The organism is Streptomyces sp. NPDC021356, assembly GCF_040641015.1.
Taxonomy (GTDB): Bacteria; Actinomycetota; Actinomycetes; order Streptomycetales; family Streptomycetaceae; genus Streptomyces.
Genome location: NZ_JBFACU010000001.1, coordinates 320,018 through 431,553 on the forward strand (window position 1 = coordinate 320,018; position 111,536 = coordinate 431,553).

Here is a 111,536-nt window from a genome sequence, read left to right on the forward strand (position 1 = left end):
TGGTCGCCGGCGGTCTGTTCACCCTGGTCTACGGTTTCTCCAACGCCGAGACGCACCACTGGGGCTCGCCCCTGACCTGGGGCTTCCTCCTCGCGGGCGGCCTGCTGCTGACGGCCTTCGCCTGGTGGCAGACCAGGGCCGCGCACCCGCTGATGCCGCTGCGCATCCTGCTCGACCGCGACCGCGGGGCCTCGTTCCTCACCGTGCTGATCACCGGCGCCGGCATGTTCGGCGTGTTCCTCTTCCTCACCTACTACCTCCAGCTGAACCTCGGTTTCAGCCCCACCAAGACCGGTGTGGCGTTCCTCCCGATGGTCGGCGCCCTCATGGTGACCGCGCAGCTCGGCACCACCGTCCTGGTGCCCCGGCTCGGCCCGAAGGCCGTGCTGCCGCTGGGCTTCGCCGTCGCCACCGTCGGTATGGCCTGGCTGACCGGCATAGGCACCGGCTCGCACTACGTGAGCGCGGTGCTGCCGCAGCTCGTGGTGACCGGCATCGGCCTCGGTCTGGTCATGCCGCCCGCCATGCAGCTCGCCACCGGCGGAGTGGCCGCCGAGGACGCGGGCGTCGCCTCGGCGACGGTCAACGCCATGCAGCAGGTGGGCGGTTCGATCGGCACGGCACTGCTGAACACGCTGGCCGCGAGCGCCGCCACGGACTACCTGTCCGGCCGCGACGCGTCCAGCAAGCTGGTCCGGGCCCAGGCGACGATCGAGAGCTACACCACCGCCTTCTGGTGGTCGGCCGGCTTCTTCGCCGCCGGCGCGGTCATCGCCTTCCTGCTCTTCCGCCCGGGCGTGCCGCGGGCCGACGCGGACGCGGGTCCGGTCGTCCACATGTGACCGGTCGTCCACATGTGACCGGCGCACGGGGCTGTCGACGGACCGGCGCACGCGGTCGTCGACCGAGTTGCTCACCCGGCCGCCGACGGTCGGCCGAGCGGCGGGGGCCGTCGTCCGTGAGGACGGCGGCCCCCGCTCGTCACAGGACGGCGGCCCTTGCGCTCCACCGGGCCGCGAACCGGGCGAAACCGGCCGTTCCCCCGGTGTTCATCCGCCGCTGGCACCGCGCTCAGGCGTAGGAGATCACCTGGTTGGGTACCCACCGGCCCATGCGAATCAGCGTGATGGACGTGGGGTCGAAGACGGTCCGGCTGGTGGTGGCCGACGCGGTGGGCGGGGCGCCGCTGCCGGTGCACACCGCCAAGTGGCGGCTGCGGCTCTCGGAGCAGGTCACGCCCGGGAAGGACATCCCCGAGGAGGCCGTGGAGCAGCTCGTCGAGGCGGTCTCGGAGGCCGGCCGGACGGCTGCCCGGTGGGGTGCGCCGGGCCCGCCCGCCTTCGCGACCGCCGTGGTGCGCGGGGCCCCGAACCGGCTCCACGTGCTGCGCGCCGTCCGCGCCCGCACCGGCGTCGCGCTGTGCACGCTGCCCGGCGAGGTCGAGGCCGAGCTGACCTTCCTGGGCGCCCGGCGCTGGATGGGCTGGCGGTCGGGGCCGCTGGCCCTGCTCGACATCGGCGGCGGCTCCTTCGAAGTGGCCTTCGGCCGCGGCCGGCTCCCCGACTTCGCGGCGTCGCTGCCGCTCGGCGCGGGCCGGCTGACCCACGAGTTCCTCGCGCAGGAGGACCCGCCGTCCCCGGAGCGGCTCAAGGCGCTGCGGCGCCACGTCCGGCACCAGTTGCGGGACGTGGCCGCCCGGGTCCGCTGGGAGGGCCCGCGCACCGCCGTGGCCACTTCGCGCACCTTCCAGCAACTGGCCCGGTTGTGCGGGGCCGCGCCCGGCCGGCACGGCCCGTTCGTGGAACGCGAGCTGCAGCGGGCGGCACTGCGCCGTGCGGTCGGCGAACTGGCCGCCCTGCCCGCCGCCGAGCGCGCCGCCCTGCCCGGCATCTCCGCACCGCGCGCCGCGCAGAGCCTGGCCGGCGCGCTGGTCGGGCACACGGCGATGAAGCTGATGGGCCTGAAGGCGGTCACCGTCTGCCCGTGGGCCATCCGCGAGGGCGTGCTGCTCCGGCAGATCGAGGAGGGGGAAGCGGGAGCCTCCTGGTGGGAGCGGGTCTCCCGGCTCGGCGAGGACCCCGCGCCCCCGGAGCCCGTACCGCTGCGCCTCGCGGCGGCGACGGCGAGAGGCTGAGACGTCAGAAAGCGGGGAAGCCGGGACGGAAAGCGGGGAACACGCACCACGCGAGAACCACCCGGCGCAGCAGCACGAGAAGCACGAGAAGAGGCGGAAGACGAAGTGAAGGAGGAACCGGCCATGCCGGACAAGAACGGGAAGCGGCCGCAGGAGAAGCCGGACACCGCGCTCGGCGAGGTCCTGCGCGAGTTCGAGAACGCCGAGACGGACGTCGACGGCAGCCGCGAGCGCCGGCACCGGGGCGAGGCCGGGGAGGCGATCACCCCGAACACCCGGGCCCAGGAGGAGGCCGAACGGGAGGCCGGGGAGGACACTGCGGGAGGGGCCGGGCCGGACCGGGGATGACCGGGGGCCCGCCGGGTACCCGCCGCCCATGGACCACCTTCGCCGAGGACCCGAGATGCCCTGCGCCCGCGGCCCGCTCAGCGCGGCCGTCCTCGCCTACCTGCGCGGCACCGGCCCGCTCCCCGGGCCCGAGGAGGCGGACGGCGCGGCGCCCTACGGCGACGACCTCCAGCTCGCGCTGTACCTCTGCTACGAGTTGCACTACCGCGGCTTCGCGGGCGTCGCCGCCGAGCGCGAGTGGGACCCCCCTCTCCTCGGCGTCCGGGCCGCGCTGGAGCACCGCTTCCTGACCGCGCTGCGCGCCGACGCCACGGTCCACGGCAGCCTGGACGACGCGCTCGGCGACCTGCTGGTCGAGCCGGTGGACGGCACCGGGGTCTCCCACCACCTGCGGGACGAGGGCGAGTTGTGGCAGGTGCGCGAGTACGCCGCTCAGCGCTCCCTCTACCACCTCAAGGAAGCGGACCCGCACGCCTGGGTGCTGCCGCGCCTGTGGGGCCGGGCCAAGGCGGCGATGGCGGCGGTGGAGTTCGACGAGTTCGGCGGCGGGCGCACCGAGCGCGTGCACGCCCGGCTGTTCGCGGACCTGATGAGGGACCTGGGGCTGGACACGACGTACGGCCGCTACCTGGACGCGGCCACCGCCGAGGCGCTGGCCACCGTGAACCTGATGTCCCTGCTCGGGCTCCACCGCGAACTGCGCGGCGCGCTGGTGGGCCACTTCGCCGCCGTGGAGATCACCTCCTCGCCCGGCTCGCGGCGGCTGGCCGAGGCGATGCGCCGCACCGGCGCCGGGCCCGCCGCCGAGTTCTTCTACGACGAGCACGTCGAGGCGGACGCGGTGCACGAGCAGGTCGTACGCCACGAGGTCATCGCCGGGCTGCTGGAGGAGGAGCCGCAGCTGGCGGCCGACGTCGCCTTCGGCATCGACGCCACCGGCCACCTGGAGGACCGGCTCGGTGAGCGGCTGCTCACCGACTGGCGCGCGGGCCGCTCCTCGCTGCGGGTCCCGCTCGACGCGGAGACGGGCCGCCTCGTCGGCCAACAGCACTGATCACCGGTCGAACCGCAGTGAACACCGCGGGCCGGGGTACTCGCGTGACGTGAGTCGACTAGTGCTTCCGGGCGTCTACGCCCCTCAGGAGGACACCGCGCTGCTCGCCGAGGCCCTGGCGGGCGAGGCGCTGCGCCCGGGCGCCCCGGTCCTGGACGTGGGCACCGGCAGCGGGGCCCTGGCGCTGGCGGCGGCCCGGCGCGGAGCGCGGGTGACCGCGGTGGACGTGTCCCGGCGGGCGGTGTGGACCACGCGCCTGAACGCCCGGCTGAACCGGCTGCCGGTCCGTGCCCTGCGCGGGAACCTGTTCGCTCCGGTGCGCGGCCGGACCTTCGACCTCGTCCTCGCCAACCCGCCCTACGTACCGGCGCCGCACGCCGGGCGCGTGCCGCGGGGCAGGTCGCGGGCCTGGGACGCCGGACGCGACGGCCGTCTCGTACTGGACCGGCTCTGCCGGGAGGCGCCCGCACTGCTGCGGCCCGGTGGCGTGCTGCTCGTGGTCCACTCCGCGCTCAGCGATCCCGGCCGCACCCTGGACCTGCTGCGCACGGCCGGCCTCAAGGCGGCCGTGGTGCGCCGCCGCTGGATCGGCTTCGGGCCCGTCCTGCGCAGGCGGCGGGACTGGCTGCGCGCGCACGGGCTGCTGGGCCCGGCCGACGAGAGGGAAGAGCTGGTGGTCATCCGTGCCGAACGACCCGTCTGACGACTCCCCGGGCGGCGCCCGGCGGACCGCGGCGCCCCGCCGGGTGACGATGCAGCGGCAGGGTCCGATCCTCGTGGACGGGCCGGTCGAGGTGGAGCTGGAGGACGGCACCACGGTCGTGTCCGACCGGTTCCGGGTGGCCTTGTGCACCTGCCGCCGCAGCCGCCGCTACCCGTGGTGCGACACCAGCCACCGCAAGCGGGCTCCGGACCCGTCCGGCGGTGCGGCCGGAGGCCGTGGCCGCGCCGCGCCGGACGGGCCCGGATGACCCACCGCGATACCGGGGGCCGGCGGGAGGCCCCACTCCGCCCGCCGGCCCTCGGGGCGGGATCGCCGCGGTCCCCGCGCCGGGCCCGCACTCCCCAGTCACGGGGCCCAGGTGCTGCGCGGGGGCCGCGCGATCCCGGTCTCAGAAGGAGAAGACGACGCTCGCGAGGGAAGCGTCCTTCTCGCACTCGTTGGCGAAGGTGTGCCGCAAGGTGACGCGCCTGCCCTGCCAGACGCCGTCGGCGGTGACCACGACGGGGTGGTACTCCCGGGTGCACAGCACGTCGCCGCCCGCCGTGAGGGCCTCGAAGTCGCCGTCCGCCTCGCGCAGGGCGGCGCACGCCTCGGCCGCGGCCGGGTGGGTGCCGGAGGCCGTCGGGGCGCAGCTGAGCGTGACGGCGCGCTCCGGCGTGGTGGTGGCGGCGCTGTCTCCGTGGCCCACGGTCAGCACCAGGGCCGAAGGGGCGTACAGGGAGGCGGGAGCGCTGGACGGGGTGGCGAGCGCGGCCCCGCTGAGGGGTCCGCAGACGGCGGTGGCCGTCAGGCCGAGGGTGGCTGCCCAGCGCGCGGTGTTCCGCATTGTGTGCTTCCTTCCGCAGGATTCGGACGGGTGATGCCGGCTGCGACGCGGTCGGTGCCGGGCCGGCGAGCGGGAGTCTGCCGAGTCCGCCGCCGAAACTCACATCGGACCCACCGGTTTCGGTAACCTTGCGTATTGAATCAGTGGCGCGAAGTCACGGAATCCGAACAGGTGGACCCCCCGATCCATGGGGCCGGCGATCACGGGACCGGGCCGGATGGCCTGATCTCCCCCGCTCCGCAATCGTCCTGAAACACTCCGGCCGACCGCGCCCGCGACGACGTCCGTTCACCCTCCGCTCACCCCTGGGCCGGTTGCCGTACCCGCCCGCCCGGCGCCGGAGGCCACGGCTCATCTCTCGGCGGTGGGGGCACACGGCCCGGCGCGGGGCACGTCCGCACGGTCGACCCGTCCCTTACTCGCCAGTATGGTCGGCGGGTGCGACGCGGCGCGGGGCCGGTGGGGAGAGGCGGGAGGTACGGATGGCGAAGCACTGGGCGGATTTCCAGTACGAGATCTGTCTGGACGCCATGACGGGCGCGGTGCCCCGACCGCCCACCGACCTGGGCCGGCTGGAGGAGCTGACCGAGCGGCGGCTCGGGCCGGGCCCGGTGGGCAGCAGCGTCGGCCCGGCCGACCTGGTGACGGACGCCCGGTGAACGCACGGCACGGCGAGCCGTGCGTCCGGTGAGCCCTGTGTCCGGGGGGCCCGACGGCGCGGTGGGCCATCGGCGCTGCCGCGGTCAGATCTCCCAGGAGCGCAGCCGGTCGGCCGCGCCGTAGACGTCGGTCTTGCCGGACATCAGGTCGCGGGCGAGGTCGACGAGGGCGCCGTAGGGCGGGTCGATGCCGACGCCGCTGACGTACATGTAGGCCACGGCGGTCGCGCAGGCGAACCGGGCGTTGGCCGACGGCAGCGGTTTGAGCACGGCGAGGGTGTGCAGCAGTGCGGCGGCCCGCCAGGCCGGATCGGAGTCGACACCGAGGCGGGGCGGATCCACGCGGTGCCGGGCGACGGCCGCCACGAGGGCGGAGAAGTCGTTGACGGTGGGCTGGTCCGGCAGCACTTCCTCGTGGCGCTGGAGCAGCCAGGGCACGTCGATGTGGAGGACGGGGGTCATCGCTCAGGCGGCCCGTCCCGCGCCCCTGCTGGGCTGCTCGTCCTCGGGGAACGCGGCGGCGAACTCGTCGGCGTGGGCCGAGAAGAAGCGGCGGAACGCCTCGGCGCCCTCTTGGAGGGCCCGGTGCCGGGCTATGTCGGCCGCGGCGGCCTCGCGCACGAGCGCCTTCATCGACGTACCGCGTTCCTTGGCGATCTGCCGCAGGTCCTCTAGCTCGCGGTCGCTGAACTCCACATTGAGCGCTGGCATGGGCCATACGGTACCGCTCGGGGTACTGGCGCGTAAATAGCCGCAGGTCACAGCGGTTTCGGGCGGTACCGCCGCCGGGAGCGCGCGCCCGCCCGGCCGGGTCGCGCCCGGCCGGGCGAGGAGGAGGGAGAAGAGCACTGAGAGGAGGACCGGTCAGGCGCCGCGCCGCCGCCGGAACCGCTTGGCCGGCCGCAGCCGGGACGGCATCAGACCCCGCTCGGCCTCCACGGCGATCACGCTGTTGCCGCCCGCCGCGAGGAAGGCGATGCCGTTCCACAGGAAGGGGGTGCTGCCGCGGCCCCCGTGGCCGAGGTCCCGCTGCCACAGCCGCCTCCCGGTGGCCAGGTCCACCGCGCAGAGGTACCGCCGGTTCTGCCCGGCGGCCAGCCAGCCCCTCGAGCCGCTGATCGCGAGGGCCGAGCCGCCGTCCGCGTCCGCGAGTTGCCAGCGCTCCTCGCCGTTCGCGGCGTCCAGTGCGTAGACGCCTTGGCGCTCGACGCTCACGTAGACCGAGTCGCCCCGCACGGCCACCGCCTCCACGACCCGGCCGCCCGTGCGGCACCCCCACAGCTGGCGGCCCTGCGTGTCGAACGCGTACACGCCGCCGCCGGAACTGGCGTACACCACGCCGTCCACGGCGCAGGGCGCGTTGGCGCTGCCGAAGTCCTGCTTGCCGCCGTCGGCGTCCCGCCACAGGAGCTTGCCCGACCGGGCGTCGTAGGCGCTGAGTTCGCCCTCACCGCCGTTGTGGAAGATCCGGCCGCCGGCCAGCGCGATCGTACGGTTCCCGTAGTCGTGCTTGGGGACGGACCACAGCACCTCACCGGTCGCGGCGTCCGACGCGGTCAGGACGCCCTTGCCGCGGATGAACTTGAACGGGTGGCCGGCGTCCGAGGTGTACACCACGCCCGCGTGGGCGAGCGCGTACATGGTGTGCTTGTAGCCCCGGTGGTGCCAGCGGACCTGCCCGCTCAGCGCGTCCAGCGCCCACAGGCCCTGCCGGAAGTCGGTCACGAAGGCCAGCCCGCCCATGACCGCGGGGGCGTGGCACATGCCCGACGGGGCGGTGAAGCGCCAACGGCACTCGCCCGTCAGGGCGTCCACGGCGAAACAGGCGCCCTGGAGGGCGCTGAAGTACACGATGCCGTCGCTGACCACGGGCGTGTCCTTGAGGAGCCCCCACCGGTCGCGGAACCGCCAGGGACGGAACCCGTCCGGGACCGTGCCCGCCGGGTACACCCCGGCCCGGCCGGTCCCGCCCAGTTCGTTCGCGACAGACGATGCCATGCCCCTGCCCCCCCGACAGCCGCCGAACAGCGGGACGCCGGTCGCCCCGCACGCGCGCGTGCCGATCCTAGATCCTTCCCGGGCCCCCGCCCCAGACCCTTCCCGGGTCCCCTGTCCCAGGCCCTCCCCGGGGGCGGCCGACCGCTCGGAGCCGGTACGCACTACGCTGGAACGGGAGTGACACACCTGATCACTGTGAGTGTGCGCGTTGGAGTGACGAGGATGAGCCCGGTCTATCCGTTCGACGAGGCCGCCACGGCGCGGGCCGTCGTCGACGAGCACGGCGTCCTCGTCGAATGGAACGAGGGCGCGCGCCGGCTGCTCGGCTGGGCGCCGGAGGAGGTGCTGGCCAGGCCTGCCGCGGACCTGCTCGCGGACGGCACGCCCCTCTCCCTGCCCGAGGGACACCGCTGGAACGGCACGCTCACCCTGCGTCACCGTGACGGCCACGCCGTCTCCGTCTGGGTGCTCGCACACCACCGGCACGCGCGGGACGGCGGGGACTGGCTGGTGGTCACCCCGCTGGAGGGCCGCGACCGCGACGCCCCGGACGACGACGTGCTGTCCCGGGCCGGACTCGTCCAGTCCCCCTGTGCCGTCGCGATCTACGACGACCGGCTGCGACTGCGGGCCGTCAACGACGCCATGGCCGAGGTGCTCGGCGTCTCCGGGAAGCGGCTGCGCGGCCTGCGCCTGCCCGAGATCGGCGGCGGGCCGCAGAGCGCGGACATCGAGCGGCACATGCTCCGCGTCCTCGACACCGGCCGGGGACACGACGTGCGGACGTACGTGCCGATCGGCGGCGACGGGCGGATGAACGCCTGGATGGCCCGGATGTCCCCGATCACCGACCCCACTGGCCGGGTGCGCGGGGTCTGTGTCGCCGCCCACGACTTCACCGAGCAGCACCGGGCGCGCGAGCGGCTGCAACTGGTGAACGAGGCCAGCGTGCGCATCGGCACCACCCTGGACGTCGGCCGGACCGCACAGGAACTCGCCGACGTCTGCGTCCCCGCCCTCGCCGACTTCGTCAGCGTCGACCTGGTGGATCCGCCCGCGCACGGCGGTGAACTGCCCATCGGACCGCTGAGCGTGCCGGCCGCGCTGCGGCGCGTCGCCCACCGCTCCGTCACCCCGGGAGATCCCGAGGCGGTGACCGCCGTCGGGCACAGCCAGGTCTACCCGGCGGTCTCGCCGCAGGGCGCCTCCCTGCTGTCGGGGCACGCGATCGTGGTGTCCGAGGGCTCGGGCGACCTGGAGAAGTGGCTTGCCTGGAACCCGGCGCGCAGCCGGCGCCTCGGCCCGCTCGGCGTCCACTCCACGATGTCGGTGCCGATCCGGGCCCGGGGCATGACGCTCGGCGTCGCCGTCTTCACGCGCTTCGCCCAGCCCGCCCGGTTCCTGCCCGACGACGTGCTGCTGGCCGAGGAGGTCACCGCCCGCGCCGCCGTCTGCATCGACAACGCCCGCCGCTACTCCCGCGAGCGCGAGACCGCCCTCGCCCTCCAGCGCAGCCTCCTGCCGCGCACCCTGGCACGCACGGCCGCCGTCGCGGCGGCCTCCCGCTACCTCCCGGCGGCACGGGCCGGGGTGGGCGGCGACTGGTTCGACGTGATCCCCCTGTCCGGGATGCGGGTCGCCCTGGTCGTCGGGGACGTCATCGGCCACGGGGTGGAGGCGTCGGCCACCATGGGCCGGCTGCGCACCGCCGTACGCACCCTCGCCGACATCGACCTCGCCCCCGACGAACTGCTCACCCACCTCGACGACGTGGTCGCCCGGATGTCCGCGGAGGCCGGCGACGAGGACGCGGGGCGCCCCGGCGAGGTCGGCGCGACCTGCCTGTACGCGGTGTACGACCCGGTCTCGCGGCGCTGCACGCTGGCCCGTGCGGGACACCCCGCCCCGGTCCTGGTCCCGCCCGGCGGGCCGCCCCACCGGGTCGAGCTGCCGCCCGGCCCTCCGCTGGGCCTGGGCGGGCTGCCGTTCGAGTCGGCCGAGCTGGATCTGGACGAGGGCAGCGTCCTCGCGTTCTACACCGACGGGCTGGTCGACAGCCGTGAGCGGGACGTCGAAGCCGCGCAGCGGCTGCTGCGCAAGACGCTCGCCGAGCCGGGCGACTGCCTGGAGGAGGCCTGCGACCGCGTGCTGAACGCGCTGCTGCCCGCGGGCAGCCCGGCCGACGACGTCGCCCTGCTGCTCGCCCGCACCCGGGGCCTGCCCCCGTCCCAGGTGGCCACCTGGGACGTCCCGGCCGACCCGTCGCTGGTGGCGCCGGTGCGCAAGCAGGTCCTCGACCAGTTGGAGACCTGGGGGCTGAGTCCGGTCTCGTTCACCGCGGAGCTGGTGGTGAGCGAGCTGGTCACCAACGCCATCCGGTACGGCACCCCGCCGATCAGGCTGCGCCTCATCCACGACGACACCCACCTGATCTGCGAGGTCTCCGACACCAGCAGCACCGCGCCGCACCTGCGCCGGGCCAAGACCTGGGACGAGGGCGGGCGCGGACTGCTGCTGGTCGCCCAGCTCACCCAGCGGTGGGGCAGCAGGCACACCACCGAGGGCAAGACCATCTGGGCGGAGCTGGGCCTGGCCGACGACGAGTGAACCGGAAGGGCCAAGCGCCGGACGAGCCCGGCGGCCGTCCGGTTCAGGCGCAGGACGCGTCCGGCCCAGGTGCGGGCGCGTCCGTCGGTTTCAGGTTCGGGGCGCGTCCGTCGGTTTCGGAATTCAGGACGCGTCCGTCAGCCAGGGCCTGACCTGGCGGCGCGCCGCGTGCAGCCGCGACTTCAGCGTGCCGAGCGGGATCCCGGCCCGCTCGGCGGCCTCGGCGTACTCCAGCCGGCAGATGTCCCGGTACACCAGGGGCGCCACCAGGTGCGGATGCTCGCGCTCCAGCCGCTCCAGCGCCTCCAGCAGATCCACACGGGAGCCCGCGATGACGCTGGTGGTGCGCGGGTCGACGTGCTGGGCCGGTTCGATGGCGGCGGGCTGCTCGGCGGCGCGGCGCTTGAGTTCGCGGTACTTCTGCCGACAGCAGTTGGCGACCACCGTGTAGAGCCACGTGCTGAACCGGCTGCGGCCCTCGAAGGTGGTGATCCGCCGGGCGAGCTGGAGCAGCACGTCCTGCGCGGCCTCCTCCGCGTCCTCGCGGCAGGGCAGGAACCGCCCGCAGCGCCGCACCACCTCGGGGCGGATCTCCCTCAGCAGCGCCTCCAGCGCGCCGCCGTCGCCGGCCGCGGCCCGCCGGGCCAGCTCTTCGGTCGGCTCCGCGTCGTCGGTCACGACGGGCCTCCTTGGAGTCGATCTCGGAGCAGGCATGATAGTGCCATGCACTCCGTCGGACGGATCGGCCGCTACCGGCTCGAACGGCGCCTGGGGACCGGCGCCTTCGGCACGGTGTGGCTGGCCCACGACGACGAACTGGACGCTCCGGTGGCCGTCAAGGTCCTCGCCGAGAACTGGTCGCACCGCCTGGACGTGCGGGAACGGTTCCTGTCCGAGGCGCGGCTGCTGCGCAAGGCCGCCTCGCCCCGCGTGGTGCAGGTCCACGACATCGGTGAACTGCCCGACGGCAGACCGTACTTCGTCATGGAGTACGCCGACGCCGGCACCCTGGCCGACCTGCTGGGCGACGGTCCGCTCCCGGTGGCCGAGGCGCTGCGGCTGACCGCGCTGGCCGCCCGGAGCGCGCAGGCGCTGCACGAGGCGGGCATCGTGCACCGGGACATCAAACCGAGCAACGTCCTGCTGCGCACCGCGCCGGACGGCACCCGGCGGGTGCTCCTGGCCGACCTGGGGCTCGCCAAGAGCCTGGCCGAGGCCTCGGGGCTGACCCTGGCCGCCGGGTCGGCCGGGTACCGGCCGCCCGAGCAGGCCGAGCCGGGCGCGGGCATCGACGCGCGGGCCGACGTCTACAGCCTGGGCGCGGTCGGCTACCAGCTGGCCACGGGCACGGTCCCGGGCGCGCCGGGCCGGATCGTGCCGCCGCGTCGGCTGCGTCCCGGCCTGGACCCCGGCGTGGCGCGCACGCTCCTGCGGGCCCTGGAACCGGACCGCGAGCGGCGCTGGCCCACCGCCGAGGCGTTCGCCCGGGAACTGGAGCGGGCGGCCACTACGGAAACGGACGGGTCGGACGAGGCAGGCGGGGCGGGCACGCCGGACGCCCGGACGCGCGTGCGGCGTGGGCGGCCCGGGCGGCGCGGGACCGTGGCGCTGACGGCCGCCGTCGCGGCCGTCGCGGGCGCGGGCGTCGCCCTGGCGCTGACGCTGCGGCCGTCGGCGCCGCCCGGCGTGCGGGTGGCGGACACCACCGGCCGGATCGAGCTGCGGGTGCCCGACGGCTGGGGGCGGCAGCTGCGGGACTCCGGCTGGGACCCGCGGACGCTGGGGCTGCCCGCCGGGCACGAGCCGGGGCTGGCCGTCGCCGACGACCTGGCGCGGTGGCAGGACCTGGGAGCCGGGGTGCGCGGTGTGTTCGCCGGACTCAGCGAGCACGGTGACGTCACCGCCCGGGTGAACGCCGTCGACCATCCCGGCTGCCACTACGACGGGACCCGCGCCTACACGGGCGACCGGTGGCGGGGCCGCGTGCGCACCTGGACCCGGTGCCCCGGCGAAGGCCGCCTCACGGAGGCCGCGCTGGTCCCCGCGGGCGCCGCCCCGCGGCCCCAGGTGTACGTGCAGATCCGCCAGCGCGACGGCGCCGACGCGACCGACGGCATACTCCGCTCCCTGCGGGTCACCTGACCCCGTACGAGTGAACGTCCCGCGGGCCGGGACCGGGAAGAACACTTCGGGAGGATTTCTCGGGAACCGCGAACTTTCCGGCCGGTCCGCGCATCGGACCTCTTGTCGGCGCACGAGGCGCCGGACGCACGCCCTGAGCGCGTGCGACGAACCACCAGGAGCGTGGAACATGGCGCACACGTCCTCTTCGCCCCGCCGCAGGGCGCTGCTCGCGAGTTCGGTGGCCGTACTGGGTCTGCTGACCGCCTGCGGCAGCGCCGACGGCACGTCGGCCGGCCCGCAGAAGGTGCCGGGCACCGCGGCGCCCGCGACCGGCGGCAGCACGAGCGGTGCCGCGCCCGCCACGAGCGACGCGCCCGGCTCCGCCACCACCGCCCCGGGCGGCACCGCCACCCGGCCGGGCTCCTCCCCCGCCACCCCGGGCACGAGCGAGGGCACCAGCACAAGCGCAGGCAACGGGAACGGGAACGGGACCAGCACGACGGCGCGGAGCACCCGCTGCCACACCTCGGAGCTGAGGGCGACGGTGGGCCGCAACGACCCCGGCGCCGGACAGGAGAACTTCCCGGTCGTCCTCACCAACACCTCCGGCCGCACCTGCACGGTGCGCGGCTATCCGGGCGCCGCCTTCGTGGACGCCTCCGGCAGGCAGCTGGGCCCGGACCCGAAGCGCGAGTCGGGGACGCCCGCCACCGTGACGCTGCGCCCCGGCCACAGCGCCTGGGCGGGCCTGACGTTCTCCAACCCCGAGGTGAGCGAGGCGAGGACCGCGAGGCCGGCGACGCTGATCGTCACCCCGCCCGACGAGCGTGATCACCTCACGGTGAGGTGGACGGCCGGCCAGGTCCCCGTCGGCGGGAACTCCTCCTCCGTCTTCCTCACGGTCCTCAGCCCGGGCACCGGCCCCTGAGGCAGCGCCGGCCCCCGGCGCATCCGTGTCCCCGCACGTGGGGGCGGAACTCCGACGGGCGTTTGCTTTGATGTGCGGGCACCGTCGACCGCGTCCGGAGGACCGAGCCCTGAACACCCCGTTCGCAGAGACACTCTCCGTCGTCCTGCTCGTCGCCGTCCTCGCCTGGGCCGTCGTCCGGCCCTTCGGATGGCCCGAGGCGGCCCTGGCCGTTCCCGCCGCCTGCGTCGCCGTCGCCACCGGGGCGATCTCGCTCGGCCACGCGCGCGCCGAGGCGCAGCAACTGGGGCCGGTGGTCGGGTTCCTGGCCGCGGTGCTGGTCCTGGCCCACTTCTGCGACGTGGAGGGGCTGTTCCAGGCGTGCGGGGCGTGGATGGCCCGCCGGGCAGGGGGCCGGCCGGTGCGGCTGCTGACCGCGGTGTTCGCGCTGGCGTCGGCGATCACGGCCGTGCTCAGCCTGGACGCCACGATCGTGCTGCTCACCCCGGTCGTGTTCGCCACCGCGGCCCGGACGGGCGTACGGCCCAAACCGCACGTGTACGCATGCACCCACCTGTCCAACACGGCGTCGCTGCTCCTGCCGGTCTCCAACCTCACCAACCTGCTGGCGTTCGCGGCGAGCGGCCTGAGCTTCACCCGGTTCGCCGCGCTGATGGCGCTGCCGTGGCTGGTGGCCATCACCGCCGAGTACGTGGTCTTCCGCCGCTTCTTCGCCCGCGACCTGGCGGCGTCGGCGCCCGCGCCGGACACCGGCGAGGCTCCCGATTTCCCCGTGTTCGCGCTGGTCACCGTGGGCTGCACGCTGGCCGGGTTCGTCGTGACGTCCACGTTCGGCGTCGAACCGGCGTGGGCGGCGCTCGCGGGGGCGCTGGTGCTGGCCGGGCGTGCGCTGGTGCGGCGCCGGGCCACCCCGCTGACCGTGGTGCGGGCGGCGGCGCCGGCCTTCCTGGCGTTCGTCCTGGCGCTCGGGATCGTGGTCCGGGCGGTGGTCGACAACGGGCTCGCCGACGCGCTCGGGCACCTGCTGCCCCGTGGCACCGCACTGCCCGCGCTGCTCGGCGTCGCCGCGCTCGCCGCCGTACTGGCGAACCTGATCAACAACCTCCCGGCGGTCCTGGTCCTGCTGCCGCTGACCGCCCCCGCCGGGCCGGGCGCGGTCCTGGCGGTGCTCCTCGGGGTCAACATCGGCCCCAACCTGACGTACGCCGGCTCGCTGGCGACCCTGCTGTGGCGGCGGATCGTGCACCAGCACGAACACGGCGTGGACCTCAAGGAGTTCACCCGCCTCGGTCTGCTGGCCGTGCCGGCCGCGCTGGTGCCCGCGGTGGTGGCACTGTGGGGGTCGCTGCAGGTCCTGTGAGACGCCCGAACGACTGACGGAGGTCGTCGTATGCGTGTGATCGCCTGGCTCGTCGAGGGCACCTGGCCCGCCTGCGTGGACGCCGTGCGCGCCCACGCGCCGGACACCTGCGAGGTGGTGCTGCTGCACGTCAGCGGCACCGAGGTGCCGGCCGTGGCGCACGGGGCGTTCGCCGGGCTGCTCGGCCGGGGACACCGCGAGCGGGATCCGGGCGCCCGGCTGACCGACCTCGGCGGCACCTCGGCCGCCGAGCTGCTGGAGGCGGCGGCCGCCCGGCTCGGGCGGCCGTGCACCCGGCTGGAGCGGGCGGGGCGGGCCGAACGCGAGGTGGTGGCCGCCGCCGAGGACGCCGACCTGCTGGTGCTGGCCCGCGACGGCGACCGCGACCGGCTCGGGCCGCGCAGCCTGGGGCCCGCCGTGCGGTTCGCCGTGGACCACGCTCCGTGCCCGGTGCTGCTGGTGTGGCCGGAGGCGGCGCCGGACCTCACGACGCTGCCGCCGCCACCGCCACCGCCACCGCACGCCGGCCCGGGCCTCGGCGGGCCGCCGCGCCCCGAACCCCCGCGCACGCCCTGACGGCGCCGGTGGTCAGTGACCGCTGACCTCGTGCGGCGGGTAGGGGCGGGCCAGCTCCTCGATCTCCTTGTCGCTCAGTTCGATTTCGACGGCGGCGACCGCGTCGTCGAGGTGCCCGGGCCGGGATGCGCCGACGATCGGTGCCGTCACCGCGTCCTGGTGGAGCAGCCAGGCGAGGGCCACCTGGGCGCGCCGGACGCCGCGCTCACCGGCGATGCGGGTGACGGCCTCGACGATGGCGCGGTCGCCCTCCGGGTAGAGGGTGCTGCCGAAGTTGTCGGTGGCGCTGCGCCCCGTCTCGGTACCCCGGTCGCGGGTGAGACGGCCGCGGGCGAGCGGGCTCCAGGGCAGGACGCCCACGCCCTGGTCCGCGCAGAGCGGCAGCATCTCGCGCTCCTCCTCGCGGTAGAGGAGGTTGTAGTGGTTCTGCATGGAGACGAAGCGGGTCCAGCCGTGCGCCCGGGCGGTGTACTGGGCCTGGGAGAACTGCCAGGCGTACATCGAACTCACCCCGATGTGACGCGCCTCGCCCGCCCTGACCAGGTCGTGCAGCGCCTCCATCGTCTCCTCGCTCGGCGTGTACGGGTCCCAGCGGTGGATCTGGTAGAGGCCGACGTAGTCGGTGCCCAGGCGGCGCTGGTAGAGGTCGACGTAGTCGGTGCCCAGGCGGCGCAGGCTGTGGTCGATCTCGGTCATGATGTCCTTGCGGGACAGCCCGGCGCCGCCCGGTCCCGGCCGCATCCGGCCGTGCACCTTCGTCGCGAGCACGATGTCGTCGCGGCGGGCGAAGTCCCGCGGGGCGCGGCCGACGATCTCCTCGCTGGTGCCGTCGGAGTAGACGTCGGCCGTGGCGAAGAAGGTGATCCCGGCCTCCGGCGCCTGCCGGACGAGCGGCCGGGACGCCTCTTCGTCGAGGGCCCACTCGTGCGCGCCGCGCTCGGGTACGCCGTAGGTCATGCGGCCCAGACAGATCCGCGACACGTCCAGGCCCGTCGACCGAGCTTCACGTCTGCGTCGTTGCTGCTCCTGTCTTCGGGGTGGTTGCCAGGCAGAGCGTAGGCCGCTTCGGATCATGACGGCCGGCCGTACCGGATGCCGGACGCGTGGCTGCCTCAGGCGCCGGGCGGGAGGCCAGGCCCGGCGGCGGGCCGGGCCGAGGCGGTCGAGCGCCCGCTCCCGCCGGACTCCGAGCGCGTGCCGTCCTGAGGGGGTGCGCCGGCGCGCGCCCGGATGTCCTCGGTGTCGAAGAAGCCGCCCGTCGCGACCGGCGGGGCGATCACGCCCACCTCTCAGCCGCGGTCCCCCGGCGGCGGCGACCAGGGTGCCGCCTCCGGAAGCCACGCAGGCGGCGCGGACGACAACGTGGAGGAACGGTCCCCGGGGTCCGCCCGGCCGGGTTCGGTCACCCGCGCCGCCTCATCGCCGCTGCGCGGACCGGGCCGGACCCGTGGTCGCCCTCAGTCCCTCGTCGCCGTCGCCGGCGCCGCTCCCGGCGTTCCCTTCATCCCGCCGTCCCGGCCGCGGCGTCCTTCTCGGTCACCGTGATCGCCCCGACGGGGCAGGCCCGCGCGGCCTCACGGACCATGGGGTCGCCGCCGCCGTCCTCCCGGCCGGGGATCAGGCTGCTGAAGCCGTCGTCGTCCTGGGTGAAGACACCCGGGGCGGCCAGGGCGCACTGGCCGGCGCCGATACAGCGGTCCTTGTCGATGTCGATGCGCATGGGAGCAGCCTCTTACCAGGTCACGGGGAGTTCCAGCATTCCTTGGAGCGTGTCGCCGGGTTTGAAGGGGATCTCCTGCGGCGGTGCGGCCAACCGGAGGCCGGGCAGCCGGGCGAAGAGGGAGCCCAGGGCGATCTCCATCTCGGTGCGGGCGAGGTTCTGGCCGAGGCACTGGTGGATGCCGAAGCCGAAGGCGACGTGGTGGCGGGTGGGCCGGTGGAAGTCGAGCACGTCCGGGGTGTCGTAGAGGCTCTGGTCGCGGTTGATGACGGAGGTGGAGAAGACCACGCCGTCCCCGGCCCGGATGGTGGTGCCCGCCACCTCGATGTCCTGGTCGGCCTGGCGCAGCAGTCCGTCCGCGATGGACAGCATCCGCATCAGTTCCTCGACCGCGACGGGCAGCAGCGCGGGGTCGGCGCGCAGTTCGGCCAGCCGCTCGGGGTGCTGCAGGAGGGTGTACGTGCCCAGCGAGATCATGTTGGCGGTGGTCTCGTGGCCGGCGACGAGCAGGATGATCGCGAGGGCGACGACCTCAGCACGGTCCAGTTCGCCCTCGCGCAGCCGTTCCTGGACCAGGTCGTCCAGGACTCCGTCGCCCGGTTCCTTCTGCTTGCGGTCGACCAGGTCGCCCAGGTACGTCTCCAGCCTGCCGCGCGCGTCCAGCACGTCGGCGACGTCCGGGCCGCGCAGCAGCCGGCGGGACTGCTCCTCGAAGAACTCGTGGTCGGCGTAGGGAACGCCGAGCAGTTCGCAGATCACCGTGGAGGGCACGGGGAGGGCGAAGTCCCGGACCAGTTCGGCGGGCGGGCCCTGGGCGGTCATCCGGTCGATCAGGCCGTCGACGATCCCCTGGATGCGGGGCCGCAGGGCGGTGGCGCGTTTGAGGGTGAAGCTGGGGATCAGCATGCGCCGCTGCGTGCGGTGATCGGGGTCGTCGACCCCGAGGAGCGCGGTCTTGCGGTCGCGCACCGCCGCGAGACGGGCGGTGGTCACCGGGAACCCCAGACGGGTGCGGTCACTGGACAGGCGCGGGTCGGCGAGCAGTTCGCGGGCGAGGGCGTGCCCGGTGACGACCCAGGCCGGGCGGCCGTCGTAGAGGGTGATGCGGGCGAGCGGCCTGGACTCGCGCAGGGGGTCGTAGCCGGTGGGCGGGTGGTACGGGCAGGAGCGGTCCTGCGGGAAGGCCACGGGGTGGGGGGTTTCGACGGTCGGGTCCGGCATGGAAGACCTCGCAGACGAGCGGACGAGCAGACGAAGTGTGCGTCGTGCCGATCTTCATTAGATGCCTGAGGCATCTATGGTGCGACGCGAAGTTCGGCCACTTCGACGATCCGCCGGATCTGGCCGGGAAGCACCTCTTCCGTTCCGTGGCTCCTTCCGTGGTTCGTTTGTGGTTCCTTTCGTGATCCGGCTTCGCAATTCGATTGTCCTCGCCGGGCCGGGCTTGCACGATCCGGCCATGTCCTCGATCGTCGTGCCGCTGCCACCGTCCGCCGCCGTCTTCGGGACGGGGCGCCGACAGCGGCCCGGCCGTCCGCGAAGGACCGGTGCCTGCGACGGCGCTGGTGTCGAGTGCCGTGATCACGGCGCCTGCGGTGCGGACGTTGCTGCCGTCCGGGAGCACCCCCTGGGTACGGCGCTCGGCGGACACGGCGCTGCGCGGACACGGCGGTGCGGACCCGTCCGGACACGGACGTGGCGCGATACGGACGTGGCGTGATACGGACGTGGCGTGATACGGACGTGGCGTGATACGGACGTCGGTGGCCGCACTCTGCTGCCGGATCTCGCCATGAGTGGCGGCGCCCGCGGAAGATGACCGTCCCAGGCGTGACCGGAGGGGAACGCGGTAGGGATGAAACGTCCGGGCAACGGTGTTGTACCGCAGCGCGTGACCGGAGACCGACGAGCGAGGAGAGGACCGACCACATGCCTCTTGAAGGCGAGTACGAGCCCAGCCCCACCCAGTGGGTACGCGAACAGGTGGAGCTGTACGAGAGCTCCGGCGGCACCGAGGGGACCACGCTGAGGGAGACGGGGCTGCCCGTCATCCTGCTGACCACGCGCGGCGCACGCAGCGGCCGGCTGCGCAAGACCCCGCTGATGCGGGTGGAGCACTCGGGGCGTTACGCCGTGGTGGCCTCGCAGGGCGGCGCGCCCAAGCACCCCTTCTGGTACTTCAACCTGCTGGCCGACCCCCGGGTCGAACTCCAGGACGGGCCCGTAAAGCGGGACATGACGGCCCGTGAGGTCACCGGAGCGGAGAAGGCCGAGTGGTGGGAGCGGGCCGTCGCCGCGTTCCCGCCGTACGCCGAGTACCAGGAGAAGACCTCGCGGGAGATCCCCGTCTTCGTGCTGGAGGCGGCGCCCGACGGGCACTGAGCCCCGGCGGCGGCAGGGCCCGGGCTCCGGGTGCGTCCGTTGCGGGCGGATCCCGGCCGTGAGGCATGGACCGGCCGTGGAGCGGGCACCCGTCTGTCAGGCCCCGCCGCGTTCCCCCGTCGCGGCGGGGCTCTCCCGTGCCTCCTCCCCGGCGGGGCGGTCGGTCACATCGAAGAAGATCTGGTCCGCGGCGGGGACGGTGCGGGCGATCGACCGTTTGATGCGCACCGCGACCTCCTCGACCCGTTCGCTGTCCATGCCGGGTGCCAGGTCGACCCGGGCCGCCACCAGCACGGAGTCGAGGCCCAGCTTCATGGTGAGCAGCGCCTCCACACTGTCGATCTCGGGCTGTGCCCGCAGCAGACTGCGGATCCGGCCGCTGAGTTCGGGGTCCGCGGCCTCCCCGATCAGCTGGTCGCGTGCGTCGCGGCCCAGGCGGTAGGCGACATAGACGAGCAGCGCGCCGATCGCCAGCGAGGCCGAGGCCTCCCACACGACCTGCCCGGTGACCATGTGCAGTGCCATGCCGGCGATGGCGAGCGTGACACCGAGCACCGCGGTGCCGTCCTCGGCGACCACCGTGCGCAGCGCGGGGTCGCGCAGCCCGGCCGCGCCGCCCTGGGCGCGCACCTGGTGCACCGCCCGCAGCAGCGAGGTGCCCTCGGCCAGCAGGGCGACCCCGAGCACGATCAGGCCGATGACGTAGCCGGACAGGTCCTCGTGGGCGCCCTCGCGCAGGGCCTGCACGCCCTGGAAGAAGGAGAAGCAGCCGCCCATGACGAAGATGCCGACGGCCGCGAGGAGCGACCAGAAGAACCGCTCCTTGCCGTAACCGAAGGGGTGCCGTCGGTCGGCGGGGCGGCGGCTGCGGCGCAGCGCGGCCAGCAGGAAGACCTCGTTGAGGCTGTCGGCGACGGAGTGGGCCGCCTCGGACAGCAGGGCCGGCGAGTGCGCGACGAGGCCGCCCACGGCCTTGGCGACCGCGATGACCAGGTTCGCCGCGAGCGCCACCAGCACGGTGACCCGCGTCTTCCGGTCGGCGGTGGGCCCCGGCCCCGTCTCGGCACTCTCGCTCCGCTCGCCCACCTCGGCCCTCTCGGCTCCGTCTGCTGAATCGGCCGTGTCGGCGGTACCGGTCGCGCCGGCGGTTGCGGTGTGCCCGGCCGTTCCTGTTCTCCCGGTTGTTTCCGTCATCTCTTCGGCTGTCTCGTCGGCTGTCCCGTCCACGTTCGCCGACTGCCCCCCGTCCGCGCGGATCACACCGTGCCGTCGGCGGATTTCGGGGAACGTGTTCACCAGTGCACCTCGATCGGTGCACCTCGATCGGTGCGCCGCGACCGCAGGGAGGACCGGCATGAGCGACGGGGACGACGGGAACGGCGGCAACCGCTCCTACGGCCACAAGGCCTTCAAACGCTCGAAGAGCCACTTCGCCGACCGGATCACCGCGGACGGGCGGGACGGCTGGCCGGTGGCCGCCGGGCGTTACCGGCTGGTGGTGAGCCGGGCGTGTCCCTGGGCGAGCCGGGCGCTCGTGTCGCGGCGGCTGCTCGGCCTGGAGGACGCCCTGTCGCTGGCCGTGGTCGATCCGATCCAGGACGACCGGAGCTGGCGTTTCACGCTGGACCCCGGCGACCGGGACCCGGTGCTCGGCATCCGTTACCTCAGCGAGGCCTACGACCGTCGGGAGAGCGGTTACCCCGGCGGGGTGAGTGTGCCCGCGGTCGTGGACGTGCCCAGCGGCGAGCTGGTCACCAACGACTACCAGCGGATCACCCTCGACCTCGCCACCGAGTGGAAGGTCCTGCACCGGCCCGGGGCGCCCGACCTGTACCCGCGGGCGCTGCGCGACGAGATCGACGCGGTGGCGGCCGAGGTGTACGAGGACGTCAACAACGGCGTCTACCGGGCGGGTTTCGCGACCGGCCAGCAGGAGTACGAGGCCGCGTGCGAGGGCGTGTTCCGCCGGCTGGACCTGCTCACGGAGCGGCTGGCCCGGCAGCGCTACCTCGTCGGCGACACGATCACCGAGGCGGACATCCGGCTGTTCACGACGCTGGTGCGGTTCGACGCCGTTTACCACGGACACTTCAAGTGCAACCGCTGGAAGCTGGCGGAGAACCCGGTGCTGTGGGCGTACGCCCGCGACCTCTACCGAACGCCGGGCTTCGGCGACACGGTCGACTTCGACCACATCAAGCGGCACTACTACCAGGTGCACACCGGCATCAACCCGACCGGCATCGTGCCCCTCGGGCCCGACCTGTCCGGCTGGCTGACGCCGCACGGGCGCGAGGAGCTGGGCGGCCGGCCCTTCGGCGAGGGGACACCGCCGGGCCCCGTGCGCGAGGCCGAACGGATCCCGCCCCGGGGCCGGCCCTGACCCGGCGATTGCGCCGTACCCGCCCTACCCGTGAAGGAACGAAGGAGACACAGGTGGCCAAGAAGAAGAACAAGCTCCCGCTCGTCTACCAGCCCGTCGGTTTCGTGCTGGGGTGGGTCGGCGGGGCCCTCGCCGGGAAGGCGTTCCGCACCGCCTGGAAGGCGTTCCGCAAGGAGGACGACGCCCCCGACGCCCTCGACGAGGACCGCCGCTGGGGTGAGATCCTGCTCGCGGCGGCCGTGCAGGGCGCGCTGTTCGCCGTGGTGCGCAGCGCGGTGGACCGCGCGGGCGCCACGGCCATCGCCCGCTCGACGGGAGTGTGGCCGGCGAAGAGCGCCGAGGGCCGCGACTGAAGCGGCACCGCCAGGGCCGGCGGGAGGCCCGCGGCCGCGCGGCGGGCGCCGCGGTGCATGCTGGTCACCGGTTCCCGCAGGCCGCGCCGTTCCCTCCGCCGCACGGCGGCCCGACGGCAACACCGTTGACCCTGCGGGGGCGTGGCCGGTTCCATGAGTGGTCACCGGGGTCGGCAGGGTGCCCCGCCGACGCCGTCGGCGGCGGTCGACGACCTCGGCGCGGCGCGCGCTCACGGAAGGCACCATGTACGCAGACCTTCCTCGGCCCCGAACGGGCCTCATGGCAGTACCCGTTCGGGGCGCTCGCCGCGGGCAGCGAGTGGCCGGTCAGCAGCCCCGACCCGCTCCAGGGCATCCACGTCGCGGTCAACCGCCAGGAGCCCGGCGGCGGCGCGCCGGTGTTCCTGCCCGCCGAGCGCATCGGTCTGGCGGAGGCGATCAGGGCCTGCACGGCGGGATCGGCCCGGGTGAACCACCTGGACGAGACGGGCGAGGTGCGCGCGGAGGCGCTCGCGGACCTGGTGGTGCTGGACCGTGACCCGTTCGCCGGTCCGCCGGAGGCGATCGCTCAGACGAAGGTGCGGGAGACGTACGTGGGCGGGGTGAGGGTGTTCGCCGCCGAGTGAGGCGGCGTCCCTCCGCCAGGCCAACAGCAATTCACAGACATATGTCAACCGAACATGCTGGAATTCACTCCATCGAGGGTAACTTGCAGAGCGGGGGCCCACGGTGCGCTCCCTGAGTGCACCCCCGTCGCAACGGAAGAACCGGTTGGAGGCGAAGTCGTCGTGGCGAACGCACCCGCGCCACTCACCCGGAACCTGCGCGTCCGCCGGCACCGCGGGCACACCGTCCTGGAGTTCCACGGAGAGATCGACATCGCCGCCGCGGTACGGATCCTGCCGCGCCTGGACCGGGTCACGGCCCGGCCCGAGTCCCGGGTGGTGATCGACCTGAGCGGGGTGGAGTTCTTCGACTGCTCCGGGCTGCGCCTGCTCCACCGGGTCCGCAACCGCGTCCTCGGCCAGGGCGGCGACGTGCTGCTGGTGTGCACGCACCCGCTGACCCTGCGCGTCCTCGCCGTCACCGGGCTGTCCCGGCTGGTGCCCCCGCGGCCGACCCTGGACGCCGCCCTGGCCTGGTCCGGGGCCGGGTCCGTTCGGTCTATTCGTCCCGCGGCGCGTCGAAGAGCGCGCTGACGGACTCCCCGTTGTGGATGCGGCGCACCGCCTCGGCGAGCGCGGGCGCGATGGACAGCACCCGCACCTTGTCCTGGTGGGCCCGGTACTCCTCGTGGTCGGGCACCGGGACCGTGTTGGTGCACACGATCTCCAGTACGTCGCTCTGCTCCGTGAGCCGTTTGAGGGCGCCCGCCGCGAACAGGCCGTGCGTGCAGGCGATCCGGATCGAGCGCGGCCCCGACTCGCGCAGCCGCTGAAGGAGTTCCAGCACGGTGCTGCCCTTGGCGATCTCGTCGTCCAGGACGATCACGTCCCGCCCGGCCACGTCGCCGATGACCGAGCTGATCGTGACCCGGTCGTCGGCGTAGCGCTGCTTGGCGCCCGCGGCCACCTGGGCGCCGATCATCCGGGCGAAGGCGGCGGCCTCCTTGGCGTTGCCGAGGTCGGGCGAGACGACCGTGGTGCGCGTCAGGTCGTACTGCCTGAAGTGCGCGGCCAGTTCGCGCAGTGCGTGCAGGTGGTCGACGGGCACCGAGAAGAACCCGTGCACCTGCGGGGCGTGCAGCGTCATCGCCAGGACCCGGCTCGCGCCCGCCGCCACCAGCAGATCGGCCACGAGGCGCCCACCGAGGGAGATGCGCGGGGCGTCCTTCTTGTCGGAACGGGCGTAGGAGTAGTGCGGCATGACGACGGTGATGCGCCCGGCGGAGGCACCACGTGCCGCGTCGCACATCAGCAGCAGTTCCACCAGGTGCTCCTGCACCGGCTTGACCAGCGGCTGGATGAGGAACACGTCGCGCTCGCGGCAGTTGGCCTGCAACTGCACCTCCAGGCAGTCGTTGGCGAACCGGCTGACCCGGGTGGGGCTGAGCGGCACGCCCAGGTGCGCGCAGACCTCGGCCGCCAGGTCGGGATGGGCACTGCCGCTGAACACCGCGATGTCTCGCACGATCTGCTCCTCGCATGATCATTCCGGACTGCCGCGCTCATGCTACTGATCCGCCGGGACCGCCCCTCACCCCAGGATGCCGGGCAGGGCCAGCGCACCGAGCAGCGCGGCGCCCACCAGCAGCCAGGCCACGTAGTCGCCGACGTGCCCGGACTGCAGGCGTCTGAGCGGCAGGGCCCAGCCCGGCGCGGCCAGCAGCCCGGGGCGGGCCACGGCCACACCCGCGAGCCCCACCGCCAGCAGGGCCGACAGCAGGTCGAGCAGGACGCCGGCGGTGGTCCAGTGCACGGAGGAGAACACCCCCCAGGTCCCCGCTTCGTCGACGGCGTGCCCCACCACGTCGGCGAAACCGGGGACCGCTCCGACGGCGAGCGCCGCGACGAGCAGCACGGCCGGGACCGTCCGCATGGTGTTGGGAACCGAGTCCAGCCGCTGCCTGGTCTCGGGTTCCTCGCCGGATCCGGACGTCTCGTCCTCGTCGCGCTCCTCGCCGCCGCGCTCCCGGGGCCGGGGGCCGAGTCCGAGGAAGACCCGGGCGGCGACCCGCAGCACCGCTCCCCCGGTGAGCGCGGAGGCGGCGACGTACAGGACGGTCAGCGGGCCGCCGACGGCCTCCTCGCTCACCGCCTTGCCGAGGCCCGTGCCGAACGGCGGCAGCCCGGCGAGGGCCAGCGCGCCCACGGCGAACATGATCCCGACGCCGCGCAGGCGCCGGGCGCGGCCGTGCAGGTAGAACTCGTCGACGCTGCCGTAGCGGTCGAGCAGGATGCCGGCGCAGGCGAACAGGGCGGCCTTCACGCCCGCGTGGGCGAGGATGTACAGCGCGGTCCCGTCGTCCGCCTCGGCCTTCAGGACGCCGATGCCGACCAGGAAGAGGCCGGTGTGGGCGATGGTGGAGAACGCGAGCAGCCGCTTGATGTGCCGCTGGTACCAGCACATGACCGAGCCGACGGCCGCGGTCAGCACGCCGAGCGCCACCAGCGCCCGCGTCGCGTCGGCCGCGGGGACGCCGCCCGGCCCGGAGAAGACGGTGCCGTACACGCGCCAGACGCCGTAGACGCCGAGTTCCACCATCACGCCCGACAGCAGCATGCACACGGGGGTGGGTGCGACGGCGTGCGCGTCCGGCAGCCAGAACTGGAAGGGCACGGCGGCGGCCTTGACCAGCAGCCCGGTCAGGAAGAGTACGAAACCGGCCAGGGCGAGCGCGTCGGGGCCGTGGTGGCCGGCGGCGGCGTCCAGTCCGTGGCCGATCTTCGCCATGGCCAGTTCGCCGGTGCGGGCGTAGAGCAGGGCGATGCCCATGAGCATGAAGTAGGCGCCGAGCGAGTTGACGAGGGCGAAGCCCAGCGCGCCCTGCACGGCCTTCGCCTCGTCGATGCGGTACCCGGTGAGCGCGTAGGCGACGACGCTCATCAGTTCGAAGAACACGAACGCGTTGAACAGGTCGCCGGCGATCGCGAACCCGCACATGCCGCCCTGGAAGAGCAGCATCAGCGCGGGGAAGGAACCGGCGTGGCCGCGTGGCGGCTCGTCGAAGTAGTACCAGGAGTACGCCAGCGCGGCGAGCGTGAGCAGCGAGACCAGCGCCGCCATGCCGAGGCTCGCACCGTCCCCGATCACCACGATGCCGACGCTCTCGCCGCCCACCGGGAACCAGCCGCCGACCCACTCCGTCAGCGGCGGCGAGGAGCCGACGAGCAGCCAGATCGCCAGCGCGGCCGTCGTGGCACAGACCAGGGAGGCGAAGGCCTCGGCGGCCGGGCGGGGCAGGCGGCGCCCGCCGGCCACGAGGAGGGCCGCGCCCAGCAGCGGAACGGCGGGCAGCAGCGGCAGCAGATGGTGCATCAGCCGCGCAGCTCCCTCAGCTCGTCGGGGTCGACCGTGCCGTGCCGCTTGGAGATCTGCACGGTCAGCGCGAGCAGCAACGCTGTCACGGTGGCGCCGACGACGACGTCGGTGAGGGTGAGTGCCTGCACGACGGGGTCGACGACGGGCCGCGAGCCGGGCTTGATGTCGGAGAAGACGGGCGCGGTGCCGTGGTCGCGGTAGCCGACGGCCAGCAGCAGGATGTACGTCGCCGACTGGCACACGGCGAGGCAGCCCACGGCGTGGATCAGGTTCCGGCTGGTGGCCAGGCCGTAGCAGCCGGCCAGGAACACATAGGCGGCGACCAGGTACGGCAGCACGTGCATGACGTCGCTCACGGCGCACTCACTCCGTGTTCTCCTCCTCGATCTCGACGGCCTGGTCCAGGAAGCGGGCGAGCAGCACGACGACGGCGCAGGCGACCTCCATGCCGATGGCCGCGTTGAGCAGCGGGACGGTGCCGCCGGAGGACAGCGTGTTGAACGTGCCGTACGGCAGCAGGGTGTTGGCGAGGAAGGCGGTGCTCGCCAGGACGCCGGCGAAGCCGAGGACGAGATAGGCGGAGGCCGACAGCGCGTCGCCGATCTCGTACGCGTCGACGGGGCGGATGCGTTCCAGCGCGGCGTAGTCGGCGCCCAGGTACATCAGGTGCAGGGCGGTCGCGGCGACGACTCCGCCCTGGAAGCCGCCGCCGGGGCTGAGCTGGCCGTGGGCGACGACGTAGAGGCCGGTGACCAGGGCGACGGGCAGCACGACGAGGGCGTAGCGGCGCACGGGGGCCGCGACCTCGGAGGGCCGGGGCGGATCGCGGTGTTCGTCGCGGGCCTGCCGCAGCAGGACGACGCAGCCGAGGACGGCCGCGAAGAGGATCGTCATCTCGCCCATCGTGTCGAAGGCGCGCTGGTCGAAGTTGACGGAGGCGATGGTGTTGGCGGTGTGCCGGGCGAGGGCGGCGCGCACGGCGCGGTCGCCGTAGGGGTGCCAGGGGCCGCCGAAGGCGGGCAGTCGCAGGCAGGCGGCGACGAGCAGCGCGGCGAGCGAGCCGCCGCCCAGCACCACCAGCCACAGCCGGGCGCGCGGGGTCACTGCCTGCCGTCCTTGCCGTGGGCGGAGCGCCGCCGGACCTTGCGGACCGAGAGCATGACGAGCAGCGGGGTGAGGGCGGAGCCCACGGCGAGCTGGGACAGGCCGACGTCGGGTGCCTGCAGCACGGTGAAGAGCACGGCGAGGGCGGTGCCGAGGACGGACAGGACGAGGGCCTGGCGGGCGGGGTCGCGGTTGGCGACGGCGGCGGTCGCGCAGCCGGCCACGCCCAGCAGCGCCAGGACGACGAGCGCGTCAGCCACGGCTCGCCCCCGGGAAGCCGCCGGACAGGGCCCGGGAGGCCAGGAGGTTCCCGCCGACCAGCAGCGCCCCGACGCTCAGGAGTTTCACCATGGCCCGGCCGGGTCCGGTGACCACGCACAGCGCCAGGACGACGGCGGCTCCCAGAGCGGCGCAGGCCCAGGTCGCCGCCCAGGCCTGCGGCGGGTCCTCGGCGAGTTCGTCGGCGAGCAGCCGGGCGAAGACCAGGGTGCCGACCGGCCCGAGCAGGGCCAGGAGCAGGGCGAGGTCGACGTAGGAGGTGCGGCTGTAGCCCTGGGACAGCAGGAGCAGGCCGGGGCAGACCAGGGCGGTGGAGAGGTTCTGCGCCACGACGCGGCGGCCGAGCGGGCCGGTGGCGACGCCCCACAGGGTCGTACCGAGGCCGACGGCCAGGACGGCCGTCGCCGCGACGAGCCAGCCGTTCACCGCCGGCTCACCGCCCGCCGTCCGGCCCGCGCGACCAGCGCGCCCACGCCCGCGGCGCAGGCGCCGACCACCCATTCCAGGGTGTAGACGGTGCTGATGAGCATGAGCCACAGCACGACGAGCGCGGCCCACCAGGCCGCTACCTCGCCCACGGCGCGCAGTGTCGTACGCGGGTCCACCCGACACCTCCCGGGCTCGGTTCTCTGCTCTGGTCCGGCCCCGGCATCCAAGCACCGCCCCGACCACGGGGTGCGCGGCGGCGCGCGGGTCCGGTGCCCGGATGCCCCGACAGCAGCAACGGAAACCGGCGACGTGGGCGGCCCGCCCCCGCGGCCGGCCCGGCATCCCGTGGCTGATCCGGGGTAACCGGGCCCCTGAGAAACCGAGTTGGCGTCGGGAGGATCGCATGGCCAGGGTGGCGTTCCGTCCGCTCACCGTGTTCCGGACCCGCACGGCCGGGTCCCGGCCCGCCGCGGAGCCCGTCGAGGAGCCCGTCGAGGACCCGCCCCGCCGCCGGCCGCTGCCCTGGCCGCTGCGCCTGCCGGCGATGGCGGCCGCGTTCGTCTTCATGGTGGCGTTCGCCGTCGTCCTGGCCCGGTTGACGCTCGAGCCGTCGCCCTCGTCGGTGTCCTTCGTGCACACGAACCTGCACCCGGGCCGGTCGCTGCGGGCCTATCTGGGCGCGCCGGGACTGCGGGACGCGGTCCAGCAGATCGGCGGGAACCTGCTGCTCGGGGTGCCGTTCGGAGTGCTGGTGCCGGTGCTCGCGCCCCGGGCGCGCGGCCTGCTGCGCGTCCTGCTGCTCACCGCGCTGGTGATGCTGCTGGTGGAGTTCGCCCAGGGCGCGCTGATCACCGGGCGGGCGTTCGACATCGACGACGTCATCCTCAACACGACGGGCGCCCTCGTGGGCCACCTGCTGCTCGGGCGGCGCATGGGCCGGGCCGTGCACGCGCGCCGGCGGCGCGGCTGAGGGAGCGACTCCGGTACGGACCAAGGTATTGACGGTCACTTAATTCAGCCCTTGAATCAAGGGCGCGTCAGCTCCTTGTCCCCCCACGACCGTCGGCGCGTCCGGGTACCGGGCCGCCGTCCGAAGGGAGTTCCGTGCCCTCCCCACGCCTGCTCCGCAGTTGCCTCCTGGCCGCCCTGTCCACCGCGCTCGCCGGCGCCGCCGCCGTCGGTCCCGCCCACGCCGAGGCGGCGAACGGCCCCGCCCGCGCCGGGGCGGCGGCCACCTCCGCCACCGCCGTCTCCACTTCCGCGGCTGGGGCCGCAACGACGTTCTCCGACACCTTCGACGGGCCCGCGGGAGCGGCCGTCGACCCCGCCAAGTGGCAGACGGAGACCGGCGACAACGTCAACAACCACGAGCGGCAGTACTACACGCCGGGCACCCGCAACGCGGCGCTGGACGGCCAGGGCCACCTCGTCATCACCGCGCGGCGCGAGAACCCGGCGAACTACCAGTGCTGGTACGGGACCTGCCAGTACACCTCGGCCCGGCTGAACACCTCGGGCAGGTTCACCGCGCAGTACGGCCATGTCGAGGCCCGGATGAAGATCCCGCGCGGGCAGGGCATGTGGCCGGCGTTCTGGATGCTCGGCACGCCGGTCGACTGGCCGGACTCGGGCGAGATCGACGTCATGGAGAACGTCGGCTTCGAACCCTCGACCGTGCACGGCACCCTCCACGGCCCCGGCTACTCCGGTTCGGGCGGCATAGGCGCCGCCTACACCCTCCCCGGCGGCCAGGCATTCGCCGACGCGTTCCACACCTTCGCCGTCGACTGGGCACCGGGATCGGTCACCTGGTCGGTCGACGGCACCGTCTACCAGCGGCGCACGCCCGCCGACCTCGGCGGGAAGACATGGGTGTTCGACAAGCCGTTCTTCCTGATCCTGAACCTGGCGGTGGGCGGTTACTGGCCCGGCGACCCGGACGGCTCGACGAGCTTCCCGCAGCAGCTCGTCGTGGACTCCGTCTCGGTCACCACGGCCGGCACGGCCACCGGCGCCGCGATCCGCGGACTGGCCGGCAAGTGCGTGGACGTCGCCGGGGCGAACCCCGCCGACGGCACACCGGTCCAGCTCTACGGCTGCAACGGCACCGCCGCCCAGCAGTGGACGGCCGGTTCCGACGGCACCCTGCGTGCGCTCGGCAAGTGCCTCGACGTCACGGACGGCGGCACCGCGGACGGCGCCACCGTCCAATTGTGGGACTGCACCGGCGGACCGAACCAGAAGTGGACGCTCTCCGCGGCCCACGACATCGTCAACCCCCAGGCGGACAAGTGCCTGGACGTCACGGGCAACACCTCGGCCGACGGCACCCGCCTGCAGATCTGGACCTGCACGGGCGGCGCCAACCAGAAGTGGACGGTGGGCTGATCCCGGCGGGGCCGCGGTGATCCCGGCGGGGCCGCTCGCGCGGGCGGTCCTGGCAGGGGTGCTCGTGCGGGCCGCGGGAGGTTCCGGTGCCCGCCCCCGCGCCGCGCGGTCGCGTCAGTGCCAGGTGAACTTGTCGCCGCCCACCCAGCGGACCACGTCCGGGTCGTCCAGGTCGTGGACGGTGATGCCGAACGCGGCGGCGGCCTGGAGGACGTCGGTGACGCTCTTCGCCTCGCCCACCACCTCGCCGTCGATCTCCACGATGCGGAACGGCGGGTCGGTCCGCTGGACCCCGAGCACCATGATCCGCGGCTGGGAGATGTAGGGACTCGCGCTCTCGGTCATGTCATCAAGCCTAGATCGTGTCCGGTGCGGGCGGTGGGCACGGGGGCCGTCTCAGGGGCGGCGCCAGTCGTCCCCCGCCAGGTGGGAGCCCGCCATCGGCCCCATCCGCAGCATCCCGCCGTCCACGCTCCAGGACGCCCCGGTGACGTACGAGGCGTCGGGGCCGGCCAGGAACGCGATCACCGCGGCGACCTCACGGGCGTCGCCCGGGCGGCCCAGCGGGACGCCGGGACGGTGCTCGGCGCGCACGTCCGTGTCCTCCTGGCCGGTCATGGGGGTGGCGATCTCGCCGGGCGCCACCGCGTTCACGGTGATGCCGTGCTCGGCCAGTTCCAGGGCCATCACCTGGGTGAGCAGGCCGAGGCCGCCCTTGGCCGCGCAGTACGGGGCGGCGCCCACCCGGGGCTGGTGCTCGTGCACCGAGGTCACGTTGACGATCCGGCCGCCGCCACCCTGGCCGATCATCCGCCGGGCCGCCTTCTGCCCGCACAGGAACGGCCCCACGAGGTCCACGTCCAGCACCTCGCGCACGTCCTCCAGCCGCAGGTCGAGGAAGGGCGTGGCCGTGCCCGTACCGGCGTTGTTGACCAGGACGTCGATCCGGTCGCCGAGCGCACCGGCCAGCTCGTCCACGGCGTCCGCGGCGGTGGGCAGCCGCGTGAGGTCCATCCGGGCGACGGCGGCGCGGCGCCCGTGGGCGCGGACCTCCTCGGCGGTCTCCTCGGCACCCTTCTCGTCGCTGTGCCAGGTGATGCCGATGTCCAGCCCCGCCTCGGCCAGGCGGACGGCGGTGGCCCGGCCGATGCCGGAGTCGGCACCGGTGACGACGGCCACCCTGGCGGCGGACGGCGAAGGAGCGGACATGGGGCCTCCTGCGGTACGGGGCGTCGTGAGTCGGGCTACGCAGTACCCGGGGGCGGCCGGGACAAACGGGCGGGCCGGGGCGGTGGGCCGGGGCCCGAGCGGTGGCCGGGGAGGTCCTGGGGAAGGTGTCCGGTGGAGGTGCGGGCCCGGCCGGGGCGGGAAACCCTGAGGACGGAGGTGGCGATGGACCCCGTCGAGGCGCTGGACCGGATCGCCTTCCTGCTGGAACGGTCCCGGGAGCCGACGTACCGCGTGCGTGCCTTCCGCACGGCGTCACGGGTGCTGTCCGCGCTGCCCGCCGGGGAGGTGACGCGGCGGGTCTCGGACGGAACGCTGGAGTCCCTCAAGGGGGTCGGGCCGAAGACCGCCCAGGTCGTGCGCGAGGCGCTGGCCGGGGAGGTCCCCGGCTACCTGCAGAAACTGCAGGGCGAGGCCGGCCGGCCGCTCGCCGAGGGCGGCGAAGGGCTGCGGGCGCTGCTGCGGGGCGACTGCCACCTCCACTCCGACTGGTCCGACGGCGGCAGCCCGATCGAGGAGATGGGCCGGGCCGCCGCGGCCCTCGGCCACCAGTGGGCGGTGCTGACCGACCACTCGCCGCGGCTGACGGTGGCACGCGGGCTGTCCCCCGAGCGGCTGCGCGAGCAACTGGACGTCGTGGCCCGGCTGAACGAGACCTGGGCACCGTTCCGGCTGCTCACCGGCATCGAGTGCGACATCCTCGACGACGGCTCCCTCGACCAGGAGCCGGAACTGCTGGAGCGGCTGGACGTGGTGGTCGTCTCGGTCCACTCCAAGCTGCGGATGGACGCCCGTTCGATGACCCGCCGCATGGTGGCCGCCGTACGCGATCCGCACTCCGACATCCTGGGGCACTGCACCGGACGACTGGTGACCGGACGGGGGCGGCCCGAGTCGGAGTTCGACGCGGAGGAGGTGTTCGCGGCGTGCGCGCAGACCGGCACGGCCGTGGAGATCAACAGCCGCCCGGAGCGGCTGGACCCGCCGCGCCGGCTGCTGCGCCGCGCGGTCGCGGCGGGCGTGCTGTTCTCCGTCGACACCGACGCGCACGCGCCCGGCCAGCTGGACTGGCAGATCCACGGCTGCGCACGGGCCGAGGAGTGCGGGGTGCCGCCCGCGCGCGTGGTGACCACCTGGTCCCTGGAGGAACTGCTGGCCTGGACGCGCGAGCGGCGCACACCGTCCGGAGTGAGCGACGGCTGACGTGGTACCCGGGCGGACGTCGCGTCGCGCACCCGCCGACGCCGCTGACCTCATGACTTCGCAGGAGAAGGGAACCTCGATGGACCGTGCCGCCGTCTTCGATGTCGACGGGACACTCGTCGACACCAACCACCTCCACGTCACCACGTGGTGGGAGGCGTTCCGGCAGGCGGGCCACCGGGTCCCCATGCACGCCATCCACCACTCGGTCGGGCTCGGCTCCGGCGACCTCGTCGCGCACCTGCTCGGCGACGACCGCGACGAGGAACAGGACTCCGCCCTCAGCGCCGCCCACAGCGCGCTGTACGCGCAGTACTTCGACCGGCTGCCCGCCCTCGCCGACGCGGGGCGGCTGCTGCGGCGGCTGCACGGGGACGGCTGGACGGTGGTCCTCGCCACCTCGGCGAGCGGCCCGGAGCTGGACGCGCTGCGCCGGGCGATCGACGCGGACGACGCCATCGCCGCCACCGCGAGCGCCGACGACGTCGAGGCGGGCAAACCGGCACCCGAGCCGGTCGAGCACGCCCTGGAGCTGGTCGGGGTGCCCGCCGAACGCGCGGTGTTCGTGGGCGACACCGTCTGGGACATGCGGGCCGGCAGCCGGGCCGGGGTGCGCTGCGTGGGCGTCCTGAGCGGCGGCATCCCGCGCGCCGACCTGGAGCGGGCCGGAGCGCAGTGGGTCTACGACGATCCCGCGCACCTGCTGGCGTCCCTGGCGAACAGCCCGCTGGCCTGAGATGCGGGTACGAACTGCCGGCACACGGCCGGTACGGACTCCCGGAGCACGGCCCGGGAATGTGACGTGTTCCCCGCTCGAGACACCGCGCCGCGCGGACATGCGGGCACGATGACGGGCGTACCGCACACCCCGGCCCACACTCCCCCACCGGATCCCTCCGCCCCGCGCCACGGCGGGGGGCGCACCGCGCATGCGCTCGGCGATCTGCTCGGCCCCCGGTTCTGCCGCGCGGTGGGCGAGGAGGCGCGCCGCGTCGGGCGGGCCCTGCGGGCCGTGGCGCGCGGGCCGGGCCGGGAACGCGACCTGGTCGTGCAGTCGCTCAAGGCCGCCGGGGCCGCGCTCGTCGCCTGGGTCGTGGCCAAGGTCTGGCTGGGCGATCCGATGGCGCTGATGGCGCCGTGGGTGGCGCTCGTCATGGTGCAGGCCACGGTGTACAGCTCGCTGCTGCGGGCGGGGCAGCAGTGCGCGGCGATCTGCGCGGGGACCCTGCTCGCCTCGGCCGCGCAGGCGGTCACCGGCGGCACCCTGACCGCGCTCGCGCTGTCGCTGCCCGTGCTGATGCTGCTGGCGAACTGGTCGCGCTTCGGCGACCAGGGGATCTACGGTGCCACCACGGCCGTGTTCACCCTGGCTACGGGCAGCGTCTCGGCCGCCTCGGTCGGACACCGGCTGTGGCAGACGGCGCTGGGTGCGGTGATCGGGCTGGCCGTCAACGCGTTCGTCCTTCCGCCGATCCACCTGCGGGACGTGCGGGAGAACCTCGCGGCGGTCGCCCGGGAGGCGGGCGACGTGCTGTGCGGGGTCGCCGCGGGGTTGCGCGGCGGCGAGTGGGACAGCGGGAGCGCCGCCGAGTGGTCCCGTGGCTCGTCCCGGCTCGAACACCGCCTGGAGACGCTGCACTCGGCCCGCCGCTGGGGCCGTGAGAGCCTGCGCCTGACGGCCGGCCCGCTGCGCGCGCTGCGCCGGCCGCCGTCGGCGGTGCCGCCCGAGACGGAGGACGAGCGCTGGAGCCGGGTCACCGGGCACGTGCGGGCGCTCACCCGGACGCTCGCGGTGGCGGCCGACGAGGACCGCGCACCCGCGCCGCCGGACACGGAGGTGCTGCGGACGTACGCCGGTCTGCTGGAGCTGATCGCCGGGGCGTGCCACGCGGAGAGCGCCCGGCTGCTCGGCCGCCGCCCGCCGGCCGGAGGCTGCGACGACCGCGGCGACGGCGAGGAGGGCCGCGGCGGAGACGGCGACGGCGGAGACGGCGACGGCGGATACGGCGACGGCGAACAGGCCGAGGCGGCGCGGCGGGAGCTGCACCGGCAGTTGCAGGAGGGGCTGCGGGACCAGGCGGGCCGGGCGGCGGCCCCCGTCACGGTGCTGGGGTCGCTGCTGCTGCAGGCGGAGAGCCTGTGGGCGGAGACCGTCCCCGGGGCCGCGTCCGGGGCCGCGCGCCGCACCGCTCCGGACATCGCACCGCGTACCGCCGCGGAGTGACCCGGATCACCACGGATGGCGGCAGAAGCAGGAACACCGGACGTCCTTGCGCCGTTGAAGGGACCGCGGGTGCGGATGGGACAGTGTCCCCGGGCCTCACCTATTGCCCACAGGGACGATCGTTCGGCTGAAGCCCTGTGGAGCGTCTCGCCGAGAGGCGACCGCCATGCGTACCCACATCCGGACCGCCCCGGCCGTGATTCCCCCGTCCGGCCGGGGCTCCCCTCTCTCCACGCCCCTGCCCGGGTGCCGTGTCCGGGTTTCGAGGGCGTGTTTCGTTTTCGGGTTTCGTGGGCGTATTTCGTTTTCGGGTTTCGTGGGCGTGCTTCGTGGCCATGTTTCGTGTCCGGGTCTCGTGGCCGTGTCGGCGGGCGCTTGACTTCGAGAGCACTCCAATCCGTAGCGTTCCTGGCATGAGCACTACGCCACAGCACAAGATCGGTTCGGGTTTCGGGGCGACGAGCACCGCCGACGACGTTCTGCGGGGCATCGACCTCACCGGCAGGCTGGCGATCGTCACCGGCGGCTACTCGGGCCTCGGTCTGGAGACCACGCGGGCGCTGACCAGGGCGGGCGCCCACGTGGTCGTACCCGCCCGCCGCCCCGGCACCGCCCGCGAGGCGCTGCACGGCATCGAGGGCGCCGAGACGGACGCGCTCGACCTGGGCGACCTCGACAGCGTCCGCGCCTTCGCCGAACGGTTCCTGGCCTCCGGCCGCACGGTCGACCTCGTCATCGACAACGCCGGGATCATGGCCTGCCCGAAGTCCCGGGTCGGCCCCGGCTGGGAGGCCCAGTTCGCCACCAACCACCTCGGTCACTTCGCCCTGGTCAACCGGCTGTGGCCGGCGATCGAGGCGGGCGGCGCCCGCGTCGTCTCGGTCTCCTCCCGCGGCCACCAGTTCTCCGGGATCCGCTGGGACGACGTCCACTGGCGCGGCGGCTACGACAAGTGGGAGGCCTACGGCCAGGCCAAGACCGCGAACGTCCTGTTCGCCGTGCACCTCGACCGGCTGGCCCGCGACGCCGGCGTGCGGGCCTTCGCCCTCCACCCCGGCGCCATCATCACCCCGCTCCAGCGCCATCTGTCCCAGCAGGAGATGTTCGAGCGCGGCTGGGTCGACGAGAACGGCGTGCCGCTGAACCCGGAGGGTTTCAAGACCCCTCAGCAGGGCGCGGCCACCCAGGTCTGGGCGGCGACCTCGCCCCTGCTGGACGGCCTGGGCGGCGTCTACCTGGAGGACTGCGACATCGCCGAGCCGGTCCCCGAGGAAGGAGCGCACCCGAGCGGCGTCAAGCCGTGGGCCACCGACCCCGGCCAGGCGGCCCGTCTGTGGGCCCTGTCGGCGGAGCTGACGGGGGTGGACGCGTTCGCCGGCCGGTCCTGACCGCCACCGTGCCGTGACGGCGGCCCGCCACGTGCGTGTGACGGCAGCCCTCCGTGATGCCGGCCCGCGGGGCCGTGCCCGGGTCGTTGGCCGGGGAGCGGGTACTCGTGCCCCGCACTCGACAGTCCCCGAGAGGAGCCGAACGTGAGCAGCGTTTCGGGCAGCAGGGTCGTCGTCACGGGCGCCACCGGCAACGTCGGAACGAGCGTCGTCCGTCTGCTCTCCGAGGATCCGGAGGTGGCCTCGGTCCGGGGCCTGGCCCGGCGGACCCCGGGGTGGTCGCCGCCGAAGACGGAGTGGGCACGGGTCGACATCGCCTCCGAACAGGCACCCCTGGCCGCGCAGTTCGAGGGCGCGGACGCGGTGGTCCACCTGGCCTGGGCGTTCCAGCCGACGCACGATCCGGCGACGACCTGGCGCACCAACGTCCTCGGCGGCATCCGCGTGCAGGAGGCCGTGGCCGCCGCCCGGGTGCCGGTGCTGGTGCACGCCTCCTCGGTCGGCGCGTACTCGCCGGGGCCGAAGGACCACGCCGTGGACGAGTCCTGGCCGGCCCACGGCTGGCCGGATGCCGCCTACACCCGGGAGAAGGCGTACCTGGAGCGGGCCCTGGACACGTTCGAACGGGACCACCCCGAGGTCCGGGTGGTGCGGATGCGCCCCGGGTTCCTGTTCAAGGCCGAGTCCGCGAGCGAGCAGCGGCGGATCTTCGGCGGCCGGTTCCTGCCGGGGCCTGTCGCCCGGCCCGAGCTGCTGCCGTTCCTCCCGGACATCCCCGGCCTGCGGGTCCAGGTCCTGCACACGGACGACGCCGCACGGGCCTACGTGCTGGCGCTGCGCCACGAGGTGCGCGGCGCCTTCAACCTGGCCGCCGACCCGCCGCTCGACGCCCGGGTGCTCGGCGAGATGCTCGGGACCCGGCCCGTACGGCTGCCGCGCGGCGCGGCCCGCTCCGCGATCGCGGCGGCCTGGGGCCTGCATCTGCTGCCGGCCTCCCCGCACCTGTTCGACGCGGTCCTGCGCCTGCCGCTGATGGACTGCGCGCGGGCCCGTACCGAACTCGGCTGGCGCCCGGAGCGTACGGCCACCGAGGTCATCCAGGAGTTCCTGCGGGGGCTCCAGCGCGGCGAGGGTGCGGACACCGAGCCCCTGCGCGGGCGCAAGGTGGGCTGAAAGCGGCCGAGCGAGCGAGCCGGGCCGCCCGATTCCCCGGTCGGGACCGCCCGGCTCTCCGGTCGGAGGCCGGACCGCCCGGTTCGGACCGCCCGGTTCCCCGGTCGGAGGGCCGGGAACAGAGGCGGGAACAGAGGGGTGCCGAGGGAGCGGGCAGAGGGTGCGGGGCGAGGCCGCGGCCGGTCAGCCGGTCGGTTCGTCCGGGGCGGGGTTCTCCTCCACGGGGCGTCCCTCGCCCGCGGTTCCCTCGCCCGCGGTCTGCGGCTCTGGCGGGTGCCCGGTTCCCGGTCGCGGGGCACCCGCCCGGCCGGTGCCCCTCTCGTCGGCCGTCTCGTCGGTGGTGGGGGCCTCGTCGGGGGCGGGCTCCCCGGGGGGCCGCCCGGACCCGGCGGACCGCGCGGTCTCCCAGGGGTCCTCGTCCACGTCCGCCTGCTGATCGGGCATGTCCCGGGGGACGGGCGTACGGTTTCCGGTCACGGTGTACTCCTTCGCGGGTGCGCGCGTGGCACGGCGGCCGACCGCACGGCGTGCGGCCGAGGCGCGGGTACCTCCCTCGTGACCTGCGAAACCTTCCCCGCCGGTGGCTCAGCCGTGCAGCCGCAGCGCCTTCATCTGCTCCTCCATCGGCCCGAGACCGACGTCCGCGCGGCGCTCGTCGAGGCTCTCCGGCAGGCGGACCGGGTACGGGCACGACGTCACCGGGTTGATGCGCGTGCCGTAGAACTGCTGTTCGCCCAGGTCGACCGCGCAGTGGTCGGCGATGTAGGCGAAGTGGACGGCGGGGCAGCGGCCGTCCGCCGTGGCCTGCGCGATCAGGTCCCGGCAGCGCAGCCGCAGCGCCAGCTCGGGGGCGTGCAGCAGGATCATCAGCGCCGCTGTCGACGCCCGGGCGCCCACGGTGTCGGCGGTCGGCCAGCCCTGGCGGTCCACGATGGCCGCGAGGGCGTCGGCGTTGTCACGGTGGCACCGGACGACCCGGCGCCGGCGTTCCGGCGTGGGCGCGGTGCCCGCCTCCCGCGTCAGCCTGCGGTCCTCCTCGGCCCGGCGCAGCAGTTCGCCCGCCGTGCGGGCCGTGCTCGCGCCGGCCGGGGCGGGCACCGCCGGGTCCGCCGGGCCCGTCGGCGTGTAGATCGCCGACAGGGCCCGCCGCAGCGGCCCGTCCGGCACCTCGCCCGTGGCCGGGGCGTCCGGCTGTCCGGGCGCGTCCCCCGGCTCGGGGCACCCGGTGGTGCCGGGAGCTGGGGTGGAAGCGGACGCGGCGTCCGCCGCGTACACCGCCGTCAGCGCCTGCCACAGCGGGCCGCCCGGCGCACACCCCGGCGCACCGTCCGCCGGGCCGCGCGCCCGACCGCCGGTCGCCGGCCCTCCGCGGGTGACGGTGTCCACGCCCCCGCCCTCGGGTGCTCGTCCTCCCGCGGGCACTCCCCCGCCCGCTGCCCGGTGCGCCCTCTGCGTCATGACGCGGCTCCTCGCAGGCTCAGGGTGAACCAGACCCCCTTGCCGGAAGTGCCGGGTTCGGGTGGCGCCAGTCCCCAGTCGTCCGCGAGCGCGGCGACGATGGCCAGTCCCCGTCCCGACTCGGCGGCGGCGTCCGCCGTGCGGCGGCGCGGCGGCAGCGGTGACCGGTCGGCCACCGTCACCCGCAGGGTGCGGGCGGTGCGCTCGATGGTGAGGGTGACGGTGTCGCGCGGGCCGGTGCTCGCGTGCCTGACCGCGTTGGCGAACAGCTCGTCCGTGGCCAGGACCGCACTGTCGCACTGGTCGGCCGAGAGCCGCAGCCGGGCGAGGTGCCGGCGCACCAGGCGTCGTACGGCCGCGGCCCAGGAGGGGTCGGCGGGCACCGTGGAACACAGGCGGGCCGGCTCGCCGCCCGGCTCCGGTGCGCGGTCGGCCCGGCGCGCACCGCCCGCCCCGACCGAGGTGCCGTCGCGGCTCTCCGACTGTCCGTCGGTCACGGTGGTCATCCAGCTCTCGCCTCGCAGTCCCGTGCGGTCCGTGGGGGGCCGCACCGCACCTGTCGGAACATCAGTTCCCATACCACCGCCCGGAGTTGATCGCCAGGAGCACCGACCGGGCGGCGGCTTCCCGGATCACTATGATGTGGCACACACTCGGCTCGCAACCTGCGTTCTGATAATTTCAGACAGCTCCGCATCACCCTGTTCGTGTCGTCGGGGGCGTGGCACACTGCACGCTGTGACAGCCGCTCCGGGAGGTCAGAGGTGAGTGAGAACCGCTCCGGCGGCAGCGCACCCACTGTCCTGCGGATGGTTCTCGGCAAGCGTCTGCGGCAGCTGCGGGGGCGGGCCGGGGTGTCCTTCGAGGACGCCGCACGGGCCATCGAGGTGACCCCGCTGACGATCCGCCGCATGGAGAAGGCGGAGGTCGGGCTCCGCATCCCGTACGTCAAGGAACTGCTGCGCACCTACGGGGTCCCGGCCGCCGAGATCGACGACTTCGTCGCCATGGCCAGGGAGGCCAACAAACCCGGGTGGTGGTACACGTACCGCGACGTGCTGCCCGAGTGGTTCAAGGCCTACGTGAGCCTGGAGAGCGAGGCCAGCGTCATCCGCCTGTACGAACCGCACTACGTGCCGGGCCTGTTGCAGACGTTCGACTACGCCGTCGCGCTCATGCGCGTCGGCTTCCCCAACGAGTCGGAGGAGGAACTCGCACGCCGCGTGGACCTGCGCCTCAAACGGCAGGACCTGCTCGCCAAGCCGGACGGCCCGGCCGTGTGGGCCATCCTGGACGAGACGGTGCTGCGCCGCCCCGTCGGCGGCGCCGAGGTGATGCGCGCCCAGGTGGACCGGCTGCTGGAGGCCCTGCGCACGCCCAAGGTACGGATCCAGATCATGCGTTACTCCGTGGGGGCCCACCCGGGCGCCTACGGCCCCTTCCACCACTTCCGCTTCGGCTTCTCCGAACTGCCCGACGTCGTCTACACCGAGAACCTGGCCGGTTCGGTCTACTACGACCGGCCGCGGGACGTCGTCACCTATCTCGAAGTACTGGACCGGATGGCCGTCCAGGCGGAGCCGGTGGCACGGACCGAGGACATCCTGGCCGAACTGCGTAAGGAGTTGTGATCCCATGGCATCCACCGCACCCCGGAACCCCGAGGGCCGTGTCCGCAACGGCATGCCCGCGGGCGAACTGGGCACCGAAGGCTGGCACAAGCCCTGGAGCGGCACCAACGGCGGCTCCTGCGTCGAGGCCAAGCGCCTGCCCGACGGCAGGGTCGCCGTACGTCAGTCCACCGACCCCGAAGGCCCCGCGCTGGTCTACACCCGGGACGAGATGATCACCTTCCTCCAGGGCGCCAAGGCGGGCCTGGCGGACTTCCTGGTCGACTGAGCCTGCGCCCCTGGTCCCGGGCCCGCCGGTCCACGTCCGCCGCACACCGCCGGGCCAGGGCCGCGGCGGTCGCGCGCCCCGGCCGAACCGGGCGCGGACCGCGTGCCGGCCCGACCGGGCGGGACCGCCCGCACGCCGCCTCCCGCCGTGCGGGCGGTCCCGCCTCCCCCGCGGCCGGGCCCCGGCCCCGCTCCCGCGTGCGCACCGGCGCCCGGGTGCCGCCGATCCGCCCCGCGCGCGCCGCGAACTACGGGCGTGCGCAGTCAGGTTGACGGTATTTTGGACGCCCGCGCGACGCAGGGCAGGAGACCCCCATGACTGACGGCCGGACCACCCCCGACCAGGACTCGTTGTCGAAGATCGACACCTCGGTGCCCCACTCGGCCCGCATCTGGAACTACTGGATGGGCGGGAAGGACAACTACGAGGTGGACCGGGCCGCGGGCGACGCCTACCGCGAACACGCGCCCACCATCGAGACGATGGCCCGCGCCTCACGCCAGTACCTGATCCGCGCCGTGACGCACGTGACGGGCGAACTCGGCATCCGCCAGTTCCTCGACATCGGCACCGGACTGCCCACCTACGACAACACCCACCAGGTCGCCCAGCGCATCGCCCCCGAGGCCCGCATCGTCTACGTCGACAACGACCCGCTGGTGCTCCGGCACGCCCAGGCCCTGCTCACCAGCTCCCCCGAGGGCGTCACCGAGTACCTCGACGCAGACCTGCACGAGCCCGAGGTGATCGTCGAACGGGCCGCGAAGATACTCGACTTCGACCGGCCGGTCGCCCTGATGCTCATGGGCATCCTCGGTCACGTCCAGGACTACGAGGAGGCGAAGTCCATCGTCCGCCGCCTCCAGTCCGCCCTGCCCTCCGGCAGCTGCTTCGTGCACTACGACAGCACCGACACCGACCGCGCGCTCAAGGAGGCCCAGCAGGGCTACGACGACACGGGCGCCGTCCCGTACGTCCTGCGCAGCCCGGAGCAGGTGGCCGCGTACTACGAGGGCCTGGAGGTGCTGGAGCCCGGCATCGTCTCCTGCCCGCTGTGGCGCCCGGAGCCGGGCACCGCCCCGGAGCCGACGGACATCTACGGCGGCGTGGCCCGCAAGCCGTGACCCGCCGAGCGGCCGCGCACGGGGGGCTGCCACCAAGCACTACTGGGTCCTGCGCTCCTCAAGGGCCGTCTGCCAGGCCGGGGGCCGGGCCTCGGGCACCGGCTGGGAGCGGCGCCCGCCGCGGGCGAAGAAGTCGGCGAGCGGCAGGATCGCGGCGCCGACCGTGACCGCGTCGGGGCCGAGGCGGCCCAGTTCGACGGTCACCTTGTCGGCGGGGTGGCGCAGTGCGTAGGCCGTGGCGTGGCGGCGTACGGCGGGCAGGAAGCGGGCGCCGAGCTGGAGGCCCGCCCAGCCGCCGATGAGGATGCGCTCGGGCTGGAAGAGGTTGATCAGGTCCGACAGGCCCGCGCCGAGGTACTCGGCGGTCTCCTCCAGGACGGCGAGCGCGACCGGGTCGGCGGCGGTGCCGTGGGGCGGGTAGGCGGCGGCCAGCATGGCGGTCAGCGCCGTCTCCTCGTCGGTGTCGCGCGGCGGCCGTCCGCCCTCCTCGCGCCAGCGGGCCAGCAGCGACTCCGCGCCCGCGTAGGCCTCCAGGCAGCCGAGCGCGCCGCACCGGCAGCGGCGCCCCCGCACCCGTACCGTCAGGTGCCCCCACTCGACGGCCCGGCCCCGCTCCACCTCGGGGGTGACCAGGCAGGCGCCGACGCCGGACCCGAAGAGCACCACGACCGCGTTGCCCGCGCCGCGCCCGGCGCCGAACCACATCTCGGCCTGGCCCAGCGTCTTGGCGCCGTTGTCGATGAGGCAGGGCACGCTGTCGGGCAGCCCGCGGGCGGTGCGCAGCAGCGTCTCCAGGGGCACCGCGTCCCAGCCGATGGTCTGTCCGTGCACGACGGCACCGCGGTCCGGGGTGTGCTCGACGATGCCGGGGACGCCGATGCCGACGCCGAGGAGCCGTTCGGGGGCGAGACCTGCCGCCTCCAGGACCTCGGCGACGCCGTCCCGGATGTGGCCGGTGATCACCTCGACGTCGTAGCGCTGCGCGGCGAGCGGCCGCTCGGTGCGCGCCAGTTCGGTGAGGGTCAGGTCGAACAGCTCGACACGGACCCGGGTCTCCCCGACGTCCACGCCGACCATGTGGCCGCTGCCCGGGACCACGCGCAGCAGGGTGCGCGGGCGCCCGCCGTCGGAGTCGACGCTGCCGGCCTCCTCCACCAGGCCGTCGGCGACCAGGTCCGCGACGACGTTGCTGACCGAACCCGAGCTGAGGCCGGTCGCCGGGCCGAGTTCGAAGCGGCTGAGGGGGCCGTCGAAGTACAGCCGCTGGAGCACGGCCGCCCGGTTGGCCCGCCTGAGATCGCGCACCGTGCGCCCGTTCTGCCCCGCCATGTGGCTCCCTCGTCCGGCCCGGGCGCTTCGCCCTGCCCTGTCCCGACCTGCAACATACCGCCGCGGGTCGCCTCGGCGCGACTTCCACGCACCCTTAGGTCAGACTATAAATTAAGGCGTGGCGGGATCGGGCGTCGCCGGGCGCGGCAACGCGGGCCCGGGGATCGCGGTCCTGCCCGCGGCGTCTGCGGTGCCCGCCCCGTCCGCGCTGCCCGCGCGGGGTGCGCACGCCGTCCCCGCACCCTCGGGCGCCCCGTGCCGGGCGAGGATGTGCCACACCCTCTTCAGGTCCTGCGTGTCGTAGCGGCCGGTGCGGGCCGCCTCGCCGATGACCCATGGGTCCAGGTGCCCGTCCCGGGCGATCCGCGCCCCGAGCGCCGTGTACTCCTCGCCGCGGTAGTCCCCGTGGCGGCGCAGTTCCGTGACGGCGAGACGGTAGCCGGGGTGCCACTCGATCCGGCAGGGCAGGTCCCGGGCGTCCGCCTCGACGGGCGTGCCGCGGTAGCTCGCGTCCAGGACGAGCGCCTCCACGTCCCGCGCGAGGTCGACGCCGCCGTGCACCTGCGCCTCGATGTAGTCGTCGAGTGCGTCCCGTTCGTCGGCCTGGGCCAGGGCGATCAGCCCCATGGCGGCGGCGGTGCCGAAGTCGCCGGGCTCGGCCGCGCTGTCGGGGTAGCAGAAGGTGGCGCGGGCGAGCGCCGCCGCCGTGAGCCGGAAGTGCGAGGAACCGAACCTGGGGGCGGCGCCCACCACCTGGCGGCGGAAGTCCAGTGCCCCGTAGACGGGCCGGTCGCCGGCGGGGGCGTCGTCGTACGCGCCGCCGAAGATACGGCTCTCCCAGCGTCGGCGGTCACCGCCGGGGTGCGCGGTGAGCCCGCCGTTGCTCGTGCCGGTGACGAACTGCGAGTGGTACGCGCCGTCGCGGGCCATCGCCCGCAGCAGGGGCAGCCCGCCGGCCGGCCGGTCGGGGTGGAAGTTGAGGGTGATGCGCAGGCCCGCCTCCGCGGCCGGTCCGGTGGACCGTGCCGCGACATGGGTGAGCGCCGCCACGGCCCTCGGGGTCCGCAGCTCGCCGAAATCCATTGGATCCCCTCCCGGAACCTGCTTACCCTAGCCCTGAAACTAAAGCCATTAGGCAACAGAGCCCCCGGGGCTCCCGTCGCCGTGATCCACCCGGAGCCTTTCATGAGACCACTGTCCGAGCAGGAGATCCGCGCCTCCTTCGTGAACTGCTCGAAGGGCGAGGCCAAGCGGCTGGCCGTCCCCCGCGACCTCGCGGACCGCCCGTGGGACGATCTCGACTTCCTGGGCTGGCGGGACCCGGGAGCGCCCGACCGCAGCTACCTGGTCACCGAACGGGAGGGCCGGACGGTGGGCATCGCGCTGCGCTTCCCGTCCTCGCAGCGCGGCTTCCTGCACCGCAGCATGTGCTCGCTGTGCCTGACCACGCACCCGGGCGGCGGGGTCTCGCTGATGACCGCCCGCAAGACGGGCGCCGCGGGACGCGAGGGCAACTCCGTCGGCCTGTACATGTGCACCGACCTGGCCTGCTCCCTGTACGTGCGCGGCAAGAAGCTCCCGCAGTCCGGGACCCGCTTCGAGGAGAGCCTGACCCTGCGGGAGCAGATCGCCCGGACCACGGGCAATCTGGCCGCCTTCCTGGACAAGCTGTACGCCTGACCGCGGGGCGGAACCACGTTCGATGCGTGTGCGAACGGGGAAGAGCGCAAGGGATGCACGATGTGAGTGAGTCGATGTCGTCCCTTGTCCGGCTGGTGAAGCGGCACCGGGACCCGGTGGTCGTCCAGGCGCTGCGCTCCACGGTCGCGGCGACGATCGCGTATGTGATCGCGAAGTGGCTGAGCCCGGAGCCGGCGCCGCTGACCGCTCCGCTGACGGCCCTGCTGGTCGTCCAGGTGACCCTGTTCGCGACGCTGAAGACCAGCGTGCGACGGGTGAACGCGGTGGTCGCGGGCGTGGTCGTCGCCATCCTCTTCTCCCTGCTGGTCGGGCTGACCTGGTGGAGCCTCGCCCTGGTGATCCTGGCCGGTCTCGGGGTGGGTCACCTGGTGCGAGTCGACGAGTTCGTGGCCGAGGTGGCGATCAGCGCCATGCTGGTCCTCGGGGTCACCACCGTCGGCAGCACCGCCTGGGCGCGGATCGTGGAGACGCTGATCGGCGCGGTGGTCGGCATGGGCTGCAACCTGCTCCTCGCGCCCCCGGTGTGGACCGAACACGCGGGCGAGTCCATCGAGGGGCTGGCGCGCCGGATGCGGCAGCTGATGCTGCACATGGGCGAGGAGGTGGCCGACGGCACGCCGGTGGAGCGCGCCGCCGCCCGGCTGCACGAGGCGCGCCGGCTGGACCACGACATTACCGACGTGGACGCCGCCCTGCGGCAGGCCGAGGACAGCCTGCGGCTGAACCCGCGCGTCCGGGAGGGCCTGCTGCACCGGGTGGTCCTGCGCACCGGGCTCGACACGCTGGAGATCTGCACGGTGGTCCTGCGGGTGCTGGCGCGCACCTTCACCGACCTGACCAAGGCGCGCGAGCCGGAGCCGCTGTTCTCCTCGCAGACGGGCGACCTGGTGCAGCAGTTGCTGTCCGAGATCTCCGACGCGGTGGTCAGTTACGCGGTGCTGGTGACCACCGACGTGAGCGTGAGCGCCGAGTCGGCCGAGTCCCGGCTGGCGGCCGAGCTGCGGCAGGCCGCGGCCACCCGCGACAAGCTGGCGCAGCAGTTGCTGGCGGAGGTGCAGCAGGACGCGGCCCAGTGGCAGTTGCAGGGCGCGGTGCTGACCGAGGTCGACCGCATCATCGACGAGATGGACACCGAGCACCGCTCCAAGCGGCTCCTGGAGGAGCTGGACCGGCACACGCGCGAGCAGCGCGAACGCCGGTCGCGGCTGACCCGGATCGCGGACCGGCTGGGGGCGCCGGCCCGGATCCGCCGGAACCGGGAGGGCACCGTGCGGCGCTCTGTGTGACAGGACGCCCCGGTCAGCCGGCGAGGGGGACGCGCGTGCGGCCGGGTCGGCGGTGCGGACGGCGGGCGACGCGCTGGGGTTGCCGCGAGGTGCGGGGGTGCGGTTCGTGGGTACGCCGCGGCTGCCGGAGGCGGGCGCCCACGCGCCGCCGCCGGGCCTCGGCCACCTCCCCGTGCGGCGGATCGAGGCCACCCGGACACGACGACCGGACGGCGCCCGGACGGCGACCGGACGGCGACCGGGCGGCGACCGGTCGCAGCGGCGGCCCGTCGTGTCCCGCGCCGCAGGCAGGCCGTCCCGCGCCGCCGGCAGGCCGTCCCGCGCCACGGGCCGTCGCCCTCTTGCCCGCCGCGGGTGGTCCGGGCGAAGGTGATCGTGACGACCGAGTCGGACGACGACCTGGGATGGCGGCATGGGCAGCGGTGGACGAGCGTCGGACGGCAGGTGGAGCAGGCGCCGGTTCGTCGGAGCGGTGACGGGAGCCGCCGCGGTGGTGGCGGTCCCGGCGCCGGCCACGGATCCGAGGTCCACGCCGAGGCCGGCTACGGGACGGGCGGCACCGGCGGCGTCCGCGACCGGCCCGGAGGGCGCCGGCCGGCCGCCCGGGCCCAGGCCGCTGTACCTCGGCACGTACACCTCCGTCGAGGGCGGCGGCACGGGCATCGGCCTGGCGGCGTACGACCCGGTCTCCGGCACCGTGACGGGCCGGGGCACGCTGACCGGCGTGGCGGACCCCTCGTACCTGGCCCTCCACCCCGACGGCCGCACCCTGTACGCCGTCGACGAGCGGCAGGACGGCGCGGTGACCGCCGTACGGCTCGACGGCCACCGGGTGCTCGGCAGCCGTGCGACCGGCGGGGCGGGCCCCTGCCACCTGTCCGTGCACCCGGGCGGTCGCTGGCTGCTGAGCGCGAACTACGGGTCCGGCAGCGTGGCCGTGCACCCGATCGACGGCTCGGGCGCGCTGGGCGGGCGCACCGATCTGGTGACCCACTCCAGCCCGCTGCCGGGCCCCGGTCAGCAGGGACCGCACGCGCACCAGGTCGTCACCAGCCCGGACGGCGGCCATGTCCTCGCCGTCGACCTCGGTACGGACACGGTGTACACCTACCGGCTGGACCCGCGCGCGGGACGGCTCACCGAGGTCTGCCGGGCCCGCACCCGGCCCGGCGCCGGACCGCGCCACCTGACCTTCCACCCGGGCGGGCGGTACGCCTATCTCGCCAACGAGGTCGACGACAGCGTCGCGGTCTGCGCCTACGACCCGCCGACGGGGCGGCTGACCGTCGGCGAGGAGCAGCCGACGGGCTCGGGAGCGGGCAGGAACCATCCGGCGCAGTTCCTGGTCACGGCCGACGGCCGGTACGCGTACCTCGCCAACCGGGGGCACAACAGCATCGCCCGGTACGCCGTGGGAGCGGGCGGGGCCCGGCTGCGGCTCCTGGACACGGTGCCGGTGGCGGGTGACTTCCCGCGTCAGATCGCCTTCTCCCCCGACGGCCGGCTGCTGTTCGCGGCCAACCAGAAGTCGGGCACGGTCAGTGTCTTCCACCTCGACCGGGTGAGCGGCTCGCTGAGCCTGGCGGGCGAGCCGTTCGCGTCACCCGTCGCCGTCTGCGCGCTGCCGCTGTAGGGCGCGGGGGCAGGAGGCGGCGCTCGCCTGTGTGAGCAGGGCGTGCATCCGTTCGGTGAGCCGGCCGACGTCGTCGGCGGGCGTGTGGAAGGGCAGCCGTACGTCGCCGTGGGTGCGCGCCCGCTCGACGCGCAGGGTGAGGCCGTGCCGGTCCACGGCGAGCGGGCGGACCCGCACCGCGCCGTGCAGGCTGTCGGCCGCGACGAGCCGGGTGAGCCGCCGCACCACGTCGGGGTGGGCGTCGGCGAGATGGGTGAGCAGGCGGGCCTCGGCCGATGCCAGCGGGTCGGGGCCGGCGGCGGCGAACTCCTCGGGATCGACCACGACGGCGGCCGGGGCCTGGCGCAGCACCACGCGCCGGGGCTGGAACAGCAGGTGCTCGTCCGCGTGTGCGAACCGCCCGGTGAGCCACAGCCGGGCGCGGATCCGGTCGCGTACGGGGACGGGTGCCACGTCGGCGAACTCCAGAACGGCGGGCAGTTCGCCGCGCGGCGCGCAGAGCGCGGCCGCGCCCAGGGCACTGTCCCCGGGCAGCCGCAGGAGCACCCGGCCGTCCTCGGCCACGGTGTGCGCGCCGACGAACTCCTCCCGGCCGCCCTGCGCGCTCACCGCGCAGGACCAGGCGGTGGCCAGCACCGACCGCGCGCGCTGCGCCGCACCGGGCGCCGCCGTCCATGTGGGGCTGTCACCCATCCCGGGAACCTCCTCGTAAGCCCTGACTGCCCTACATTAGGTAAGGCATGCCTAACTTATCGAGGATCGCGGCGCACGCCACCCGCGTCCACCCGGACACGGGTGGCCGACGGGGGCGTACGGAGGCACGCGGGGAGGGCACGGGCGCCCGCTCAGGGCGTCAGCACGCCCAGCAGCGCCCGCGCGCACAGGTCCCGCACCTGGGCGCGCGTCAGGGCGGAGCCGCGCAGCCATTCCAGGCAGACGGCGGTGGTGAAGGCCAGCCAGCCCCGGACGGCCAGCCGCAGGTCGACGCGGTCGGCGGCGAGCGGGCCGAACTCCGGGTCGGCGTCGAGCGCGGCCAGGATCTGCCGCTCCTGGGCAGCCAGGGCCCGCCGGTAGACCCGGCGCACGGCCTGGTCGCCCGCCGCGTCGGCGCGGTGGAAGGCCCGGTAGCCGTGCGCGTGGGCGCTGACGTACTCCAGGTAGGCGTCCAGTCCGGCCGCGAGCTGGTCGCGCAGCGGCAGCCCGGGGACAGCGGCGGTCAGCCGCAGCATGCGCGCGCTCTCGCGCTCCACGACCGCCGCGAAGAAGTCCCGCTTGGTGGGGAAGTAGTGGTAGAGCAGCCCACGCGAGACGCCCGCGATCTCCGCGACCTGCTCGATCCACACGTCGTCGTAGGGGCTCTCCGAGAACAGCCGCGCCCCGACGGACAGCAGCTGCTCCCTGCGCTCCTCGGTGCTGAGCCGGCGGCGCGTGCGCTGCTCCCCCTGGTTCGCGGCCATTCCCGCACTCTACTTGACGCCGGTTCAACAACGGGACCAGACTGGGAACGGCTATTGAACCCACATACAACACGTGCCGCCGGACCGGCGCAGCGCCCGCTCGGCGGTCCGGTGGACCCAGGGAGACCGGGGAGCGCGCGGCATGGCGGAGACCACGACCGGAACCGGACTGCCGAAAGGATTCCGCAGCGCGGAGCTGGGCTGGCCCGAGCTGGACCGGCTGCCGCACCCGCCGCGCCGGGTCCCCTTCCTCGGCGATGTGCTGGGCGTCGACCGGCGCGCCCCCGTGCAGGACTCGATGCGCTACGCACGTGCGCTCGGCCCGATCTTCCGCCGCAAGGTGTTCGGCAAGGAGTTCGTCTTCGTCTGGGGCGCGTGCCTGGCCGCCGACCTCGCCGACGAGACGCGCTTCGCCAAGCACGTGGGCCTGGGCGTGGCCAATCTGCGCCCGGTCGCCGGGGACGGGCTCTTCACCGCGTACAACCACGAGCCCAACTGGCAGCTGGCCCACGACGTCCTGGCCCCCGGCTTCAGCCGCGAGGCGATGGCGGGCTACCACCGGATGATGCTGGAGGTGGCCGGGCGGCTGACCGACCACTGGGACCGCGCCGAGGCCGCGGGCCGCGCCGTTGACGTGCCCGGCGACATGACCAAGCTGACCCTGGAGACGATAGCCAGGACCGGCTTCGGGCACGACTTCGGTTCCTTCGAACGTTCCCGCCCGCACCCGTTCGTCACCGCGATGGTCGGCACGCTCTCCTACGCGCAGCGGCTCAACTCCGTCCCGGCGCCGCTCGCCCCCTACCTGCTGCGCGACGCGGGCCGCCGCAATGCGGCCGACATCACCTACCTCAACCGCACCGTCGACGACCTCGTGCGCGCCCGGCGCTCGGGCGGTGCCGCCGCCGGCGGGGACCTGCTGGACCGGATGCTGGAGACGGCCCACCCCGAGACCGGCGAGCGGCTGTCGGACCAGAACGTACGCCGCCAGGTGATCACGTTCCTGGTCGCCGGGCACGAGACCACCTCCGGGGCGCTGTCCTTCGCGCTGCACTACCTGGCCCGGCACCCCGAGATCGCCGCCCGCGCCCGGGCGGAGGTGGACCGGGTCTGGGGCCGGGCGGCGGCGCCCGGCTACGAGCAGGTCGCCAAGCTGCGCTACGTGCGCCGGGTGCTCGACGAGTCGCTGCGGCTGTGGCCGACCGCGCCCGCCTTCGCCCGCGAGGCGCTGCGCGACACGGTGCTGGCCGGCGAGCACCCCATGCGGCAGGGCGCGTGGGCGCTGGTGCTGACTCCGATGCTGCACCGCGACCCCGAGGTGTGGGGCGCGGACGCCGGGCGGTTCGACCCGGACCGGTTCGACGCGCGGGCCGTGCGGAGCCGTCCGCCGCACGTCTTCAAGCCGTTCGGCACCGGGGCGCGGGCGTGCATCGGCCGCCAGTTCGCCCTGCACGAGGCCACCCTGGTCCTCGGGCTGCTGCTGCGCCGCTACGAACTGCGGGCGCAGCCCGGCTACCGGCTGAAGGTGACCGAACGGCTCACTCTCATGCCGGAGGGCCTGCGGCTGGGTCTGGAGCGCCGGACGGCACCCGCACCGGCCGCCGCCGACGCCGTGCCGGAGACGAAGGCAGAGGCGGACGGCGGCGGGTCAGACGCGCGCTGTCCAGTGCACCGGGCGGGTGACTGACGCCGGCAGCCGGGTGCCCGCGCTGCCCCGGGCCGCGTCGAGCTGTGGCTGGGTGAGGAAGAACGCCCCCCTCAGGTCGGCGTCCGTGAGGTCGGCGTCGCGCAGGTCCGCCCCGATCATGTCGGCGCCGCGCAGGTCCGCCCCGGTGAGGTCGGCGGCGATCAGATAGGCGCCGCGCAGGCCGGCCCCGCGCAGGTCGGCGCCCCGGAGCCGGGCACCCATCAGGTCCGCGCCCCGCCGGTCCTTCTTCCGGCCCGGCACGGCGGCCCGGGCCAGCTCGCTGGTGCGCAGCAGCAGCACGTTGACCTCCTGCCGGTGCGCGCCGACGTCGAGCGCGGCGAGGCCGTCGGGCGGCAGCAGCGTGAGCTGTTCGGTGCGCTCCAGGAGCCGGCGCAGATCGGCGTGGACGGGCCGGGCGGCGGGCAGGGTGAGCGCCTCGGTCAGGTACCACAGCAGTTCGTGCAGCTGCCGTACGACCGGGAAGACGTCGAACATCTGCCGGGCCTCGTCGGCGGGCCCGGTGCGCCAGTCCCGGCCGCCGAAGGTGACCTGGGAGACCTTCTGTCCGGCGCCGAAGCAGTCGTAGACCGTGCAGCCGGTGTAGCCCTCGTCCCGCAGCCGCGCGTGGATGCCGCAGCGGTGGTCGTCCCGGAGGTTCGGGCAGGTCTTTCCCGCGGGCTTGTCGCGCGCGAAGTCCCGGGACGCGGCGAACGGAAGGGCGACGCAGCACAGCCCGAAGCAGCTCGCGCAGTCGCCGCGCAGTTCGGGCCGCTCGCTCGCGTCGCGCCGCTGGGCTGTCTGTTCTGGCATGCCCCCACCCTACCGACCCGCCCTGCGGGCCGCGGACCGCCCGGTCAGCCGAGGAACGCGGCGGTGGCCGCCGTGAACCGCGCCGGGTCGTCGAGCCACGGGAAGTGCCCCGCGCCGGGCTGGACGGCGAGTTCGGCGTGCGGGAACAGTTCGGCGTACCGGGCCATCGCGGGCGGCGGGGAGTTCAGGTCGACCTCGCCGGCCAGCACCAGGACGGGGGCGGGCAGCTCGCCGAGCGCGGCCCGGGTGGCCGCCGGGTCGTACGCGCCCTCGGACCCGTACACCGCGGCGGCCTCGCCGTTCTTCTCCTGGGCGTCCGCGGCGTCCAGCGCCCGTGCGGCGTCGTCCCAGCGGCCGTGCAGGAAGGGGGCGATCGCCTCCCAGCGCACGTCGGCGGCCCGGCCCGCCACGACGTTCTCCAGGGCGGCGTACGCCTCGGCGTACCACGGCTGGCCGGCGCGCAGGCGCGCGGTCGCGAGCCGGACGTCCGCCGTGACGGTGATGCCGACCGCGACGACGCTCGGCGTGATCAGCGCGAGCCGTCCCACCCGCTCGGGACACCGGCTCGCGTAGAGCGCCGCCAGGTTGGCACCCGCGCAGTGCGCGAGCAGGTCCACGCGTTCGAGGCCCAGGTGTTCGCGCAGCGCCTCGATGTCGTCGACGAGCCGGTCGCACCGGTACGTCGCCGGGTCCGCGGGCGGCTGCGAGGCGCCGGTGCCGCGCAGGTCGAGGCGGACCAGCCGGCGGTGGGCGGACAGCCCGCCCAGTTCACCGAGGTAGGCCGAGGCGCGCATCGGCCCGCCGGGCAGGCAGACCAGGGGTGGACCGGTACCGCTGACGTGACAGGCGAGGCGGGTTCCGTCGTGAGCCGGGAAGGTGGGCATGGTGATGACCATGGCAGCGCCGGCCCGGCCAGGCAATCGGTTTGCGGGTTCGGCCCTCCATGAGGCTCGCGGTTCAGCCCGACATGGCGGCGGGCAGGCCGAGGTGGTCCAGCCTTTCGGGGTCGGACAGGATGTAGAGGTGGGTGATCCGGCCGTCGGCGACGGTGACGCCCATGACCGAATGCGGGCCCTGCTCGGGGGTGTTGGCCAGTCCGAGCGCGCCGTTGACCAGGACCAGGCGCGCCGTCGGCGCGTACCGGGAGAAGGTGAGCGCCTGCGCCGCGACGGTGCCGGCCCCGTGTACCACCTTCGAGCCGGCGGCGCCGCGCACCAGGGCTCCGGCGTCGACCCGCAGCACCACGTCGGGGTGCAGGACCGCGACCAGGGCGTCGAAGTCGCCGCCGCGCGAGGCGGCCATGAACGCCTCCAGCACCTCCCGCTGCCGTCCGAGGTCGGTCTCCGCGGACGGAGTGGCGCCCTGGACCCGGCGGCGGGCCCGGCTGGCCAGCTGCCTCGTCGCGGCCGGGGTGCGCTCCACGACCGGGGCGATGTCGTCGAACGGGACGGCGAACATGTCGTGCAGCACGAACGCGAGCCGTTCGTCCGGCTCCAGGGTCTCCAGTACGACGAGCAGGGCGAGCCCCACCGAGTCGCCCCGCAGCGCCTCCTGTTCGGGGTCGGCCGGCGTCAGGGGCCGTACGACGGGGTCGGGGACGAAGGTCTCGTCCATGGGCTCCTCGCGGCGCGCGGTACGGCTGCGCAGCAGGTCGAGGCAGACGCGGCCGGTCACGGTGGTCAGCCAGCCGGCGAGGTTCCCGATGGCGGCGGTGTCGGTGCGGGTGAGTTTGAACCAGGTCTCCTGGACGGCGTCCTCGGCCTCGGTCAGTGAGCCGAGCATGCGGTAGGCGACCGCCCGCAGTTGCCCGCGGTGCGCCTCGAACCGCCGCGCCAGCGTCTCCTCGTCGGCCGTGCCGGTCATACCGTCCACCGTGTCCCGCCCCCGCCCGCGTGACACCCCGTCACGTCCGTGCCGATCATCCTAGGCTCCACGCCCCGTCAGCGGCCGAACAATTCGAAGGCGACTGCGGGTTCGCCGCCGAACCGTCCGGCCGCCGCCCCGGCGTTCGCGGTGAGGAAGGCGCGCGCGTACTGTTCCGGGTCCTCGTCGGTCAACGCCTCGATGTAGGCGCGGTGTTGCAGCAGTGAGCGCACGGCGCGCCCAAGGCCCGGGGCTGCCGGTACGGCGTGGGTGGGGGTGCTGGAGCCGGCGACGGCGACCCAGCGGACGCCGTCCCAGGGTTCGAGGCCCTGTTCGGTGAGTTCCGGGAAGATCCAGCGGTTGCCGGCGTCGCCCGCCGCGTCCAGGGTGGCTCGGCCGACGGCCACGTGGTCGGGGGTGTTCCAGGCGACGCCGCCCCAGGTGTCGCGGTGGTTGAGGGTGATGACCAGCTCGGGGCGGTGGCGGCGGATCGCGGCGGCGATGTCGCGGCGCAGGGCGGGACCGTACTCGATGACGCCGTCCCGGTGGCCGAGGAACTCCACCGTCGTGACGCCCACGACGGCGGCGCTCGCCCGCTGCTCGCGCTCCCTGAGCCGGCCGCACCTGTCCGGTTCCAGTGTTCCGATGCCGGCCTCGCCCCGGGTCGCGAGGACGTAGGCGACCTCACGGCCGCCGTCGGTCCAGGCGGCGATCGCCGCGGCGCACCCGTACTCGAGGTCGTCCGGGTGCGCCACCACGGCGAGGGCGCGCTGCCAGTCGCCGGGCATGGGCTTCAGGGGGCTGCTCGTCGGCTCGCTCATGCGGGCAGGGTAACCGCGCCTGGCCTCGCCTGGACTGACACCACGTCACCTGCGCCGTCGTCCGGCGGGCGGCCGCGCCCCGGGTGTCAGGCGTCGTCGCGGGCGAGGGCGAGCAGCCGGTCCAGGACGCGCGGCCCGCCCGCGCGCACGCCGTCGTGCTCGAACTCGTCGGTGACCCAGGTGCGCAGGCCGCGGATCGAGCGGGCGGTGGCCAGCGCGTGGGCGGTGTCGACGTACATGTCGTCGTGGTAGACGGCCGCGGCGACCGGGACGTCGTTGGCGGCGAGCCGGGCCGGGTCGTACAGGGGCTGCCAGTCGGTGCGGGCGGCGAGCAGGTCGGCGCACTCGCGCAGCGGGCGCAGCGCGGGGTCGCAGTCGAACGTCCAGGGGTGGACGGACTCGCCGGTGAACAGCAGCGGTCCGTCGCCGGCGAGCGTCTTGGCCGCGTCGAACCGGGGGAACTCGGCGCGCATCCGCTCGGCCGACCAGGCGGTGGGGCGGGCGTCCTGCGCGTAGATGGCCTCGTGGACGAGGGCGTACAGCGGGTGGGCCGCGTACGACAGCGCGCCGCGGACCTCCTCCTGGAAGGCGTCGGAGAGCGCGGGGCCCTGCGGCGTGGCGACGAACGCGTGCTCCAGGAGGAAGTGGAGGCGGTGGCTGCCGTCCGCGCCGCCGAGCAGGATGCCCAGGGACTGGAAGGCCTCCGCGGTCAGCCGGTAGCCGCCGGGGAGGGTCACGTCGTGGGTGAGGAGGTGCTCGGCGATCTCGCGGGCGCGGGCGACGTCCTCGGGGTAGCGGTCGTAGTGGGCGGCGACCTTGCGCTCGATGCGCGGGTAGGCGGCGCGGTAGACGTCGTCGGCGTGGGCGTCCAGGGCGGGCAGGCCGCCGGTGATCAGAGCGGTGGACAGGCCCTCGGGATGGGTGGAGAGGTAGTGGACGGCGCAGAAGCCGCCGAAGCTCTGGCCGAGCACGGTCCAGGGGGCGCCGCCGGTGACCTCGGGACGGATCGCCTCGCAGTCGCGGACGATCGAGTCGGCGCGGAAGCGGGTGAGGTAGTCGGCCTGGGCGGCCGGTCCGCCGCGCAGCGGGAGCGTCTGGCGGTTGGCGGGGGTGGAGTGGCCGGTGCCGCGCTGGTCGAGGAGGAGCACCCGGTACTCCTGCAGGGCCCGGCCGAGCCAGGCCTGCTTGCCGATGAACCGGTTCGCTCCGAAGCCGGGGCCGCCCTGGAGGTAGAGCAGCCACGGCAGGTCCTGGCCGGCCTTGTCGCGGGCGACCACCGCGCGCGCGTAGAGCTCGATCGTCTCCCCCGCCGGGTCGTCGTGGTCGAGCGGCACGGTGAAGGAGCGGTCGGTGAGGACGACGCCGGGCTGGCGGTAGCTGACGGTCAACGGTTCTCCCGGGACGGAGGTGCACGGCCGCGTCCCAGTGGAGCACATGCGCGGGCGCGCTCCGGCCACCGGGATCGGGCAAGGTGCTGAACGGCCGGTCAGCACGCGGGGCCGGACGTGAGTGCGCCGCCGGGTGCCCGCGCGGCGGTCGGTCTCGGACGCCGGGGGCACGGCGTTCCTGGCGCCCGGCCGTCGGGCAGGGGCTGCACGTGGCCGGTCGTGCCGCCGGCGTCCTGCGCCTGGTCGTCGGCGGCGCCCGCATCGCCCTGCCTCCCGGTCGAACGCGGGCGCCCGCGGGCCGCCGGGGTGGCCGGCCCGCCGAGGCCGCCGCATCCGGCAGCGTTCCGGTGCGGGCACGTCCTGGTGCGCGCCCGGGCGCACGGGCTCGCCGGCGACCGCGCCGGGACGCGGCACACGCGCGGATCAGCGAAGGCGCCGTGCCGGCGGCCCGCCGGCCACCGCCGGACCGGGGTCCGTTCGGGCCCGGGGCCACCGCCACGCCGGGCTCGGGCCCGGGTCTCCCGCGTTCCTGGCCGCCTGACTAGGCTTCACCCGTCCGATGACCGACGACAAGGAGCCGCGATGCGTGTCGCCCTGTTCCTGACCTGCGTCAATGACACGCTCTATCCGGACACCGGCCGCGCCGTGGTGAAACTGCTGACCAGGCTGGGCGTCGAGGTGGACTTCCCGACGGGCCAGACCTGCTGCGGGCAGGCGCACTACAACACCGGATACAGGCATGAGGCGGAGCCACTGGCCCGGAAGTTCTCCGATGTCTTCCGGGGCTACGAGGCGATCGTCACGCCGTCCGGGTCGTGCGGGGCGATGGTGCGGGAGCTGTATCCGCGCATGGGCGAGCGGGCGCGGGCCGAGGGGCGGGGCGACAGCCTGGCCCGGACGGTGGCGCCCGTGGTGCCCAAGACGTACGAACTGACCGAGTTCCTGGTGGACGTGCTGGGGGTGACGGACGTGGGGGCGTACTACCCGCACACGGTCACCTACCACCCCACCTGCCACGGGCTGCGCGCCCTGGGCCTCGGGGACCGCCCCCGGCGGCTGCTGGGGGCGGTGGAGGGACTGGAGCTGGTGGAACTGCCCGGCGCCGAGGAGTGCTGCGGTTTCGGCGGCACCTTCGCGGTGAAGAACTCCGACGTCTCGGCGGCGATGGGCGCCGACAAGGTACGCAACGCCGAGTCGACCGGCGCCGAGGTGCTGTGCGCGGCCGACAACTCCTGCCTCATGCACATCGGCGGGACGATGACCCGGCTGCGCACCCGGATGCGGCCGGTGCACATCGCGGAGATCCTGGCGAGCACGGAAGAGGAGCCCCTGGGATGAGCGGTACGTTCGTCGGGATGCCGGCGTTCCCCACGGCCGCGCGCGAGGCCGTGGGGAATGCGACGTTGCGCGGCAACCTGCGCCACGCCACGCACACCATCCGCGCCAAGCGGGCCAAGGCGGTGGCCGAGGTGTCCGACTGGGCCGAACTGCGCGAGGCGGGACGGCGGATCAAGGACCACACGCTGCGCCACCTGGACCGCTACCTGCTCCAGGTGGAGGAGGCGGTCACGGCGGCCGGCGGCACCGTCCACTGGGCCGTGGACGCCGCCGAGGCCAACCGGATCGTCACCGGCCTGGTCAAGGCGACCGGGGAGTCGGAGGTCGTGAAGGTCAAGTCGATGGCCACGCAGGAGATCGGGCTCAACGAGGCGCTGGAGGCGGAGGGCATCCGCGCCTACGAGACCGACCTCGCCGAACTGATCGTGCAGTTGGGCAAGGACCGGCCCTCCCACATCCTGGTGCCCGCGATCCACCGCAACCGCGGCGAGATCCGCGAGATCTTCCGCTCCGAGATGACGCAGTGGGGGCGCCCCGCCCCCGAGGGCCTGACCGACTCGCCCGCCGAACTCGCCGAGGCGGCCCGGCTCCATCTGCGGGAGAAGTTCCTGCGCGCCGAGGTGGGCATCTCCGGCGCCAACTTCGTGGTGGCCGAGACCGGCACGCTGGTGGTCGTGGAGTCCGAGGGCAACGGGCGGATGTGCCTGACCCTGCCCGAGACGCTGATCTCGGTCGTCGGCATCGAGAAGATCGTGCCGACCTGGCGGGACCTGGAGGTCTTCCTGCAGACCCTGCCCCGCTCCTCCACCGCCGAGCGGATGAACCCGTACACGTCGACCTGGACCGGCACGGCCGACGGGGACGGGCCGAGCACCTTCCACCTCGTCCTGCTCGACAACGGGCGCACCGACACCCTCGCCGACGAGGTGGGCCGGCAGGCCCTGCGCTGCATCCGCTGCTCGGCGTGCCTGAACGTGTGCCCGGTCTACGAGCGGGCCGGCGGGCACGCGTACGGCTCGGTCTACCCGGGGCCCATCGGCGCCATCCTCAGCCCACAACTGCGCGGCACCGGCAGCGCGATCGACGCCTCGCTGCCGTACGCGTCCTCGCTGTGCGGCGCCTGCTACGAGGTGTGCCCGGTCGCCATCGACATCCCCGAGGTCCTGGTGCACCTGCGCGAACGGGTCGTCCAGGGCGGGGAGGCGACACGCGGGGGCAACAAGGTGGTGCTGAGGCCCGCGAAGGGGCACGGGGCCGAGCGGGCGGCCATGCGCGCGGCCCGCCTCGCCTTCACCCGCCCCCGGCTGCTGCGCGGCGGGCAGCGGCTGGCCTCGCGCACGCGCCGCTTCCATCCGCGCACGCTGCCCGGACCGGGCCGGGCGTGGACGGGGACGCGGGACCTGCCCGCCCTGCCGGCGGAGCCGTTCCGGGACTGGTGGCAGCGTACGCACGGCGGCGAGGAGGGCTCGAAGTGAGCAGCAGGGAGCGGATCCTGGGCCGGGTGCGGCGCGCGCTGGCCGACGTGCCGGCCGACGACGTGCCCTACGAGGACGCGGTTTTCCGGGACTACCTGCGCCGCCACGGTGACCTGGACGTGCCCGGCACGGTCGAACTGCTGGCCGAGAACCTGGCGGACTACCGGGCGCTCGTGCACCGCACCGACGCGGTCGGGCTGCCCGCGCTGATCGCCCGGCTGCTCGACGGACGGGGCTCGGAGACCGTCCTGGTCCCGCCGGGCCTGGACGCGGGATGGCTCGCGGAGAGCAAGGTGAGGCGGGTCGCGGACCGGCCGGAGGATTCGCCGTACGAGCTGGACCGCGTCGACAGCGTGGTCACCGGCTGCGCGGTCGCCGTCGCCGAGACCGGCACGATCGTCCTGGACGGCTCCGGCGACCAGGGCCGCCGCCGGATCACGCTCGTCCCCGACCACCACGTCTGCGTGGTGCGTGTCCCGGACCAGGTGGTCGCCTCGGTGCCCGAGGCCCTCGGCCGCCTCGATCCGCGGCGCCCCCTGACCTGGATCTCCGGGCCCTCCGCGACCAGCGACATCGAGCTGGACCGGGTGGAGGGGGTGCACGGGCCGCGCACCCTGGAGGTGGTGCTGGTGAGCGGGGAGTGAGGGGCGCGGCTAGCGTGAGGACATGATCCGGTTCGAGCAGGTCACCAAGCGGTACCCGGACGGGACCACGGCCGTGGACGGTCTCGACTTCGAGGTGGCCGAGGGGGAGCTCGTCACCCTCGTGGGGCCGTCCGGGTGCGGCAAGACCACCACGATGATGATGGTCAACCGGCTGATCGAACCGACCTCGGGCCGGATCCTCGTGGGCGGCGAGGACGTCGCCGGCGTGGACCCGGTCCGGTTGCGCCGCCGGATCGGCTACGTCATCCAGCAGGTCGGTCTCTTCCCGCACCGCACGGTCCTCGACAACACCGCGACCGTGCCCGCGCTGCTCGGCTGGAAGCGGGCGCGCGCGAGGGCGCGCGCCGCGGAACTGCTGGAGCTGGTGGGTCTCGACCCGAAGACCTACGGGTCGCGCTACCCCGAGCAGCTCTCGGGCGGGCAGCGGCAGCGGGTCGGGGTGGCGCGGGCGCTGGCCGCGGATCCGCCGGTGCTGCTGATGGACGAGCCGTTCGGGGCGGTGGACCCGGTGGTGCGCGAGCAGTTGCAGGACGAGTTCCTGCGCATGCAGGCCGCCGTGCGCAAGACGGTGCTGCTGGTCACGCACGACATCGAGGAGGCCGTCCGGCTCGGCGACCGCATCGCCGTGTACGGGCAGGGGTGCATCGAGCAGTTCGACACGCCCGGGGCGGTCCTGGGCACCCCGGCGACCGGGTACGTCGCCTCGTTCGTGGGCGCCGACCGCGGTCTGAAGCGGCTGTCGGTGACGGCCGTCGAACAAGGCGACCTGGAACAGCCGCCCGTCGCCCGGCTCGACGAGGCGGCCGAGCACGCGGCCGGGCGGCTGCGGGCCGAGGGCGCCCGCTGGGCGGTCGTCCTCGACAGCTCCGGCGACCTGCACGGCTGGGTGGGGCTCGACGCCCTGGCGGCGGGCGGCTCGGTCGGTGACCTCGCGCACCGGATGAACGCGTGGGTGCCGGTGGGCGCCCCGCTGAAGCAGGCCTTCGGGGTGATGCTCCAGCACGACGCGGGCTGGGTCGCCGTGCTGGACGGCGCGCGTTTCCTCGGTGTGCTGACCCCGGCCAAACTGCACGAGGCGCTGCGCCGCTCGGTGGACGCGGACGCGCTCGGGGTGGCGCGGCAGCAGGTCGGCTTCGACTCGGTGGCGGACGCCTGACCGCGGCGCCGGGCCCCCTTCGTAGGCGCCGCACCTCACTTCAGCAGGCCCTTGTCCTTCAGGTAGGCGCGGGCCACGTCCGCGGGCAGGCGGCGCCAGCTGTCGACCCGCTGGTTCAGCACGGCGAGGTCGGCGGTGGTCAGGACGGCGTTGAGCCGGCCGAGGACCCGGGTCACGGCCCCGCCCCCGGCACGGGCGCGGTTGACGACGGGGACGACGTAGTCGGCGTTCTGCAGGTGCTTGTCGTCGGCGAGGAGGACGAGGCCGAAGGCGTCCAGGGTGGCGTCCGTGGTCGTGGTGAGCACCATCTGGTCCCGGCCGCTGCGCACGGCCTGCTTCGCGGGCGTGGTGCCGACGCCCTTGGGGTCGACGCCCGTGATGCCGATGCCGTACGTCTTCTCCAGACCCGGTGCGCAGTACGGGCGCCGCACGCACTCGTCGCCGGCCGCGAGCCGTACCTTCAGGCCCGAGGTGCCGAGGTCGCTGAGGGTCTTCAGGCCGTGCGCGCGGGCGTAGGCGCGGCTCACCGCGAAGGCGTTCTGGTCGACGGCCCGGCCGGGGGCGAGGACGGTCAGGCCGCGGGGTGCGGCCAGGGCGCGCAGGGCCTTCATGGTGGCGGCGAGGTCGGGCGAGCCGGCCGGGGGCGCGTCGGCTCCGTGGGTCCTGGCGTTCAGCCAGTCGGCGAAGGTGGCCGCGTACTCGGGGACGACGTCGATCTGGCCGGACTCCAGGGCGGGTTCGTACAGTTCGCGGTTGGCGACGGTGATCAGGGACGTCCGGTACCCGGCCTGGTCCAGCAGCAGCGCGTACATGTGCGCGAGCAGGTCGCTCTCGGTGAAGCCGGCGGACCCGACGGTCAGGTGCCTGCTGTCGCCGGGCGGTGCGGTGACCTGGCCGCGGTTCTCCAGGGACGGCCCGGTGGCGCAGGCCGCGAGCAGGAACAGCGGGAGCAGCAGGGGCAGCAGGTAGGGCAACGGAGGCAGCGGGCGTGCGGCGGGCGTTCTCACCGGGGGCCGCCCCGGCCGCGCCCGGGGGCCAGCCGCTCGGCGGTCTCGAAGACGGCCTCGACGACCAGTGCGAACGCGGCGACGAGGGCGGCGCCCGCCACCACCTGGGGTGTGCTGGCCAGGTTGAAGCCCGCTGTGATGATCCGGCCGAGCCCGCCGCCGCCGGCCAGCGCGGCGATGGTGGCGGTGGCGACGAGCTGGACGGCGGCGATCCGCACCCCGGTCAGGACCATGGGGAGCGCCAGGGGCAGTTCGACGCGGCGCAGCATCTGCCCTCCGGTCATCCCCATGCCGCGCGCGGCCCGCACGACGTCGCGGTCCACCTCCCGCATGCCGACGTAGGCGTTGGTGAGCAGCGGCGGCACCGCGAACAGGACGAGGGCGACGACCGTGGGCCCCTCGCCCCACCGCCCGACGGGGGTGAGCAGCAGCAGGACGAGGACGGCGAAGGTGGGCACGGCACGGCCGACGTTGGAGATGTTGACGGCGAGGGCGCCGCCCTTGCCGAGGTGGCCGAGGACGAGCGCGACGGGCAGGGCGATCAGGCAGCTGACGGCCAGGCAGACGACGGTGAGCAGGAGGTGCTGGAGCAGGCGGTGCGCGATGCCGTTCTCGCCTCTCCAGTGCGCGGGATCGGCGAGCCAGCCCCAGGCGTCGGTGAGCGTGGTCATGCGCGCACCGCCGGGCGGATCACGTGCGGGCCGCCCGTGTCCAGGGGGTGATCAGCCGCTGCACACCCAGCAGGAGCAGGTCGGCGGCGACCGCGATCATCACGCACAGCGCGGAGGCGGTGAGGACCTGGGCCTTGAAGTAGGTGTTCATCCCGGCGTAGATGAGGTTGCCGAGCCCGCCGAAGCCGACGATCGCGCCCACCGTGACCAGGGAGACCGCCGAGACGGTGGCGATGCGCAGTCCGGCCGTCGCGGCGGGCAGGGCGAGCGGCAGTTCGACGGCCAGCAGCAGCCGGACGGGGCCGTAGCCCATGCCGCGGGCCGCCTGCCGGGTCTCCTCGGGGACGGCGCGCAGGCCCGCGAGGATGTTGCGGACCAGCAGGGTCAGCGAGTACAGCACGAGGCCCGCGACGACGAGGGTCGCCGACAGGCCGTACACGGGCAGGAGCAGGGAGAACATGGCCAGTGAGGGGATGGTGTAGAGGACGGTCGTCACGGCCAGGACCGGGGCCGCGGCCCAGCGCAGGCGGCGGGCGAGCACGGCCAGCGGGACGGCGATGACGAGTCCGATGAGCACGGCCAGAGCGGTCAGGCGCAGGTGCTGGAGCACGGCGTCGAGCAGGACGTGGCGGCGGGTGCTCAGATAGGCACCGCAGATCCACTCGTTGCGCGCGAGGCAGTCGTCCGGAGGCGCGGTCACCTGTCCATTGCAGCGGGTGGCCCACGGGGTCGGCTCGTTGTGGTGGCCCGTCCGGGGTGTCGCCGGGTACACCCCGCGATACGGGTGCTGCGCCCCGTGCCGCGGGCGTGTGCGCTGCGTAGTTTCCTTCCCGGGGCACAGGGAGTGCCGGACGGAGGGTGATGACGATGGGGCGCGCGGGCATGCGGCGTACGCACGTGAGGGGGCCGGCCTCCCAGGCGCTGCGGCTGGTCAAGGTGACCAAGACGCACGGCAGCGGCGACGGCGCCGTGCGGGCGCTGGACGGGGTCTCGCTCAGCCTGGACAGCGGGACGTTCACCGCCGTGATGGGGCCTTCGGGGTCGGGCAAGTCGACGCTGCTGCGGTGCGCGGCCGGTCTGGACCGGCCGGACGGCGGGCTCGTGATGGTGGACGGCGAGGAGCTGAGCGGCTCTGACGAGGCGGCGCTGACGCGGCTGCGGCGGGAGCGGATCGGGTTCGTCTTCCAGCAGTACAACCTGCTGGAGACGCTGACGGTCGCGCAGAACACCGTCCTGCCGCTCCGGCTCGCCGGCCGGCGCGTCGACCGGCGGCGGGTCCGCGAGGTGCTGGCGGCCGTCGGTCTCGCGGACCGGCTCGGGCACCGCCCCGCCCAGTTGTCGGGCGGTCAGTGCCAGCGGGTGGCGATCGCGCGGGCACTGGTCACCGAGCCGCGGGTGATCTTCGCGGACGAGCCGACCGGTGCGCTGGACACGCGCAGCGCGCGGGACGTGCTGCGGCTGCTGCGGGAGGCGGTGCGGGGGCACGGGCGGACCGTGGTGATGGTGACGCACGATCCGGTGGCCGCCTCCTACGCCGACTCGGTGCTGTTCCTGGCGGACGGCCGGGTGGCCGGGCAGTTGCACGCGCCGACGGCCGACGCGGTCGCCGAACGCCTCGCCCACCTGGGCGACGCCGAGCAGGCGGGGGTGTGAGCGATGCTCGTTCTGGCTCTGCGGTCGGTGCGGCACCGTCCCGGCCGGTTCGCCGCGACGCTGCTGTCCGCGTTCCTCGGCACGGCGATCGTCATGGCGTTCGGGTCGCTGCGCGACACGGCCGCCCGGCCCGGCGTCGACGAGGTCAGTTCCGCGACGCTGACGACGTCGGCGGACGTGGTGGGCGGCTACGGCTCCCTGCTGGTGTTCTTCGCGATCGCGTCCGCGCTGACGGTGAGCGTGCGGCAGCGGTCGCGGGAGCTGGAGTTGCTGCGCTGCTCGGGGGCGAGTCCGGCGCAGCTCAGGCGGATGGTGGTGGGCGAGTCGGTGGCCGTGGCCCTGCTCGGCGCCCTGCTCGCCGTCGCTCCCGCGGTGCTGGGCGGCCGGGCGCTGCTCGGCGCGTTCCAGGACAGCGGTCAGGTGGCCCGTTCGGTCGGCTACCGCTTCGGACCCGTCGCTCTGGCCTGCGGCGTCGGCGTCACGTTCCTCGCGGCGTCCGGCGCGGCCTTCCTCGCGCTGCGGCGGGCGACGCGGCGGCGCGGGCGGCCGGGCAGGGGACGTACGTTCCTGGCCTGCGGGGCGCTCGCGGCCGGTGCCGTCTCGGTGCTGTCGACGTACGCGTTCTCCGCGACCGACGCGGCGCTGATGGCGGCGCCCGCCTTCGGGGCGATCCTGCTGTCGGCGGGGTGCGCGCTGTCGGTGCCCCGGCTGCTGGCGGCGCTGCTGGACCGGTGTCCTTTGGGCGGGGCGTGCGGCTGGCTGGCCGTGCGCACCCTGCGGCGGCGGATCGACGAACTGGCGGGCACGCTGATGGCGTTGACCCTTTTCACCGGCATCGCCACGGCGACGCTGTCGATGCAGGCCGTGGAGAGCGCCGCGGTCCGGTCCTCGGGGCTCGTCAAGTCCGTCGACGCGAAGAACCTGCAGACACTGAACCTCACGGTCGTCGGCATCGTGGTGGTCTTCGTCTGCGTGATGCTCGTCAACTCCCTGTACGCGGCGACCACGTACCGCCGTCGCGAGTTCGGGCAGCAGCGGCTGGCGGGGGCGACGCCGGGGCAGGTGCTGGGGGCGGTCGCCGTCGAGAGCGCGATCGTCACCGTGGCGGGTGTGCTGTGCGGCACGGTGACCGCGCTGGCCGGGATCGTGCCGTTCACCATGGTCCGCGGCGGGGCGGTCCTGCCCCACCAGGCCCTCGGTGTCTGGCAGGCGGTGGCCGCCCTCGCGGCGGCGGTGGTGCTCGGCACGAGCCTGCTGACGGCACGTCAGGTGCTGCGTACGCCCGCGGTGGAGGCGGTGGCGGCCCCGGCGTGACGCGGGGTTCCGCCGGGGACGCCGGGGTGCCGCGATGTTCGCGGGGTGCGTGGCGAAAAGGTGTTGACCGGGGGTGGGGCGTGGCCGTTTGCTCGCCGTCCATGTGCGCCGACACCACCCCACGCCCCGGCGAACCGGCCCTCGACGCCACGCTCGTACGCAGGCTGGTCGCCGGCCGGTTCCCGCGCTGGGCGGGACTACCGGTCGTTCCGGTCGCCTCCGCCGGTACCGCCAACGTGATGTACCGGCTGGGCGACGACATGGTCGTACGGCTGCCCCGGACCGCCGGTTCCGCCCTCGACGTGGCCAAGGAGCACACGTGGCTGCCGCGGCTCGCACCGTCCTTGCCGGTGGCCGTCCCCGTGCCCCTGGGCGCGGGCGCACCGGACGCCGGGTTCCCCTGGCCGTGGTCCGTCTACCGGTGGCTCGACGGCCGTACGCCCGTTAACGGCGGCATCGAGGACCCGGGCCCGCTCGCCCTCGGCCTGGCGCGGTTCGTCACCGCCCTGCACGGGATCGACCCGGCGGACGGCCCGCCCTCCTACCGGAGCGAACCCCTGGCGGAGCGGGACCGGGCCACCCGCGCGGCGCTCGCCGCGCTGCGCGGCGAGATCGACGCCGACGCGGCGGGCGCCGTCTGGGAGGAGTCCCTGCGCGCCCCCGGGCCGGGCGGAGCGCCGGTGTGGATCCACGCCGACCTGCAACCGGGGAACGTCCTGCCGGCCGGGGACCGGCTCGCCGCCGTGATCGACTTCGGCTGCCTGGGCCTGGGAGATCCCGCCGTCGACCTCATCGCGGCCTGGTACGTGGTCCCGGGCGGGGCCCGGGGCGTCTTCCGGGAGGCGGTCGGCGCCGGCGCGGCGGCCTGGGCCCGGGGCCGCGACTGGGCGCTGTCCGTCGCCCTGCAGGAACTGCGCCACTACCGCGACACCGACCCGTACATGAGCGCCGACGCCCGCCGTGTCATCGGCGCGCTGACGTCCGACCACCGGGCCCGGCGAGCGCCCGGGCCGCCGCCGTGAGGGGAGCACGACCCGGCCGTGACGGCGCCGCCGCGGCCGGTGCTCCGCCCCCGCGCCGCGGGAGTGCGCCACCACCACGCCACCCACTGCGCGGGAGTGCGGCCGGGGCCGCGCGGTGAGGCGATGTCAGGTCTCGGGCGGGGCCGCGGGGTCGAGGGGGTCGTCCACGATGCCGCGGTCCCTGCGCGCGGTGTCGTAGGCGTCCACCGCCGTCTCGCCCGCCGCCTCCGTCAGGGCGTGCAGGGCGGGGACCAGCGCGGCGCGCTCCTGCGCGGGCAGCCGCTGCACCAGGCGGCGGATCTCCGCGCGGCGCTGGGAGAGGACCCGCGTGACCAGTTCGTGGCCGCCGGGGGTGAGGCTCAGGACGACCTCGCGCCGGTTGTCCGGGTTGGTCCTGCGGTCGACCAGGTCGAGCGCTTCGAGGCGTTCGACCATGCGCAGCGCGGTGGACGGGTTGACGCCGAGGGTGGCGGCCAGCACGACCAGCTTGACCGGCCCGCAGGTGTCCAGGACCACCAGGGCCCGCAGTTGGGGCAGGGTCAGCGAGTCGGCGGTGGACGCCAGGGCGCGGGCGGAGATCGCCACGAACAGCCGGGACGCGGCCATCACGGCCACGCTCAGCTCCTCGGCCTCGCGGTCGAGCGCGGCCTGCCCGGAGCGGCCACCGGAGCGGGCCCGGCCCGGGTCGGTGTCGCGCTGTGCCATGGTGTCCCCCTGTTCCGCCGCTCCGCCCGGACGGGCGGAAACGATCAGGCGCCGAGCATCATCCCAGAGGACGACGGCACTCGACAGGGATTGTCCGAAAGCCCACTTCCCTCGCGCACCACCGTCCTCTCACCGGGCCGCTCCGGCGGCCGGGGCGCCGTGCCCGCCGCCGAGCTGGTCCCTCAGTTCGCGCAGCAGGTCGGCCGGGAGCCGTCCCGACATCGCCCATTCCACGACGAGTTCGGCGACGTGCTGTTCCTTGATGCGGGTGTGCGCGGCCATCGCGCGCAGCACGGCCCGGGCCCGGTCGCGGGTCACCCCGCCCACGACGGCCACGATGTCGGTCGCCTCCTCCAGGAGGCGGTGCGGGCGGTCGGTCACGCTCATGGCCCTCTCCTCACGCGGCGGGCACGCGGGCGCGCCTGCCCAGAGCGGCCCTGGCGGTCACGGCGACACCGACGCCGGCGCCGACGGCGAGGGCGGAGGCGACGGCGGCGGGATGGCGGGCCAGGGCTGCCTCGACGGAGCGGCTGTGGGCCGAGTCGTCGAAGGCGCCGTGGGCGCCGCGGTCGCCGCCGTCGGGCCGGTCGAGCGGTTCGAAGAGGTTGCTCTCGCCGGTCGGGGGCACCTGGTCGGTCTGCTGGGAGTCGAAGCCGGTGCGGGCCAGGTAGCGGTCGAGGAGGGCGGGGACGAGCCGGTTGGCCCAGACGGTGGCCACGGTGCTGGCGCCGATGTAGTACTGCTTGCGGCCGGGGTGGTCGGCGGCGTGCACGACACCGCGGGCGGCGACCTCCGGCTGGTAGATCGGCGGCACGGGCTGGGGGTGCTTGGGCAGCCGGGAGCGGACCCAGGAGAACTGCGGGGTGTTGACGGCCGGCATCTGGGCGACGGTCACCCGCACCTTGCTGCCGCGGTGCAGGAGTTCGGTGCGCAGCGAGGAGGTGAAGCCGTTGATGGCGTGCTTGGCTCCGCAGTACGCCGACTGCAGCGGGATGGCCCGCTCCCCGAGCGCCGAGCCGACCTGCACCACGGTGCCGCGGTCGCGGGGCAGCATGCGGGTGACGGCGGCGCGGGTGCCGTTCACGAAGCCCAGGTAGGTCACCTGGGTCACCCGCTCGTACTCCTCGGCGGTGATCTCGTCGAAGGGGGCGAAGACGCTGCTGAACGCGCAGTTGATCCATACGTCGATGGGTCCGAAGGCCTCTTCGGCGGCGTCGGCCGCGGCCTCGACCTGCCGGGCGTCCGCCATGTCGGTGACCTGGACGAGGGACCGGCCGCCGAGCGCCTCGATCTCCTGGGCGGCGGCGTCCAGGCCGGCCCGGCCGCGGGCGAGCAGGACGACGTCGGCCCCGCGCTTGCCGTACAGGCGTGCGGTGGCGCGGCCGATGCCGGCGCTGGCGCCGGTGATGACGACGGTCTGGGGCATGGGTCGGCTCCTTACCCGGCGGTGTGCGCCGGTGATCGGGGGTCCTGGGCGAGGCGGGCGGCGGCCTCCAGGAGCAGGGCGTGGACGAAGGCCTGGGGGAGGTTGCCGCGCAGCTGGCGCTGGGCGATGTCGAACTCCTCCGCGTACAGCCCGGAGGACCCGCAGGCGCCGCGGTTGCGTTCGAACCAGCGGTAGGCGTCGATCTCGTTGCCCTGCTGGTGCTCGGCGAGCGCCATGACGAACCCGCACAGCAGGAACGCGCCCTCGGCCTCTTCCAGGGGCCGGTCGTCGTGCCGGAAGCGGTAGATGAAGTGGTCCTGGGCGAGTTGGTCGCGGCAGGCGGCGAGGGTGGCGCGGGTGCGCGGGTCGTCGGCGGGCAGGGCGCCGCGCAGGGGCGGCAGCAGCAGGGCCGCGTCGGCCTTGGGGTCGTCGGGGGTGCGCTGCCAGTGGCCGTCGGGGTGCACGCTGGTGGCCGCGGTGTGGGCGAGCAGGGTGTCGGCGAGCCGGTCACAGGTGTCGGTGAGCGGGCTGCGCGGTGCGGCCGCGGCCAGGGCGCGCAGTCCGGCGACGCAGGTGAGCCGGCTGTGGGTCCACTGCTCGGGGTCCAGTTCCCAGATGCCGGCGTCCGGTTCCCGCCAGCGTTCGGCGACCGCCCGGACGGCGAGGTCCGCGGCCCGCCGTCCGTCGGCGTCGAGGCGGCCGGCGCGTTCGGCCGCAGCGAACAGCAGCAGCGCCTCGCCGAAGCAGTCCAGCTGGAACTGCTTCTCCACGTGGTTGCCGATCCGGCTGGAGCCGCCCGGGTAGCCGGGCAGGTCCAGCTCGTGCTGGTCGGGGACCGGCCGGCCGTGCACGGTGTAGGCGGGGGCGAGGCGGGGGCCGTCGTCCAGCAGCCGCTCGCGGACGAAGCGGACGGCGGCGTCCAGCAGTTCGGGGGCGCCCGCCGCGGCGGCGGCCTGCCCCGTCAGGCTCTGGTCACGGATCCACACGTACCGGTAGTCGTAGTTGCGGCCCGCCTCGGCGCGTTCGGGCAGGCTGGTGGTGGCCGCGGCGACCATGCCGCCGCCGTGGGTGGTCAGCCCGCGCAGCACGGCGTAGGCGCGGCGGGCGTCGCCGGGGGCGATGGTCCGGTCCAGGGCGGGCACGCTGTCGTGCCAGGCCTGTTCGGTGGCGGCCCAGGCCGGGCCGGCGCGGGGCGGGGTGCGCGGCAGCGGGGCGTCGGAGCACTCCAGGACCAGGTCGTGCTGCTCGCCCGGTTCCAGCACCAGATCGGCGGTGAGGCCTTCGGCGCGTACGGTCGCCGCGGGGGCGCCCTGCCAGCGCAGCCGGTGCCGGCCGGTGTGGACGTGCCAGACGCCACTGTCGTCGCGGTGCGGGGTGGCGGCGGGGGCGCGGCCGTAGTCGGCGTGCGGGTCCAGGACGACGCGCACGTGCGCGGTGCCGTCGACGGCCATCAGCCGGCGCAGCAGGACGAGGCGGTCCCTCTCGCCGGGGAAGGCGAGGGCCTCGCGGCACTCCACGACGCCGTCGGTGGTGATCCAGCGGCTGCGCCGGATCAGGGTGCCCTCCTCGTAGTAGCCGCCGGGGACGTAGCGGCCGCGCGGGGTGACGGCGTAGACGCCCCGGCCGCCGATGAGGGAGGCGAAGACTGCGTCGTCGTGCCAGGTCGGCGCGCACAGCCAGTTGACCGCCCCGTCCTGGCCGATGAGGGCGCCGCGCTCCCCGTCGGCCAGCAGCGCGTAGTCGTGCAGCGCGTGCGGGGGGAAGGGTGTGATGCTCATGTGCGTGGGGCCTCACCGTGCGTCTCGTGGGCCTGCGCGGCGGGGGCGGCCATCGCGGTGCCCGCCCCCGCCGCGGCGAAACCGTCGTTCACCGGCCCTCCTCGGCGCCGGGCCGGTCCGGGCGGTGCCGGCCACCGGGCAGGAACTCCTGCACCTTGGCCTTGATGCCCTGGCGGACCATGCCGGCGCGGTCGCTGTCGCCCTTGAGGACGGAGGTCGCGGCGGCCTCGATCTGGTCGAGGGTGGCGTGCGGCGGGATGGGGGGCACGGCCGGGTCGGTGACGAAGTCGAGGACACAGGGCTTGTCGCTCCCGAGCGCGGACTCCCAGGCGCCCCGGACGCCGTCCGGTTCCTCGATCCGGATGCCGTTGAGGCCGAGGGAGCGGGCGAAGTCGGCGTAGGCGACGTCGGGGATCGACTGGGAGGGCAGGAACTGCGGGGCGCCGGCCATGGCGCGCATCTCCCAGGTGACCTGGTTGAGGTCCTGGTTGTTGAGGACGGCGATGATCAGGCGCGGGTCCTGCCACTCCTGCCAGTACTTGGCGACGGTGATCAGCTCGGCCATGCCGTTCATCTGCATGGCGCCGTCGCCGACCAGCGCGATCGCCGGGCGGTCGCCGTGCGCGAACTTGGCGCCGATGACGTACGGCACCCCGGGGCCCATGGTGGCGAGCGTGCCGGAGAGCGAGCCGCGCATGGCGCCGCGCAGCTTGAGGTGGCGGGCGTACCAGTTGGCGGCGGAGCCGGAGTCGGAGGCGAGGATGACGTCGTCGGGCAGCAGGTCGCTCAGGGCGTGGGCGACGTACTCGGGGTTGATGGGTTCGGCATCGACGGCGGCCCGCCGCTGCATCACCTCCCACCAGCGGGAGACGTCCTTCTCGATGGTCTTGCGCCAGCTCTTGTTCTTGTTCGCCTTGAGCAGCGGCAGCAGCCGGGTCAGGGCCACGCGGGCGTCACCGGCGAGGTTCACCTCGAACGGGTAGCGCATGCCGACCATGTGCGGGTCGATATCGATCTGCACGGCCCGCGCCTGCCCGAACTCGGGCATGAACTGGGTGTACGGGAACGACGATCCGATGACGAGCAGCGTGTCGCAGTTCTCCATCATCTCGTACGACGGCCGGGTGCCGAGCAGGCCGATGGAGCCGGTGACGTAGGGCAGGTCGTCGTCGAGGACGTCCTTGCCGAGCAGCGCCTTGGCGACCCCGGCGTTCAGCCGGTCGGCCACCGCCATGACCTCCTGCCGGGCCCCGCGCGCGCCCTGCCCGACGAGGATCGCGACCTTCTCGCCGGCGTTGAGCACCTCGGCGGCGCGGGTCAGGTCCTCGTCGGAGGGGACCGGGGCGTAGTGCGGCATGCCCAGGCTGGAGGGGACCATCTTGAAGGCGTGCTCGGGCGGCGAGTAGTCGAGTTCCTGCACGTCGGCGGGGATGATGACGGCGCACACCGAGCGGCGGGACATGGCGGTGCGCATCGCCCGGTCCAGGACGTTGGGCAGCTGCTCGGGGACGGTGACCATCTCGCAGAAGTCGGAGGCGACGTCCTTGTACAGGCTCAGCAGGTCGACCTCCTGCTGGTAGGAGCCGCCCATGGCGCTGCGGTTGGTCTGGCCGACGATCGCGACGACCGGGACGTGGTCGAGCTTGGCGTCGTACAGGCCGTTGAGCAGGTGGATGGCGCCGGGCCCGGAGGTGGCGGCGCACACGCCGACCTTGCCGGAGAACTTGGCGTAGCCGACGGCCTCGAAGGCGGCCATCTCCTCGTGCCGGGCCTGGATGAAGCGGGGGTTGTCGTCGGCCCTGCCCCAGGCGGCGAGCAGCCCGTTGATGCCGTCGCCGGGATAGGCGAAGACGTGCTCCACACCCCAGTCGCGCAGACGCTCGAGGACGTGGTCGGAGACCTTCTTCGACATGTTCGAAAGACCTTTCCGGAGGGGTGCGTTCACAGGGCTCGGTCAGGGCGGCGCAGGTGGCGGACGGCTCCCCGGCCGGCCGCGGCCGCGGCCGTGGCGGCGAGGACCGCGGCGCCGGCGACGCCCGCGGTGGCCGCCCACCGGGCCGCGCGGGACGGTTCGGCGGGCCGGACGGCCAGCCGTTCGGGCTGCTCCTGGGGCAGGTTCCCGTCCAGGCCGAGGGCAAGCACCTCGGCGAGGTGCAGGGCGCGGCGGCCGGTGCGGCCCTGTTCGATCTGGGTGCGGCAGCTGAAGCCGTCGGCGAGCACCAGGCTGTCGGGGGCCGCCGCGCGGACGGCGGGCAGGACGCCCTGTTCGGCGACGGCCATGGAGACCTCGTGGTGGCCGCGTTCGAAGCCGAAGTTCCCGGCCAGGCCGCAGCAGCCCTCGTCCAGGACGTCGGCGTCGAGGTGGGCGCGGCGCATGAGTTCGCGGTCCGCGTCGAACTTCATGATCGCGTGCTGGTGGCAGTGGGTCTGCACGGTCGCCTGCCGGGTCAGCTTCGGCGGCTGCCAGCCGTCGGGCGCGTGGTGCACCAGCTGTTCGGCGAAGGTGCGCACCTGCCCGGCCAGCCGCTTGACGTCCAGGTCGGCGGGCATCAGCTCGGTCGCGTCGGAGCGGAACACGGCCGTGCAGGAGGGTTCCAGGCCGATGATCGGCGTGCTCGCGTCCAGGTAGGGGCGCAGCACGTCCAGGGAGCGGCGCAGCACCTTCTTGGCGGTGTCGAGCTGCCCGGTGGAGATCCAGGTGAGGCCGCAGCACACCGGTTCGGTGGGGACGGCGACCTTGAAGCCCGCGTCCCGCAGGACCCGTACGGCCGAGATCGCGATGGAGGGGTGGAAGTAGGTGCTGAACGTGTCGGGCCACAGCACCACGGTCCGCGGGTCGGCGGGGTCCGGCTGCTCGGCGTCCTGTTCCCGCCACCACTGGAGGAAGGACTGCGGGGCGAACACGGGCGCCTGCCGCTCTTCGGCCACCCCGGCCAGCGCCTTGCCGGCCCGGGACAGGCCGGGGGCGCGCAGGAGGGTGTTGACCAGGGAGGGGGCGAGACGGGAGAGGCGGGCCCACAGGGGCAGCCAGCCCATGGAGTAGTGGGCCGGCGGGCGCAGCCTGCCCTCGTAGTGGTGGGAGAGGAACTCGGCCTTGTAGGTCGCCATGTCGACGTTGACCGGGCAGTCCGACTTGCAGCCCTTGCAGGCCAGGCAGAGGTCGAGGGCGTCCTTGACCTCGGTGGAACGCCAGCCGTCGGTGATCGTGGAGTCCGCGTGGCCGTCGAGCATCTCGAACAGCAGCCGGGCCCGGCCCCGGGTGGAGTGCTCCTCCTCCCAGGTGGCCCGGTAGGAGGGACACATCACGCCGCCTTCGTGGCTGCGGCAGTTGCCGATGCCGACGCAGCGCATCACCGCGCGGGTGAAGGAGTGGTCGTCCTCCGGATAGCCGAAGTGCGTCTCGGGGGTGGCGGGCCGCCAGTCGGCGCCGAGACGGAGCTGGCCGTCGACCGGGTTGGGGGCGACGATCTTGCCCGGGTTCATCCGGTTGCCCGGGTCGAACAGCGTCTTCAGCTCGCCGAAGGCGGTCACCAGACGCGGCCCGAACATCCGTACCAACAGCTCGCCGCGGGACTGGCCGTCGCCGTGCTCGCCCGACAGCGACCCGCCGTAGGAGGAGACGAGGTCGGCGGCGCGCTCCAGGAAGCGCCGGAAGTCGGCGACGCCCTCGGCCGTCTTCAGGCCGAACGGGATCCGCGTGTGCACGCAGCCCTGCCCGAAGTGCCCGTACAGCGACGGGTGGTCGTAGTCGAACTCCTCGAACAGCTTCTTCAGGTCGCGCAGGTAGTCGCCCAGGCGTTCGGGCGGCACCGCGGAGTCCTCCCAGCCCTCCCAGGTCTCCCGGTCGTCCGGGGGCCGCGCGGTCACCCCGAGTCCGGCCTCGCGGGCCTTGAGCATCTCCTGCTCGCGCTCCGGGTCGTCGGAGAAGGCCACGTCCGGGTCCTCCTCGCTGCGACCGAGGGCGCGCAGCAGGGCGTGGGCCTGCCCGTCGACGTCCTCCTGGCTGTCCCCGCTGTACTGCACGAGCAGCCAGCTGTCCCCCTTCGGCAGGACCCGCAGGGAGTCCAGGTAGGCGCCCTCCTCGCGCATCAGCTGCGCCATCCGCCCGTCCAGCGCCTCCAACTGGCTGGGCGAGCAGTGTTCGAGCACCCGGGAGACGTCGTCGCCGGCCTGGCAGATGTCCTCGTAGCCGAGGACCAGGATCGACTGGTACGGCGGCACGGGCACGAGTTCCAGCTCGGCCCGCAGGACGGTGACCAGGGTGCCCTCGCTGCCGACCAGGGCGCGGGCGACGTCGAAGCCGTTCTCGGGGAGCAGCGAGTCGAGGTTGTAGCCGGAGACCCGGCGCGGGATCTTGGGGTAGCCGCGCCGGATGTCGGCCAGGTACTCGGTGGCGATGCGGTCGAGGCCGGCGTAGATCTCGGCCTTGCGGCCGCCCTCGGCGGCGATCCGGGTCCGTTCGGCCTCGGAGGTGGGCCCCACCCACGTCCGCACGCCGTCGTAGGTGAGGATCTCCAGCCGGCGCACGTTGTCGACGGTCTTCCCGTACGCCTGTGCGGACGCCCCGCACGAGTTGTTGCCGATCATGCCGCCGAGCGCGCAGTGGCTGTGGGTGGAGGGCTTCGGGCCGAACTGGAGGCGGTGGTCGGAGAGCCGCCGGTTCAGCTCGTCGAGGACGATGCCGGGTTCGACCACGCAGGTGCGGGCGTCGGGGTCCACGGAGATCAGGGCGTGGCAGTACTTGGTCCAGTCGATGACGACGGCGGTGTTCGTGGACTGCCCGGCCAGACTGGTGCCGCCGCCGCGCGAGAGGACGGGGGCGCCGTGGCGGGCACACACCCGCACCGCCTCCGCGCCCGCCTCCACCGTGCGCGGGAGGACGACGCCGAGCGGCACCTGACGGTAGTTGGAGCCGTCCGTGACGTACGCACCTCTGCTCCCGGCGTCGAACCGGACCTCGGCGTCCACGGACTCGCGCAGGGCCGCCTCCAGAGCGGCCACGTCCACCGCGGGGACATCGAGAGGGGGTGTACGACTCATCAGCGGCAACCGCCTTCCTGGACCGTGCGGGGCGTTTCGGCGACCCGGGCCTGCCCGGCTCCCGGCCGTTCGCCGACCCTGCCGAGGTGGCGGGCCCGTGCCGCCGCCGCTCCCCCGGGTACCCGCCCTTGCAGTGTGCAAGGGTGCCTTTTCCCGCGCGCGCCGGACGGGGCCCGGCGGGCGTCCTGCCGGATCTTGGGCGTGCGGGTGTACGTCCTCGCGCACGCGGCGGCCCCGGGCGGGGGCCGGGGCGGGGACCGCCGCGCCGGGCCAGGGCGGGCCGCGTGTGCGGGGGCGCGGCGCGCCGGCCGGTGCTGGGCCGATCGGGTGAGGGGGCGATCAGGTGAGGGGCCGCGGCCGGGGGGCGGTCGGCAGTCGGCCCTGGGTACGGCGCGGCCGTGACGGTGTCCAGCAGTCGGCCCTGGGTACGGCGCGGCCGTGACGGTGTCCGGTGTCCGGTGGCCGGGCCGGGCCGGTGCGGCGCGGCCGGGCGGCGCGGCCGGCCGGTGCGGCGCGGCCGGGCGGCGCGGCCGGCCGGTGCGGCGCGGCCGGGCGGCGCGGCCGGCCGGTGCGGCGCGCGCCGTGACGGTGTCCGGTGGCCGGGCCGGTGCGCCGTAGCCGGGCCGGTGCGCCGTAGCCGGGCCGGTGCGGCGTGGGGGTGATCGGCTCGACGAGGCCCGCGGCCTCTTCCCGGTCCACGGCGGCGGCGGGCTCGTCGAGGAAGCGGAGCAGGAGTTCCGGTTCGTGCGGCAGGGCGCGGGCGAACGCGATGCGCCCGCGGCACCTGCGGCAGCCGGCCGGCGCGGTGACGCAGCCGGCGGGCGGAACCGGCCTCCGTCACCGGTTGCTCGGCGCGGGCGCGGCCGGCGCGCGGGGAACGGCCGGGCGGCACGGGCGGCGGCCCGGAGCCGTTCGAGCGCCGTGTGGCCGCTGCGCGGGTCGCCGCTCCGCAGGACGTGGCCGACGCGTTCGCGGCGCACCCACGGCCGTCCGGGGGCGGCCAGGCCAGGCCGGTGCCGGCGAGTGGCGCCTACCCGGCGTCAGGCCGCGGCAGCGCGCCGGCTGCCGTGAGGGTTCAGGGGTTGTCGCGGTGGCGGCGGATGCGGGCGGCGACCTCGTTGTCCTCGGTCTCCCACCAGGGGCGTACCCGGTCGGACGCCGTCGGGGCCGCCGTCTCCCGCCTCGCGGGGCGGTTCGCCGTCTCGCCCGGCTCGCCGTCCAGGCGCCGGTCCAGGGCCGCGTTCTGGAGGCGTTCGGCGCGGGCCCACTGCGCGAGGACGGCCAGCAGGAAGGGCAGGGCGACCAGTTCCGCGATGCTGAGCATGGCTCCGCCGCCGATCTGCTGGTCGTGGCGGACGTCGGGGGCCCAGGCGGGGGCGTGGTGCAGGTACCAGGCACCCGCGATCAGCGTGCCGTGGGTCATCACCACGACGCCGGGCACCGCGTCGACGAGGCCGTCCAGGAAGACCAGCGCGGCACGCACCGGGTGCGTGCACCAGGCGGGCAGCGTCTGCTCGCGGGTGAGCACCGGGACGACGAACAGGCACCCGGCCGCCAGCAGGTGCAGATACATCAGTTCATGCAGCCAGCTCACGCGCAGCGCGGTGGCGAAGTACGGCGTGAAGTAGACGACCAGTTCGGTGGTGAGCACCAGCGCCGTGCTGACCAGCGGAAAGGTCAGCACGCGCACCACCCGGCCGGTGACGGCCCGCCGGACCCGGTCCGCGCGGGCCTGCGGCAGCGCCTCCACGGCGAGCCGCAGCGGGTCGCCGAGGGCAAGGCCGAGCGGTGCGAGCAGGTCGAGCAGGACGTTCTGCACGGCGGCCGGCCAGAACAGGACGTGGTCGTAGACGGCCAGCGCCGACATCGTGGCCACCACCAGCGCGCCGAGCCCGAGCAGGACGAACGCGGCGAGCCGGGCCACCGGCCAGGACCGGCCCCGCCGGCGCAGCCGCAGCACGCCCCAGCCGTACAGCCCGCCCAGGACGGCCACCAGCAGCAGAGCGGGCATGTCCGGCTGCCACGAGGTCAGCAGCCGGCCCACTGTCGGCTCGGCCAGGCGGGCCGCCGACAACGGCATGCCGGTCATCGCGTCGGCGCTCATGCGTATCGGTCTCCTTCGCCCACCGGGGGACGAGTCGGTACAGGTCCCCCGGGACGGTAGCGCCCCGCGCCCGTGCGCCCGGCGGCGGGGTGGCCGCCGCCGGGCGCCGGCCGGGGCCGGTGGCGGCCCCGGTGCGGGGGGCTACGGCGTGACCTGCTTGCCCCCGAAGGTCACGACGAGGCGGCCGTCGGCGGCGAATGACCAGCCCAGGGCGCCGGCGTAGGAGGCGCACCGGGACCCGTTGGAGCCGCTCCAGAACTGGTCGGACGCGTCGGTGTTCCCGACGGTCTTGTCGTTGGACCCGCTGCCGCTGCGGCAGGAGGTGTCGTCGCGGAACACCGACGTGCCCTTGTCGAAGGAGAAGTTGCGCTCCTCGTTGTCGACGGCGACGTCGTCGGACACGGTGATCGTGCCGGGGTTGCTGTTGTAGGTGAAGCCGTGGTGGCCGTTGTGGTAGGCGATGCTGCGCCGGACGACGTGGTCGACCTTGATGCCCGAACCGCCGAGCTTGTAGCCGTTGCGGTCGCCGCTCTTGTTCTGGGTGCCGTCGCTGAGCGTGCCGTTGCCGTAGGACAGGGAGTCCTCGACGGTGACCGGGCCGATGGGGCCCGTGTCCTTCTTGGTGTAGAGGTCCCAGCCGTCGTCGATGTTGTTGTGGGAGACGTCGTAGCGGAAGACGTTGCCGGTGCCGACGGTGAGTTTCGCGGCGAAGCCGTCGGCGTCCTCCCCGTCGGAGTCGGCGTTGTCGTGGGACTCGGCGCTGAGCACGAGGTTGTCGGAGGGCCACTGGTCCTTGGGCGTGCTGGAGGCGGCCCGGGAGATCTGCAGTCCCGTGTCCCGGTTGAACCGGGTCACCGTGCGCTCGATGACGTTGTGGCTGCCCCCGACGAAGATGCCGTTGTCACCGGCGTGCTGGACGACGACACCGTAGACGTGCCAGTAGGAGCCGTTCACGGCGAGCCCTCGGTTGGCCGGGTCCTCGGTCATGGCGGAGAAGTCCAGCACGGGGGTCTCGCCCGGGTAGGCGGACAGTGTCGTCCGGGCGGCCGGGGTGCCGTCGTCGCCCGGTGGGACGGTCACGGTCTGCGCGAAGGCGTAGGTGCCGCCGCGCAGGTAGATCGTGCCGCCGGGGGTGACGCGGCCGATCGCCGAGGCGAGGGTCGTCGGGTCCGCCCGGGTGCCGGAAGCGCTCGCGCTGCCGTCGGGCGCCACGTACAGCGTCGCGCTCCCGGCCGCCGGACGGCCGGCGGAGGTGGCCTGTGCGGCGGGGCCGGACAGCGCGACCAGCGCGCCGGCCGCCAGCGCCGCGGACGCGGCGACAGCTCTCAGTTGCATCGTCTTTCCTCCGGGTTGGTCGGGGTGGTCGAAGTCCCTCACCGTTCAGCCGGCCGGACGTGCAGGGTGGAGAAAGCGCTTTCTCAGACCGTAGAAGCGTGCTGTGGACACGTCAATGGACGTGCACGTGGTTTTCATTCAGTGACATGAACTCCATGAACTCCGCGGGGCCTCGCGGACGGGCCCCTCCCGCCCCGCCGCCGGTCGTCCGGCGGCGGGGCGGGGCGGGAACGGCCAGGTTCCCGGCGCGGTTCAAGGGCTCAGCGGCTCAGCGCTTGATCTCCTTGATCTCCTTGATCTCCTTGATCTCCTTGATCTCCTTGATCTCCTTGATCTCCTTGATCTCCGGCATGCGCGTGATGACCTCGGCCAGTTCGTCGTCGTCGAAGACCTTCTTCCAGTCGTCGCGCACGATGGACTCACGGCCGTGGTCCATGGCGATCAGACAGGCGTCCGAGAACGGGTTGGAGCCCTTGAGCGTGTTGACCGGCGCGACCTGGGTGTGGCCCAGCGGCATGGCGCGGGCCGCCTTCTCGGGCACCCCGGCCGTGTGGACCGCCTCGTGCAGGGCCTCGGTCAGCAGCGCGCCGACCATGCAGGCGATGGTCTCCACGAGGGTGGGCTCCAGCACGGCGGGTTGCTTGACGGTGACCCAGTGGACGTCGACGACAACGCCGCACGCCGGCGACCCGGCCGCCCGTCGTGGGCGCCACCGCGCGGCCCGGTGGTGCCGGCCGCGGGCCCGGCACCGGCGGGACGGTCGTGGGGTGCGCGCGGCTCGCGGGTCAGGCGCCGTCGGCGCCGTGCAGGAGGTCCGTGGTCTGGTCGCGGACCGCCTCCCACGCGGCGGCGGGCAGGTCACCGAAGGCGGCGGTCGTCCGCAGCGCGTCGAGCGCGGGTCCGGGGCCGCCGTCGCACACCGTAGCGGCGTCGCGCACGTCGTAGCCTTCCCGGACGGCGACATGGAGACGACGGCGTCCCCCGGCGTCGGCGTGCAGGGCCGACGCGACGACGAGAGGCGGCGGTCCGCCCGACTCGCCCGGCAGTTTGCGGTACGCGCTGGCCACGGGGGTGCGCCAGTGGAGGCTGAGCAGGACGGGTCCCTTGGCCGTGACCTCGGACAGACCGGTCTCGTGGACGCCCTCGGCGTCCAGCACCCTCGCCCGGGCCCTCAGGACGAGGGCCGCGGGCAACAGGCACCGCAGCGTGCTGCCCACGAGGTTGCCGCCGACCGTCGCCGTCCGGCGCACGGCGCCGGTGCCGACGCCGGCGGCCGCACGGCGCAGCACCTTCGGCACGCGCTCGTCGATCCGGTGCAGGACCACCGCGGCGCCCAGCGCCTCGCGGCCGACGACGTTGGCCTCCGCCAGCTCACGCAACGACATGGCCTGTTCGGGGAATCCGTCCCGCTGCCAGGTGGCCCACACCAAGGTCGCCCCGCCTACCGGGACGGCCCCTTCGGCCACGCATCGCCGTGCTTCGGACACCGATGTGGGCAGACGCAACAGCACCGCGGCCGACCTGCCTTCCTCCGAGTAGGGTGCCGGGCGGCCGGTCCCTCGGTCGTCCGCCCGTCCGGCACGGCGCATTCTTGCCGTACGGGCGGGGGCGCGTACAGGGCTCACACGGGCATGCCGGGCGCCTTGCCGCGCTGCGCCGCCGTTCGATTCCGGAGCCCAGATGCGTTCAGCCGCGGGCACGCGGGACGACCGGGGCCGCGTCGCCGGGAGCGCGCAGGATGTCGGCCTCCACCTGGTGCAGCTCCTTGACCAGTGCCTCGTCCACGCTTTCGTGGGACGGCTCGGCCACTGGGCGGCGACACGGCCGTCCTTCCTGGCGGGCAGGGCGCAGGCGCAGCGTGCGGCGGGGGCCGGGTCGTGCACCATGCGCACCGCATCCGCCCCGGCCGGTGAGCCGGGCCGCCCCGGGCGGGGTTGTCCTCCGGGCCGCCTCCGAGGGGGCTTCGCGGCTACGCCGGCTGCGGGTCGGTGGCGAGTCGCGCGTGTGTCTCCACGTCGTGGCGGACGCCGTCCCAGGCGAGCTTCTGCCGTTGGAGCGCTTCGGTCGCGAAGCCCGCGGCGAGCGCCACCCGGCAGGAGGCCGGGTTGTCGGTGCGGTGCCCCAGCTCCAGGCGGAACAGCCCGAGTTCGGTGAAGCACCACTGGGCGAGCCCGCGGCAGCCGTGGGTCGCCACGCCCCTTCCTCGGGCCGCGGAGGTGGTCCAGTAGGAGATCCACCCGGTGCCGTGCCGCAGGTCGAGACGTCCGACCGCGACCCCGCCGAGTGCGGTGTCGGCGTCGTCCGTGACGGCGAAGGCGTAGGCACTCTCCCGGCGCCACTGGCCGCGCCTGCGTTCGATCCACCGCTCGGCGTCCGCGAACGTGGCGACGGGCGCGTCGGCCTGCCGTTCCATCAGGGGTTCCGCGAACGCCCGCAGCACCGTGCGGGCGTCGGAGGGCGCCCAGGGACGCAGGGACAGCCCGGCGGGCAGCTGAACTTGATGACGCACCTCGTGCAACCTCCGCTGCAGATCTAGGCCTTCGCCGCGCAGATCGTGTCATAGGGCCTGCCGATCGCCATGGTCAGCTCCATGGGCTCGGTGGTACCCGAGGGGCATTTCGAGCGGCCCTCGACGAGGGCGAGCACCTTGTAGGCCTGCGAGCCCTGGGAGGTGCACGGCACCTCCTTCGCCGTGGAGGTCACGCAGTCGCCCTTGACCAACTGGCCGCCGCCGGCGCCCGGGTCCCCGGGGTGGTCCGCCGACAGGTTGCGCCCGCACACGGTCTTGGTGGGGATGCCGCCGCCCTTGCCGCTGCCCGAACCGTAGGAGACGCTCACCCGGATGATGACGTCCGTGCCGCCCGGGCACTGGATGGAGTCGGGCAGGATGCTGCCGTCCATGACCGCGACGGCCTTGAAGGTGGCGTGGGAGTCGCCGCAGCCGTAGGCCTTGTAGCCGTCCGGCGCGTCGTCCGGGTCGGGTCCGCCGCAGTCGCCCGCCTTCCAGTCCCCCGAGTGGTGGGACCCGGACGAGGAGGACGAGGAGGACGAGGAGGACGAGGACGAGCCGTCGTGTCCGAAGAGTTTCGAGGCCCCGAACCCGAGGCCGATGACCACCGCGAGGGCGAGCAGGTTCAGCAGGCAGCCCCGCCCGCGTGAACGGCACGCGGGCGCCGCGGGTGTTCCCCCGTGATGGACCATGACCGTGTCCCCCGATGACCGAGCCCTGACAATGACGCGGTGCGCACAGGGAGACGCCCTGTGTGCCGTGCGTGGTTCCTTCCGCGGCCCACCGGAGCGACGCGGCGGTCAGGGGCGAGCAGCGGGCTGCCGCCGCGTTCCTCGGCGGCGGAAATCCGGCGGACGAGCCGAACGACTCGGCGTTCGTGTCCGCCGGCGCCCCCACGCCGTCCTTCTCCGGCGGGGCGACCGCTCACGGTCCGCCCCGCCGCACCCGGATTCCCGGCTCCTCGCGCCGAATCAGTCCTCGCCCTCCAGGTGTCCCTCCGTCTCCAGGTACACCTGCCGCAGCTCCTCCAGCACGGCGGGGTCGGGCTTGGCCCACATCCCCCGCGACTCCGCCTCCAGGAGCCGTTCGGCGATGCCGTGCAGCGCCCAGGGGTTGGCCTGCCGCAGGAACTCGCGGTTGGCCGGGTCGAGGACGTACGCCTCGGTGAGCCGGTCGTACATCCAGTCGGCGATCACGCCGGTCGTGGCGTCGTAGCCGAACAGGTAGTCCACCGTGGCGGCGAGTTCGAAGGCGCCCTTGTAGCCGTGGCGGCGCATCGCCTCGATCCACTTGGGGTTGACGACGCGGGCGCGGAAGACGCGGGAGGTCTCCTCGGTGAGGGTGCGGGTGCGGACCGTCTCGGGGCGGGTGGAGTCGCCAATGTAGGCCTCGGGGGCGGTGCCGCGCAGGGCGCGGACGGCGGCGACCATGCCGCCGTGGTACTGGAAGTAGTCGTCGGAGTCGGCGATGTCGTGCTCGCGGGTGTCGGTGTTCTTCGCCGCCACCGTGATGCGCCGGTAGGCCGTCTCCATCTCCTCGCGGGCCGGGCGGCCCTCCAGGCCCCGCCCGTAGGCGTAGCCGCCCCAGACGGTGTAGACCTCGGCCAGGTCGGCGTCCGTGCGCCAGTCGCGCGAGTCGATGAGCTGGAGCAGGCCGGCTCCGTAGGTGCCGGGCCGCGAGCCGAAGATGCGGGTGGTGGCGCGGCGTTCGTCGCCGTGGGCCGCCAGGTCCGCCTGGACGTGCGCCCGTACGTGGTTCGCCTCGGCGGGCTCGTCCAGGTCCGCGGCCAGCCGTACGGCGTCGTCGAGGAGGGCGACGGTGTGCGGGAAGGCGTCGCGGAAGAAGCCGGAGATGCGCAGGGTGACGTCGACGCGGGGGCGGCCCAGTTCCTCGGCGGGGACGGGTTCGAGGCCGGTGACGCGGCGGGAGGCGTCGTCCCAGACCGGGCGGACGCCCAGCAGCGCCAGTGCCTCGGCCACGTCGTCACCCGCGGTGCGCATGGCGCTGGTGCCCCACAGGGACAGGCCGACCGAGGCGGGCCATTCGCCGTGGTCGGTGCGGTAGCGCTCCAGGAGGGAGTCGGCGAGGGCCTGTCCGGTCTCCCAGGCGAGGCGGGAGGGGATGGCCCTCGGGTCGACGGAGTAGAAGTTGCGGCCGGTCGGCAGGACGTTGACCAGGCCGCGCAGCGGGGACCCGGAGGGGCCCGCGGGGACGAAGCCGCCGGCCAGCGCGTGCAGGACGTGGTCGAGTTCGGCAGTGGTCCCGGCCAGGCGGGGCACGACCTCGCGGGCGGCGAACTCCAGGACGGCGCGGACCTCTTCGCCGTGCTCGGTGGGGACGGCGGACGGGTCCCAGCCGGCGTCCTCCATCGCCTGGACCAGCGCGCGGGCCTTTTCCTCCGCCGCGTCCGCGCTGGTGCGGGTGGCGGCGGACTCGTCCAGGCCGAGGGCCTCGCGCAGCCCTGGCAGGCTGGTGGTGCCGCCCCAGATCTGCCGGGCGCGCAGCACGGCGAGGACGAGGTCGACCCGCTGGGGGCCCTGCGGCGCGGCGCCCAGGACGTGCAGGCCGTCGCGGATCTGGGCGTCCTTGACCTCGCAGAGCCAGCCGTCGACGTGGAGCAGGAAGTCGTCGAAGCCGTCGTCGTCCGGGCGGTCTTCGAGGCCGAGGTCGTGGTCGAGCCGGGCGGCCTGGATGAGCGTCCAGATCTGGGCGCGGATCGCCGGGAGCTTGGCCGGGTCCATGGCGGCGATCTGGGCGTGCTCGTCGAGGAGTTGTTCCAGGCGGGCGATGTCGCCGTAGGAGTCGGCGCGGGCCATCGGCGGGACGAGGTGGTCCACGAGCGTGGCGTGGGCGCGGCGCTTGGCCTGGGTGCCCTCGCCGGGGTCGTTGACCAGGAAGGGGTAGACCAGCGGGAGGTCGCCGAGTGCCGCGTCGGGGCCGCAGGCCGCCGACAGGCCGGCGTTCTTGCCGGGCAGCCACTCCAGGTTGCCGTGCTTGCCGAGGTGGATCATCGCGTCCGCGCCGAACCCGCCCTCCTCGCGCGCGGCGGCGATCCAGCGGTAGGCGGCGAGGTAGTGGTGGGAGGGCGGCAGGTCCGGGTCGTGGTAGATGGCGACGGGGTTCTCGCCGAAGCCGCGCGGCGGCTGGATGAGGATCAGCACGTTCCCGAAGCGCAGGGCCGCCAGGACGATGTCGCCGTCCGCGTCGCGGCTTCGGTCGACGAACATCTCGCCGGGGGCCGGGCCCCAGTGCTCCTCCACGGCCGAGCGCAGTTCCTCGGGGAGGCCGGCGTACCAGCGGCGGTAGTCGGCGGCCGGGACGCGTACCGGGTTGCGGGCCAGTTGTTCCTCGGTGAGCCAGTCCTGGTCGTGGCCGCCCGCCTCGATGAGCGCGCGGATCAGTTCGTCGCCGTCGCCGGAGGCCAGCCCGGGCACGTCGCCGTCACCGAGGTCGTAGCCGTCGGCGCGCAGGCGGCGCAGGAGGGCGACGGCGCTGGCGGGGGTGTCCAGGCCGACCGCGTTGCCGATGCGGGAGTGCTTGGTCGGGTAGGCCGACAGGACCAGGGCGAGGCGCTTGTCGGCGGGCGGGATGCGGCGCAGCCGCGCGTGGCGCACGGCGATCCCGGCGACGCGGGCGGCGCGCTCGGGGTCGGCGACGTAGGAGGGCAGGCCGTCGGCGTCGATCTCCTTGAAGGAGAAGGGCACGGTGATCAGACGGCCGTCGAACTCGGGTACGGCGATCTGGCCGGCCGCGTCCAGCGGGGAGACGCCCTCGTCGTTCTCCTCCCAGGCCGAGCGGGAGCCGGTCAGGCACAGGGCCTGGAGGATCGGCACGTCCAGGGCGGCGAGCGCGCCCGCGTCCCAGGACTCGTCGTCCCCGCCGGCCGACGCCGCGGCGGGCCTGGCGCCGCCCGCGGCCAGCACGGTCGTCACGATCACGTCGGCGGCGCGCAGTTCCTCGATCAACTCCGGTTCGGGCGCACGGAGGGAGGCCACGTAGAGGGGAAGGGGCCGCCCGCCGGCGTCTTCCACGGCGTCGCACAGCGCGTGGACGAAGCCGGTGTTGCCGCTCATGTGGTGGGCGCGGTAGTAGAGCACGGCGACGGTCGGGCCGCCCGCGGGCCCGGCGGCCTCGCGGGGCAGCGGTCCCCAGCTCGGGGCGGGCGCGGGGGCCTCGAAGCCGTGCCCGGTGAGCAGCACGGTGTCGCAGAGGAAGCGGGCGAGGTGCTCCAGGTTGGCGGGGCCGCCGTGGGCGAGGTAGGCGTGGGCCTCGGCGGCGATGCCGACGGGGACGTTGGAGGCGGCCATCAGCTGGGCGTCGGGGGCCTGTTCGCCGGTGAGGACGACGACCGGGCGGCCGTCGGCGAGCAGCAGGTCGAGGCCTTCCTGCCAGGCGCGGACACCGCCCAGGAGGCGTACGACGACCAGGTCGGCGTCCGCCATGAGGGCGGGCAGGTCGTCGAGGGCCAGACGGGCGGGGTTGGCGAAGCGGTACGGGACGGGGCCGCCCGCGGCCCGGGCGCTGAGCAGGTCGGTGTCGGAGGTCGACAGGAGCAGGATGCGGGGGGACGGCGGCTGTTCTCCGGCTGGGTGCGACATGCGGCGTCCTGCCTTCCTCGGGGTGTCCACGCCCCGGGTGGTGTCGGAATGGGGGTCTCCGCTGCTCGGACGGGCCGAGATCCGGGAGAAAGGGAGTTCCTGGCTCACCCGGTTCTTCCTGGAACCGGGCTCACAGTGGCGGGACCGCGCCGGAGTCGCACCGGGCTTCCTCCCCTGTCGCCGTCGTGGCGACGGCGGACCGGATGGTCCGCCGAGAAGCATAGTAAGGGCCGTCGCAGCAGGGCAGGGCATACGTGCGGTGTGATCGTAGGTATGCTCGCCGCCATGTCCACGGCTGCCCTCCCCCCGACGTCCCAGGCCGCCCCGGCCGGACGGGACCGTGACGACGCGTGCCCGGGAACGCTGCGGCTGCACGCGGCGGACGACGGCGCGGTGGCCCGCGTCCGCGTACCCGGCGGCGTGCTGGACGTCGGCGGGGCCGAGGCGCTGGCCGAGGCGGCACGGCGCCTGGGCGACGGCGCACTGCACCTGACCTCGCGCGGCAACGTCCAACTGCGCGGGCTGCGCGCGGAGCACGGCCCCGAACTGGCCGGCCTGCTGGAAGCGGCGGGCCTGCTCCCCTCGCGCGGCCACGAGCGGGTGCGCAACATCGTCGCCTCCCCGCTGTCCGCCCTGGACGACCGCGGCCTGCGGGACGTGCGCCCCTGGCTGTGCGGTCTGGACGCGCTCCTGTGCGCGAGCGAGGCCGCGCGGGCGCTGTCGGGGCGGTTCCTGTTCGCGCTCGACGACGGCCGCGGCGACGTGGCCGCGCTCGGCGCCGACGTGACCGTGCGGGCGACCGGCGGCGAGGGCGCGCAACTCGCCCTCGGCGCGGCGGGCGAGGCGCTGGGCCTGTCCGCCGGTGACGTGCCCCGGGCGATGGTGGCGGCGGCGGAGACGGTCGTCGAGGCGGCGCGGGAGCAGGGGATGCGGGCCTGGCGGGTCAGTGACGTGCCGCTGCCCGCCGGCGAACTGCTCCGGCTCGTCGCCGGACGTCTGACCGCCGAGGGACTGGCCTGCGCGCCGCAGCCGCGGGAGAGCGCGCACTGCGCGGGCCCGCAGCCCGGAGCCGTCGGCGGGGCCGCCGGCGGTGCCCTGTCGGTGCACGTCCCGCTCGGCCGTCTGACGGCGCTCCAGTGGCGGGAGTTGACGCGGACCGCTGCCCGCGCGGGCGGCGAACTGCGTCTGACGCCGTGGCGCGGGGTCGTCGTCCCCGTACCGGAGGGGATCACGCCGCCCGCCGTGCCCGGTGCGCCCGCCGCGCTCGACGCACTGGCCGCCACCGGTCTCGTCACCGGCCCCGGCTCGGCCTGGCCGCGGGTGGGTGCCTGCGTGGGGCGGCCCGGCTGCGCCAAGGCGCACGCCGACGTCCGGGCGGACGCCACCGCCTCGCTCGGCGCGCTCGGCCCGCGCGGCCTGCCCCTGTACTGGTCCGGCTGCGAACGGCGTTGCGGGCGGCCCCCCGGCGACCGGATCGACCTGGTCGCGACCGCGGACGGCACCTACCAGGTGACCCGGGTGTCTCAGGCGCCCCCGGTTTCCCAGGCGCCGGCCACGGCGCCCGCACCCCACGCCCCCTCCGTCGTCCTGGACGACCCCCGCCGACTCGCCGCCGCCCTGGCGGCGTTCACCTCATGACCCGTACGACCACGACCACCGAGAGCAGCGAGAAGAACACCGTGACGCCCTACGACTACGAGAAGGACGGCGCGGCCATCTACCGCCAGTCCTTCGCCACCATCCGCGCGGAGGCGGACCTCGCGGCTCTGCCCGCCGACGTCAGCCAGGTGACGGTCCGGATGATCCACGCCTGCGGGATGGTCGACCTGGTCCGCGACATCGCGTACACGCCGTCCGTGGTGGCCCGCGCGCGCGAGGCCCTGCGGGCCGGCGCGCCCGTCCTGTGCGACGTGCAGATGGTGGCCAGCGGCGTCACCCGCAAGCGGCTGCCCGCCGACAACGAGGTGCTCTGCACGCTCTCCGACCCGGCCGTCCCCGAGCTGGCGGCGAAGCTGGGCACCACGCGCAGCGCCGCCGCGCTGGAGCTGTGGCGGGACCGCCTGGAGGGCTCGGTGGTCGCCGTCGGCAACGCGCCCACCGCCCTGTTCCGGCTCCTGGAGATGATCGAGGAGGGCGCGGGCCGTCCGGCCGCCGTCATCGGCGTGCCCGTCGGCTTCGTCGGCGCCGCCGAGTCCAAGGACGCGCTGGCCGCACACCCCTCGGGCCTGGAGCACCTGGTGGTGCGGGGCCGCCGAGGTGGCAGCGCGCTGGCCGCCGCCGCGCTCAACGCGATCGCGAGTGAGGCGGAGTGAGCGGGCGACTGTACGGGGTGGGGCTCGGCCCCGGTGACCCGTCCCTGATGACGGTACGCGCGGTGGAGGCCATCGCCGGGGCGGACGTGATCGCGTACCACAGCGCACGGCACGGCCGGTCCATCGCCCGCTCGATCGCGGCCCGGCACATCCGCGCCGACCACGTCGAGGAGGCGCTGGTCTACCCCGTCACCACGGAGACCACCGACCACCCCGGCGGCTACCGGGGCGCCCTGGAGGAGTTCTACGCGCAGGCGGCGGCGCGGCTCGCCGCCCATCTCGACGCCGGCCGCAGCGTCGCGGTCCTCGCCGAGGGCGACCCGCTCTTCTACGGCTCCTACATGCACCTGCACAAGCGGCTCGCCGACCGCTACGAGACGGAGGTGATCCCCGGTGTCACGTCCGTCTCGGCCGCCGCGGCCCGCCTGGGCGCCCCGCTCGTCGAGGGCGAGGAGGTGCTGACCGTCCTGCCCGGCACCCTGCCCGAGGAGGAGCTGACCGCGCGGCTGGCAGCGACGGACTCGGCGGTCGTGATGAAGCTGGGCCGCACCTTCCCCAAGGTGCGGCGCGCCCTGGAGGGTTCGGGGCGGCTGGAAGAGGCCCGGTACGTCGAGCGGGCCACGATGCCCGGGGAGCGGGTCGGCGCGCTCGCGGACATGGACGCGGATTCGGTGCCGTACTTCTCGGTGGCCGTGCTGCCCAGCCGCGTCGACGCCGAACGCCCGGTGCGGGAGCGGGGCGAGGTGGTCGTGGTCGGGACCGGTCCGGCCGGGCCGCTGTGGCTGACCCCCGAGACGCGGGGCGCGCTGGCCGCGGCCGACGACCTGGTCGGCTACACCACCTACCTTGACCGGGTGCCCGAGCGCGCCGGCCAGCTCCGGCACGGCTCGGACAACCGGGTGGAGGCCGAGCGCGCCGAGTTCGCGCTGCAACTGGCCCGGCGCGGACGCCGGGTGGCCGTCGTGTCCGGCGGCGACCCCGGCATCTTCGCGATGGCCACGGCCGTCCTGGAGGCCGCCGCCCGGCCCGAGTACGCCGAGGTGCCGGTGCGGGTGCTGCCGGGCGTGACCGCGGCCAACGCCGCCGCGGCCCGGGCCGGCGCCCCCCTCGGCCACGACTACGCCACGCTCTCCCTCTCCGACCGGCTCAAGCCCTGGGAGGTCATCGCCGAGCGCCTGCGCGCGGCGGCCTCCGCCGACCTGGTGCTGGCCCTGTACAACCCGGGCTCGCGCAGCCGTACGTGGCAGGTCGGCAAGGCCCGTGACCTGCTGCTGGAGCACCGGGCACCGGACACGCCCGTGGTGGTCGCACGGGACGTGGGCGGCCCCGACGAGCGGGTGCGGATCGTACGGCTCGCCGCCCTGGACCCGGCCGAGGTCGACATGCGCACGGTCCTGCTGGTCGGCTCGTCCCAGACGCGGGTCGTACGGCGCGGCGACGGCCAGGAGGTCGTCTGGACACCCCGCCGCTACCCGGAGGCATGAGCCGGGGCGCGGGACCCACCGCGATACGCACGGTGGGCCCCGCGTCCCGGGCGAGTCAGGCCGCCGGGGCGGCGTGGGGTCAGCCGCTGGTTGTGGGAACGGGCCCGCCGGTCAGCTCGCCGAGCCACTGCACCGCCTGCTCCGGGCCGGTGGCGACCGGGACGCCCCCGGGCACGGCCGGCCGCCGCACCATGACCACCGGCAGCCCCGCCTCCCGCGCCGCCGTCAGCTTGGGCGCGGTGGCCGCTCCCCCGCTGTCCTTGGTGACCAGGACGTCGATACGGTGGCGGCGCAGCAGCGCGCGTTCCGCCTCCAGGGCGAACGGGCCGCGGTCGAGCAGCACTTCCATCGCCCGCGGGTGCGGCGGCTCGGGCGCGTCGACGGAGCGCACGAGGAACCACAGGTCGTCCAGGGCGGCGAAGGCGGCCAGGCCGGTCCGTCCCGTGGTGAGGAACACCCGTCGCCCGAGCACGGGCAGCATCTCGGCCGCCGCCTCCAGCGAGGCGGCCTCGTGCCAGCGGTCGCCCGCGACGGGGACCCAGCCGGGGCGGCGCAGGGCGAGCAGGGGAACATGGGCGGTGGCCGCGGCCCGCGCCGCGTGGAAACTGATCGTCCCGGCGAAGGGGTGGGTGGCGTCGATGAGCGCGTCGACCGCGTGCTCGACCAGCCAGGCCGTCAGCCCCTCCGTCCCGCCGAAGCCGCCGACGCGGACCTGTCCGGGCGGCAGCCGGGGGCCGGCGACGCGTCCGGCGAGGGAACTGGTCAGTCTGGTCCCGGGCGTGCCGTCGAGGAGTTCGGCGAGGCGGCGGGCCTCGGTTGTGCCGCCGAGGATCAGGACGTGCATGGGACGGGTCCGTTCATGAGTAGCAGTGAGCAGTGAGGAACACGACGTGGGCAGGGTGAGCGGCGGGAGCACCGCGGGCACGGACGGACAAAGCGTGCCGCAAGCGCGGGGCGGCGGCCCGGCGGCGGCCGTCAAGGGCGGGCGGCGCGGCCAGTTGGAGCACACCGGGCTGCGGCCCGGCTGGACCACGGGTGCCTGCGCGACGGCGGCCACGACGGCCGCGTACACCGCGCTGCTGACCGGCGAGTTCCCCGACCCGGTGACCATCACCCTGCCCAAGGGGCAGACTCCGTCGTTCGCGCTGGCGGTGGAGGAGCTGACCGGCGACTACGCCATGGCAGGGGTGGTCAAGGACGCCGGGGACGATCCGGACGTCACGCACGGGGCGCTGGTGCGCGCCACGGTCCGGGCGCTGCCCGCCGGTTCGGGGGTGGTGTTCAGGGCGGGGCCCGGCGTCGGCACCGTGACCCGGCCCGGCCTGCCACTGCCGGTCGGTGAGCCCGCCGTCAATCCCGTTCCGCGCCGGATGATGCGTGATCATGTCGCCGAGGTCGCCGCCCGGTACGGGGGCGGCGGCGACGTCGAGATCACCGTCTCCGTCGACGACGGCGAGGAGATCGCCCGCTCCACGTGGAACCCGCGGCTCGGCATCATCGGCGGTCTGTCCGTCCTCGGCACGACGGGCATCGTCGTGCCGTACTCGTGCTCGGCCTGGATCGACTCCATCCGCCGGGGTGTGGACGTGGCGCGGGCGGCGGGGCGGGAGCACGTCGCCGGGTGCACCGGGTCGACCTCGGAGAAGACGGTCGTGGCAGAGTACCGCCTGCCCGAGGACGCGCTGCTCGACATGGGGGACTTCGCGGGCGCGGTGCTCAAGTACGTACGCCGTCATCCCGTCCCCCGGCTGACGGTCTGCGGCGGGTTCGCCAAGCTGTCCAAGCTGGCGGCCGGCCATCTGGACCTGCACTCCGCCCGGTCCCAGGTGGACAAGGGCTTCCTGGCCGCACTGGCCCGGCGCGGCGGCGCGGACGAGGCGCTGGCCGCCGAGGTGGCCGCCGCCAACACCGGTCTCGCCGCGCTCCAGTCGTGCCTGGCGCGCGGGGTGCCGCTCGGCGACCTCGTCGCCGCGGCGGCCCGGGACGAGGCGCTGGCCGTGCTGCGCGGCGCACCGGTCGCGGTCGACGTGATCTGCATCGACCGGGCGGGCGCGATCGTGGGCCGCAGCGCGGTCGGCGGCCCCGGCGGCGCCTCCCGGTGATCCCGTGGCGCGGTCCGGTGCCCCGCGCGCCGGCCGACGATCCTGCGGCGCCCTGCGGTGCCCCGCGACGGCACCCCCGAGGCCCCGTGGCGACGTGCCGCGACCGCCCCACCGCCTCACCGTGTCCCCGCCACCGTCCGCAGATAGGTGCCGAGCCGGGCGATCGCCGACGGGTTGCGCGGGCTCTCGACCAGGTCGGCGTAGTCGAGGACGAAGATCCGCCGGTGCTTCACGGCGGACACGTCGCGCAGCGGGGCGTAGGAGAGCAGGAACTGCTTCTTCTGCTCGGCGCCGACGTCGCCGTAGTCGCAGACGACGATGACGTCCGGGTCGCGTTCGACGACGCTCTCCCAGCCGACGGTGGTCCAGGAGTCCGCGGCGTCGCCCATGACGTTGACGCCGCCCGCCTCGGTGATGATCTGTTCCGGCGCGGCGTAGCGGCCGGACGTGAAGGGCTGGTCCCGGCCGCTGTCGTAGAGGAAGACCTTCGGACGTTCGGCGCCTCGGGGGGCCCGGGCGCGGACGTCGGCGACCTGCTTCTCGAAGTCGGCGATCAGCTTCGCCGCGCGCTGCTCGACGCCGAAGAGCCGGCCCAGGTTGGTGAGGTCGGCGTAGAGGGCGTCGAGCGGCGGCATGATGCCGCGGGAGGTCCTGTCGCGGCCGTTGCGGCAGGACTCGGTGAGGAGGTAGGAGGGGATGCCGAGCTTCCCGAGCGCGTCGGGGGTGAAGCCGCCGTCCTCGCTGAAGCCGTAGCCCCAGCCGGCGAAGACGAGGTCGGCGCGGGCGTCGAGGACGTTCTCCTTGGTGAGCCGGTCCTCGGAGAGCCATCTCACCTTGTGGTAGGCGTCCTTCCACGGCACGCCGGTCAGGTCGCCCTTGTCGTCGGGCATGGCGTAGCCCGCCATGTGGTCCTCCAGGCCGAGGGCGAACATCAGCTCGGTGATGCCCACGTCGTTGGTGACGACGCGCTCGGGCACCTTGTCGTAGGTGACGGTGCGCCCGCAGTTGGTGAGGGTGGTCGCCGTGGCGGACCGGGTGCCGCCGGAGGGTTCGACCTCGGCGCCGCAGGCGGTGAGGGTGAGCGCGGCGGCCAGGCAGAGGGCTGCGGCGTGCGGTGTGCGCATGCGGGCGTGTCCTTACGTGGTGGGCGGCAGGAGGTCGAACAGGAGCCGGGGCGCGCCGGTCTCCGGGTGGCGCACCCGGTGGGCGCGCACGTGGAACACCTCGGCGAGCAGCGCCGGGTGCAGGACGTCGTGCGGTGGCCCGGAGGCGACGATCCGGCCCGCGGAGATCACGTACAGCAGGTCGCAGTGGGCGGCGGCGAGGTTGAGGTCGTGCAGCGCGGCCAGCGCGGTCAGACCGCTGTCGCGGACCAGGGAGAGCACGTCCAACTGGTGGGCGATGTCGAGGTGGTTGGTGGGTTCGTCCAGGACCAGCACCCGGGGCCGCTGGGCCAGGGCGCGGGCCATGAGGACCCGCTGCCTCTCGCCGCCGGACAGGGCGAGGAAGCCGCGGTCGGCGAGGTGGGCGACGCCGGTGCGTGCCATGGCCCGCCCGGTGATCTCCCGGTCGGCGGCGGCCGTGCGGTCCCGGTGCGGCAGCCGGCCCATGGCGACGACCTCGGCCACCGTGTAGTCGAACTCGGCCGACGACTCCTGCGGCAGGGCGGCCAGCACCCGCGCGGCGCCCCGCGCGTCCATGGCGTGCGCGTCGGCGCCGTCGAGCCGGACCGTCCCCGCGGCCGGCCGCAGCGCCCGGTACACGCAGCGCAACAGGGTCGACTTGCCGCTGCCGTTGGGGCCGACGAGCCCGACGAACGCCCCCGGCTCCACGGCGAGCCGGATCTCCTCGACCAGCCGGACCCCGGCCGCCTCGACCGTCACGTCCTCGATGTCGACGCGCATCTCAGCGGCCTCCGAACGCGTAGCCGCCGCGCCGCATCAGCAGCAGGAAGACGGGCACGCCGATCACGGCGGTGATCACTCCGACGGGCAGTTCGGCGGGCGCGAGGAGCAGCCGGGACAGTACGTCGGCCCAGACCAGCAGGACGGCCCCGGCCGGCGGTGCCACGGCCAGCACCCTGCGGTGGTCGGCGCCGACCACCATCCGTACGACGTGCGGCACCATGAGGCCGACGAATCCGATGGCGCCGCTGACCGCGACCACGGTCCCGGTGACGGCCGCGGTGACGACGAAGACCTCCCGGCGCAGCCGCGCGGGCGGCACGCCGAGCGCGGCGGCGGTCTCGTCGCCCATGGCCAGGGCGTTGAGCGCCTCGGCGCGCCACCGCAGCCACGTCCATCCGGCGGCCACGACGCCTGCGGCGAGCGGTACTTGGGCCCAGGTCGCGCCGCCCAGGCTGCCCAGCAGCCACATCATCGCCGACCGGGCCGCCTCGCCGCGGGCCGCGCCGAACACCATGACCGTGGTGAGCGCCTCGAAGCCGTACGCCAGGGCGGTGCCGGTCAGGACGAGCCGCAGCGGGGACAGGCCGCGCGGCGAGCGGGCGACGGCGTAGACCAGGACCATGGCCGCCAGGCCCGAGGCGAACGCGGAGGCCGACAGCGCCCACACGCCGAGTCCCGCGAACGCCCCGAGCAGGATGACGGCGTTGGCGCCGACCGCCGCGCCCGAGGAGATGCCCAGCACGAACGGGTCGGCGAGCGCGTTGCGCACCATGGCCTGTACGGCGACGCCGACCGTGGCGAGCCCGGCTCCGACGAGGGCACCGAGCACGGCCCGCGGCAGGCGGATCTCCCAGACGATGGTGTACGAGGCGGCGTCGCGGGCGGGCACGGTGGCGCCGGTGAGCCCTGCCCACAGGTGCCGGAGGACCTCCGGCCAGGTCACCGCGGCGGCGCCGAGGCCGGCCCCGCACACGAGCGAGACCAGGAGCAGCAGCACCAGGCCGGCGGCGAGCGGCGGCACCGGTATCCGGCTGGGGGCCGTCCTTCGCCTGGGCCGCCTGCCGGACGGCAGCAGGAGATCAGCCCGCAGGACCCCTCGGGCCGCGCGGTCCCCTCTCGCAGTCCGCGGCGAGCAGTCAACGGGTCGCACCACCCACGGGCGATCGGGCTCGCGCGACGGCCGTCGGGCCGGCGCGCACACCGTTGCGGGTCAGCGCCGGACTCTCACCGGACTTCCCCCGCGGGAGGCAAGGGGAGCCTAACAAACGGCGGGTGGGGCCCGCCGCCGGACCCGGTCAGCACACGTGCCGCTCCCGCTCGGGCGAGTACAGGTGGCTGTCACCGAACTGCTCCGCGCCCAGCGTCCGGCCCACGACGATGACGGCCGTGCGCAGCACTCCGGCCGCCTTCACCTGCTGCGCGATGTCGTCGAGGGTGCCGCGCAGGACCAGTTCGTCGGGGCGCGAGGCGTAGGCGACGACCGCGGCGGGGCAGTCGGCGCCGTAGTGCGGGAGCAGTTCGCTCACGACGCGGTCGACGTACCGGGTGGCCAGGTGCAGCACGATGAGGGCGCCGCTGCGGCCGAGGGTGGCCAGGTCCTCGCCGGGCGGCATGGCGGTGGCGCGCTGGGCGATCCGGGTCAGGATGACCGTCTGGCCGACGGTCGGCACCGTCAGTTCCCGCTTCAGAGCGGCGGCAGCGGCGGCGAAGGCGGGCACCCCGGGGACGATCTCGTAGGGCACCCCCGCCGCGTCCAGGCGCCGCATCTGCTCGGCGACGGCGCTGAAGACGGACGGGTCGCCGGAGTGCAGCCGGGCCACGTCGTGGCCCTCCTCGTGGGCGCGCACCAGCTCGGCGGTGATCCGGTCGAGGTCGAGCTGCGCGGTGTCGACCAGGCGGGCGTCCGCCGGGCACGCGTCGAGCAGTTCGCGCGGGACCAGGCTGCCCGCGTACAGGCAGACCCGGCAGGCGGCGAGCGTGCGGGCGCCGCGCACGGTGATGAGGTCCGCGGCGCCGGGGCCCGCGCCGATGAAGTACACGGTCATCTGTCTGCTCCTGGGGGTTCTTCGACGGTCTTGCGCACGGCCCACTGGGTCACCGGCATCGCCTGCCGCCACCCGGTGAAGCCGCCCACGGGCACGGCGTGCGCCACGGCGAGCCGCACCAGTTCGCCGCCGTGGCGCCGGCGGGCGCCGGCGAGCAGCGCCTCGGACTCCAGCGTCACCGTGTTGGCGACCAGCCGTCCGCCGGCGGGCAGCGCCGTCCAGCAGGCGTCGAGGAGACCGGGGACGGTGAGTCCGCCGCCGACGAACACGGCGTCCGGGCGCGGCAGTCCGGCCAGGGCGTCCGGTGCGGCGCCGGTGACGACGTCGAGGCCGGGCACCCCGAGCCGTTCGGCGTTGCGGGTGATGCGGGCGGCGCGCACCGGGTCGCGTTCGACGGTGACCGCGCGGCACGTGGGGTGCGTGCGCATCCATTCGATGGCGATCGAGCCCGATCCGCCGCCGACGTCCCACAGCAGTTCGCCGGGCAGGGGGGCGAGCGTTGCCAGGGTGGCGGCCCGCACGTGCCGTTTGGTGAGCTGCCCGTCGTGTTCGTACGCCTCGTCCGGCAGTCCCGGTACGGCGCCGAGGCGCACGGCGCCCGGGGTGCCGTCACGGCCGGCGGCGGGAGTCGGTCGTCCTGGTCGGGCGGGCTTCACGTGCTCGGTACCTCGGGGTCGGCGGGCGGGCGGGGCGCTTGTACGGGCGCTTCGGCGTGCGGGGGCGGGCGCCGTGGGGCGTACTCGGGGGGACAGGGGCGCACTCTACTGGGCTGCGCCGGCCCCGCTCACAGGGGGCTGGGCGTCGAGGTCCCCCGCGCCACCGCCCGCGGGGTTCCTCACCCGGCCGGCCGTCCCTTCGGCCGGCAGCGCCCGCGCCTTGGCCCGGATCCGGTCGGCGCGGGCCACGCGCAGCGCGTCGAACAGGTCGGCCGCGCGGGTCCAGTTCGCCCGCGCCTGTGCGGTGTCCCCCAGTTCCAGCTGGGCGGCGGCGAGGTGGTCGAGCACGTCGGCCACGTTGTAGTCGTCCAGGACCTCCTGGTAGATCCGCAAGGCCGTGCGGTAGTGCGCGATCGCGGCGGTGACGTCGCCGGTGCGCTGCCAGGCGCAGCCCATGTGCCTCCAGGTCGCCGCCTCGTCGTGGCGGTTGCCGGTCTCGCGCAGCAGGGGGATCACCTCCTCGCAGGTGACGACGGCTTCCTTCGGGTCACCGCGGACGGAGAGGAAGCAGCCGACGATGGCGAGTGCCCGCGCGATCTCGTAGGGCTGACCGAGGCTCCGGGCGAGCGCGACGCTGCGTTCACATACAGCCGTCCGTCCGGGAAACGGTCCGCCACCTGGTGCGCCCAGTGCACCGCCGGCGCGGTCTTGCCGACTCCGGCCATCCCGCCGATCGCGGAGATGACGACGTGCCCGCCCCGCCCGGCCACCCGCGCGGTGAGCCCGTGGACGGCAGCCAGCGCCTCCCCTCGGCCGCGGAAGTCCGTGAGGTCCGGCGGCAGTTGCTCCGGGGCCCGCCGGGTGCGCCGGGCCGCCGCGTGCACCAGACGCCGCCGCTCGTCCTCCCCCGGTTCCAGGGCGTCCAGCAGCTCGCCCAGAGTGGCCTGGCGCGGCAGGCTCCGTCCGCGCTCCATGTCACTGATCGCCCGGACGCTCACTCCCGAGGCCTGGGCGACGCTCTCCAGGGTGAGCAGTGATCGCTGCCGCGCCTCGCGCAGCAGCCGGCCGAACGTCCCCTGGTCCATCCACCTCCGGCGACCGCGCCCGGCACCCCTGTCACGGCCGGACGTCCCCGCTTCGGAACGGCTTGAACCTAGCAGTTGTGGATCGATCGCCCCGGATGCCGTCTCACCTGGTGGGCCGGGGGCCGGCGCCGGGCTGCGGGGCGGAGTCGCGCCACTGGCTGGGCGAGCAGCCGAGGACGGACTTGAAGACGCGGCTGAAGTGCGCCGCGTTGCGAAATCCCCAGCCGCGGGCCACCGCGGAGATGGTCCGGCCCTCGTGGCCGCGACGCTGCAGTTCGCGAGCGCACTCCTCGATCCGCCGCCGCTGGATGAGCCGGTGCACCGTCGTGTCCTCGCCCTCGAACAGCACGTGCAGGTAGCGCGGCGAGATGCCGTGGGCCCGGGCGACGAGCGCCGGGGAGAGTTTCGGGTCGCGCAGGTGGGCGTCGATGTGGGCGCGGATGTCGTCGACGGTCCGCGCGCGCCCGGTGACCGGTGCGGCACCGTCCGGCCTGCGTGCCTGCTCGTCGACGAGGGTGGCCAGGAGGTCCGCGACGCTGCCCGCGAGACGGTCCCTGACGTGGCCCGCGAACGCCGCGGCACCGGAGGCGACGTTCGCGGCGAAGGGCCGCAGCAGCGCCGCGACGCCCTCGGTCGCGGGGATGGCGCGGCCCGTGACGTGCCGGGCGCGTGCCGCGGAGGGGCCCAGGGCGCGCTCGGGAAGCCGCAGCGCGTACAGGTGGAACGGCGTGTGCTGGTCGAGGGAGAAGGGCCGGCGCAGGTCCAGCAGGGCGAGTTGACCGGCGCCGACGACCGCCGTGCGCCCGTCCTGCCGCACGGCGGCGGTGCCCTCCTCCTGGAGGAGCAGGACCAGCCGGTCGTCCTGGGCGGCCGGCACGAGCCGGGCGGTGCGGCTCAGCCGCAGCGGCGCGGCGCGCATCGACAGCAACCGCAGGCAGCCCGCGTCGCCGGTGGTGACGGTGGCGCGGAAGTCCGTGGTCCCGGGGCCGGGCGTGACCTCGACGGGGTCCAGTTGCCGCCGTACGCGCTCCCAGTGCCCCCCGCGGTCCGTCCGCGGCATCGATGCTGTGCCGGCCTCGTCGTGCAAGGCGACCGCCTCCTCCCGGCCCGGTCCCGGTGGCGGGACGGACACGTGTGCATGTGCGTGTCTCCAGCCTGGGCGGGGGCGTCGAGGAGGTGTTAGGTCATTCGACCTGCGGGCGCGAGGGGAGGCACGGCTGGTCGCCGGACCAGGTGCGTTCACCTGTCCGCGCCCGTCGTCTGCAGGGCCCGGGCGAGGGCGGCGCGCGAGGGGATCCCGAGTTTGGGGAAGACCTTCGCCAGGTGGCCGCCGACGGTCCGCGGGGACAGGCTCAGGCGGACCCCGATCTCCTTGTTCGTCAGCCCGTCCGCCGCGAGCCGGGCGATCCGCAGTTCCTGCGCCGTCAGCGAGGCCGGGCCCTCGGTCCGGGTGCGGGCGGCCCGCAGTTCGCGTTCGGCCCGCTCGGCCCAGGGACCGGCGCCCAGCGCGCGGAAGCTCTCCAGTGCCTGCTCCAGCGCCTCCCCCGCGCGCGGACGCCTGCGGTCGCGCAGCCACGTGCCGTGCGCCAGCCGCAGCCTGGCCAGTTCGAACGTCCACTGCTCGGCACCCGGTACGGCGTAGGCGGCCTCGTACAGCGTGGCGGCGTCCTCGTCGGCGGCGGCGAGGGCCCGGGCCGCGGCCAGCAGGAACGCGTGGTGCGGGGAGATCTCCCCCATGCGTGCCGCACCGCCCGCCGCCACGTGCGCCCGTGCCTGTGCCGTCCGTCCCGTGCGCAGGGCCGCGTCCACGAAGTCGAAGAAGGGCAGGTGGAACCAGGGCAGCGTGGCCGGCAGCACGCCGGGCGGGGTCAGCCCGGCCAGCGCCGAGTACGCCTCCTCGTCCCGGCCGTGCGCGAGGGCGGCCAGGGCGCGCAGGTGCGTGAGGTGGTCCTCCACGAACGTCATACGGGCCCGGGCGGCCAGGGGCCGGATGGCGCGCTCCACCGCGAGCAGGCCCTCCTCGTCCCCGCGCCCGGCCAGGTAGTGGGCGTGGTAGTGGCGGAAGAGGAGGGCGTTGCAGTGGTACCCGAGGGCGTCGGCCGCCTCGGCCTCGCGCAGGCACACCTCGGCCCGGTCCCAGTCGCCCCGCAGATAGTCCTGGTGGGCGCCGGCCTTGGCGATGCTGCCCTGGGTGGCGTAGGCGTGCTGGCCCAGGAACCGGTGCCGCAGGGACGCGTCGGCCATGTCGACGGCGGTGGCGGCCCACAGCAGCAGCCACGCGGCTCCGGCCTGCTGCTCCTGGCTCATGGTGCGGGCCGTGGTACGCAGTTCGGCGCCCGTGCCGTGGGCGGTGCGGGCGGGGTCGGACCAGGCCCGGCGGCACAGGTCGGCCAGCGGCGAGACCCGCTGCCGGTGGGCGCGCAGCGCGTCTTGGCCGCGTGCGTCGCCGGTGTAGACGGTCGCCAGCAGCAGTTTGAAGTAGACCTGTTCGGCGAGGTCGTCGAACGGGCCGGTCCCGGCCCCCGTCCGCGACAGGGCGTCGAGGGCCTGCGGAAGCAGGGTGAACGACGACGCGAAGTCGACGTGGTGGCTCTGGTCGACGTAGACGACGGCGTAGGCGTGCAGCGGGGCGGTGTCGGCGGGGACCGGGGCGTGGCGCAGCTCCTCGACGAGCCTGGCGGCGTACGGCAGCCGCCCGCCGCGTGCCGCCATCGCCGCCGCCCAGGTCAGGCGGCGGGCGCGGGCCTGGGCGTCGGTGCTCAGGACGGCGGCGCGGTGCAGCAGGAGGGCGCCCTCGGCGTCGCCGCCGCGCAGCGTCAGGCGGCGGCCGGCCTCCTGCAGGCGCCCGGCCAGCTCGTCGTCGGGCAGGAGGGTCGCGTCGGCCTCGTGCCCCAGCCGGCGGGGGTCGTCGTACGGCAGCGCGGCGGCGAGCGCGCGGTGCGCGGCCCGCCGCTCGGGGCCGGAGGCGCGGGCGACGACGGCGCCGCGCACGAGCGGGTGCCGGAAGGTGAACCGGCCGTCCGGCTCCAGGCGTGCCAGTCCGCTCGCCTCGATCTCGTCGAACACCTCGTCGGCGCGGTCCGGGGCGAGCCCGGCGGGCCAGGCCGGTACCGCCCCCGTCGCCGCCGTGCCGCCGAGAGCGGCGTGCAGCAGCACGCGGGCGGCCTCGCCGGACAACCGGTCCAGCCGGGGTGCGAACAGCCGCTCCAGCCGGCCGCCGAGGGGGAACCCCGTCGGCAGGGGCATGACGCCACGGGCCTGGTCGGGGTGGAGGTGGACGGGTAGTTCGACCAGTGCCAGCGGGTTGCCCGCCGCCTCCCGCAGGATGCGGTCGACCGTGGTGACCGCCAGGTGCGGGTGGCGGGCGCGCAGCAGCGTACGGGCGTCCTCGCCGTCCAGCGCGGTCAGGTCGACCACCGTGCCGGGCCGACCCTCGGCGGCCGGTCCCTCGGGGCGGCCCGCGCTGACGAAGGCCAGCGGTATCTCGCCGGTCCTGCGCTGGAGGAAGGCGAAGACGGCCGCGCTGGAGGAGTCCACCCATTGCAGGTCGTCCACGAGGACCAGCACCGGGCGCATGCGCGCCTCCCCCGCGAGCAGGGCCAGCACCGCGGCGCCCACCAGGAAGCCGCCGCGCACCGGTTCGGCGCCCTCGCCGAGGGCGAAGGCCAGCGCCCGGCGCTGCGGTTCCGGCAGGGCGCGCATACGGTCGGTCAGGGGCCAGAGCAACTGGTGCAGCGCGCCGAAGGTCACGCCGGCCTCGGCCTCGGAGCCCACCGCGCGCAACACGGTGAACCCGAGGGCCCGCGCCTCGGCGTGGGCCCAGTCCAGCAGGGCCGTCTTGCCGATCCCGGCCTCGCCCTGGAGGAGGGTCCCGGTGCCGCCGCTGCCCGACCGGGCCTCCCGCAGCACACGGCGCAACAGCTCCTGTTCCGGTCCACGACCGGCGAGCGCGGGGCCGCGCCGGACGGCGGGCGGGGCAGCGGCGGGCTCGGTCCGCGCGGGGGCGGGCTCGGTACGGGGGAGGACGGGGTCGGTACGCGGAGGCCGGGGCTCGGCATATGGGGTGCCGGGCCCGGTACGCGCGGCGCGGGGCTCTGGGTGGGTGGTGCGGGGCTCTGGGTGGGTGATGCCGGGCTCCGTGTCGGTGGTGCGGGGCTCTGGGTGGGTGATGCTGGGCTCCGTGTGGGTGGTGCTGGGCCGGAGACGGGTGGCGCTGGGCTCGGTACGGATGGTGCGGGGTTCGGCCCGCGCGGGGGCGCGTTCAGGCCGCACGGGAGGGGCTCCGGTCGTCGCGCGAGCCCTGTGCGGGCGTGCCCGGAGCGCCGAGCCGACGCCATTCGCTGGGCGTGTGGCCGTACATCCCGCGGAAGACCCGGCTGAAGTGGGCGGGGTTCACGAAGCCCCAGCGGTGCGCGACCGCCGCGACGGCGGGCGCGGCCCGGCCGCCCCGGGCCAGTTCGCGGGCGCACTCCTGCAACCGGCGGCGCTGGATGAGGCGCGCGACGGTGATGCCCTCGTCCTCGAACAGCCGGTGCAGGTACCGCACGGAGATGTGGTGGGCGGCGGCCACGGTCTCCGGTGCCAGACCGGGGTCCTCCAGATGGCGGTCGATGTGGTCGCGGATGCGCAGCACCAGCTCTCCGCGTCCGGTCCCGGCACCGCCGGACGGGCTGCGTTCGGCGACGAGGGTGGCGAAGAGGTCCATGACGGTGACGGCGAGCCTCGCCCCGACGGCCGGGCCGTAGGAGTGGGCCGATCCGAGCAGCCTGGCGAGGAAGGGGCCGAGGACGGCGCCGATCCCGTCGGTGGCCGCGACGGTCGCCACCATGACCCCGCGCAGCTCCCTTTCGGACACCTCCAGCCCCCGGCGGGGCAGGTGGAGGAGGTGGCAGGCGAAGCGTTCGGGGAAGTCCAGGGTGTACGGCCGTGCCGTGTCGTAGACGAGGAGGTCCCCCGCGCCCGCGACGGCGTGCCGGCCGTCCTGGAGCAGCGTCGCCGTACCCGCCGTCAGGACGAGGACCGCCACAGGCCCCTCGTCGCGCGCCGGGTGGTGTGCCGCCGTACCGCTCATGCGCTGGGCGTCGGCCGCCAGGGAGCAGACGCGCAGATGGCCGAGGCGGCCACCGGTGATCCGGCCGCTGAGAGGGCCGCCGCCGCGGGGTGTCACGGCCATCGGGACGAGGGCCGCGCCCAGTGCGGCCCGCCAGCGGTCGAGCCTGTCCCGGTCCGGTACCGCGTCCGTCGACAGCGCAAGCTCCACCTGGTTCTCCTCCGTACTCCGCTTCTCTCCGACAGGAGAAATCAACCAGTCCGCCGGGCCTCTGACCAGGCACTCTCCAGGCAGAAAACGCGATGACAGGCAGGCAAGGGGGAACGGGGGGCGGGACAGGGACCGCGAGAAGTACAGGTACAGGTACAGGTACAGGACGAACCGAACCAGCAGCGGCAACGGCACCGGTCCGCGAAGGAGCACACATGTGCGCGCAGGGAACAGCACCGGGCGCGCAGAGACAGCACCGGTCGCCGGCGCGCACGTATCGTCAGGGTCAAGGCGTCCGCCACGGTCGGTCACGGGCGGTGTGCCGGTCACTCCGGGTTCCGGCCGTCGAGGCGTGAGCGGGCCACGGCGACCCGCTGGGGGTCGGCGTCCGCGCCGAGCGCGACGCACCGCGCGAAGGCCTCGCGCGCCTCGGCGGTCCGGCCTGCCGCGAGGAGGGCGTCGCCGAGCGTGATGAGGTAGCGGCTCTCCAACGCGGTGTTGCCGTCCGCCTGGCACAGTTCGACCGAGGTCCGCAGGTGTTCCACCGCTTCGTCCGGGCGCCCCAGACGGCTGTGGCTGATTCCGAGCCCGGCGAGTGCGCTGACGCGTGCGAAGGCGGCGATGTGCGGTTCGACGCGGTCACCGGCCTCGTCCAGCCGCTCCAGGACCTGCCGGCTGGCCTCGATCGCCTCCTCGTGGTGCTCGGTCGCCCGCAGCGCCAGCGCGCGGCCGAGCAGGGCCTGGAGCATGCCGTGCAGGTCCCCGGCGGCGTCGAAGAGGGCGACGGCCTGGGCGTTGTGCCCGGCGACCCGGTCGTTCTCGCCCAGCAGGCGGTAGGCCCAGCCGGCGTACTGGTGCGCCCACGCCTGCTGCGCGGCATCACCGGCCCGCCGGGCCGCGTCGAGCGCGCGGGCGGAGTACTGGAGGCTCTCCCCCGGCCTGCCTTCGCACAGCAGGACGGCCCAGGCGTAGTAGTTGAGCTGGGTCGCTTCGATCAGGGGGTCACCGAGCGCTTCGGCGGACCGCACGGCGGTGCCGTAGACCTCCGGCCAGTGCCCCCAGAAGATCCACTGGTCGGAGAACCAGTGCAGGGACTCGGCCACCTCGACGACGGTGGCGTGGTCGCCGTCCGCCGCCGCCGCGTGCAGGGCCGCGAGCCAGTTGGCGGCCTCGGCCTGGAGCCACTCGCGGGCCTTGTCGGCGCTGGACAGGTCCGCCGTGCCCCGCCAGGTGGGGGGCGGGGCTCCGTGGTCGGGTTCGTACCACCGGCCGGCGACGACGGCCGTCTCCAGCAGCCAGCGGAACATCGACCGGCGGGCCCGCTCGACGTCCTCGGGGCCGTCCTCGGCGGTGAGGCGGCTGCGGCCGTACAGGCACAGCAGGTCGTGGAGCCGGTAGCGGTGCCCGGTGATGCCGAGGAGGCCCGCCTCGACCAGTTCCTCCAGGGTGTCCTCGGTGTCGTAGAGGTCCTGACCGGTGAGCCGGGCGGCGCACGCGGCGCCGACGTCCGGGCCGGGGACCAGGGACAGGCGCCGGAACAGCCGGGCGGCGGTGGGGGTGAGCTGTCGGTACGACAGGTCGAAGGCGCCCGCCACACGGATGTCCCCCGCGGACAGCGCGTCCAGCCGCCGCTCCTCGCGCGCCAGCCGGTCCGCGAGCCGGCGCACGCTCCAACCGGTGCGCGTCGCCAGCCAGTTGCCCGCCACGCGGAGCGCCAGCGGCAGGTGTTCGCAGAGCCGGGCGACCTCCGTGAGGGCGTCCGGCTCGGCGCTCGCACGGTCGCCGCCGACGAGCGCGGCCAGGAAGGCGGCCGACTCGGCGGGGTCGAGCGTCCCGAGCGGCAGCCGGTGCACGTCGTCCAGCCCGGTGAGCATACGGCGGCTGGTCACCAGGACCAGCGTCCCGCCCGAGCCCGGCAGCAGTGGGCGTACCTGCGCCTCGTCGCGGGCGTTGTCGAGGACGAGCAGGCAGCGGCGGCCGACGAGGACCTGCCGGTAGACGGCGGGGTGCGCCTGGGGGCCCGCCTTCGCCAGGTCCCGGTCGGGCACCCCGAGCGCCTTCAGCACCTGCACCATCAGCTCGGAGGGGGCGGGCGGAATCTCGTCGGTCCCCCGCAGGTCCACCATGAGCTGGCCGTCCGGGAACCGGTCGGCCAGCCGGCGGGCGGCGCGCAGGACGAGGGTCGTCTTGCCCGTGCCGGGCGCTCCGTGTACGGCGACGACGACGGGCTGGGCGTTCGAGGCGCCGGCTGTCCCGTCGGCGTCGCTGTCCGGGGCGCCACCGTCCCCGGGGCCGGGCGGACCGGCGAGGGCCTCCAGTCGTGCCAGCTCGTCCGCGCGGCCGACGAAGTCGTCGATGCCGCGCGGGAAGGAGCGGACGCCGACGGGGCTGTACCCGGGAGCGCGTCCGGCGCGGGCGGCGGCGAGCAGCCGTTCCCGCTCGGTGTCGTCGAGGCCGAGGCCGTCCGCCAGCGCGGCCACCGTCCGCCGTTGCGGCGCGGCCCGCCGTCCGCGTTCCAGGTCCCCGATGCCGCGCACGCTGACGCCGGACGTCTCCGCCAGCGCTTCGATGGTCAACGACTTCGTCTGGCGCAGCTGCCGCAGCAAGGCACCGAACGCCGCCTCATGTGCGGACACGTCCGCCCCTTTCGCCCTAGATGTTGAACATTCTAGTATATGGGCGCGGGGCAGAGTCGATCACGTGATGGCGAGAGGACGCGCCTCTCTGCCCGCGCCGGTCCGCTGCCGGCCGCCCGCCGGTCCTTCGCCGGCCGCCCGCCGGTCCTGCATCGGCCGTTCACCGGCCCCTCGTCGGCGGCCGCGCGCCGGTCCTGCGTCGGCCGTCCACCGGTCCTCTGCGGTCGGCTCGCGTGGCAGGCGATCGTCGAGAGGGCCCAGGCCTCATCCACTCGGGCGGCGCCAGGGGGCGCAGGACGACGGCTTAGGGGTGAATACCTGGAAATCGACTGCTTTGGGGATGAGTTGTCTGGCAGAGTCGGCGGTCATGAGGAAGATCGCGCATGCATCGCTCGTCGCGCTCTCGGTCGGTGTGCTGGCCGTGACCCAGACGGGAGCCGCCCAGGCCGCCGCTCCGCACTGGAACAAGACGGTCAAGTGCCACCAGAAGGACTGGGACGGACGGAACGTCCCCACCCGCACGGGCAACAGCGAACTCGGCTGGGCCCACTTCTCCGGCAGGCACAACATCCGCACCTGCCGCATCGTGAACGCCCCCTTGAACGGCAAGCCGGACAAGAACGACGGCAGGGGCGGCCTGGAATACTGGGGTTACGCCTTCGACGGCAGGCACCCCCAGGTGAAGATCATCGTCAAGGCGCAGGTGACCCGACGTACGCAGGACAAGCGGTACGACGCGGGGAAAGGCCAGATGATCGGCGTCATCACCGCCTTCTGCAAGGGCATGACGAAGTGCCCCGACTGGATGAACCAGTCCGCCGCCGAGTTCACGCGCTGACAGGGAGACACCGGATGACGCCGTGGGAAGTGGCCGTCGCACAGGCCGACGTGACCGGCCACATGATCCTCTACACGCAGGCGCCGATCGTGGAGAAGATCCGCGTCCGCGGTGTCCTCCCCGCCCCCGGTCGGTCGCCCGCCGTTCGGATCGCGGTCGGGGGGCGCGAGGCCGACGTCCGCGATCTCCTCGCCGTCTACGAGATTCCGCTCGCTCGAGGAGACGACGAGGAGGAAGAGCTCCTCAGCCCCTGGGAGGCGGTCGGCCGCGTACGGCACGCGACGGGCCGCGTGCGCTTCGCGTCGAGCGACCGGACGGAGACCGTGTTCGGGGCTCCGTTGATCGCACTCGCGCAGGACGTGCCGCACGAGGAGACCGCGGAGGACCGGGCGCACGCGCTGCTGGCCACGCTGAACTCCCCGGCACCGGGGGACGAGGAGCGGGAGCGGGCGGAATCACTGCTGGTCGGCTTCCTGTACCTGGACGAGAGGCGGATGCGATTGTACGTCCGAAACCAGGACGAACCCGACGTGGTGGCCTGCGACGTGCGACTCACGGATGCGGGGCCGGCAGTGATCGCGGAGGTGTTCCCCCGGTCCCGGGAGCGCGAGTTGTTCGAAGACCCGAAGGGCGATCCGCACTGCACGGCCGTGGTGGACCTCGTCCACTGACCGGCGGGGCCGGCCAGTGCCCTAATCGCGTTGACCGCCCCCGGCAGGGGATGCTGGAGTCGGCACGTGGACAGCATCCCCGCCAACCGGCGGCTCTGGAACCAGATCAGCAGCGCCTACCAGCAGGAGCACGACCCGCGAATCGGCGCCACACCCCGGCTGTGGGGCATGTACTCCGTCCCCGACGCGCACCTGCACGCCCTGGGCGACGTCACCGGCAAGCGCGTCCTCGAACTCGGCTGCGGCGCCGGCCAGTGGTCCAGGGCGCTCGCCGCCGAGGGCGCCACCGTGGTCGGGCTCGACCTGTCCGAAGCCCAACTCACCGCAGCGGCACGCGCGATGGGAGCGGCCCGCTACCCGCTGGTGCAAGGCGCCGCCGAACAACTCCCCTTCGCCGCCGACAGCTTCGACCTGGTGTTCTGCGACTTCGGTGGGCTCAGCTGGGCGCCCCCGCACCTGGCCGTCCCGCAGGCCGCACGCGTCTTGGGCCGAGGCGGGCGCCTGGTGTTCAACGTCGCCAGCCCGTGGTTCGAAGCTTGCTACGACGAAGCCGCCAGCCGGGTGACCACGACGCTGCAGCAGGACTACTTCGGGCTGGACACCATCGCCGAAGGCGACGGCGCGACCAGCTATCAGCTCACCTACGGCGACTGGGTCAGGGTCCTGCGCGGCGCGGGTCTCGTCATCGACGACCTCATCGAGCCGCGGCCAGAACTCGGAACACCCAACGGCTACAACGAAACCGACCCACCCGACTGGGCACACCGCTGGCCGGCGGAACTGCTCTGGGTGACCCACAAACCGTAAGTTCAGCCCCGCCGAGACGTGAAGGCATCCCCTCCCTGGACAGAACACCCGGAGCGGAGAAGACACCACGCCACCACACACCTGATCCGCCGTCAGGAAGGTCGGCAAACGGTCAGCACGGGTACGGCCGAAGCTGCCCGCGGATGCCCACACCTCGGCAACCGCAGGCAGCTTCAGAGACACGTATGCGGCTGGTGCCGAACGCAGGCACCGCGGGATTCCCACGTTGTCCGGCAGGCGCGGGAGCAATCACGGCTCCTTGGCAGACGGCCCATGTTCTCGCAGGTCAGCGCTTGCTTCCTCGCGGTTTCAAGGGGGCGTTCGGCAGCTCCGGTGCGGGCAGCGAAGCCCCGCCGTAGCCCTGCACCTCGCCGAAACGGGTGCCCTTCATCCAGTCCTCGCGGGCCTGCACGATCTCGTCGTACGACCGGCCGATGAAGTTCCACCACATGATGATCTCTTCGCCGAACGGCGGTCCGCCCAGCAGTACCAGCCTTGCCGTTTCGCGCGCCCGGTTCGTCAGAGTGAGGGTGGAACGGCCCGGGGCCGCGTAGCCGAGGTCGGCCGGCTCCAGGGTGGTGCCGTCGAGGGCGACGTCACCCGTGTCGATAAGCACACCGTGCTCGAAGTCGGGGTCGATGTCGAGGGTGACGGTGGCCCCGGGGGTCACGGACAGCTCCGCTCCCAGCAGCGGCGTGAAGGTGTGCACCGGGGAGGTGTCTCCGGCGAGCGATCCGAGGAAGACGCGGGCCTCGCCACCGTCCAGCGGCACGGCGGTGGGGACATAGTGCTGGAAGTCCCGTTCCGTGTCGCGGTGTCGTGCGGGCAGGGCGACCCAGAGCTGCACGCCGTGCAGGGTCGTGGTGGCGGGGGTGGACACCTCGGAGTGGCTGATGCCGTGGCCGCTCGTCATGAGGTTCAGCTCGCCGGGCCGGACGAACTCGTGGGTGCCGAGGCTGTCACGGTGCTCGATCTCGCCGTTGAAGAGCCAGCTGACCGTCTGGAGGCCGATGTGGGGGTGGGGGGCGACGTCCATGCCGCCGCTCGCCGCCACGTCGTCGGGGCCGTAGTGGTCGGCGAAGCACCACGCGCCGATCAGCGTCCGGGCCCGCTGGGGCAGCGTGCGCCGCACACGCATGGCGCGGGGGCCGCCCAGCGGGACGTCCCGCGGGCCGAGGATCTCGATGGCCGCCGGCGCCGGGCCCTCAGCGGCGACGGCGCCGTCCGCGTCCGCTTCGCCGTTCGCAGCGGCACGCTCGCCGACCCCCGCATCGGCGTCGGCTCCCGCCTCGGCGCCGCAGGTGAGCGCGGCGGGCCGGGTCTCAGTATTGCTCACCGGACGGCTCCTTCCCCTACAAAGAAAGTTCGATTTTCAACATTCACGCGATGATGATAGGACGTACCTCAGGACATCGCGCGATGAAGGAGATCACGTGGCCGAGACGGCACCGACGACCACCCGGGCACGGGTCTTCGTCGACAAGCAGAGCCCGAGCGCCTACCGTGCGCTGTCCGCGACGGCCGAGACGGTCCGCGCGGTCGCGGCCGACGCCGGGCTCGACCGCCGGCTCGTCGAACTGGTCAACATACGTGTCTCGCAGCTCAACACCTGCGCCTTCTGCCTCGACCTGCACACCAGGGCCGCCCTGCGCGCCGGCGAGACCACGCAGCGCCTGGGCGTACTGCCCGCCTGGCGCGACACGCAGCTCTTCAGCCCGCGCGAGCGCGCCGCCCTCGCCCTGGCGGAGGCCACCACGCACCCGGCGGACTCCGACGCGCAGGACACCGCCTACGCCCTCGCCCGTTCCGAGCTGTCGGACGACGAGATCTCCGCCGTGGTCTGGGTGGCCATCACCATCAACGCCTTCAACCGGGTCTCCGTCATGAGCAAGCACCCGGTACGCGAGGGGGCCGGCGCCGTCGCCGGCTCGTCCGGCTCCGCTGCGCGTTCGGTCTGACGGCGCTCTGCCGGGTGTGGCCCGGGGCGGCCCGGGACCGGGCCGCCCCCTGCGTGTGTCAGGCACGAACCAACGGTGTGTCGACCAGGTGCTCGGCCAGGAACCACGTCTGCAGCTCGCCGGTGCGGATCACCTGGGAGACCAGCACGTCGTTCGTGCCGTCGTCGCCCTGCTCCGCGACCCGGGCCGCCGCGTCATGGGCGTCGGTCAGGACCGTCTCGTGCGCCTCCAGCAGACGGGACAGCATGGCGGGCACCTCCTCCACGCCGTCCGGCGGGCGCGGCACCGACGTGATCTCGGCGACATGGCGCGGGTCGCCCACCGCCACGCCGCCCAGCGTCTGGACGCGCTCGGCGAGCGTGTCGACGAGGGCGAGTTGCTGCGCCGCATGCTGGTCCAGCACCAGGTGCAGCTGGTAGAAGGTGGCTCCCCGCATCAGCCAGTGGTGCTTCTTGTAGAGGCCGTAGAGGATCTGCGTGTCCGCGAGCACCTGGTTGAGCCGCTGGCAGGAGTACATGCGTGCCTCGAAGGAGAGCGCCAGCGGGAACTGCTTGACGGTGCCGAACTCCTGGATCACGCGGCCCTTCTGGTGCAGCCGGGGCTGGCTGCCGGCGTGCGAGCGCGCCGGCGGGTCCTCGTGCGGGTGCGAGGTGTCAGTGGTCATGGTCCGTCTCCTGCGGTTCGTGCGAAGAAGTCTGCACCGGTGACGCTAGACGCCCTGACCAGGGGCGCCTTGCCCCAGAGCGCACGGCCGCGTGCCCGTCAGCGCAGACGCCCGCCGCCCGCCCTTCGTGGTCCGTGGTCCGTGGTTCGTGGTCCGCAGTGCGCGGTCCCTAGTGCGTGGTACGTGGTGCGTGGTTTGCGTTACGTGTTCCAGCCGGACCACATGCCGACGGCCGCGCGGACGAGGGAAGTCGTCCGCGCGGCCGTTCGGCACCGGCGTGGGTCAGCTCGTCGCGCCGACCGCCTCGCGGATCACGGCGGCGACCTCAGCGGGCCGGGACACGGCGACCGCGTGGGAGGCGCCCTCCAGCTCGACGATCGTCGCCCCGGCGCGCTTGGCGCCGAAGCGCTCCACCTCCGGGTTGATCGCCTGGTCGCCGGTGGCCACCACGGCCCAGGACGGCTTGGTCCGCCAGGCGGCGGCGGAAGCCGTCTCCTCGAAGGCCGCCGCGGCGAGCGGGCGCTGCGCCGCCGCCAGGGCCTTCGTGGTCTCGGCCGGCACATCGGCGGCGAAGACGGCCGGGAAGGCGTCCTCGGTGATGGTGACCTCGACGGCGCCGTCGCCGCCGGGCACCGGGTACGTCCACTCCCTGAGGTTGCTCACCAGCGGGGAGGCCGGGAAACGCCCCTGCAGCTCGCCGAGGCTCTCCCCCTCCTCCAGGACGTAGGCGGCGACGTAGACGAGGCCGACGACGTTCTCGGCGGTGCCGGCCACCGTGATGAGGGCACCGCCGTAGGAGTGTCCGACCAGCACGACGGGGCCGTCGATCTGGGAGGCGACCGAGGCGACGTAGGCGGCGTCGGACGCGAGGCCGCGCAGCGGGTTGGGCGGGGCGATCACCGGGATGCCGTGGCGCTGGAGGTGGTCGATGACGCCGGTCCAGCTGCCGGCGTCGGCGAACGCGCCGTGCACCAGAAGGACAGTGGGTGTGGTTGTGGTCATGATGGGGTTCCGGTTCCGTTCAGTGCGTGCGCAGGGTGGTTCAGGCCGCGTGCAGGGCGGCGTGCAGGGTGCGGACGGCCATCGTGATGGCGGCCTCGGCCGCGTGCGTCTCGCGCAGCGCGTTGAGCATCACGAAGTCGTGGATGATGCCCTGGAAGCGCACGGCCGTGACGGGGACGCCGGCCTCGCGCAGCTTGTTGGCGTAGGCCTCGCCCTCGTCGCGCAGCACGTCGGCCTCGCCGGTGATGACCAGGGCCGGGGGCAGGCCGGTCAGTTGCTCGGTGG

103 protein-coding genes, 5 pseudogenes and 2 riboswitches (2 of these 110 running past the window's edge) are annotated in these 111,536 nt (G+C 74.5%); of the genes and pseudogenes, 46 read left to right on the forward strand and 62 right to left on the reverse strand.

The window, feature by feature from the left end; translation table 11 throughout:
• The 6 genes from AB0G56_RS01400 to AB0G56_RS01425 all read left to right on the forward strand — a co-directional run.
• Positions 1 to 842, forward strand: the 3' portion of a protein-coding gene (locus AB0G56_RS01400; RefSeq protein ID WP_360961783.1) for an MFS transporter. Its footprint begins 661 nt before the window's first position; the window shows 842 of its 1,503 coding nt (coding positions 662-1,503); the start codon falls outside the window, past its left edge; the stop codon is at positions 840 to 842.
• Between the two features lie 269 nt (positions 843 to 1,111).
• On the forward strand, positions 1,112 to 2,134 hold the full coding sequence (locus tag AB0G56_RS01405; RefSeq protein ID WP_360961786.1) for a Ppx/GppA family phosphatase: 1,023 nt from the start codon (positions 1,112 to 1,114) through the stop codon (positions 2,132 to 2,134).
• A 123-nt stretch (positions 2,135 to 2,257) separates the two neighbouring features.
• Positions 2,258 to 2,482, forward strand: a complete 225-nt coding sequence (locus tag AB0G56_RS01410; RefSeq protein WP_360961789.1) for a hypothetical protein — start codon at positions 2,258 to 2,260, stop codon at positions 2,480 to 2,482.
• Between the two features lie 28 nt (positions 2,483 to 2,510).
• A complete protein-coding gene (locus AB0G56_RS01415; protein WP_360961792.1) occupies positions 2,511 to 3,536 on the forward strand; it encodes an iron-containing redox enzyme family protein in 1,026 nt (341 codons plus the stop codon).
• Between the two features lie 49 nt (positions 3,537 to 3,585).
• Entirely contained in the window at positions 3,586 to 4,239 is a 654-nt protein-coding gene (locus AB0G56_RS01420) for a HemK2/MTQ2 family protein methyltransferase (protein ID WP_360961795.1), read from the forward strand.
• 49 nt (positions 4,240 to 4,288) lie between these two features.
• Positions 4,289 to 4,507 carry a CDGSH iron-sulfur domain-containing protein gene (locus AB0G56_RS01425; RefSeq protein ID WP_360962231.1) on the forward strand — a complete coding sequence of 73 codons (219 nt, stop codon included), beginning with the start codon at positions 4,289 to 4,291 and terminating at the stop codon, positions 4,505 to 4,507.
• Positions 4,508 to 4,648: 141 nt separating this feature from the next.
• On the opposite strand, the gene AB0G56_RS01430 is transcribed toward AB0G56_RS01425, so the two are convergent.
• Positions 4,649 to 5,086 carry a protease inhibitor gene (locus tag AB0G56_RS01430; protein ID WP_360961798.1) on the reverse strand — a complete coding sequence of 146 codons (438 nt, stop codon included), beginning with the start codon at positions 5,084 to 5,086 and terminating at the stop codon, positions 4,649 to 4,651.
• A 482-nt stretch (positions 5,087 to 5,568) separates the two neighbouring features.
• Between AB0G56_RS01430 and AB0G56_RS01435 the strand changes: the two are divergent.
• Positions 5,569 to 5,703, forward strand: a pseudogene (locus AB0G56_RS01435) (alpha-hydroxy-acid oxidizing protein); the annotation flags it as partial.
• Between the two features lie 126 nt (positions 5,704 to 5,829).
• Here AB0G56_RS01435 and AB0G56_RS01440 read toward each other — a convergent pair.
• The 3 genes from AB0G56_RS01440 to AB0G56_RS01450 form a co-directional block, all read right to left on the reverse strand.
• Entirely contained in the window at positions 5,830 to 6,207 is a 378-nt protein-coding gene (locus AB0G56_RS01440) for a toxin Doc (RefSeq protein ID WP_037851140.1), read from the reverse strand.
• Between the two features lie 3 nt (positions 6,208 to 6,210).
• Positions 6,211 to 6,456 carry a hypothetical protein gene (locus AB0G56_RS01445; RefSeq protein ID WP_360961801.1) on the reverse strand — a complete coding sequence of 82 codons (246 nt, stop codon included), beginning with the start codon at positions 6,454 to 6,456 and terminating at the stop codon, positions 6,211 to 6,213.
• 153 nt (positions 6,457 to 6,609) lie between these two features.
• Positions 6,610 to 7,743, reverse strand: a complete 1,134-nt coding sequence (locus AB0G56_RS01450; protein ID WP_360961804.1) for a PQQ-binding-like beta-propeller repeat protein — start codon at positions 7,741 to 7,743, stop codon at positions 6,610 to 6,612.
• Positions 7,744 to 7,965: 222 nt separating this feature from the next.
• On the opposite strand from AB0G56_RS01450, the gene AB0G56_RS01455 reads away from it, so the two are divergent.
• Complete coding sequence (locus tag AB0G56_RS01455; protein ID WP_360961807.1) at positions 7,966 to 10,350, forward strand: SpoIIE family protein phosphatase; 2,385 nt, start codon at positions 7,966 to 7,968, stop codon at positions 10,348 to 10,350.
• A gap of 123 nt (positions 10,351 to 10,473) precedes the next feature.
• Here the strand turns inward: AB0G56_RS01455 and AB0G56_RS01460 are convergent, their stop codons facing one another.
• Positions 10,474 to 11,028, reverse strand: a complete 555-nt coding sequence (locus tag AB0G56_RS01460) for an RNA polymerase sigma factor (RefSeq protein ID WP_360961810.1) — start codon at positions 11,026 to 11,028, stop codon at positions 10,474 to 10,476.
• Positions 11,029 to 11,073: 45 nt separating this feature from the next.
• On the opposite strand from AB0G56_RS01460, the gene AB0G56_RS01465 reads away from it, so the two are divergent.
• The 4 genes from AB0G56_RS01465 (at position 11,074) to AB0G56_RS01480 (ending at position 15,338) form a co-directional block, all read left to right on the forward strand.
• Positions 11,074 to 12,492 carry a serine/threonine-protein kinase gene (locus AB0G56_RS01465; RefSeq protein WP_360961813.1) on the forward strand — a complete coding sequence of 473 codons (1,419 nt, stop codon included), beginning with the start codon at positions 11,074 to 11,076 and terminating at the stop codon, positions 12,490 to 12,492.
• Positions 12,493 to 12,661: 169 nt separating this feature from the next.
• Entirely contained in the window at positions 12,662 to 13,402 is a 741-nt protein-coding gene (locus tag AB0G56_RS01470) for a DUF4232 domain-containing protein (protein ID WP_360961816.1), read from the forward strand.
• Positions 13,403 to 13,472: 70 nt separating this feature from the next.
• The gene (locus AB0G56_RS01475; protein ID WP_360961819.1) at positions 13,473 to 14,762 is read left to right on the forward strand and encodes an arsenic transporter; all 1,290 of its coding nucleotides are present in this window, start codon (positions 13,473 to 13,475) and stop codon (positions 14,760 to 14,762) included.
• A gap of 30 nt (positions 14,763 to 14,792) precedes the next feature.
• Positions 14,793 to 15,338, forward strand: a complete 546-nt coding sequence (locus tag AB0G56_RS01480; RefSeq protein ID WP_360961822.1) for a universal stress protein — start codon at positions 14,793 to 14,795, stop codon at positions 15,336 to 15,338.
• Between the two features lie 12 nt (positions 15,339 to 15,350).
• Here the strand turns inward: AB0G56_RS01480 and AB0G56_RS01485 are convergent, their stop codons facing one another.
• From AB0G56_RS01485 to AB0G56_RS01495, 3 genes are all read right to left on the reverse strand, one after another.
• On the reverse strand, positions 15,351 to 16,325 hold the full coding sequence (locus tag AB0G56_RS01485) for an aldo/keto reductase (RefSeq protein ID WP_360962234.1): 975 nt from the start codon (positions 16,323 to 16,325) through the stop codon (positions 15,351 to 15,353).
• A 514-nt stretch (positions 16,326 to 16,839) separates the two neighbouring features.
• Positions 16,840 to 17,058, reverse strand: coding sequence for a ferredoxin (locus tag AB0G56_RS01490; protein WP_360961825.1), 219 nt, complete (start codon positions 17,056 to 17,058; stop codon positions 16,840 to 16,842).
• Between the two features lie 12 nt (positions 17,059 to 17,070).
• Entirely contained in the window at positions 17,071 to 18,279 is a 1,209-nt protein-coding gene (locus tag AB0G56_RS01495) for a cytochrome P450 (RefSeq protein WP_360961828.1), read from the reverse strand.
• A 708-nt stretch (positions 18,280 to 18,987) separates the two neighbouring features.
• Between AB0G56_RS01495 and AB0G56_RS01500 the strand changes: the two genes are divergently transcribed.
• Entirely contained in the window at positions 18,988 to 19,440 is a 453-nt protein-coding gene (locus AB0G56_RS01500; RefSeq protein ID WP_360961831.1) for a nitroreductase family deazaflavin-dependent oxidoreductase, read from the forward strand.
• Between the two features lie 96 nt (positions 19,441 to 19,536).
• Here the strand turns inward: AB0G56_RS01500 and AB0G56_RS01505 are convergent, their stop codons facing one another.
• Positions 19,537 to 20,736 (reverse strand): cation diffusion facilitator family transporter, encoded by a 1,200-nt coding sequence (locus AB0G56_RS01505; RefSeq protein ID WP_360961834.1) that lies wholly within the window; start codon positions 20,734 to 20,736, stop codon positions 19,537 to 19,539.
• A gap of 58 nt (positions 20,737 to 20,794) precedes the next feature.
• On the opposite strand from AB0G56_RS01505, the gene AB0G56_RS01510 reads away from it, so the two are divergent.
• From AB0G56_RS01510 to AB0G56_RS01525, 4 genes and pseudogenes are all read left to right on the forward strand, one after another.
• Positions 20,795 to 21,823: a glutathione S-transferase C-terminal domain-containing protein gene (locus tag AB0G56_RS01510; protein WP_360961837.1), complete on the forward strand. Its 1,029-nt coding sequence runs from the start codon at positions 20,795 to 20,797 to the stop codon at positions 21,821 to 21,823.
• A gap of 53 nt (positions 21,824 to 21,876) precedes the next feature.
• Entirely contained in the window at positions 21,877 to 22,176 is a 300-nt protein-coding gene (locus AB0G56_RS01515) for a DUF4235 domain-containing protein (RefSeq protein ID WP_360961840.1), read from the forward strand.
• A 257-nt stretch (positions 22,177 to 22,433) separates the two neighbouring features.
• Positions 22,434 to 22,802: pseudogene (locus AB0G56_RS01520) on the forward strand (amidohydrolase family protein); the annotation flags it as partial.
• Positions 22,803 to 22,964: 162 nt separating this feature from the next.
• Positions 22,965 to 23,375: an anti-sigma factor antagonist gene (locus tag AB0G56_RS01525; protein WP_360961843.1), complete on the forward strand. Its 411-nt coding sequence runs from the start codon at positions 22,965 to 22,967 to the stop codon at positions 23,373 to 23,375.
• On the opposite strand, the gene AB0G56_RS01530 is transcribed toward AB0G56_RS01525, so the two are convergent.
• The 7 genes from AB0G56_RS01530 to AB0G56_RS01560 form a co-directional block, all read right to left on the reverse strand.
• Positions 23,341 to 24,306 (reverse strand): ribose-phosphate pyrophosphokinase, encoded by a 966-nt coding sequence (locus tag AB0G56_RS01530; RefSeq protein ID WP_360961846.1) that lies wholly within the window; start codon positions 24,304 to 24,306, stop codon positions 23,341 to 23,343. The genes AB0G56_RS01525 and AB0G56_RS01530 overlap by 35 nt on opposite strands.
• 66 nt (positions 24,307 to 24,372) lie before the next feature.
• Positions 24,373 to 26,154, reverse strand: a complete 1,782-nt coding sequence (locus AB0G56_RS01535; protein WP_360961849.1) for a complex I subunit 5 family protein — start codon at positions 26,152 to 26,154, stop codon at positions 24,373 to 24,375.
• On the reverse strand, positions 26,154 to 26,501 hold the full coding sequence (locus AB0G56_RS01540) for a sodium:proton antiporter (protein ID WP_360962237.1): 348 nt from the start codon (positions 26,499 to 26,501) through the stop codon (positions 26,154 to 26,156). The genes AB0G56_RS01535 and AB0G56_RS01540 overlap by 1 nt, the downstream gene beginning before the upstream one ends.
• Positions 26,502 to 26,520: 19 nt before the next feature.
• On the reverse strand, positions 26,521 to 27,261 hold the full coding sequence (locus tag AB0G56_RS01545; protein WP_360961852.1) for an MnhB domain-containing protein: 741 nt from the start codon (positions 27,259 to 27,261) through the stop codon (positions 26,521 to 26,523).
• The gene (locus AB0G56_RS01550; RefSeq protein ID WP_360961855.1) at positions 27,258 to 27,521 is read right to left on the reverse strand and encodes a hydrogenase subunit MbhD domain-containing protein; all 264 of its coding nucleotides are present in this window, start codon (positions 27,519 to 27,521) and stop codon (positions 27,258 to 27,260) included. The genes AB0G56_RS01545 and AB0G56_RS01550 overlap by 4 nt, the downstream gene beginning before the upstream one ends.
• Positions 27,514 to 27,966 (reverse strand): monovalent cation/H+ antiporter complex subunit F, encoded by a 453-nt coding sequence (locus tag AB0G56_RS01555; protein ID WP_360961858.1) that lies wholly within the window; start codon positions 27,964 to 27,966, stop codon positions 27,514 to 27,516. The genes AB0G56_RS01550 and AB0G56_RS01555 overlap by 8 nt, the downstream gene beginning before the upstream one ends.
• Entirely contained in the window at positions 27,963 to 28,145 is a 183-nt protein-coding gene (locus AB0G56_RS01560; RefSeq protein ID WP_360961861.1) for a hypothetical protein, read from the reverse strand. Before AB0G56_RS01560 ends, AB0G56_RS01555 begins: the two co-directional genes overlap by 4 nt.
• Positions 28,146 to 28,372: 227 nt before the next feature.
• On the opposite strand from AB0G56_RS01560, the gene AB0G56_RS01565 reads away from it, so the two are divergent.
• Together AB0G56_RS01565 and AB0G56_RS01570 are read left to right on the forward strand one after the other, a co-directional pair.
• A complete protein-coding gene (locus AB0G56_RS01565) occupies positions 28,373 to 28,939 on the forward strand; it encodes a VanZ family protein (protein ID WP_360961864.1) in 567 nt (188 codons plus the stop codon).
• Positions 28,940 to 29,073: 134 nt separating this feature from the next.
• On the forward strand, positions 29,074 to 30,357 hold the full coding sequence (locus tag AB0G56_RS01570) for a lectin (RefSeq protein ID WP_360961867.1): 1,284 nt from the start codon (positions 29,074 to 29,076) through the stop codon (positions 30,355 to 30,357).
• Positions 30,358 to 30,471: 114 nt separating this feature from the next.
• Here the strand turns inward: AB0G56_RS01570 and AB0G56_RS01575 are convergent, their stop codons facing one another.
• Both AB0G56_RS01575 and AB0G56_RS01580 read right to left on the reverse strand, forming a co-directional pair.
• Positions 30,472 to 30,702, reverse strand: coding sequence for a hypothetical protein (locus AB0G56_RS01575; RefSeq protein WP_360961870.1), 231 nt, complete (start codon positions 30,700 to 30,702; stop codon positions 30,472 to 30,474).
• Between the two features lie 51 nt (positions 30,703 to 30,753).
• Positions 30,754 to 31,566, reverse strand: a complete 813-nt coding sequence (locus AB0G56_RS01580) for an SDR family oxidoreductase (RefSeq protein ID WP_360961873.1) — start codon at positions 31,564 to 31,566, stop codon at positions 30,754 to 30,756.
• A gap of 183 nt (positions 31,567 to 31,749) precedes the next feature.
• On the opposite strand from AB0G56_RS01580, the gene AB0G56_RS01585 reads away from it, so the two are divergent.
• From AB0G56_RS01585 to AB0G56_RS01605, 5 genes are all read left to right on the forward strand, one after another.
• Positions 31,750 to 32,787, forward strand: coding sequence for a PHP domain-containing protein (locus tag AB0G56_RS01585; protein ID WP_360961876.1), 1,038 nt, complete (start codon positions 31,750 to 31,752; stop codon positions 32,785 to 32,787).
• Between the two features lie 79 nt (positions 32,788 to 32,866).
• Positions 32,867 to 33,523, forward strand: coding sequence for an HAD family hydrolase (locus AB0G56_RS01590; protein ID WP_360962239.1), 657 nt, complete (start codon positions 32,867 to 32,869; stop codon positions 33,521 to 33,523).
• A gap of 111 nt (positions 33,524 to 33,634) precedes the next feature.
• Positions 33,635 to 35,011: an FUSC family protein gene (locus tag AB0G56_RS01595; protein WP_360961879.1), complete on the forward strand. Its 1,377-nt coding sequence runs from the start codon at positions 33,635 to 33,637 to the stop codon at positions 35,009 to 35,011.
• 413 nt (positions 35,012 to 35,424) lie between these two features.
• On the forward strand, positions 35,425 to 36,399 hold the full coding sequence (locus AB0G56_RS01600) for an SDR family NAD(P)-dependent oxidoreductase (RefSeq protein ID WP_360961882.1): 975 nt from the start codon (positions 35,425 to 35,427) through the stop codon (positions 36,397 to 36,399).
• Positions 36,400 to 36,543: 144 nt separating this feature from the next.
• Entirely contained in the window at positions 36,544 to 37,572 is a 1,029-nt protein-coding gene (locus AB0G56_RS01605; protein WP_360961885.1) for an SDR family oxidoreductase, read from the forward strand.
• 183 nt (positions 37,573 to 37,755) lie between these two features.
• Here the strand turns inward: AB0G56_RS01605 and AB0G56_RS01610 are convergent, their stop codons facing one another.
• From AB0G56_RS01610 to AB0G56_RS01620, 3 genes are all read right to left on the reverse strand, one after another.
• Entirely contained in the window at positions 37,756 to 38,049 is a 294-nt protein-coding gene (locus AB0G56_RS01610) for a hypothetical protein (protein ID WP_360961888.1), read from the reverse strand.
• A 108-nt stretch (positions 38,050 to 38,157) separates the two neighbouring features.
• On the reverse strand, positions 38,158 to 39,030 hold the full coding sequence (locus AB0G56_RS01615) for a DUF6624 domain-containing protein (RefSeq protein ID WP_360961891.1): 873 nt from the start codon (positions 39,028 to 39,030) through the stop codon (positions 38,158 to 38,160).
• Positions 39,027 to 39,536 (reverse strand): ATP-binding protein, encoded by a 510-nt coding sequence (locus AB0G56_RS01620; RefSeq protein ID WP_360961894.1) that lies wholly within the window; start codon positions 39,534 to 39,536, stop codon positions 39,027 to 39,029. Before AB0G56_RS01620 ends, AB0G56_RS01615 begins: the two co-directional genes overlap by 4 nt.
• A gap of 258 nt (positions 39,537 to 39,794) precedes the next feature.
• On the opposite strand from AB0G56_RS01620, the gene AB0G56_RS01625 reads away from it, so the two are divergent.
• The 3 genes from AB0G56_RS01625 (at position 39,795) to AB0G56_RS01635 (ending at position 42,053) form a co-directional block, all read left to right on the forward strand.
• Entirely contained in the window at positions 39,795 to 40,661 is an 867-nt protein-coding gene (locus tag AB0G56_RS01625; protein ID WP_360961897.1) for a helix-turn-helix transcriptional regulator, read from the forward strand.
• 4 nt (positions 40,662 to 40,665) lie between these two features.
• Positions 40,666 to 40,929 (forward strand): DUF397 domain-containing protein, encoded by a 264-nt coding sequence (locus AB0G56_RS01630; protein WP_360961900.1) that lies wholly within the window; start codon positions 40,666 to 40,668, stop codon positions 40,927 to 40,929.
• Positions 40,930 to 41,243: 314 nt separating this feature from the next.
• Positions 41,244 to 42,053, forward strand: coding sequence for an SAM-dependent methyltransferase (locus tag AB0G56_RS01635; protein ID WP_360961903.1), 810 nt, complete (start codon positions 41,244 to 41,246; stop codon positions 42,051 to 42,053).
• A 39-nt stretch (positions 42,054 to 42,092) separates the two neighbouring features.
• Here the strand turns inward: AB0G56_RS01635 and AB0G56_RS01640 are convergent, their stop codons facing one another.
• Positions 42,093 to 43,382, reverse strand: a complete 1,290-nt coding sequence (locus AB0G56_RS01640; protein WP_360961906.1) for an ROK family transcriptional regulator — start codon at positions 43,380 to 43,382, stop codon at positions 42,093 to 42,095.
• Between the two features lie 111 nt (positions 43,383 to 43,493).
• Entirely contained in the window at positions 43,494 to 44,465 is a 972-nt protein-coding gene (locus AB0G56_RS01645) for a DUF3626 domain-containing protein (protein ID WP_360961909.1), read from the reverse strand.
• A 102-nt stretch (positions 44,466 to 44,567) separates the two neighbouring features.
• Here AB0G56_RS01645 and AB0G56_RS01650 point away from each other — a divergent pair, with 102 nt between their 5' ends.
• From AB0G56_RS01650 to AB0G56_RS01660, 3 genes are all read left to right on the forward strand, one after another.
• A complete protein-coding gene (locus AB0G56_RS01650; protein WP_360961912.1) occupies positions 44,568 to 45,062 on the forward strand; it encodes an FBP domain-containing protein in 495 nt (164 codons plus the stop codon).
• Between the two features lie 53 nt (positions 45,063 to 45,115).
• Positions 45,116 to 46,369, forward strand: coding sequence for an aromatic acid exporter family protein (locus AB0G56_RS01655; RefSeq protein WP_360961915.1), 1,254 nt, complete (start codon positions 45,116 to 45,118; stop codon positions 46,367 to 46,369).
• Positions 46,370 to 46,781: 412 nt separating this feature from the next.
• Complete coding sequence (locus tag AB0G56_RS01660; RefSeq protein ID WP_360961918.1) at positions 46,782 to 48,002, forward strand: lactonase family protein; 1,221 nt, start codon at positions 46,782 to 46,784, stop codon at positions 48,000 to 48,002.
• Here AB0G56_RS01660 and AB0G56_RS01665 read toward each other — a convergent pair.
• Together AB0G56_RS01665 and AB0G56_RS01670 are read right to left on the reverse strand one after the other, a co-directional pair.
• Entirely contained in the window at positions 47,970 to 48,695 is a 726-nt protein-coding gene (locus AB0G56_RS01665) for a DUF2470 domain-containing protein (protein WP_360961921.1), read from the reverse strand. The genes AB0G56_RS01660 and AB0G56_RS01665 overlap by 33 nt on opposite strands.
• 152 nt (positions 48,696 to 48,847) lie before the next feature.
• Complete coding sequence (locus AB0G56_RS01670) at positions 48,848 to 49,459, reverse strand: TetR/AcrR family transcriptional regulator (RefSeq protein WP_360961924.1); 612 nt, start codon at positions 49,457 to 49,459, stop codon at positions 48,848 to 48,850.
• A 142-nt stretch (positions 49,460 to 49,601) separates the two neighbouring features.
• Between AB0G56_RS01670 and AB0G56_RS01675 the strand changes: the two genes are divergently transcribed.
• Entirely contained in the window at positions 49,602 to 51,146 is a 1,545-nt protein-coding gene (locus AB0G56_RS01675) for a cytochrome P450 (protein WP_360961927.1), read from the forward strand.
• On the opposite strand, the gene AB0G56_RS01680 is transcribed toward AB0G56_RS01675, so the two are convergent.
• From AB0G56_RS01680 to AB0G56_RS01700, 5 genes are all read right to left on the reverse strand, one after another.
• Positions 51,108 to 51,956: a pentapeptide repeat-containing protein gene (locus AB0G56_RS01680; protein ID WP_360961930.1), complete on the reverse strand. Its 849-nt coding sequence runs from the start codon at positions 51,954 to 51,956 to the stop codon at positions 51,108 to 51,110. The genes AB0G56_RS01675 and AB0G56_RS01680 overlap by 39 nt on opposite strands.
• A gap of 44 nt (positions 51,957 to 52,000) precedes the next feature.
• The gene (locus AB0G56_RS01685; protein ID WP_360961932.1) at positions 52,001 to 52,840 is read right to left on the reverse strand and encodes an alpha/beta hydrolase; all 840 of its coding nucleotides are present in this window, start codon (positions 52,838 to 52,840) and stop codon (positions 52,001 to 52,003) included.
• A gap of 73 nt (positions 52,841 to 52,913) precedes the next feature.
• Positions 52,914 to 53,819, reverse strand: coding sequence for an RNA polymerase sigma factor SigJ (sigJ, locus tag AB0G56_RS01690; RefSeq protein WP_360961935.1), 906 nt, complete (start codon positions 53,817 to 53,819; stop codon positions 52,914 to 52,916).
• Positions 53,820 to 53,896: 77 nt separating this feature from the next.
• Complete coding sequence (locus tag AB0G56_RS01695; protein ID WP_360961938.1) at positions 53,897 to 54,640, reverse strand: PIG-L deacetylase family protein; 744 nt, start codon at positions 54,638 to 54,640, stop codon at positions 53,897 to 53,899.
• Between the two features lie 86 nt (positions 54,641 to 54,726).
• Positions 54,727 to 56,028, reverse strand: a complete 1,302-nt coding sequence (locus AB0G56_RS01700; protein ID WP_360961940.1) for an alpha/beta fold hydrolase — start codon at positions 56,026 to 56,028, stop codon at positions 54,727 to 54,729.
• A 582-nt stretch (positions 56,029 to 56,610) separates the two neighbouring features.
• Here AB0G56_RS01700 and AB0G56_RS01705 point away from each other — a divergent pair.
• Genes AB0G56_RS01705 through AB0G56_RS01720 form a run of 4 tightly spaced genes read left to right on the forward strand, consistent with a single transcriptional unit; the run spans position 56,611 to position 60,662 of the window.
• Entirely contained in the window at positions 56,611 to 57,366 is a 756-nt protein-coding gene (locus tag AB0G56_RS01705; RefSeq protein ID WP_360961943.1) for a (Fe-S)-binding protein, read from the forward strand.
• Positions 57,363 to 58,841: a lactate utilization protein B gene (locus tag AB0G56_RS01710; protein ID WP_360961946.1), complete on the forward strand. Its 1,479-nt coding sequence runs from the start codon at positions 57,363 to 57,365 to the stop codon at positions 58,839 to 58,841. The genes AB0G56_RS01705 and AB0G56_RS01710 overlap by 4 nt, the downstream gene beginning before the upstream one ends.
• Positions 58,838 to 59,485 carry an LUD domain-containing protein gene (locus AB0G56_RS01715; RefSeq protein WP_360961949.1) on the forward strand — a complete coding sequence of 216 codons (648 nt, stop codon included), beginning with the start codon at positions 58,838 to 58,840 and terminating at the stop codon, positions 59,483 to 59,485. Before AB0G56_RS01710 ends, AB0G56_RS01715 begins: the two co-directional genes overlap by 4 nt.
• 22 nt (positions 59,486 to 59,507) lie before the next feature.
• Complete coding sequence (locus AB0G56_RS01720; protein ID WP_360961952.1) at positions 59,508 to 60,662, forward strand: betaine/proline/choline family ABC transporter ATP-binding protein; 1,155 nt, start codon at positions 59,508 to 59,510, stop codon at positions 60,660 to 60,662.
• A gap of 35 nt (positions 60,663 to 60,697) precedes the next feature.
• Here AB0G56_RS01720 and AB0G56_RS01725 read toward each other — a convergent pair whose 3' ends face one another.
• From AB0G56_RS01725 to AB0G56_RS01735, 3 genes are read right to left on the reverse strand one after another with little or no spacing between them, the layout of a single operon-like run.
• Positions 60,698 to 61,636, reverse strand: a complete 939-nt coding sequence (locus tag AB0G56_RS01725) for an ABC transporter substrate-binding protein (protein WP_360962242.1) — start codon at positions 61,634 to 61,636, stop codon at positions 60,698 to 60,700.
• 29 nt (positions 61,637 to 61,665) lie between these two features.
• Positions 61,666 to 62,340, reverse strand: coding sequence for an ABC transporter permease subunit (locus AB0G56_RS01730; RefSeq protein WP_360961955.1), 675 nt, complete (start codon positions 62,338 to 62,340; stop codon positions 61,666 to 61,668).
• Between the two features lie 19 nt (positions 62,341 to 62,359).
• Positions 62,360 to 63,040 (reverse strand): ABC transporter permease, encoded by a 681-nt coding sequence (locus AB0G56_RS01735; RefSeq protein WP_360961958.1) that lies wholly within the window; start codon positions 63,038 to 63,040, stop codon positions 62,360 to 62,362.
• 167 nt (positions 63,041 to 63,207) lie between these two features.
• Between AB0G56_RS01735 and AB0G56_RS01740 the strand changes: the two genes are divergently transcribed.
• The 3 genes from AB0G56_RS01740 (at position 63,208) to AB0G56_RS01750 (ending at position 66,329) form a co-directional block, all read left to right on the forward strand.
• Positions 63,208 to 63,993: an ABC transporter ATP-binding protein gene (locus tag AB0G56_RS01740; RefSeq protein ID WP_360962245.1), complete on the forward strand. Its 786-nt coding sequence runs from the start codon at positions 63,208 to 63,210 to the stop codon at positions 63,991 to 63,993.
• 3 nt (positions 63,994 to 63,996) lie between these two features.
• Positions 63,997 to 65,307, forward strand: a complete 1,311-nt coding sequence (locus AB0G56_RS01745; protein ID WP_360961961.1) for an FtsX-like permease family protein — start codon at positions 63,997 to 63,999, stop codon at positions 65,305 to 65,307.
• 101 nt (positions 65,308 to 65,408) lie between these two features.
• On the forward strand, positions 65,409 to 66,329 hold the full coding sequence (locus tag AB0G56_RS01750; RefSeq protein ID WP_360961964.1) for an aminoglycoside phosphotransferase family protein: 921 nt from the start codon (positions 65,409 to 65,411) through the stop codon (positions 66,327 to 66,329).
• A 126-nt stretch (positions 66,330 to 66,455) separates the two neighbouring features.
• On the opposite strand, the gene AB0G56_RS01755 is transcribed toward AB0G56_RS01750, so the two are convergent.
• From AB0G56_RS01755 to cobN, 13 genes and pseudogenes are all read right to left on the reverse strand, one after another.
• The gene (locus AB0G56_RS01755) at positions 66,456 to 67,034 is read right to left on the reverse strand and encodes a MarR family winged helix-turn-helix transcriptional regulator (RefSeq protein WP_360961967.1); all 579 of its coding nucleotides are present in this window, start codon (positions 67,032 to 67,034) and stop codon (positions 66,456 to 66,458) included.
• Positions 67,035 to 67,163: 129 nt separating this feature from the next.
• Positions 67,164 to 67,421 carry a hypothetical protein gene (locus tag AB0G56_RS01760; protein WP_360961970.1) on the reverse strand — a complete coding sequence of 86 codons (258 nt, stop codon included), beginning with the start codon at positions 67,419 to 67,421 and terminating at the stop codon, positions 67,164 to 67,166.
• Positions 67,422 to 67,431: 10 nt separating this feature from the next.
• Entirely contained in the window at positions 67,432 to 68,460 is a 1,029-nt protein-coding gene (locus tag AB0G56_RS01765) for an SDR family oxidoreductase (protein ID WP_360961973.1), read from the reverse strand.
• 11 nt (positions 68,461 to 68,471) lie between these two features.
• Positions 68,472 to 70,238, reverse strand: coding sequence for a glycoside hydrolase family 15 protein (locus AB0G56_RS01770; protein ID WP_360961976.1), 1,767 nt, complete (start codon positions 70,236 to 70,238; stop codon positions 68,472 to 68,474).
• 88 nt (positions 70,239 to 70,326) lie between these two features.
• Positions 70,327 to 72,150, reverse strand: a complete 1,824-nt coding sequence (locus AB0G56_RS01775; protein WP_360961979.1) for a thiamine pyrophosphate-requiring protein — start codon at positions 72,148 to 72,150, stop codon at positions 70,327 to 70,329.
• Between the two features lie 29 nt (positions 72,151 to 72,179).
• Complete coding sequence (locus tag AB0G56_RS01780; protein ID WP_360961981.1) at positions 72,180 to 75,278, reverse strand: FAD-linked oxidase C-terminal domain-containing protein; 3,099 nt, start codon at positions 75,276 to 75,278, stop codon at positions 72,180 to 72,182.
• 1,075 nt (positions 75,279 to 76,353) lie between these two features.
• Positions 76,354 to 77,382, reverse strand: a complete 1,029-nt coding sequence (locus AB0G56_RS01785; protein WP_360961984.1) for a cytochrome c oxidase assembly protein — start codon at positions 77,380 to 77,382, stop codon at positions 76,354 to 76,356.
• Positions 77,383 to 77,523: 141 nt separating this feature from the next.
• A complete protein-coding gene (locus AB0G56_RS01790; protein WP_360961987.1) occupies positions 77,524 to 78,717 on the reverse strand; it encodes a right-handed parallel beta-helix repeat-containing protein in 1,194 nt (397 codons plus the stop codon).
• A gap of 268 nt (positions 78,718 to 78,985) precedes the next feature.
• Positions 78,986 to 79,387: pseudogene (locus AB0G56_RS01795) on the reverse strand (phosphogluconate dehydrogenase C-terminal domain-containing protein); the annotation flags it as partial.
• 115 nt (positions 79,388 to 79,502) lie between these two features.
• Positions 79,503 to 80,228 (reverse strand): FAD binding domain-containing protein, encoded by a 726-nt coding sequence (locus AB0G56_RS01800; protein ID WP_360961990.1) that lies wholly within the window; start codon positions 80,226 to 80,228, stop codon positions 79,503 to 79,505.
• Positions 80,229 to 80,686: 458 nt separating this feature from the next.
• A complete protein-coding gene (locus tag AB0G56_RS01805; RefSeq protein WP_360961993.1) occupies positions 80,687 to 81,226 on the reverse strand; it encodes a GNAT family N-acetyltransferase in 540 nt (179 codons plus the stop codon).
• A 23-nt stretch (positions 81,227 to 81,249) separates the two neighbouring features.
• A complete protein-coding gene (locus tag AB0G56_RS01810) occupies positions 81,250 to 81,918 on the reverse strand; it encodes a hypothetical protein (protein WP_360961996.1) in 669 nt (222 codons plus the stop codon).
• Between the two features lie 279 nt (positions 81,919 to 82,197).
• Entirely contained in the window at positions 82,198 to 85,824 is a 3,627-nt protein-coding gene (cobN, locus tag AB0G56_RS01815) for a cobaltochelatase subunit CobN (RefSeq protein ID WP_360961998.1), read from the reverse strand.
• A 93-nt stretch (positions 85,825 to 85,917) separates the two neighbouring features.
• A riboswitch (cobalamin riboswitch) is annotated at positions 85,918 to 85,996 on the reverse strand.
• Positions 85,997 to 86,097: 101 nt separating this feature from the next.
• Between cobN and AB0G56_RS01820 the strand changes: the two genes are divergently transcribed.
• Genes AB0G56_RS01820 through AB0G56_RS01830 form a run of 3 tightly spaced genes read left to right on the forward strand, consistent with a single transcriptional unit; the run spans position 86,098 to position 89,620 of the window.
• Positions 86,098 to 87,462: a cobalamin biosynthesis protein CobG gene (locus AB0G56_RS01820; protein WP_360962248.1), complete on the forward strand. Its 1,365-nt coding sequence runs from the start codon at positions 86,098 to 86,100 to the stop codon at positions 87,460 to 87,462.
• Positions 87,459 to 88,136 (forward strand): precorrin-8X methylmutase, encoded by a 678-nt coding sequence (locus tag AB0G56_RS01825; RefSeq protein WP_360962001.1) that lies wholly within the window; start codon positions 87,459 to 87,461, stop codon positions 88,134 to 88,136. The genes AB0G56_RS01820 and AB0G56_RS01825 overlap by 4 nt, the downstream gene beginning before the upstream one ends.
• A complete protein-coding gene (locus tag AB0G56_RS01830; protein WP_360962004.1) occupies positions 88,133 to 89,620 on the forward strand; it encodes a precorrin-2 C(20)-methyltransferase in 1,488 nt (495 codons plus the stop codon). The genes AB0G56_RS01825 and AB0G56_RS01830 overlap by 4 nt, the downstream gene beginning before the upstream one ends.
• A gap of 79 nt (positions 89,621 to 89,699) precedes the next feature.
• Here the strand turns inward: AB0G56_RS01830 and AB0G56_RS01835 are convergent, their stop codons facing one another.
• Positions 89,700 to 90,464, reverse strand: coding sequence for a cobalt-precorrin-6A reductase (locus AB0G56_RS01835; RefSeq protein WP_360962007.1), 765 nt, complete (start codon positions 90,462 to 90,464; stop codon positions 89,700 to 89,702).
• Positions 90,465 to 90,558: 94 nt separating this feature from the next.
• On the opposite strand from AB0G56_RS01835, the gene AB0G56_RS01840 reads away from it, so the two are divergent.
• Entirely contained in the window at positions 90,559 to 91,722 is a 1,164-nt protein-coding gene (locus AB0G56_RS01840; RefSeq protein WP_360962010.1) for a cobalt-precorrin-5B (C(1))-methyltransferase, read from the forward strand.
• A 116-nt stretch (positions 91,723 to 91,838) separates the two neighbouring features.
• Here the strand turns inward: AB0G56_RS01840 and AB0G56_RS01845 are convergent, their stop codons facing one another.
• The 11 genes and pseudogenes from AB0G56_RS01845 to AB0G56_RS01895 form a co-directional block, all read right to left on the reverse strand.
• Complete coding sequence (locus AB0G56_RS01845) at positions 91,839 to 92,846, reverse strand: ABC transporter substrate-binding protein (protein WP_360962013.1); 1,008 nt, start codon at positions 92,844 to 92,846, stop codon at positions 91,839 to 91,841.
• A gap of 12 nt (positions 92,847 to 92,858) precedes the next feature.
• Complete coding sequence (locus AB0G56_RS01850; protein WP_360962016.1) at positions 92,859 to 93,626, reverse strand: ABC transporter ATP-binding protein; 768 nt, start codon at positions 93,624 to 93,626, stop codon at positions 92,859 to 92,861.
• A gap of 1 nt (position 93,627) precedes the next feature.
• Positions 93,628 to 94,650, reverse strand: coding sequence for an iron ABC transporter permease (locus AB0G56_RS01855; RefSeq protein ID WP_360962019.1), 1,023 nt, complete (start codon positions 94,648 to 94,650; stop codon positions 93,628 to 93,630).
• A gap of 136 nt (positions 94,651 to 94,786) precedes the next feature.
• Positions 94,787 to 94,868: riboswitch (cobalamin riboswitch) on the reverse strand.
• 56 nt (positions 94,869 to 94,924) lie between these two features.
• Positions 94,925 to 95,674, reverse strand: coding sequence for a precorrin-4 C(11)-methyltransferase (gene cobM, locus AB0G56_RS01860; protein WP_360962022.1), 750 nt, complete (start codon positions 95,672 to 95,674; stop codon positions 94,925 to 94,927).
• Positions 95,671 to 96,273, reverse strand: a pseudogene (cbiT, locus tag AB0G56_RS01865) (precorrin-6Y C5,15-methyltransferase (decarboxylating) subunit CbiT); the annotation flags it as partial. The gene cobM and the pseudogene cbiT, both read right to left, overlap by 4 nt.
• A gap of 162 nt (positions 96,274 to 96,435) precedes the next feature.
• Positions 96,436 to 96,846: a tetratricopeptide repeat protein gene (locus tag AB0G56_RS01870; RefSeq protein ID WP_360962025.1), complete on the reverse strand. Its 411-nt coding sequence runs from the start codon at positions 96,844 to 96,846 to the stop codon at positions 96,436 to 96,438.
• A complete protein-coding gene (locus AB0G56_RS01875) occupies positions 96,843 to 97,415 on the reverse strand; it encodes a helix-turn-helix transcriptional regulator (protein WP_360962027.1) in 573 nt (190 codons plus the stop codon). The genes AB0G56_RS01870 and AB0G56_RS01875 overlap by 4 nt, the downstream gene beginning before the upstream one ends.
• A 103-nt stretch (positions 97,416 to 97,518) precedes the next feature.
• Positions 97,519 to 98,502, reverse strand: a complete 984-nt coding sequence (locus tag AB0G56_RS01880) for a helix-turn-helix domain-containing protein (protein ID WP_360962030.1) — start codon at positions 98,500 to 98,502, stop codon at positions 97,519 to 97,521.
• A gap of 152 nt (positions 98,503 to 98,654) precedes the next feature.
• The gene (locus AB0G56_RS01885; RefSeq protein WP_360962033.1) at positions 98,655 to 101,687 is read right to left on the reverse strand and encodes an AAA family ATPase; all 3,033 of its coding nucleotides are present in this window, start codon (positions 101,685 to 101,687) and stop codon (positions 98,655 to 98,657) included.
• Complete coding sequence (locus AB0G56_RS01890; protein WP_360962036.1) at positions 101,677 to 102,675, reverse strand: helix-turn-helix domain-containing protein; 999 nt, start codon at positions 102,673 to 102,675, stop codon at positions 101,677 to 101,679. Before AB0G56_RS01890 ends, AB0G56_RS01885 begins: the two co-directional genes overlap by 11 nt.
• Before the next feature lie 326 nt (positions 102,676 to 103,001).
• The gene (locus AB0G56_RS01895) at positions 103,002 to 105,311 is read right to left on the reverse strand and encodes a tetratricopeptide repeat protein (protein WP_360962038.1); all 2,310 of its coding nucleotides are present in this window, start codon (positions 105,309 to 105,311) and stop codon (positions 103,002 to 103,004) included.
• Positions 105,312 to 105,678: 367 nt separating this feature from the next.
• Between AB0G56_RS01895 and AB0G56_RS01900 the strand changes: the two genes are divergently transcribed.
• The 3 genes from AB0G56_RS01900 to AB0G56_RS01910 all read left to right on the forward strand — a co-directional run bounded on the left by AB0G56_RS01900 (position 105,679) and on the right by AB0G56_RS01910 (position 107,627).
• On the forward strand, positions 105,679 to 106,149 hold the full coding sequence (locus tag AB0G56_RS01900) for a hypothetical protein (protein WP_360962041.1): 471 nt from the start codon (positions 105,679 to 105,681) through the stop codon (positions 106,147 to 106,149).
• A 14-nt stretch (positions 106,150 to 106,163) separates the two neighbouring features.
• A complete protein-coding gene (locus tag AB0G56_RS01905; RefSeq protein WP_360962043.1) occupies positions 106,164 to 106,820 on the forward strand; it encodes a hypothetical protein in 657 nt (218 codons plus the stop codon).
• Between the two features lie 66 nt (positions 106,821 to 106,886).
• Positions 106,887 to 107,627, forward strand: coding sequence for a class I SAM-dependent methyltransferase (locus AB0G56_RS01910; RefSeq protein WP_360962046.1), 741 nt, complete (start codon positions 106,887 to 106,889; stop codon positions 107,625 to 107,627).
• A 286-nt stretch (positions 107,628 to 107,913) separates the two neighbouring features.
• On the opposite strand, the gene AB0G56_RS01915 is transcribed toward AB0G56_RS01910, so the two are convergent.
• Complete coding sequence (locus AB0G56_RS01915; RefSeq protein WP_360962251.1) at positions 107,914 to 108,813, reverse strand: pirin family protein; 900 nt, start codon at positions 108,811 to 108,813, stop codon at positions 107,914 to 107,916.
• A 247-nt stretch (positions 108,814 to 109,060) separates the two neighbouring features.
• Here AB0G56_RS01915 and AB0G56_RS01920 point away from each other — a divergent pair, with 247 nt between their 5' ends.
• Entirely contained in the window at positions 109,061 to 109,585 is a 525-nt protein-coding gene (locus tag AB0G56_RS01920) for a carboxymuconolactone decarboxylase family protein (protein WP_360962049.1), read from the forward strand.
• A 58-nt stretch (positions 109,586 to 109,643) separates the two neighbouring features.
• Here the strand turns inward: AB0G56_RS01920 and AB0G56_RS01925 are convergent, their stop codons facing one another.
• The 3 genes and pseudogenes from AB0G56_RS01925 to AB0G56_RS01935 form a co-directional block, all read right to left on the reverse strand.
• Positions 109,644 to 110,249, reverse strand: a complete 606-nt coding sequence (locus tag AB0G56_RS01925) for a DNA starvation/stationary phase protection protein (protein WP_360962052.1) — start codon at positions 110,247 to 110,249, stop codon at positions 109,644 to 109,646.
• Positions 110,250 to 110,531: 282 nt separating this feature from the next.
• Positions 110,532 to 111,251 (reverse strand): alpha/beta hydrolase, encoded by a 720-nt coding sequence (locus AB0G56_RS01930; RefSeq protein ID WP_360962055.1) that lies wholly within the window; start codon positions 111,249 to 111,251, stop codon positions 110,532 to 110,534.
• A 40-nt stretch (positions 111,252 to 111,291) separates the two neighbouring features.
• Positions 111,292 to 111,536, reverse strand: a pseudogene (locus AB0G56_RS01935) (alpha/beta hydrolase) (it continues 737 nt past the right edge of the window).

Excerpts from the sequence above, each read along its gene's own strand:
- AB0G56_RS01825 (WP_360962001.1), top strand. The coding sequence starts at position 87,459 with ATGACCCGTACGACCACGACCACCGAGAGCAGCGAGAAGAACACCGTG.
- AB0G56_RS01850 (WP_360962016.1), bottom strand. The coding sequence starts at position 93,626 with ATGCGCGTCGACATCGAGGACGTGACGGTCGAGGCGGCCGGGGTCCGG.
- AB0G56_RS01685 (WP_360961932.1), bottom strand. The coding sequence starts at position 52,840 with ATGCCCACCTTCCCGGCTCACGACGGAACCCGCCTCGCCTGTCACGTC.
- AB0G56_RS01930 (WP_360962055.1), bottom strand. The coding sequence starts at position 111,251 with ATGACCACAACCACACCCACTGTCCTTCTGGTGCACGGCGCGTTCGCC.
- AB0G56_RS01775 (WP_360961979.1), bottom strand. The coding sequence starts at position 72,150 with ATGTCGAAGAAGGTCTCCGACCACGTCCTCGAGCGTCTGCGCGACTGG.
- AB0G56_RS01455 (WP_360961807.1), top strand. The coding sequence starts at position 7,966 with ATGAGCCCGGTCTATCCGTTCGACGAGGCCGCCACGGCGCGGGCCGTC.
- AB0G56_RS01480 (WP_360961822.1), top strand. The coding sequence starts at position 14,793 with ATGCGTGTGATCGCCTGGCTCGTCGAGGGCACCTGGCCCGCCTGCGTG.
- AB0G56_RS01410 (WP_360961789.1), top strand. The coding sequence starts at position 2,258 with ATGCCGGACAAGAACGGGAAGCGGCCGCAGGAGAAGCCGGACACCGCG.
- AB0G56_RS01580 (WP_360961873.1), bottom strand. The coding sequence starts at position 31,566 with ATGTCCGCTCCTTCGCCGTCCGCCGCCAGGGTGGCCGTCGTCACCGGT.
- AB0G56_RS01645 (WP_360961909.1), bottom strand. The coding sequence starts at position 44,465 with ATGGATTTCGGCGAGCTGCGGACCCCGAGGGCCGTGGCGGCGCTCACC.
- cobM (WP_360962022.1), bottom strand. The coding sequence starts at position 95,674 with ATGACCGTGTACTTCATCGGCGCGGGCCCCGGCGCCGCGGACCTCATC.
- AB0G56_RS01755 (WP_360961967.1), bottom strand. The coding sequence starts at position 67,034 with ATGGCACAGCGCGACACCGACCCGGGCCGGGCCCGCTCCGGTGGCCGC.
- AB0G56_RS01405 (WP_360961786.1), top strand. The coding sequence starts at position 1,112 with ATGCGAATCAGCGTGATGGACGTGGGGTCGAAGACGGTCCGGCTGGTG.
- AB0G56_RS01665 (WP_360961921.1), bottom strand. The coding sequence starts at position 48,695 with ATGGGTGACAGCCCCACATGGACGGCGGCGCCCGGTGCGGCGCAGCGC.
- AB0G56_RS01655 (WP_360961915.1), top strand. The coding sequence starts at position 45,116 with ATGCACGATGTGAGTGAGTCGATGTCGTCCCTTGTCCGGCTGGTGAAG.
- AB0G56_RS01710 (WP_360961946.1), top strand. The coding sequence starts at position 57,363 with ATGAGCGGTACGTTCGTCGGGATGCCGGCGTTCCCCACGGCCGCGCGC.
- AB0G56_RS01595 (WP_360961879.1), top strand. The coding sequence starts at position 33,635 with ATGACGGGCGTACCGCACACCCCGGCCCACACTCCCCCACCGGATCCC.
- sigJ (WP_360961935.1), bottom strand. The coding sequence starts at position 53,819 with ATGACCGGCACGGCCGACGAGGAGACGCTGGCGCGGCGGTTCGAGGCG.
- cobN (WP_360961998.1), bottom strand. The coding sequence starts at position 85,824 with ATGTCGCACCCAGCCGGAGAACAGCCGCCGTCCCCCCGCATCCTGCTC.
- AB0G56_RS01900 (WP_360962041.1), top strand. The coding sequence starts at position 105,679 with ATGAGGAAGATCGCGCATGCATCGCTCGTCGCGCTCTCGGTCGGTGTG.
- AB0G56_RS01540 (WP_360962237.1), bottom strand. The coding sequence starts at position 26,501 with ATGCACGTGCTGCCGTACCTGGTCGCCGCCTATGTGTTCCTGGCCGGC.
- AB0G56_RS01750 (WP_360961964.1), top strand. The coding sequence starts at position 65,409 with ATGTGCGCCGACACCACCCCACGCCCCGGCGAACCGGCCCTCGACGCC.
- AB0G56_RS01650 (WP_360961912.1), top strand. The coding sequence starts at position 44,568 with ATGAGACCACTGTCCGAGCAGGAGATCCGCGCCTCCTTCGTGAACTGC.
- AB0G56_RS01875 (WP_360962027.1), bottom strand. The coding sequence starts at position 97,415 with ATGGACCAGGGGACGTTCGGCCGGCTGCTGCGCGAGGCGCGGCAGCGA.
- AB0G56_RS01535 (WP_360961849.1), bottom strand. The coding sequence starts at position 26,154 with ATGCACCATCTGCTGCCGCTGCTGCCCGCCGTTCCGCTGCTGGGCGCG.
- AB0G56_RS01785 (WP_360961984.1), bottom strand. The coding sequence starts at position 77,382 with ATGAGCGCCGACGCGATGACCGGCATGCCGTTGTCGGCGGCCCGCCTG.
- AB0G56_RS01730 (WP_360961955.1), bottom strand. The coding sequence starts at position 62,340 with ATGACCACGCTCACCGACGCCTGGGGCTGGCTCGCCGATCCCGCGCAC.
- AB0G56_RS01705 (WP_360961943.1), top strand. The coding sequence starts at position 56,611 with ATGCGTGTCGCCCTGTTCCTGACCTGCGTCAATGACACGCTCTATCCG.
- AB0G56_RS01415 (WP_360961792.1), top strand. The coding sequence starts at position 2,511 with ATGGACCACCTTCGCCGAGGACCCGAGATGCCCTGCGCCCGCGGCCCG.
- AB0G56_RS01475 (WP_360961819.1), top strand. The coding sequence starts at position 13,473 with ATGTGCGGGCACCGTCGACCGCGTCCGGAGGACCGAGCCCTGAACACC.
- AB0G56_RS01810 (WP_360961996.1), bottom strand. The coding sequence starts at position 81,918 with ATGGTCCATCACGGGGGAACACCCGCGGCGCCCGCGTGCCGTTCACGC.
- AB0G56_RS01425 (WP_360962231.1), top strand. The coding sequence starts at position 4,289 with ATGCAGCGGCAGGGTCCGATCCTCGTGGACGGGCCGGTCGAGGTGGAG.
- AB0G56_RS01660 (WP_360961918.1), top strand. The coding sequence starts at position 46,782 with ATGGGCAGCGGTGGACGAGCGTCGGACGGCAGGTGGAGCAGGCGCCGG.
- AB0G56_RS01565 (WP_360961864.1), top strand. The coding sequence starts at position 28,373 with ATGGCCAGGGTGGCGTTCCGTCCGCTCACCGTGTTCCGGACCCGCACG.
- AB0G56_RS01820 (WP_360962248.1), top strand. The coding sequence starts at position 86,098 with ATGCTCGCCGCCATGTCCACGGCTGCCCTCCCCCCGACGTCCCAGGCC.
- AB0G56_RS01675 (WP_360961927.1), top strand. The coding sequence starts at position 49,602 with ATGGCGGAGACCACGACCGGAACCGGACTGCCGAAAGGATTCCGCAGC.
- AB0G56_RS01765 (WP_360961973.1), bottom strand. The coding sequence starts at position 68,460 with ATGCCCCAGACCGTCGTCATCACCGGCGCCAGCGCCGGCATCGGCCGC.
- AB0G56_RS01430 (WP_360961798.1), bottom strand. The coding sequence starts at position 5,086 with ATGCGGAACACCGCGCGCTGGGCAGCCACCCTCGGCCTGACGGCCACC.
- AB0G56_RS01925 (WP_360962052.1), bottom strand. The coding sequence starts at position 110,249 with ATGACCACTGACACCTCGCACCCGCACGAGGACCCGCCGGCGCGCTCG.
- AB0G56_RS01780 (WP_360961981.1), bottom strand. The coding sequence starts at position 75,278 with ATGAGTCGTACACCCCCTCTCGATGTCCCCGCGGTGGACGTGGCCGCT.
- AB0G56_RS01720 (WP_360961952.1), top strand. The coding sequence starts at position 59,508 with ATGATCCGGTTCGAGCAGGTCACCAAGCGGTACCCGGACGGGACCACG.
- AB0G56_RS01745 (WP_360961961.1), top strand. The coding sequence starts at position 63,997 with ATGCTCGTTCTGGCTCTGCGGTCGGTGCGGCACCGTCCCGGCCGGTTC.
- AB0G56_RS01490 (WP_360961825.1), bottom strand. The coding sequence starts at position 17,058 with ATGCGCATCGACATCGACAAGGACCGCTGTATCGGCGCCGGCCAGTGC.
- AB0G56_RS01585 (WP_360961876.1), top strand. The coding sequence starts at position 31,750 with ATGGACCCCGTCGAGGCGCTGGACCGGATCGCCTTCCTGCTGGAACGG.
- AB0G56_RS01670 (WP_360961924.1), bottom strand. The coding sequence starts at position 49,459 with ATGGCCGCGAACCAGGGGGAGCAGCGCACGCGCCGCCGGCTCAGCACC.
- AB0G56_RS01450 (WP_360961804.1), bottom strand. The coding sequence starts at position 7,743 with ATGGCATCGTCTGTCGCGAACGAACTGGGCGGGACCGGCCGGGCCGGG.
- AB0G56_RS01845 (WP_360962013.1), bottom strand. The coding sequence starts at position 92,846 with ATGCGCACACCGCACGCCGCAGCCCTCTGCCTGGCCGCCGCGCTCACC.
- AB0G56_RS01635 (WP_360961903.1), top strand. The coding sequence starts at position 41,244 with ATGACTGACGGCCGGACCACCCCCGACCAGGACTCGTTGTCGAAGATC.
- AB0G56_RS01770 (WP_360961976.1), bottom strand. The coding sequence starts at position 70,238 with ATGAGCATCACACCCTTCCCCCCGCACGCGCTGCACGACTACGCGCTG.
- AB0G56_RS01695 (WP_360961938.1), bottom strand. The coding sequence starts at position 54,640 with ATGAGCGAGCCGACGAGCAGCCCCCTGAAGCCCATGCCCGGCGACTGG.
- AB0G56_RS01510 (WP_360961837.1), top strand. The coding sequence starts at position 20,795 with ATGAGCGACGGGGACGACGGGAACGGCGGCAACCGCTCCTACGGCCAC.
- AB0G56_RS01630 (WP_360961900.1), top strand. The coding sequence starts at position 40,666 with ATGGCATCCACCGCACCCCGGAACCCCGAGGGCCGTGTCCGCAACGGC.
- AB0G56_RS01740 (WP_360962245.1), top strand. The coding sequence starts at position 63,208 with ATGGGGCGCGCGGGCATGCGGCGTACGCACGTGAGGGGGCCGGCCTCC.
- AB0G56_RS01440 (WP_037851140.1), bottom strand. The coding sequence starts at position 6,207 with ATGACCCCCGTCCTCCACATCGACGTGCCCTGGCTGCTCCAGCGCCAC.
- AB0G56_RS01590 (WP_360962239.1), top strand. The coding sequence starts at position 32,867 with ATGGACCGTGCCGCCGTCTTCGATGTCGACGGGACACTCGTCGACACC.
- AB0G56_RS01790 (WP_360961987.1), bottom strand. The coding sequence starts at position 78,717 with ATGCAACTGAGAGCTGTCGCCGCGTCCGCGGCGCTGGCGGCCGGCGCG.
- AB0G56_RS01760 (WP_360961970.1), bottom strand. The coding sequence starts at position 67,421 with ATGAGCGTGACCGACCGCCCGCACCGCCTCCTGGAGGAGGCGACCGAC.
- AB0G56_RS01640 (WP_360961906.1), bottom strand. The coding sequence starts at position 43,382 with ATGGCGGGGCAGAACGGGCGCACGGTGCGCGATCTCAGGCGGGCCAAC.
- AB0G56_RS01620 (WP_360961894.1), bottom strand. The coding sequence starts at position 39,536 with ATGACCACCGTGACCGACGGACAGTCGGAGAGCCGCGACGGCACCTCG.
- AB0G56_RS01680 (WP_360961930.1), bottom strand. The coding sequence starts at position 51,956 with ATGCCAGAACAGACAGCCCAGCGGCGCGACGCGAGCGAGCGGCCCGAA.
- AB0G56_RS01600 (WP_360961882.1), top strand. The coding sequence starts at position 35,425 with ATGAGCACTACGCCACAGCACAAGATCGGTTCGGGTTTCGGGGCGACG.
- AB0G56_RS01575 (WP_360961870.1), bottom strand. The coding sequence starts at position 30,702 with ATGACCGAGAGCGCGAGTCCCTACATCTCCCAGCCGCGGATCATGGTG.
- AB0G56_RS01465 (WP_360961813.1), top strand. The coding sequence starts at position 11,074 with ATGCACTCCGTCGGACGGATCGGCCGCTACCGGCTCGAACGGCGCCTG.
- AB0G56_RS01470 (WP_360961816.1), top strand. The coding sequence starts at position 12,662 with ATGGCGCACACGTCCTCTTCGCCCCGCCGCAGGGCGCTGCTCGCGAGT.
- AB0G56_RS01445 (WP_360961801.1), bottom strand. The coding sequence starts at position 6,456 with ATGCCAGCGCTCAATGTGGAGTTCAGCGACCGCGAGCTAGAGGACCTG.
- AB0G56_RS01615 (WP_360961891.1), bottom strand. The coding sequence starts at position 39,030 with ATGACGCAGAGGGCGCACCGGGCAGCGGGCGGGGGAGTGCCCGCGGGA.
- AB0G56_RS01500 (WP_360961831.1), top strand. The coding sequence starts at position 18,988 with ATGCCTCTTGAAGGCGAGTACGAGCCCAGCCCCACCCAGTGGGTACGC.
- AB0G56_RS01905 (WP_360962043.1), top strand. The coding sequence starts at position 106,164 with ATGACGCCGTGGGAAGTGGCCGTCGCACAGGCCGACGTGACCGGCCAC.
- AB0G56_RS01495 (WP_360961828.1), bottom strand. The coding sequence starts at position 18,279 with ATGCCGGACCCGACCGTCGAAACCCCCCACCCCGTGGCCTTCCCGCAG.
- AB0G56_RS01835 (WP_360962007.1), bottom strand. The coding sequence starts at position 90,464 with ATGCACGTCCTGATCCTCGGCGGCACAACCGAGGCCCGCCGCCTCGCC.